The sequence below is a fragment of the Streptomyces alboflavus genome (assembly GCF_000716675.1).
GTDB lineage: Bacteria > Actinomycetota > Actinomycetes > Streptomycetales > Streptomycetaceae > Streptomyces > Streptomyces alboflavus.
This window is the reverse complement of record NZ_JNXT01000024.1, coordinates 1-109,961: the sequence shown is the minus strand read 5'-3', so window position 1 is coordinate 109,961 and position 109,961 is coordinate 1. Positions and strand designations below refer to the sequence as shown.

Here is a 109,961-nt window from a genome sequence, read left to right as displayed (position 1 = left end):
CCCCCCCCCGCACCCCACCCCCCAGGACCCGCGACACCGCCCCTCACACCCCCGTCCTTCCCCGGCACCCCTGCCCGGGACGCCCTCACCAGCGACTACCGCCCCCCGCTCCCACCCCCCTTCCCCGTGCCGCCGCACCCCGGCGAGCCGCCCCTCCTGCCCGTCGTGCCGGGTGCGCCCGACGCCACGGCGCTGGAGTTCCTCGCGACGGATGCGGCGGCGCGGGCGTACGCGTACCTGAGGTGGGGCGAGTCCCCGTTCGCGGCCGACGCGTGGCTCGACGCGGTGCGGCTGGCCGCGTCCCACCCGGGGCTGACGGGTCGCCGTACCTTCAGCCGGCAATTCGCCGAGCTGGCCGCGTCGGTGGGCCGCACGCCCGCCGACCTGTCCCGCGCGGCGGCGGCCTGGCGGCAGGGCGGCGAGGAGGGCCTGGCGGTCCTGGAGTCCCCCTGGGACCCACCGGCGGGCCCCTTCGACCGGGCCAGGGGCGCCCTCGCCGCAGCGGACCTGCCCCGCATGACGATTCAGCGCAACCACCTCACGGACCCCACCGGCACCCACCAGATCCGGTACGGCCACGACGGCCGCTGGTACCCCTACCGCGCCGAGCCCCACACCGGCCCGGCCGACTGGTGGCCGGACGGCCCCGCCGACGAGGACCCGGTGGGCGCCCTCACGAGTCTGCTCGGCGGCTGACGCGCGCGGCCGCTACCGTGGACTCCCCAGCGGCGGCAGCAGCGACGAAGGAGACCCCGTGGACGCAGAGTTGACGGCCCTCGCGGCGGCCGGAGCCACGGCTCTCGTGCAGTCGATGGTGGGGGACGGGTGGACGCACGCGCGGGAGCGGGTCGTCGGGTTCTTCACGCGGCGGCGCGCGGGGAACGGAGACGGTGCGGACGGTGCGGCCGTCGCCGTCGCCGGTGAACTCGACGAGGCGCGCGAGGAGTTGGTCGCCGCGCGGGACGCCGAGGACGCGGACACCGCCGCCGATGTGCAGGCCGAGTGGCGCAACCGGATGCGACGGGCGTTGCGGGACGACCCCGAAGCCGCCGCCGAACTGCGGGTGCTGCTCGACGAGTTGGCGCCCGACGGGGGTGAGGAGGGGCGGGGTGGCAGCGTGCGCAACAGCATCAGCGGTGGCGTGCAGCACGGGAACGTCATCCAGGCCCACACCGTGGGCGACGTCACGCTGGGCTAGGCGGAGCCGACGCGCGCGTCAGGAGGCCGCGCGCGTCTGATCTCCACATGCCGCAGAACTTCACGTGCCGCAGAACTTCACGTGCCGCAGAAGTCCACGTGCCTCAGAAGTCCACGTGCTTCACGCCGTCATGCTCCTCAGAAGTCCACCCGCGCCCGATCGTCCAACCGCCCCACCGAGTCCTGCTTGAACTTCTTCTCGTAGTCGGAGCGGATCTCCTCGATGAGGACGTCCCGCTTCTTCGCCTCGGCGGTGGGGTAGAGGAGGATCAGCTCGTACGAGCGCTCCCGCTCGATCTTGCCGTTGCTGTCCTTCCACTGGCCGCGGCCCTGCTGGACGGTCAGGCCGTCGGAGAAGCCCGGCGTGACCTCGGTGTCGATGAACTTCATGAACTGCTTGTCCGTCACGGCCGGGCCGCCGTCGGGGCGTTCCGTGCCGAAGAACAGGCGGGTCTCGACGAAGGGCTTGCCGCGTGCGGCCGTGGCCTGCGTGCGGGGTGCGGTGTCCTCGGAGTCCAGGGCCGCGTACGCCGTCGGCGCGCCGATCGCGAGGACCGCCGCCGTGGCGGCGAGGGCGAGGCGCGGGCCGGTGAGCGTGAGGGTGAGGGCCATGGGGCCGCCTTTCGTGCGGGCGCGCGGCCACGCGGGCCGGGCGACGGGCAGGGGTGCCGACGGGCGCGTGCGGAACGGCGTCGACGGGCGTACACGGTAGAGGACCTGGGCCTTGTGGACGTGTCGACGCACGGGGCCTGTCCGTAAGTCGCCGTCTTCCGTCCCGTCACCCTCATCCCTTACCTTTCCCAGGACTTGACGGGTGTGGCGGAGGGGACGACGGTGCGGGCAGTGATGGGGCGTGCGGAGGGTGTGGAGGGTGCGGGACGTGGGGAAGGGGCGGTAGGTGCGCCACGTGCGCCACGTGCGCCACGTGCCGTGAGTGTGGGGGCGCGGCGCGGGTGGGGCACAGCCCTCGGGCTCGCCCTCGCCGGTGCCCTCACCGCCGCCCCGTCCGCCCTCGCCGACAGCGGCCCCGCCTCCGCGCCCGCCGCCGACGCGCCGTACGCCGCCACCACCGGCGTCGGTGTCCACAACGCGTACGAGAAGTCCAAGTACCCCTACTTCGCGGACGCCCTCGACTCCGGCGCGGGCATGCTCGAACTCGACGTGTGGACCAACGTCTTCGGCGGCGGCTGGCGCGTCTCGCACAGCAACCCCGTCGGCAACGACAACAACTGCGAGAACGCGCAGAAGCCCGAGGAGCTGCGGACGAAGGCCCGCAACCAGCGGCTCGACGGCTGCCTCTCCGACATGAAGGCCTGGCACGACGCCCACCCGGGCCACCGGCCCGTCCTCGTGAAGGTCGAGCTGAAGGACGGCTTCCAGGCGAAGAACGGCCGCGGCCCCGCCGAACTCGACGCCCTGCTCCGCAGCAAGCTCGGCGACGCCCTCTACCGCCCCGGCCAACTCGCCGAGGGCGGCGCGAACCTCGACGAGGCCGTACAGAAGAAAGGCTGGCCCGACCGGTCCGACCTCGCGGGCAAGTTCATCGTCGAGCTGATCCCCGGCACCGTCGAGCAGAACAACCCGGCCGACAGGCTGTGGACCGACCGCGAGTACGCCACGCACCTGCGGGACCTCGCCGCCGCCGGCCGCCTCGCGGACGCCGGCGCCTTCCCCGCCGTGCTCGGCGCCGCGTCCGGCGACCCCCGCACGCGCTACCAGGACGCCTCGATCCGGCCGTGGTTCGTGCTGTTCGACGGGGACGCGTCGGTGTACGCGGGCGGGTCCGTCGACACCAAGTGGTACGCCGACCGGCGCTATCTCGTCGTCATGTCCGACGCCCACAACGTGCCGCCCGCCATCAGCGCCACCCACCCGACCGAGGCCCAGGCCCGCGACCGCGTCGCCCTCCTCGCGGGACGGCACGCCAGCATCGTGTCGTCCGACTGGTATCCGCTGCCGGGGGTGCTCTCCACGGTGCTTCCGCGCGGATGAGGGCGGCCGGGGCGACGGCGACGGCGCCGACGCGGCCTGGGGTCGTCGCAGCCGCGCGCTAGGGCTGGAAACGTATCCACACCGGCGCGTGGTCCGACCCCGCCGCGTCCCTGCGCGCCTGCGGATCCGCCCCCACCGACGGCAGGTCGGGCCCCGCCGCCGCGTCCGGCAGGCCCGTGCCCGCCTCGCCGTCGGCCGTCACCCGGCCGGTCAGGCGGTGGCTCGTCAGGACGTGGTCGATGAGTTCGCGGCGGCCGAAGGTGACGCGGGAGAAGCGGCGTTCGGCCGGTATCAGCGGCGCCACGTTCCACAGCCGGGTCGCGTCGCCCTTGTCCGGCCTGCCGTGCCCCGGCGTGCCGAGCTCGGATCCGGGCGGGCCGAGCAGGATCTGGGTGGTGGCCGCCGCCACCTCGTCGTTGAGGTCACCGAGCACCACCACGTCGCGGTCGAGTCCGGCCCCGCCGAGCAGCCGGTCGGCGAGCGCGCGCAGGGTCGCGGCCTCGGCGGTCCGGCGGTACAGGGCGTACGCGCCGACGCGGGCCCGTTCGCCCTCGTCGCGCGGCTGGAACCGGCCGCCGGGGTACGTCAGGAGCTTGGACTTCAGATGACAGACCGCCGCGTCCACGGTCAGGGCCCGGGTGACGATCCGCACGGCGAACAGGCCACGGCCGGTCGTGGCGACCGGTGTCCCCGCGTCGTCGCCCTGCACGGGCCGCAGCTTCGCCGGGAACGCCTCGACGTCCGCGAGCACTTCCAGGTCGAGCCGGCTCAGGAACCCCACCCGGATGCCCCGGCTGTCCGCGTGCTCCGACACGGCCGTGCGCCAGTGGCCGTCGAGCATCCCGGCCAGGTCGGCGAGCGCCGCCGGGTCGCCGACCTCCTGCACGCCGAGCAGGCTCGGCCGCAGCGCGCGCACCGTCTCCGCGAGCGCGCTCAGCTTCGCCTCGTACGCCGCCTTGTCGCGCGGCCCGAACTCGCCGCCGGGCCGGTAGAGGTTCTCCAGGTTCCAGGTGCCGAGGAGCATGCCGGGCTCCTTCTCGGCGTCGTGGCGGGAGCGTCACCAGGGCAGGGAGTTCCCGGCCGGGGCGGGCGCTCGCGCGGGCGCCGTCGTGTGGTCTTCCCGCGGGCCCGGGGCGGCGGGCGGCCGCTGCCCCGCGGCGGGCGGCTGACGCCAGAGTGCTCCCGAAACGCCTGCCGCGACAGGCCCACGGCGACCCACTCCCCGTACCGTGAACGGATGACCGCGCCTGCCGCATCCGGCCCCGCCGACCTCATCATCATGGGCTGCACGGCCCTCGTCCACGACTCGGCCGAGCGCGTCGGCTTCGCGGCGGACACCGCGATCGTCGTACGCGACGGAGTCATCGCCGACGTCACCACCACCGGTGCCGTCGCGCACCTCGAAGCCGTCGAACGCGTCGACGCCCGCGGCCAGGCCGCCCTGCCCGGCCTCGTCAACTGCCACACCCATTCCCCGATGGTGGCCCTGCGCGGCATCGCCGAGGACCTGCCCGTGGAGGAGTGGTTCAACGACTACGTCTGGCCCATCGAGTCCAACCTCCAGGAGCGCGACGTGGAGCTCGGCGCGCGCCTGGCCTGCGCCGAGATGATCCGCGGCGGCGTCACCACCTTCGCCGACCACTACTTCGCCATGGACACCGTCGCCGACGTCGTCGCCGGGACCGGCCTGCGGGCCAGCCTCGGGCAGGCCTACTTCTCCTCCCAGGGCCCCGAAGGGCGGGAGGCGTCCCTGGACTTCGCGCTGCGCCGCGCCGGATCCGCCGACGGCCGCGTCACCACCTGCCTGGCCCCGCACGCCCCCTACACCGTCGACGAGGCCGACCTCGCCGCGACCGCCGAACTCGCCCGCGAGCACGGCCTGCTGGTGCATCTGCACGCCGCCGAGAGCCGCGCCCAGACCGAGCACAGCATCGAGCGGCACGGCGCCACGCCCATCGAGATCCTGCACCGCGCCGGGCTCCTCGACGTCGACGTCCTCATCGCCCACGGCACCGGCATCGTCGAGCGCGACCTGCCCGTCCTGGCCGGGGCCACGGGCCGCGTCGGCGTCGCGAGCGCGCCCCGCGGCTATCTGAAGTTCGCCTGGGACCCCACCCCGGTGCGGGCCCTCGCCGAACTCGGCATCCCCGTCGGCCTCGCCACGGACGGCGCCGCCTCCAACAACTCCCTCGACGTCTGGGAGGCGATGGCGCTCACCGCCCTCGTCCAGAAGTCCACGACCGGCGACCCGCGCTGGCTCACGTCCCGGCAGGCCCTGCACCACGCCACGCTGCAGAGCGCCCGCGCGGTGGGCCTCGGCGACGCGATCGGCAGCATCGCCGTGGGCCGCCGCGCCGACCTGATCCTCGTCGACCTCACCGGACCGCACACCCAGCCCGTGCACGATCTGGCCGCCACCCTCGTGCACAGCGCGCGCAGCGGGGACGTACGCACCACCGTCGTCGACGGCCGCGTCCTGATGCGGGACCGGGAGCTGCTCACGGTCGATGTGGCGGCCGTCGTGGCGGAGTTGGGGGAGCGGATGCCCGCGCTGGTGGAGCGGGGGCACGGGAAGCGGATCCAGGAGTACGACGGGTGAGGCGGGCGCCCGCCGCCGCAGGGGCACGCGGGCTCCCTCCCTCCCGGCTGGTCCGCCGCCTCTCGCGTCCGGGCCCGCCGATCTTCGGCCCGCCGCGCTCCTTAGGGTGGAACCCATGGCGACCCCCGCGAAACCCGATCACCTCGACGGGCTCATGACCGACCCCTACGGCACCTACGCGCAGCTGCGCCGGACCGCCCCCGTGCGGCGGATCACCGGGCCCGACGGCACCCCGGCCTGGCTCGTGACGCGCTACGCGGACGTCCGTGCGGCACTCGCCGACCAGCGGTTCTCGGTGGACAAGAGGCATGCGTCGCCCGGGAGCTACCGCGGCTTCTCGCTGCCGCCCGCGCTGGACGCGAACATGCTGAACATGGACCCGCCCGACCACACCCGCATCCGCCGCCTGGTCGTCAAGGCGTTCACCAAGCAGCGCGTCGAGAGCCTGCGCGCGCCCGTCCGGCGCACCGCCGACGAACTCCTCGACGCCGTCGAGGGCGCGGGCCGCGCCGACCTCGTGGCCGCGTACGCCGCGCCGCTGCCCATCACCACCATCTGCGACCTCCTCGGCGTGCCCGCCGACCACCGGCGCGACTTCACGGACTGGACCGACGCGCTCATCGCACCGGACCCGGCGAAGCCCGACCGCGCCAAGGAGACCGTCGTCGCGATGCTCGGGTTCTACACCGCGCTCATCGCCGAGAAGCGCGAACGGCCGGGCGAGGACCTGCTCTCCGACCTGATCGCGGCCCGCGACGACGGCGACCGGCTCAGCGAGGACGAGCTGACGTCACTCGCCTTCCTGCTCCACTTCGCCGGGTACGAGAACGCCGTCCAGCTCATCGGCAACGCCGTCCTCGCGCTCCTGCGCCACCCCGACCAGCTCGCCGCCCTGCGGGCCGACCCGGCGCGACTGCCGGGCGCCGTCGAGGAGTTCATGCGGTACGACACGTCGGCGGTGTTCTCCATCCGGCGCTTCGCGCGCGAGGACGTCACGATCGGCGGCGTGACCGTCCCGGCCGGGGAGACGGTGTTCCTCGGCCTCGGCTCCGCGGGCCGCGACCCCGACCGCTTCCCCGAACCCGAACGCCTCGACCTCACCCGCGACGCGAGCGGCCACCTCGCCCTCGGCCACGGCATCCACCACTGCGTGGGCGCGCCCCTGGCCCGCCTGGAGCTGACGACCGCGATCGGCGCGCTCGTCGAACGCTTCCCGGACCTCGCGCTCGGCGTGCCCGAGAGCGAACTGCGGTGGCGTCCTTCGATGCGGGCACGGGGGCTGCTCGCGCTGCCGGTGGTGTTCTGAACCTTCTGAACCGGGCCCGTCGCGGGGGTGCGGCGCCCTCTGTGGCGGGATCGGGCGACCCGGCCACGGCCCGGCTGAGAAAAAATCCGGGAAATCCCGTACGGGACCGATGAGTTCTTGTGAGACATCCAGTCAGCCCTCCCGAGAACCCGCGACCGCGGACCGGATCCGGAGGAATGCGCCATGGGACTGCCGCACATCGTCACGCGCGCGGAGTGGCTGGCCGCCCGCGACAAGCTGCTCGCCAAGGAGAAGGCCGCCACCCGCGCCCGCGACGAGCTGAACGCCGACCGGCGCGGGCTGCCCATGGTCGAGGTGGACAAGGACTACCTGTTCGACGGCGCGGACGGGAAGGCGACCCTGCTCGACCTGTTCGACGGCCGCGCCCAGCTGATCGTGTACCACTTCATGTTCGCCCCCGAGTGGGACGCGGGCTGCCGCAGCTGCTCGGCGTTCCTCGACCAGATCGGACACCTCGCGCACCTGCGGGCCCGCGGCACGACCTTCGTCGCCGTCTCGCGCGCCCCCTTCACCCGCATCCTGCCCTTCAAGGCCCGCATGGGCTGGGTCGTGCCCTGGTTCTCGGCGTGCGGCGGCGAGTTCAACCGCGACTTCGCCGCGTCGTTCGCGGGCGCCGACGGCCGCGTCCAGGACCGGCCAGGACTCAGCTGCTTCCTGCGTGACGGCGACCGCGTCTTCCACACGTACTCCACGTTCGACCGGGGCCTGGACGGCATCGGCTCCACCACCAGCCTGCTCGACCTCACCGCGCTCGGCCGCCAGGAGGAGTGGGAGCGGCCGCGGGGCCGGGCGTCGGCGCTCGGGGCTCCGGCGGGGAGCGACCGGGTGCGGTACCACGACGAGTACGAGGACTACGACGGGTACGGGTACTGACACCGTGCTGCCGTAGGGACCCAACTCCGTGTCGTTTCGGTCACGTTGTGAGCCGTTCGGGGTGCGGCGCGCGTTCTCCTCAGTGCAAGGTCTTGGTTTTCACCAACCGCAGAGAAGCACAGACAGGCGCAGCGAACAGAGCGCCGAGTCGTACACGGGGGAACGTGAACATGATGAACGGACGAGTGGTGCTTGAGAGCTTTCCGGCGGGCGGACCGCGCGGGTCGTGGCCCGCGGAGGAGTTCGCGCGGGACCGGCGTCGTGAGGGGCAGCGCGCGGAGGTCGTGATGGACCTGTCGAGCGACGCGTTCCTGGTGATCGTGCGGGGTCAGGAGGCGAGCGGGCGCCCGGCGGCCTGACAGCGTCCGGGCCTCAGGCCCGGACGGCCCCTGCCCACCCCGGAACGGCCCCCGAGAGGCGGCACAGGCCCAGATAGAGGGGGATCGGCGGGGTATAGGGGACGGAGCCCTCGGGCCGGTGCACGAGCACCGGCTCCCGGGTCGCGTCGGGAACCACGGCGCCCGGCGAGTAGAACGCCGACGGCGGCCACTGCAGGGCCACGTCCGAGTCCGCCGGCACGATCCACCACCAGCGCGGCCCGTCCTCGTACACACATCCCACCCGGGGCAGTCGCTCCAGGAGGCGCGGACCGAACTCCGCCGGCATGGCGACCGCGTCGCAGCCGAGGGGTTGCCGCATTCCGGCGGGGACGGCGAGTCGTGCCACTGGCTGCACACTCACGACTCGCCGTCCGACCGCCCGCTCCCGCTCTCGCGAGAGCCGTACCAAGGTGCCAAGGTCGAGCAGTCGCGCTGTCCTCGTGCTCACATGTCCCCCGACCGCATCACTGTCGCACTCGCATCCCCGTCATTCGGCTCACAGGCCGTCGGTCAAGGCCTCGATGCCCTCGACGTCCGTGTAGCCGAGGGCCTCCGTATCGAAACCGTGGACACCGGTCTCCCGCGTGCCGAAGCACGCCGCCGGATCGGGTGATCTGGGCAGCTCCGCCCACACCGAAAGGCCGGATCCGGAGTCCTGGACACCCCATGCGTTGCTCACGGCGCTCACGAGAAGCAGTCCCCTCCCATGCTCCTCGTCAGGTCCCCGCAGCCCTGTCGGCCGTGGCACGCCCGCGTTCCGACCCTCGTCGCGTATGGCTATCCGCACGGTGTCGGCTCCCGTGCAGATCTCGCAGACGACGGTGTTGCTCGCGGTGTGCACGATCGCATTGGTGACCAGCTCCGATACGACGAGCGCCGCCAGGTCGCAGGCGTCGTCGCCGACCGCGAGGGAACACAGCCGTTCGCGCGTCAGCCGCCTTGCCCGCGCCACAGAACTCGGCATCGCGGCAAGAGTGAAGGTGACGCAAGGCTCGCCGGCCTCCGCCCGACCCTCGGCACAAACGCCAAGTCGAGCTCGGGTGGCTTCAGTTCCTAACGATGCGGGCGGAGTCACGCTCTCCACTATCGCCCCGCCGCGAACACCTTGGCAAGACCCACTCTGAAAAGTGCACAGTGACGTGTTCCTTTGAGACGTCCCATGGCACACTTCTCGCAACGCCTCACCGAGCGGCGTGACGTGCGCGACACGTGGTGAAGTGCGGTGACGCACGGTAACGCGAGTCGTACAACGGCGATGCAGAGAGCGACGCGAAGTGGGTGGAGGTAGGACGTGAGCGAACCGCGGTCGGCGCCGACCGTCGGACAGGTCGTTCTCGGTCGTCGCCTGCAGGACCTGCGCGAACGAGCCGGTCTGAAACGCGACGAAGCCGCGCGGGTACTCCGCGTGGCCCCCGCCACGGTCCGCCGCATGGAGACGGCCGAGGTCGCGCTGAAGATCCCGTATCTCCAGCTGCTCCTGAAGGCGTACGGCGTCACGGACGAAGAGGCCGACGCCTTTGTGCTGCTCGCCGAGGAGGCGAACAAGCCCGGCTGGTGGCAGCGCTTCCACGACATCCTGCCCGGCTGGTTCAGCATGTACGTCAGCCTGGAGGGCGCCGCGAGCCTCATCAGGTCCTACGAACCGCACTTCGTGCCCGGACTGCTCCAGACCGAGAGCTACGCGCGTGGCGTGCTGCGCTCCGGGGCCATCGGCCAGACCCGTCCCGAGGACATCGAGCGGTACGTGGCGCTGCGCATGGAGCGCCAGGCGCTGCTCACCCGCGAGGACGCGCCGCGCCTGTGGGCCGTGATGGACGAAACCGCCCTGCGCAGGCCCGTCGGCGGCCCCGACGTGATGCGGGCACAGATCGACCGACTGCTCGAAGCCGTGGAGATGCCGCACGTGACGCTCCAGGTCGCGCCGTTCTCCTCCGGGCCGCACCCGGGCACCTTCGGGCCGTTCGTGCTCTTCCGCTTCGCGATGGCGGAGCTGCCGGACATGGTCTACAGCGAGTACCTGACCGGTGCCGTCTATCTGGACGCCCGCACCGAGGTGGCGACGCATCTTGAGGTCATGGACCGCATGGCGGCCCAGGCCGCTACCGCACAACGCACGAAGGAGATCCTCCGGGATGTCCGCAAGGAGCTGTGAATGGACCGAGATCGACACCGTGCGGGCACGGGCCCTGCGTCCCGGCCCGACACCCGCGCCGACTCCCGGCCCCCAGGGTCCCGGATCTACAACGGCATGCCCGCGCGCGAACTCGGCGCCGAGGGCTGGCACAAGCCGTGGAGCGGCGGCAACGGCGGCAACTGTCTCGAAGCCATGAAGCTGGACGACGGCCGCGTCGCCGTCCGCCAGTCCTCCGACCCGGACGGCCCCGCCCTCATCTACACGGACGGTGAGATCCGGGCGTTCATACAGGGCGCGAAGGCGGGGGAGGCGGACTTTCTGCTGTCGTGACCGGGTACGTCACCGGCGGGTGCGCGGTTACGCCACCGGCCGGGCGGCGGGTGCCGCATCCGCCGGTGAACTCGTACGTCGTGCGCGCACACCTCGACCACGGTGCGCGCGGACCTCGGTGAAGGGGCAAGGGAGCCACAGATGACCGGGACGGGGCAGGCCTCCGAGGGCGGCTCGTCGTACATCGACACGAGCAAGCCGCATCCCGCGCGGATGTACGACTGGTGGCTCGGCGGCAAGGACAACTACCCCGTCGACGAGGAGATGAGCCGCCAGCTCGTCGCCATGGACCCGCGCATCCCCGCCGTCGCACGCGCCAACCGCGCCTTCATGCAGCGCGCCACGCGCTGGCTCGCCACCGCCGGGATCCGGCAGTTCCTCGACATCGGCACCGGCATCCCGACCGAGCCCAACCTGCACCAGATCGCCCAGGGCATCGCGCCCGACACCCGCGTCGTCTACTGCGACAACGACCCGATCGTCCTCGCCCACGCCGAGGCGCTCCTGCGGTCCACGCCCCAGGGCGCCACGGAGTACATCCAGGGTGACGCCCGCGAACCCGCCGCCATCCTCGCCGAGGCCCGCAAGACCCTCGACTTCACGCGCCCCGTCGCCCTGTCGCTGATCGCGCTGCTGCACTTCGTCCCCGACGAGGACGGCGCGTACGAAGTGGTGGACGAGCTGGTGTCCGCGCTGCCGTCGGGGAGCTTCCTGATGCTGTCCCACGGCACGGGCGAGTTCACCCCCGACCGGGCCAGGACGGCCGGTGACCTGTACAAGTCCCGCGCCCTCACCCTCGCCCTGCGCGACCGCCCCGACGTCGTCCGCTTCTTCGACGGCCTCGACCTGGTGGAGCCCGGTGTGACGGTGGCCGACGCGTGGCACCCGGAACTGGGCGAGCGGGCGGAGCCCGTCGGGGACGGGCCGCTGCCCATCTACGGCGGGGTTGCCCGTAAGGGGTGAGGGTCGCTCGCGCCCGTAAGGGGTGGGGGTCGCTCGCGCCCGGTAAGGGGTGGGGGTCGCTCGCCGCGGGCTGTGGGGCGGGCTCTTGTGCCTGAGGGGGCGGTCGGCGGCCTGTTCCGCGGTACCCGGTCACGGTCTGAGGGGGCCGTCGTGCGCGGTGACCGGTGACGGCAGTGACGTCGAGCCCATGAGGTGGCGGTCCACGGCCGCCGCGGCCGCGCGGCCCTCCGCGATCGCCCACACCACCAGGGACTGGCCGCGCCCGGCGTCCCCGGCGACGTACACCCCGGGAACGTTCGTCGCGTAGCCGCCGTCCCTGGCGACCGTGCCGTCCGGCGCCACCGTCACTCCCAGTTCCGAGACCGCGGTCCCGACGGTCACCTGTGGCCCCCGGAACCCCAGCGCGAGCAGCACCAGGTCGGCCCTGAGGACCCGCTCGGCGCCCGGCACCGGACGCCGCCGCGTATCGACGGTGCCCAGGTGAACGGCCTGCACCCGCCCCGCGGCGTCCCCGGAGAACCGCAGCGTCGAGGCCGCGAAGAGCCGCGCGTCGGCGTCCGGATTCTGGCCGAAACCCAACGCCTCGGCCTCCTCGTGGGCGGGGGAGACCCGGTGCACGGTGGGGTACGTGGGCCACGGGTCGGCCGTCTCGTCCCGCTCCGTCGGGGGGAGCGCGCGGATGTCCACCTGGGTCACGGACGCGGCGCCTTCCCGGACCGCCGTGCCCAGGCAGTCCGCCCCGGTGTCGCCGCCTCCCACGATCACCACGTGCCGGCCGACGGCGGACAGGGGGGAGACGTCGAGGTCGCCCTCGCACACGCGGTTGGCCTGCGGCAGGTACTCCATGGCCTGGGTGACCCCCACGAGCTCCCGGCCCGGCACCGGAAGCTCCCGCCACGCCGTGGCCCCGACGGCGAGCACGACCGCGTCATGGCGGCTCCGCAGCGCCGCCGCGCCGATGTCCCGGCCGACCTCCGTCGACGTACGGAACCTCGTGCCCTCGGCCCGCAGCTGCGCGAGCCGCCGCTCCAGGTGGTGCTTCGCCATCTTGAACGCGGGGATCCCGTAGCGCAGCAGCCCGCCCGCCCGGTCGTCCCGCTCGTACACCACGACCGTGTGCCCCGCCCGCGTCAGCTGCTGCGCCGCCGCGAGGCCCGCGGGGCCCGACCCGACGATCCCCACCGACTTCCCGGTCAGGCGTTCCGGCGGCACCGGCGGGGCCAGGCCGTCCGCCCAGACGCGGTCGGCGATCGCCGCCTCCACGTTCTTGATGGTCACCGCGGGCTGGTCGATGGCGAGGACGCAGCCCGCCTCGCACGGCGCCGGGCACAACCGGCCGGTGAACTCGGGGAAGTTGTTCGTCGCGTGCAGCCGCTCGGCGGCGGCGCGCCAGTCGGCCCGCGAGACCAGGTCGTTCCACTCGGGGATCAGGTTCCCCAGCGGGCAGGCCTGGTGGCAGAACGGGACCCCGCAGTCCATGCACCGGTCGGCCTGCTCCTCGATCAGGGGCAGCGGCGCCCCGGGGACGTACGCCTCGTCCCAGTCCTTCACCCGCTCGCCCACCGGCCGCCGCGGCCACTCGCGGCGCGGGTGCCGCAGGAACCCCTTGGGGTCGGCCATGGCCGTCTCCCTACGCGTAGGGCGCGTCTTTCAGCCACCACGGTATGCCGGGGAGACGGGGTCGGCATGTGCTCCGGCGGCGGCGGAGCGGCGCCCGGCCGGCCGGGAACTCCCAGGTCAGGCGGAGGACTCCCGGGCCGGGCCGAGGCCCCTCAGGTCAGGCCGAGGATGAAGGAGACCGTCGCGGCGGTGGCGGCACCCGTCCGGATGTGGTTCCACATCGTCCATTCGGCCACGTACGTACGCCAGTACTCCGCGCCGGACTCCGATGCCGCGTCGACCTTCGCCAGCTCGTTGTTGCGCGGCACGTTCGCCACGACCGTCACCCCGAAGCAGCCGAAGAGATACAGCGCGCAGCCGAGCAGCAGCTCCACCGCGCCCTCGTCCGGCCAGACCACGAAGGTGACCACGGCCAGCACCACGCTGACGCCGGTCGCCCCCATGAACACGGCCATGAACGGCGGCCTGACCGCCGTGACGTTGATCGCGTTCATCGCGGCGATGCCCTGGGCCGACGGCAGCGCGGCGAGTCCCCGCATCACGAAGGTGGAGAAGCCGATGAACACCCCGGCGACGAGGGCACAGGTCACCGCACCGAGAACGGTGAGCACGAAGTACGGTCCGTCGATCATGGCTACTCCCTGGGTGGGTCCGGCCTCCGTCGGCCGGCGTGGCGCGCCCGATCCTGCACGGCGCGGTGTGTCTGTGACCAGTCAATGACCACGACGAGCCGGACGCCATACGCGGACGCCGCACACCCATAAGCCCGCGTCTCACTGGCCGGGGGCCTTGGGCGGGGTGCGTGTGCGGGTGCCGGTCGGGTGGGTGTGGGTGCGGGTGTGGGTCGGGTGCGGGCGCTTGGGCGGGGTGGCGCCCCGGTCCGGCCCGGGCCTGCGGTGTCCTTGGCCGGGCCTGCGGTCGCCCTGGCCGGGTTTCGGTCTCCCCGGCCGGGTTTCGGTCTCCCCGGCCAGGACCGGCGCCTCATGCCCCGGTGCCCCGCCCGGGCCCGTCCTCCCGCCACCCGCGCAACCGCTCCTCGACCGCGCCCGCGATGGCACGCCGCGCCTCGCCCCGCGGCACCCCGCGCATCAGCAGCTCGTCGTACTCCGTGTCCGTGTGCCGTACCGCGGCGATCACCGCCGCCGTCACCGCCCTCGGCGTCAGGGCGCGTCCTGCGGCGCTGCGGCCCACGCGGCCGCTGCCCCGGGCGCCCGCGTGCGCGGCGATCGCCTGGGCCCGGTCCCGCGGGCAGCCCGGGAACAGCCGGCGGATCTCCGCCGCGAACTCCCCGACGAACCGCACGTCCTCCCCGGCCCGCCGGGCGCCGTCCCGGGCCCGCCGCCGCGCCCGCGCGTCCGCGTCGGCCAGGCAGCGCTCCTCGGCCCGGACGAGCGCCGCCTCCTCGACCAGGACGCCCTGCCGCTCGTACCGGCTCTTGCGCCGGTTGAACCGCACGACCACCGCGGCAAGCCCGCTGCCCTCCCGCGCCCGCCGCGTCAACGCCGTGTCCCCGCGCGGCAGATACACCAGGTGCCCGAGGTCCGCGCAGTCCAGGCAACGTGGCTGCCCGCCCTCGTCGACCAGCAGCGACAGCGGTCCGCCCCGGCACTCCACACAACGCCTGCGCTTCAGCGGCTGGATGACGACGGGCCCGGTGCGCACGCGAGGAACGGCCATGCCCGGTTCATGCCCGCCCACCGGCACCCCGCATCATGGGCCCGTGCGACTCGAAGCGATCACCTGGGAACGGCTCACGGACACCCTCGCCGACCGGCTGCTCGGCCTGGAGCCGCGGGACGGCGGCGCCTGGCCGCGCGTCGCCTTCGACGGCGCCCCCGCCGCCCGCCCCGGCGAACTCGCCGCCGCGGTGGCCGAGGCGCTGCGCGTGCGCGGGCGGCCCTCGCTCGTCGTCGGCACGGCCGGGTTCCTGCGGCCCGCCTCGCTGCGCCTCGAGTACGGACACGAGGACGTCGAGGCGTACTACAGCGGCTGGTTCGACACCGGCGCCCTCTGGCGCGAGGTCTTCGGACCGCTGGACCCCGGCGGCACCGGCCGCGTCCTGCCCGACCTGTGGGACCCGCACGCCGACCGCGCCACCCGCACCCCCTACGTCCAACTCCCTCCCGGAGCCCTGCTGTTGCTGCACGGCCCCCTGCTCCTCGGCCACTGGTTCCCCCTCGACCTGGCCGTGCACGTCCACCTCTCCGCCGGCGCCCTGCGGCGACGCACCCCGCCGGACGACCAGTGGACCCTGCCCGCCTTCGACCGGTACGAGGCGGAGGCCGACCCCACCGCGGCGGCCGATGTCGTCGTCCGGGCCGACGACCCGCGCCACCCGGCCTGGACGGGCTGATCCGGCCTCGCGCCCGGCCCCGATCGCACGCTCGGCCGCGACCCGCGACCCGCGACCCGCGACCCGCGACCCGCACCCGGTTCCGGCCGCACGCTCGGCCTCGACCCGCACCTGGTCCCGGCCGCACGCTCGGCCTCGACCCGCCGGGCCTCCACCCGACCGGACCGGACCCGCTCCGACCAGTGCCGATCAGCCCCGTCGCGGCTGCGGGTGCGGCCCGGGGGTGCCGCGACGAGAATGAGGACGCCGGGACTAGCGGCGCCCCCGCGCCGCGCCGGCCGTCCGGCACCGGGAGGTACCCATGACCACCGCCGGAGACATCATGCACCGGGGTGCCCAGTGGATCCCCGCGCACGAGACCCTGGACCGCGCGGCCCAGCTCATGCGCCAACTCGACGTGGGCGCCCTGCCCATCAGCGACCAGAACGACCGCCTGTGCGGCATCCTCACCGACCGGGACATCGTCGTCGGCTGCGTCGCGATGGGGCACGACCCGGCCAAGGTCACCGCGGGCGACATGGCCAAGGGCACACCCCGCTGGATCGCGTCGGACGCCGACGTCGAGGCGGTGCTGCACGAGATGCAGGGCCACCAGATCCGCAGGCTGCCCGTGATCGAGAACAAGCGCCTCGTCGGCATGATCAGCGAGGCCGACCTCGCCCAGCACCTGACGGACGAACAGCTCTCCGCCTGGGTCGAGAGCGTCTACGCCAAGTCCTGACCCGTCCCGCGCCTGACCCGTCCCGCGGTTGCCCCGTCCGGGCCTCCGTCACAGCCAGCCGTTGCGCCGGAAACCGCGGTACAGCAGGACGCACGCCGTCGCTATCACTCCCATCACCAGGCCGTATCCGTACTGCCAGCGCAGCTCGGGCATGTGGTCGAAGTTCATGCCGTAGACCCCGCAGACCATCGTGGGTACGGCGACGATGGCGGCCCAGGCCGTGATCTTCCGCATGTCCTCGTTCTGAGCGACCGTCACCTGGGCGAGGTGGGCCTGGAGGATCGAGTTCAGCAGTTCGTCGAAGGCCGCTATCTGTTCGGTGACCCGCTTGAGGTGGTCGTCCACGTCGCGGAAGTACGCCTGTATCTCCGGGGCGACGAGGCGCATCGGCTTGGCGGCGAGGATCTGGAGCGGGCGGCCGAGCGGCACCACCGCCCGCTTCAGCTCCAGGAGCTCGCGCTTGAGCTGATAGATCCGGCCGGGGTCGGCCCCGCGGGCGCCCTCGGGCGCGAACACCTCCGCCTCGACCTGGTCGATGTCGGCCTGCACCGAGTCCGCCACCACCAGATAGTCGTCCACGACCTGGTCCGCGATGGCGTGAAGGACCGCCGCCGGGCCCTGCGCCAGCTGGTCCGGCGTCCCCTCCAGCTCCTCGCGCAGCGGGCCGAGCGAGCCGTGCCTGCCGTGCCGCACGGTGATCACGAACTCCTTGCCGACGAAGACCATGATCTCGCCGGTGTTCACCACCTCGCTGGTCGCGGTCAGCTCCGCGTGCTCCACGTAACAGACCGTTTTGAACACGGCGAACAGCGTCTGGCCATAGCGCTCCACCTTCGGCCGCTGGTGGGCGTGCACCGCGTCCTCGACCGCCAGCGGGTGCAGGTCGAAGAGCTCGGCGATGCCCGCGAACTCCCGCTCCGTCGGCTCGTGCAGCCCCAGCCACACGAAGCCGTCGTCGTGCTTGCGGACCTGGCCCACGGCCTCGACGAGATCGCCGTCGCGGGCGGGTGTCTGGCGCACCCCCTTGCGATAGGTCACGCACTTCACCACCGACGAGCCCAGCGGGGAGCGGGCGGGGTGGCTCAGGTCGACGCGAGGGCCACGCCGGGTCAGTCCCGCGACCTTGCGCAGGCCGCGGACGCTCCGCAGATTCCCGACCTTGCGGAGGCTTCCGACCTTCCGCAGATTGCCCGACATCGACATGTGCAGCTCCTCGTGCTGGACTTGATGAGCAAGTCTGCCAGTCCGGTCCGACACCACGGTGAGGCCTGTGGGAACGGAATACTCCGCTCCGGAACTGTAATGATCGCCACATGACGCGAACCGACGGACATCTCCTCGACGGCAGGCCCGACCAGTCGGCGGCCCGCTCCAGCGCCTTCGCCGCCCTCTTCGACCCCACCACCTTCCGGCACATCGAACGGCTCGGGATCGGGCCCGGCTGGCGCTGCTGGGAGGTCGGCGCCTGCGGCACGTCCGTCGTGTCCTGGCTCGCCAAACGGGTCGGCCCCACCGGCCGTGTGCTCGCCACCGCCACGGACACGGCGCCGCTCCTCTCGGCCGCGCGCCCGCCCGTACAGGTCCGTGCCCACGACGTGGCCGCCGACGCGCCGCCCGCCGAGGCCTTCGACCTCGTGCACGCCCGCCTCGTCCTCACCCACGTACCGGACCGCGAGCGGGCCCTGCACTCCATGATCAAGGCGCTGCGCCCCGGCGGCCGGCTCCTCATCGAGGAGGCCGACCCCGCCCTGCAGCCCCTGGCCTGTCCCGACGAGCACGGCCCCGAGGAGGAGGCGGCGAACCGGCTGCGCGGCGGCGTGCGCGCGCTGCTCGCCGACCGCGGCGTCGACCTCGCGTTCGGGCGGGTGCTGCCGAGGCTGCTGCGCGCGGCGGGACTGCGGCAGGTGGAGGCGGACGCGTACTTCCCGCTCGTCTCCCCGGCGTGCGCGGCCCTGGAGTCCGCCACCGTCGAGCAGGTCCGCGCGGACCTCGTCGCGGCGGGCCTCGCCTCGCACGACGACATCGAACGACACCTCGCCCATGTCGCCGACCGCGTCGTCGTCCCGGCCACGGCTCCGCTGGTGTCGGCGTGGGCCCGCAAGGCTTGATCGGAGGGTGAGTCGGGGGCCGGGCTGGGACTGGTGGGGCCGGGCGGGGCCTGGAGGGGAGCGTGAGCCCGGCCCGGCCCGGGCGGGGCGTGGACGGGTGTGAGCCGGGGCTGGGTGGGGCTTGGATTGGAGCGCGAGCCCGGACGCGGGCGCGGGGCCTGGACCGGGGCGTGAGTCCGGGCGCGGGGCCTGGACCGAGGAACGGGGCCCTGGACTGAGGTGCGGCCCTGGACCGGAGCGTCAGCCCGGACCTGGGTGTGGGTCCGGGCGCGGGGCCTGTACCGAGACGCGGCCCTCGACCGGGGCGTGAGTCCACGCCGGAGAGTAAGTCCACACCGGAGAGTGAGCCCGCACCCGGAGAGTGACCCCGCACCCGGAGCGCCTCACGCCCCCGGGGGAGCCCCCGCACGTCCCCCGGGAAGCGGGGCCCGCAGCTCCGGCCGGGCCCCCACCCGTGACACCGCCCGCGCCCCCGCCCTGCACCCCTCGCTCACGGCGCCCCGCAGCCCCGCCCCCGCCATCCGCGACGCGACGTACGCCCCGGTGAACGCGTCGCCCGCGCCCGTGGAGTCCCGGGCGGTCGCTCGCACCGCCGGGACGCGGACCCGCACGCGCCCGTCCCGCGCGGCCAGCGCGCCGTCCCCGCCCAGCTTCACCACCACCTCGGGGAACCGGCGGCTCAGCTCGGCGGCCGCGGCGGCGGGCCCGGTCGGCCCGGCAGCGGCGGCCAGGCCCGTGGCGTCGGCGAGTCCCGTCGTCCCGGGTGGCCCCGTCAGGAGCAGTGCCTCGTCGCGGCTCGGCAGCAGTACGTCCACGCCGGCCGCGTCGGCCAGGAAGCGGTCCACGCCGTGCCGGACGAGGAACCCCACGGACGCCGGGTCCAGGCTCACCGTCACCCCACGCGCGCGTGCCGACGCCAGTGCCGCCCGCGCCGCCGCGCGGCTGGACTCGGCGAAGAACAGGTAGCCGGACAGGTGGAGCCAGGTCACGCCGTCGAGCAGGGCGGGCGTCCAGTCGGCGGGGGACAGGCGCAGGCACGCGCCGCTGTCCGTGAGGAAGGTCCGCTCGGCCGCCGCACCGGCCGCGTCGACCAGGCAGATCACCGTGCCTGTGGGCGCCTCGGGGTCGACGGCGATATGGGGACGTACCGAGGCACGGCGCAGCGTCTCCTCGTGCCACGCGGCGGCGTCGGCACCCGCCCGGCCGAGGAAACGCACGTCGCGGCACCCCCAGTGCGCCGCCCAGCAGGCGACGTTGGCGCCCGCGCCGCCCGGCACGGTGCGGATCGCCGCGACTGTGTCGGTGCCGGGGGCGAGGGGCGCCCGGTGGCGGGCGACGATGTCCGTGACGACGTCACCCACGACCAGGAGGGCGCCGGTTCCGTTCGGGGAGGGCGCCGGGTGACGGTCGGGCCCGCCGGGGGCCATCGCGCCGGGGGTCGGTGGCCCGCCGGTTGGCCCGACGCCCGCGTCCGGCGGCTCACCCGAAGCCGTCACGCCCGCGTCCACGCCGACGCGATCCGCCCCGCAAGCCGTACGTTCCCGCGTACCGCCGCGAGGTTGGCCTCCAGGGAGGCCCCTTCGGTGTGCCGCATCAAGTGGTCGAGGAGGAACGGGGTGACTGCCTGGCCCTGCACGCCTCGCGCGGCGCACTCCCGCAGCGCCTCGTCGAGTACGCGCGCGTGGAGGGCGGGTTCGAGCTGTTCGGCTTCCGGTACGGGATGGGCCACGACGAGCGCCGACTCCGGTGCGGCCAGCGCGTCCTGGGCGCGCATGACCGCGGCGACCTCGTCCGGTGTGCGCAGCGTCCAGTCCACGTCGTGCCCGGAGTCGGTGAGGTAGAAGCCGGGGAAGCGGGACGTGCCGTAGCCCGCCACCGCCACGCCCAGGGTCTCCAGGCGTTGGAGGGTCGCGGCCACGTCCAGGATCGACTTCACGCCCGCGCACACGACCGTGATCCTGGTCCGCGCGAGCAGCCCCAGGTCGGCCGACTCGTCCTGGGTGAGGGTCCACTCCCGGTGCACTCCGCCGAGCCCGCCCGTGGCGAACACACGCAGTCCCGCGCGTGCGGCGAGCAGGGCCGTCGCGGACACCGTCGTCGCCCCGCTCGCGCCCGCCGCGACGGCGAGCGGCAGGTCCCGGTGGCCCAGCTTGCGGATGCCGTCCTCCCCGGCGACCCGCTCCAACTGGTCCTTGCCGAGGCCGATGTGGGGGCGCCCGTCGAGCACGGCGATCGTGGCGGGCACGGCCCCCTCGTCGCGTACGGCCTGTTCCAGTTCGTGGGCGACGCGCAGATTGCGGGGGCGGGGCAGCCCGTGCGCGATGATCGTGGACTCCAGGGCCACGACCGGGCGCCGTCGCGCGAGAGCCGCCTGTACCTCGTCGGACACCACCAACACGGTCAGCCTCCTGCCAGTCGGGTCTTCCTTCATCCCTGGCGGGCGGCGCCCCGCGGCAAACCCGTGGCGGCGCCCCACGGCAAACCCATTAAGGTGACCGGCCATGACCACGAATGATCAGAACGCGCCCTCTTTTGCCGTGCACATTCCGGACGCCGAGCTGGAGGAGGAGCCGCTCGACCCCCAGCAGATCGTCTCCGGGGACCCCGTCGTCACCGGCAAGGTCCTCTGGGAGTCCGCCGACGGCAAGCAGCTGCGCGGCATCTGGCAGATCACCCCGGGCGTGGTGACCGACACCGAGGCCAACGAGCTGTTCGTGGTCGTCAGCGGCCGCGCCACCATCGAGGTGGAGGGCGGCGCCGTCCTGGAGGTCGGCCCCGGCGACGCGGCCGTGCTGCGCGAGGGCGACCGTACGACGTGGACCGTGCACGAGACGCTGCGCAAGGCATACCACATCACCCTCGGCGGCTGAGAGCCCGCGTGCCGGGTCGGGGTCAGTCCTTCGGTACGTCCTCGGCCACGATCCCGGCCCCGGCCCTGGTCCCCGTCCCGTCCTCGGCCCGGGCCCCGGTCCCGTCCCCGGCACCGACCTCGGTTCCGGCCTCAACCCCGGCCGCGGTCTCCACGTCTGTGCGGCCGGGGCCGCGCGTGAACAGCGCGAACGCCGCCAGCGGCAGCAGCAGGAGCGCCGCGATCAGGTTGAGCCAGCCGTAGCTCGCCCGCGCGACGATCAGGCCCGCCAACGCGCCGCCGACTCCCGCCGCCGTGTTCATGGTGAGGTCCGAGAGGCCCTGGGCTGCGGCGCGCGCGGGCTGCGGCACGGAGTCGGTGAGCAGCGCGGATCCCGCGACGAGCCCCGCCGACCAGCCGAGGCCGAGCACGAACAGGCCCGCCGCCGTCTGCCCGTGGTTGCTCCCCGCGGTCCCCGAGAGCAGCGCCGCGCAGGCGAGCAGGCTGACCGAGAGGGCGATGACGGCGAGCCGCCCGATCCGGTCCGCGAGCCGCCCCATCACCGGCGAGAACGCGTACATGCCCGCGATGTGCCCGCTGATGACCAGGCCGATCAGATCGATGCTCGCGCCGTGGTGACCGAGGTCGACCGGCGTCATCGACATGATCGACACCATGGCGGTGTGCGCGATGGCGACCGTCACCAGCGCGAGTCGCGCCTGCGGCGACGCGGCCACGGCGGCGAACCCCGCCCGCAGCGATCGGCCCGCCGCGCTCTGGTCGTCGGCGGGCTCCAGCGCGCGGGCGGTGAGCAGCGGATCGGGGCGAAGCAGCAGCGCCACCACGACCGCCGAGATCAGGAAGATCCCGGCGGCCCACACGAAGGGCCCCGCCTCCTTCGGGATGCCGATCCCCGAGACGCTGCGGCCCGCGGGCGCCGCGATGTTGGGCCCGAGGACCGCGCCGATCGTCGTGGCCCACACGACGTTGGAGATGGCGCGCGCCCTGGCCCCCGGCTCGGCGAGGTCGGCCGCCGCGAACCGCGCCTGCAGGTTGGCCGACGACGCCGCGCCGAACCCGGCCATGCCCACCAGGAGCAGCGGGAAGTTCTCGACGGCCGCGGCCACGACCACCACGGTCGCGCCCAACGCGCCGATGAGATACGCCAGTACGAGACCGGGGCGGCGGCCCCGCGCGGTCATCAGCGCCGCAAGCGGCACCGAGAGCAGCGCCGTCCCGGCGACGGTCGCGGTGGGCGCGAGCCCGGACAGCGACTCCGTGCCGCTGACCTCCTTGGCGAGCACGGCGGCCAGTGCGATGCCGACGGCCACGCCGAGCCCGCCGAGGATCTGGCTCGCGATCAGGACCGCCGTGATCCGCCGCCGCAGCGCAGGCAGTTGCTCGACGGTGACGGGGGACGGCGAGGACGAGGGTGAGGGGGATATGACCACGTCGGAAGTGTGTCAGGACAGGTGGTGTTCATGTACATGCGGTACGGGAGGGAAACACGTCCGCGGACTGCCACAGAACAGCCGACCGCCTCAGATCGGCCGACCGCCTCAGATCGGCGGGCCGCCTCAGAACAGCGGCTCGGGCAGCACCCCCTCCAGCGCGAGCAACCGCCGCTTCGTCTCCAGGCCGCCGCCGAACCCGCCGATGCCGCCGTCGCTCTCCACCACCCGGTGGCAGGGCACCACGACCGGCAGGGGATTGGCGCCCATCGCCATACCCACGGCCTGGGCCGCGCCGGGCTGGCCGACGCGGCGGGCCAGGTCTCCGTACCCCACGACCGTCCCGAACGGCACGCCCGCCGCCAGCTCGCGCAGCACCTGGCGGTTGAAGCCGGAGATCAGCGACCAGTCCAGCGGCAGCTCGAAGTCGCGCCGCTGTCCGGCGAAGTACGCCCGCAGCTGGCGTATGGGCTCGGCGAGCAGCGGTGAGTCCGGGTCCTCGACCGGCTCGGCGCCCAGCCGGGAGCCGAGGCGCTCCAGGGCCTTGTCGCGCACGTCGTCCGTGGCATGGAAGACGACCGTGACCAGGCCCGCGTCGGTCGCCGCGAGCAGCAGCGGACCGATGTCGCTCCCGACGACGGCCCATACGGCGCCGGACCGCGCGTCCGGCTCCCGACGCTCGTCCGGGTCCTGCTCGTTGTGCCCCATGGCGTTCATGGAAACCACGGTACGTCCGGGCACTGACAACGCCGCAGGACGAGTGGTCCCGCGGCGCCCGGCAGGCGAGAGGTCTGCCGTCGGCCGTGCGGCCGGCCGTTGTGTCAGTCGATACCGCTCGATACCGCTCGCTCGATACCGCTCGATGCCGGTCGACGTCAGTCGTTGATCGCCCTGCGCACCACGTCGGGCTTGTTGGTGATGATGCCGTTCACGCCGAAGCCCGCGACCCGCCGCGCGGCGGCGGCCTCGTCCACGGTCCACGTGAAGATCTCCAGGCGCTTGCCGTGCGCGCCCTTGAGGCGGTGGATCGCGGAGACGTAGCCGGCGGAGATGGACGTGTGCGTCGAGTTGATCTGGTCCGCGAACTTCGCGTATGCCGGGAGGTCGGCGGTCGCGGGCGTGCCCAGGAAGCCGGTCTTGATGTCGGGCCGCTGGGCGTGCACCTTCTTGATGCTGTCCGCGCTGAAGCTCTGGACGACCAGCTTGTTCTTCACGTGGTCGCGGTCCAGCCAGCCGGTCTTGCGCAGCACCCGCAGGGTGTCCCGCTCGATGCCGGGATACAGCTCGGGCTTCTTGATCTCCAGGACGAGGCTCTGGTGGTTGCGCGAGACGCGGTTCATGTACTGCGTGAGCGTCGGCACGCGCGCGCCCTTGTACTTCTCTCCGAACCAGCTGCCCGCGTCCAGCTTGGCGATCTCCGCCGCGGTGAAATCCTTCACCTTCCACGGGGCGCGGTGGGGGAAGACCTCCTCGACGTTCGTCGTCCGCTTCAGGCTGTCGTCGTGCACGATCACGAGCACGCCGTCCTTGGTGCGCTGGACGTCGTTCTCGACCCAGCGGAAGCCCATGCGGGCGGCCTTGTCGATCGCGGCGAGCGTGTTCTCGGGGACGTACGCGGAAGCTCCGCGGTGGGCCACGACTGTGGGGTTCTTGTGCGCGGCGGAGGCGGAGACGACGGCGGTGTCGGCGGGTGCCTGGGCGCTGGCGGTGGAGGGGAGGACGAGTGCTCCTGTTCCCAGGAGAGCTGCGGTCGTGGCGGCTGCGGCGCGTGCGTGCACGGGTTCTCCTCGCGTCATGAGCTCACGGTTCGGTTGAGAATGACAGTGCACGGCCAACTACAGACAGGTACAGGATGGCCACACGTTGAACACCGGCCTCCCAAGTGGGGACCCCAGGCGTGGAACCCGTGCTTCTTTGCCGGAAAATCGGTCGTGCGTTCACGGCTGAGCCCTACTCTCACCTCAGCCGACGGCCCGTCACCTGGCCGTCGGTCAGAGCAGACGGGGCGATCCGGGACATCCAGGTACGACAGGCGGAAGGGCTACCGCTCATGGAGGGCACGGTCGACGGCTTCAGCTACGGATTCGTCACGCCGGTGATCGCCTATCTGATGGCCTGTCTGGGCGGCGCGCTCGGCCTGCGCTGCACCACGCGGTCACTCCTGGTCGCGCACTCCTGGCGGCCCGGCTGGCTCGCGCTCGGCTCGGCCGCCATCGGGTCCGGCATCTGGACCATGCACTTCATCGCGATGATGGGCTTCAGCGTCGAGGGGACGCCGATCCACTACGACCGGGTGACGACCTTCGCGAGCCTGGCCGTCGCCATCGTCATGGTCGGCGTCGGGATCTTCATCGTCGGCTACCGCGGCGCCAGCGGAGCGGCGCTCTTCACCGGAGGCACCATCACGGGGCTCGGCATCGCCTCGATGCACTACCTGGGGATGGCCGGCATGCGCCTCGGCGGCAGGCTCCAGTACAACACCCTGACCGTCGCCGCCTCCGTGGTGATCGCCGTCGTCGCCGCCATCGCCGCCCTGTGGGCCGCGGGCCAGATCAGGGGCTTCCTGTGGAGCCTCGGCGCCAGCCTCGTCATGGGCCTCGCCGTCAGCGGCATGCACTACACCGGGATGGCCGCCGTCACCGTCCACCTGCACAGCCGCTCCACCGCGCCGCCCGGCGACTCGTCCCCCGAGATCCTCGCCCCCCTCATGGTCGGCCCGCTCGCCTTCCTGCTGCTCGCCGGTGTCATCGTGATGTTCGACCCGCTGATGATGCTGGGCAAGGCCGACCTGAAGGCCGCGGCGGCCCGCCCGCGCGGCGCCTCCTACCCCGTGCCCCGCTCCGGCGACCGCCAGCTCGGGCACGTCACCCGTCGCCCGGGGTCGCGCCCCGGCCGCAGGATCCGCCGCAGAACGGGGGCGCGGACACCGCAGAAGTGGTGAGCGCGGGGGCGTTGTCAGTGGGGGGTCGTACGGTGGGTTCCATGCGGCCCGTATCGAAGATCGAACGCACGGTGGCACCTTTCGAGGTCGTCAGCCCGTACCAGCCCAGTGGCGACCAGCCGACGGCTATCGCCGACCTGGAGAAGCGCATCCGCGCGGGCGAGAAGGACGTCGTCCTGCTCGGCGCCACCGGCACCGGCAAGTCGGCCACCACCGCGTGGATGATCGAGAAGCTCCAGCGCCCCACGCTCGTGATGGCGCCGAACAAGACGCTGGCCGCCCAGCTGGCCAACGAGTTCCGCGAGCTCCTGCCGAACAACGCCGTCGAGTACTTCGTCTCGTACTACGACTACTACCAGCCCGAGGCGTACGTCCCCCAGTCGGACACGTACATCGAGAAGGACTCCTCGATCAACGAGGAGGTCGAGCGCCTGCGCCACTCCGCGACGAACTCCCTGCTCACCCGCCGCGACGTCATCGTGGTCGCCTCCGTCTCCTGCATCTACGGCCTCGGCACCCCGCAGGAGTACGTGGACCGGATGGTCCCGCTCAAGGTCGGCGACGAGATCGACCGCGACCAGCTCCTGCGCCGCTTCGTCGACATCCAGTACACCCGCAACGACCTCGCCTTCACCCGCGGCACCTTCCGGGTCCGCGGCGACACCATCGAGATCTTCCCGGTGTACGAGGAACTGGCCGTGCGCATCGAGATGTTCGGCGACGAGATCGAGGCGCTCTCCACGCTGCACCCGCTGACCGGCGAGGTCATCAGCGACGACGACCACCTGTACGTCTTCCCGGCGTCCCACTACGTAGCGGGCCCCGAGCGCATGGAGAAGGCGATCAACGGCATCGAGAAGGAGCTCGCCGAGCGCCTCGCGGAGCTGGAGAAGCAGGGCAAGATGCTGGAGGCCCAGCGGCTGCGCATGCGCACGACGTACGACCTGGAGATGCTCCGCCAGATCGGCTCCTGCTCCGGCGTCGAGAACTACTCGATGCACTTCGACGACCGCGGCCCCGGCACCCCGCCGCACACCCTCCTCGACTACTTCCCGGACGACTTCCTGCTCGTCCTCGACGAGTCGCACGTCACGGTCCCGCAGATCGGCGCGATGTACGAGGGCGACGCCTCCCGCAAGCGCACCCTCGTGGACCACGGCTTCCGGCTGCCGTCCGCGCTCGACAACCGCCCGCTGAAGTGGGAGGAGTTCCAGCAGCGCATCGGCCAGACCGTCTATCTGTCGGCGACCCCGGGGGCGTACGAACTCTCCCGCTCCGACGGCGCAGTGGAGCAGATCATCCGCCCCACCGGCCTCGTCGACCCCGAAGTCGTCGTCAAGCCCACCGAGGGGCAGATCGACGACTTGGTGCACGAGATCCGCAAGCGCACCGAGAAGGACGAGCGCGTCCTGGTCACCACCCTCACCAAGAAGATGGCCGAGGACCTCACGGACTACTTCCTGGAACTGGGCATCCAGGTCCGCTATCTGCACAGCGACGTCGACACCCTGCGCCGCGTCGAGCTCCTGCGCGAGCTGCGCGCCGGTGAGTACGACGTCCTGGTCGGCATCAACCTCCTCCGGGAGGGCCTGGACCTGCCCGAGGTCTCCCTCGTGGCGATCCTGGACGCCGACAAGGAGGGCTTCCTGCGCTCCGGCACCTCCCTGATCCAGACGATCGGCCGCGCGGCGCGCAACGTCTCGGGCCAGGTCCACATGTACGCCGACAAGATCACCCCGGCGATGGAGAAGGCCATCGAGGAGACCAACCGCCGCCGGGAGAAGCAGATCGCGTACAACAAGGAGAAGGGCATCGACCCGCAGCCCCTCCGCAAGAAGATCAACGACATCGTGTCGGCCATCGCGCGCGAAGAGGTCGACACGGAGCAACTCCTCGGCACCGACTACCGCAAGTCGAAGGACGGCAAGAACGCCAAGGCCCCGGTGCCGTCGCTCGGCACGGCGGGCGGCGCGGCCGCCGCCAAGGGCGCGAAGGCGGGGACGGCGGGGAAGGCCGCCAAGGGCAAGGCCGCGCAGACGGTGCCCACGGACCGGCCCGCCGCCGAACTGGCCGAGCAGATCGAGGAGATGACCGCGCGGATGCGCGCCGCCGCCGCGGACCTGCAGTTCGAGATCGCGGCACGCCTGCGCGACGAGGTGTCGGAGATGAAGAAGGAACTGCGGCAGATGAAGGAGGCAGGCCAGGCGTAGCGCAGTGTTGCAACACCGACACAAAGTGCCCGGCAGGGTGCGGCGCGGTGGACAGGGCTGCATAGGGTGATGGGCAACCGCCCGCAGCGGGCGGTTGCCCAGGGCAGTTCGAGAAGGGGACAGCGCGTGACGGTCAACATGACCAAGGGCCAGGCCATCAGCCTGCAGAAGGACGACGGGGGCGCTCTGACGTCGGTGCGCATGGGACTGGGCTGGCAGGCGGCCCCGCGGCGCGGCCTGTTCGGCACCCGCACGCGTGAGATCGACCTCGACGCGTCGGCCGTCCTGTTCGCCGACAAGCAGCCCGTCGACGTGGTGTTCTTCCGGCACCTCGTCAGCGACGACGGCTCCGTGCGGCACACCGGCGACAACCTGGTCGGCGGCGTCGGACAGGGCGGCGACGACGAGGCCATCCTCGTCGACCTGCAGCGCGTCCCGGTCCACATCGACCAGATCGTCTTCACGGTGAACTCCTTCACCGGCCAGACCTTCCAGGAAGTGCAGAACGCGTTCTGCCGTCTGGTCGACGAGACCAACGGCCAGGAACTGGCCCGCTACACCCTCGACGGCGGCGGCCAGTACACCGCCCAGATCATGGCCAAGGTCAACCGCGCGGGCTCCGGCTGGCAGATGACCGCCCTCGGCAACCCCGCCAACGGCCGCACCTTCCAGGACCTGATGCCGTCGATCCTGCCGCACCTCTGAGCATCACCGCACCACCGCCCGGTCGAGCACCACCGCCCAGACGGCAGTCCGCACACAGGCCCGGTGAGGGGGCCTACACCAAGGGGGAACGAACGCGATGACCGCCGAGCTGGTCAGGGGGCAGAACCATCCGGTTCCCGGCACCCGCCTAGAGATCCGGGTGTCGGCCGGAAAGCCGATCGTCGCCGGCGCCACCCTCTGCGACGACCGGCGCAAGGTGCGCGGCACCTCCTGGGTCGCCCACCCCGGTGCCCCCACCCTGCCCGGACTCGAAGTGTCCCGGCAGGCGGCCGCCGACCACCGCCTCGCCGTCGACCTGGGCGCGCTGCCGGACGGCGCGCACCAGGTCAACGTGCTGCTCGCGCTGCCCGTCGGCGTCGCGGGCCCGGTCACCTTCGGCGCCGTCGCCGCGCCCTTCGTGGCCGTCACCGGACTCGACGGCACCGAGATCGCCAGCTACACGATCACGGACCTGTCCGCCGAGTCCGCCGTCGTCGCCCTGGAGCTGTATCGCAAGCAGGACGTCTGGAAGGTGCGCGCGGTCGGCCAGGGCTACGCCGGCGGACTCGCCGACATGCTCGCCGACCAGGGCCTGCCCGAGGCCCAGGAGCTCGCGACCGCCATCAACGACGCGGTGGCGCGCGGCCTCGCCCGCTCGGTGGCCGCGCCCCCGCCCCGCCCGACGGACGAGACCCGCGTGCGCGCCGCCGCCCAGGGCCACACGAGCCCCGGCCGCCAGCCCACGGCACCCGAGCCGGGCCCCGACACCACCTCCCAGGCCGTCACCCCCGCGCCCGCCGACGGCGGCCAGCCCCCGCAGCCCGTCGCGCCCGCGGCCGGCGACGCCACCCCGCCCCCGCAGCCCGGCGACGGCGGCCCCGTGAACTACACCCACCCGCGCCGTCAGACCAGCGCGCCCCCGCCGCCCCCGCCCACCGCGCCGCCCGCCGCACCCGGGCAGCCCGCCCGCCCCGTCGCGGGCGACGCCACGGGCTGGTCCATGGAGGAGCGTCTGTACAACCAGGTGTGGGGCATGTTCGAGGACCTGGCCCGCTCCGCCTCGGCGTACCGCAGCGCGGTGGACTTCGCCGAGTCCCGCATGGAGCAGGAGCTGGACAAGGTCCTCTCCGACCCGCGCAGCCGCATCGGCGGCACCGGCGACGCCGCGCGCGAGGCCGCCCGCGCCCGCCACGGCGACCTCGTCGACCAGGCCAGGGCCGCCCTCGACCGGGACCTCGCCCAGCTCGCCACCGAGGCGGAGGTCGTCGAGCCGGCCCTGCCCCCGGCGTTCGCCGACTGGTCGAGCCCGGTCTGGCAGGGGTACCGCGCGCCCATGGAGATCCCCATGGCCCTGCGCCTCGGCGGCCTCCATCTGCCCGAGCGCCCCGAGCTGCGCATCCCCATGCTCGTCCGGCTGCCCCTGGAGCGCGGCCTGTGGATCGACAGCGGCCGCTCCGGCACGGACTCCCTCGCGGACGCCGACCAGCTGCGCCGCCTCGCCCTGGACAGCGCCGTCGCGCACGCCGCGCGGCTGCTCGCCTCGTATCCGCCCGGCGCGTTCACCGTGCACATCATCGACGCCGCGGGCAGCGGCAGGAGCGCGTTCGCCCCGCTGGTGAGCGCCGGGGTCCTGGACGAGCCGCCCGCGACCGGCGCCGCGGGCGCCGCCGCCGTGCTCACACGGCTCACCCAGCGCGTGGACCTCGTCCAGATGGCGGTCCGCGGCGGCATGGCCGACGCGCTGCCGCAGGACCTGGACACCGGCGAGCACCTCCTGATCGTCAACGACTTCCCGCACGGCTTCGACGACCGCGCCGTGACCCGGCTGCGCTACCTCGCGGACGAGGGCCCCGCCGTCGGCGTGCACCTGATGCTGGTCGCCGACCGCGAGGACGCCTCGGAGTACGGCCCGCTCCTCGACCCGCTGTGGCGGGCCCTGCTGCGCCTCACCCCGGTCCCTGAGGACCACCTCGCGGACCCGTGGGTGGGTCACGCGTGGACGTACGAACCCTCGCTCGCCCCGCCCGGCAGCCAGGTCATCGGCCACGTCCTCGACCGCGTGGGCGCGGCCCGCCGCACCGGGAGCCGCTGAGCCGCCACCGCGCGTCCGAGCCGCCCGTCGAGGGCTCGGACGCGGGCTTCCGCGCATCCGCACGACCTCGCGTCACCAAGTCGACAAATGTCCCACCGGCCCCTCCCGTGCCGGCGCCGCCAAGTCGACCTAGAGACTGACGGGTGCCCACGCACCCCTCTGAGCTGGTCATTTGGTGCTCGTTTGCCGGTCCCTTTACCTAACCTTGGTCTTTCGCGTACTCTTCTCCGTGCGGAGGGGAGTACTCCCAGACGAGACGTACCCGTCAATACGGACCGCCATCGGTCCCGGGGCGTCGGACCGGGGCGCGCGGACAGCGCCCGGGTGGAAGAGACCTCCGGCAGCGACGACGCTGATCAGTAGCCGTACGACGCCGGAGGCGCAGTGGACGTTTCTATGACCTTGTGGGTGACGACCGTTCTCGGTCTGTGTGCCCTGATCGCGGTCGACTTCTTCATCGGGCGCAAGCCCCATGACGTGTCGATCAAGGAAGCCGGAATCTGGACGATCGTCTGGATCATCCTCGCCGTGCTCTTCGGCCTCGGCCTGCTGTTCGCGGGCGAGACGCAGGCGTCCGGCGAGTTCTTCGCGGGCTTCATCACGGAGAAGTCGCTCTCCGTCGACAACCTCTTCGTCTTCATCCTGATCATGGCGAAGTTCTCGGTGCCCTCTCACCTCCAGCAGCGCGTGCTGCTGTTCGGTGTGCTGATCGCCCTGGTCCTGCGAGCGATCTTCATCGCCGCCGGCGCCGCGGTCATCGCCAACTTCTCCTGGGTCTTCTACATCTTCGGCGCGTTCCTGATCTACACCGCCTGGAAGCTCATCCAGGAGGCGCGTGCCGACGAGGAGGAAGAGGACTGGGAGGAGAACCGCCTCCTGAAGTCCATCGAGAAGAAGTTCGGCGTCTCCGACCGGTACGAGGGCACGAAGCTCTTCATCCGGAAGAACGGCAAGAAGATCATGACGCCCCTCATGGTCGTCATGCTCGCCATCGGCACCACCGACGTCCTGTTCGCCATGGACTCCATCCCGGCGATCTTCGGCCTCACCCAGGACCCGTACATCGTCTTCACCGCCAACGCCTTCGCCCTGATGGGTCTGCGGCAGCTGTACTTCCTCATCGGCGGACTGCTCAAGAAGCTGGTCCACCTGAGCTACGGCCTGTCGGTGATCCTCGGCTTCATCGGTGTGAAGCTCGTGCTGCACGCCCTGCACGAGAACGGCGTGCACGTCCCCGAGATCTCCATCCCGGTCTCGCTCGGCGTCATCTGCGGTGTCCTGATCATCACGACGATCACCAGCCTCATGGCCTCCAAGAAGCAGGCGGAGCGCGACGCCGCCGAGGCCGGCAGCGGCGACGGGTCCGGCAAGGACGACGTCCAGAAGGACAGCATCGAGGCGTGACGGTGGCGGCTGTGTGAAGAACCACCCCGGAGCGGTACACGGTCCTCGACCGTGCACCGCTTCCGCATGAAAGGAACCTATGAAGTCGCGGCCCTCCCGTGAGCGGGGCAGCATCGAAAACATGATCCCTAAGCTCCGGGCACTCGCCGCACGGTGGACGACCGCCGTGCCCGTGCTCGGAATCGTCCTCCTCGCCCTCACCTGGGGGCGCGACCTTCCGGGCGTGGTCGTCGGCCTGGTGACGGCGGTACTGGCCGGAGCGGTGCTCGCCGCGGTCCACCACGCCGAGGTCATCGCGCACCGCGTCGGCGAACCCTTCGGCTCCCTCGTCCTGGCCGTCGCGGTCACCATCATCGAGGTCGCCCTCATCGTCACCCTCATGGTCGACGGCGGCGACAAGAGCTCCACGCTGGCCCGCGACACCGTCTTCGCCGCCGTGATGATCACCTGCAACGGCATACTCGGCCTCTGCCTGCTGACCGGCGCCCTGCGCCACCGCGTCGCCGTCTTCAACTCCGAGGGCACCGGCGCCGCGCTCGCGACCGTCGCCACCCTGGCCACGCTCAGCCTGGTCCTGCCGACGTTCACGACGTCCAAGCCCGGACCGGAGTTCTCCACGGCGCAGCTCACCTTCGCCGCCCTGTCGTCCCTCGTCCTGTACGGCCTGTTCGTCGCGACGCAGACCGTGCGGCACCGCGACTACTTCCTGCCGGTCACCAAGGAGGGAGCGGTCGTCGACGAGGACGACCACGCCGAAGGCCCCTCCGCCCGCACCGCCCTGATCAGTCTCGGCCTGCTCGCGCTCGCCCTCATCGGCGTCGTCGGGCTCGCCAAGGGCGTGTCGCCCACCATCGAGTCGGGCGTCGAGTCGGCCGGTCTGCCGCACGCCGTCGTCGGCGTGATCATCGCGCTGCTCGTGCTGCTCCCCGAGACCATCGCGGCCGTGCGCGCGGCCCGCCGCAACCGTGTCCAGACCAGCCTGAACCTGGCCCTGGGCTCGGCGATGGCCAGCATCGGCCTGACCATCCCCGCCGTCGCCATCGCCTCCGTGTGGCTGTCCGGGCCGCTCGTGCTCGGCCTCAGCTCGACCCACATGGTGCTCCTCGTGCTTACCGTCCTCGTCGGCACCCTCACGGTCGTGCCCGGCCGCGCGACGCCCCTGCAGGGCGGTGTGCACCTGGTGCTGTTCGCGGCGTACCTGGAGCTCGCGGTCAATCCCTGACGCGCGGGAGCGACGGTGCCGGCCCCGGGATCACCCCGTGGCCGGCACCACCGCCTCCTCGCGCACGGGCCGCGTCTCCGGAAGCAGCGCGAAGCACCCGAGACTCAGCACCGCCACGGCCGTCAGATACGCGGCCACACCCCATGGAGTGCCCTCACCGTTCGCCGCCGCGGTCGCCACCATCGGCGTGAGCGCCCCGCCGAGGACACCGGCCAGGTTGTAGCCCACCGCCGCCCCCGTGCAGCGCACCCGCGGCTCGTACAGCTCCGGCAGATACGCGGCGATCACGGAGAACATCGTGACGAACGCGAGCAGCGCCACCAGGAAGCCCAGGAACATCAGGAGCGGCTCGCCCGTGGCCAGGAGGGCGACCATCGGGAACATCCACAGGGCGATCGCCGTGCACCCCACCAGACACATCGGCCGCCTTCCGTACCGGTCGCCCAGGACGGCCGCCACGGGCGTCAGCGCGCCCTTGACGACGACAGCGGCCATGATGCACGCCAGCATGACGGTACGGCTGACACCGAGGTGCTCCACGCCGTACGACAGCGACCACGTCGTGACGGCGTAGAACACCGCGTACCCGACGGCGAGCGCGCCCGCCGTGAGCAGCACGAGCCGCCAGTGTCCGCGCGCCACCTCGACGAGCGGCACGCGCGCGTGCTCGCGGACCTGGAGGAAGTCCGGGCTCTCCGTGAGCGAGGCGCGCAGCGCGATCCCCGCCACGGCGAGCACCCCCGCTCCCCAGAACGGGATGCGCCACCCCCAGGAGGCGAACTGCGCCTCCGTCAGGGTCGCGGACAGCGCCAGCGTCACGCCGTTGGCCAGCAGGAACCCGATCGCGGGCCCGACCTGCGGGAAGCTCGCCCACAGCGCGCGCCGTTCGGGCGGCGCGTGCTCGGCGGTCAGCAGCACCGCACCGCCCCACTCGCCGCCGAGCCCCACACCCTGCACGAAACGCAGCACGAGCAGCAGCACGGGGGCGGCCACACCGATCGTCTCGTACGTCGGTACGCAGCCCACGGCGACGGTGGCGAGGCCCGTCAAGAGCAGCGAGATCACCAGGACGGGCCGTCGGCCGCGCCGGTCTCCGAGGTGCCCGAAGAGCACGGAGCCGAGCGGCCGGGCCACGAAGCCCACTCCGAATGTCGCGAACGCCGCGAGAGTTCCCGCCAGCGGGGAGAACGTCGGAAAGAACAGCGGCCCGAGGACGAGGGCCGCCGCGGTGCCGTAGATGAAGAAGTCGTAGAACTCGATGGCCGTCCCGGCGAGCGACGCGGCGGCGAGCCGAGGCAGCGAAGGGGGCGTGGGCCGGGGTGCGGACTTGGGCGTGGACGGTGCTGTGGGCTGGGCCGTGGCCTGGGATTCTGACGGAGAGTCACTGTTGTGCACGGTGCGTCAACTACCCGGTGTGACGGGCGGTTACGGGGGCGTGCGGGAGTCCGAGGGCGCGCCGGAAGGCCCGGCGGCGCGCCCCGCCCGAGGATGCCGACGTCCCGCACGCGCGCGTGGTCAGTACGTGACCGTGATCCGCCGCTCGTCGCCGTCCACCCGCACGGTGCCGCCGTACGGGATCACGTACTGCGGATCCGTGTGCCCGAGGTCCACGTCGAAGACGGCCATGGTGGCGGGCGCGTACGCCAAGAGCGCGTCCAGTACGGCTTCGCGCTGCTCGCGGGCGTAACGGACGCGCTCCTCGGGGCCGTTGGGGCGGTCGAGGCTCCAGCGCTTGGCGCGGCCCATGATCAGCGCGGCGAAGCGTGCGAGCAGTCCGCGCTCGCCCATGGCGCGCAGGATCCGGAAGACCTCGGCGGGGGAGGGGAGTTGCTCCGTCGTCTCCAGGAACAGCACGTGCCCGTCGTACGCGGCGGGGTCGGCGATCTCGCGGTCGGCCATCAGGAGCCCGGCAAGGACCTCCAGGCAGCCGCCCCAGGAGCGCCCCTCCACGACCCGCTCGGCGCCCTCCGGCAGATGCCAGCTCCAGCCCTCGCCCGGCTCCGTCGGCGGTTCCACGGCGAGGGCCGCCGGGTCGTCCCAGGAGCCGTCGATGTCACGGAAACGCTCGGCGGGGCGCAGCTCGTAGGGGCCGGGCGTGAACAGGGCGGCGCGCAGCGAGTCGGCGGTCGGGGCGGCCATGGCCCCCGGTCGCCCCAGCTCGCACATCACCGACGCCCCGTGGAAGCTGACGACGCCGGTCTGCCACAGGAAGGCGTGCAGGTTGGTGTTGTCGCTGAACCCGAAGAACGGCTTGGGGTGCGCCCGGATCAACTCCCGGTCGAGGAACGGCAGCACGGTGATCTGGTCGTCGCCGCCGATGCTCGCGATGATCGCCTTGATCTGCGGATCGGTGAACGCGGCGTGCAGGTCGTCGGCCCGCTGCTGCGGCGATGCGCCCATCCTGCGTGTCGTCGGATACTCCACGGGCTCCAGGAGGAAGTCCGTCCGCAGCCGCCGCAGGCCCAGTTCGTAGGGGAGCGGGAAGAGCTCCGGCAGTCCGGCCGCGGGCGACACGACGGCGACGCGGTCGCCCGGGGAGGGCTTCGGCGGATAGATCGGCGGGTGCGGGCGGCCGGGTGGTGTCATGCCCGGCAGCGTACGGCCCGGGTCACCGCGCCCGCGCCGTGATAAACCGTCTGGGAGCAGCAGTCCGACGCACGGAGGTCCCTGTGCCCCACACTCTCGCCACCGCCCCGGTCCTGATCCTGAACGGGCCCAACCTGAACCTCCTGGGTCGTCGGCAGCCGGAGATCTACGGCACCGACACGCTCGCCGACGTCGAGGCGATGTGCGCCAAGGCGGCCGCGGCGCACGGCGGGACGGTCGACCTGCGGCAGTCCAACCACGAGGGCGAGCTGGTCGACTGGATCCACGAGGCGCGCGAGCACCACGCGGGCATCGTCATCAACCCGGCCGCGTACTCGCACACGTCGGTCGCCATCCTGGACGCGCTCAACACGTGCGACGGCATGCCGGTGGTGGAGGTCCACATCTCCAACATCCACCAGCGTGAGTCGTTCCGGCACCACTCGTACGTCTCGCAGCGCGCCGACGGCGTCATCGCGGGCTGCGGCGTGCAGGGGTACGTGTTCGGGGTGGAGCGGGTGGCGGCGCTGCTGGGGCGGGGCTAGGCCCGCCCCAGCGGGGTCACCAGCCGCGTGCGCGCCACTCCGCGAGGTGCGGGCGCTCCGCGCCCAGCGTGGTGTCCTTGCCGTGGCCCGGGTAGACCCACGTCTCGTCGGGAAGCGTGCCGAAGATCTTCGTCTCGACGCCCTCGATGAGGCTCGCGAACCGCTCCGGGTCCTCCCAGGTGTTGCCGACGCCTCCGGGGAAGAGGCAGTCGCCGGTGAAGACGTGCGGGTGGCCGTGCGGGTCGTCGTAGACGAGGGCGATCGAGCCCGGGGTGTGGCCCACGAGGTGCCGGGCGGTCAGCGAGATCCGGCCGAAGGTGATGGTGTCGCCGTCGTCGACGAGGACGTCCGTCGGCGTCGGGATGCCCTCGGCGTCCTCGCGGCCCGCGTACGTGCGCGCGCCGGTCGCCGCGACGACCTCCTCGAGGGCCTGCCAGTGGTCGCCGTGCTGGTGGGTCGTGACGACGGCCTTGACGCCGTCGTCACCGATGAGGCTCAGCACCGTCTGCGGGTCGTTCGCCGCGTCGATCAGGAGCTGCTCGTCGGTGGCCCGACAGCGCAGCAGGTAGGCGTTGTTGTCCATCGGGCCGACCGCGACCTTCGAGATCATCAGGTCCTGCAGCTCGTGCACGTCCGCGGGCCCGCCGACCTTCACCACTCCGCTGTACGTCATGCGACTCAGCCTATAGCGGGGGGAGGGCGGGCAGGGTGCCGCCTTCGACGGTCAGCTCGGCGGTGAGCGTGTGCTGGTCGCGGCGGCCTGCGAGCCAGCCGACCAGCGCCGGAGCCGGGCCGCTCACGGTGACCTCGGGCTTGTCCGCGGCACGGCCCGTCGACCACGCGCGCGTGCCGTCGGTGACCCTCGTCGGCGGTACCTCCGGGTTGCCCGAGAAGCGGTCGGTGAGGAAGCCGATCTCGCGCTCCAGGAAGTCGGCCGGCACATCCTCCAGCTCGTAGCCGATCCCGAGGTCGACGTGGTGCAGCTCCAGCTCGACCCAGCGCCGGAACGGCACCCGGGACGCCGAGTCCGTGACACCGTTGCGCATCGTGATGGTGCGGGACCAGTCGGCGGGCAGCGCGGCCTGGGCCTCCAGCCGGGCCGCGCTCTCCCGCAGGTCGGCGAGCTGCACCTCCAGCGCACGCGGAGCGTCCCGCTCGATGTCGGCGTCCCGCGCCTCCCCGCTCACGTACATGGGCCGCCCGGCCAGAACGTTCACCAGGGCGTCGGCGTTCCGCGCGACGTGCGCGAGGACGTGGCCGCGCGTCCAGCCGGGAAGCCGTGACGGCTCGGCCGTCGAAACGTTGTCCAATGCGGCGGCTGCGGCGAGCAGCCGTTCGGTCGCGTCACGTACAGACGCCAGGTCGCGCACATGATCAATCATGGGCCCGACGATAGCTCCGCCACACGTTCGGGTGAAGGCGGTGGGCGAGGCCCGCAAATCGAATGTCCGTGCTATAAGGTCGGTTGCGGCATCGGGCATTCTTGGTAGTCCGGGTTTCATCGACCTCCGGGTCTCGCGAACCAGAGAATCCGGCCCGGCGTTGTCAGTGGGTCGCCCTAGTCTGTGAACGACGGGGGCCCCGCCCCTGTCACTTCTCTCAAGAAAGGTGCGGACCGGCGTGGCCGACCGTCTCATCGTCCGTGGCGCGCGCGAGCACAATCTCAAGAACGTCTCGCTCGACCTCCCGCGTGACTCCCTCATCGTCTTCACCGGTCTGTCCGGGTCCGGCAAGTCCTCGCTCGCGTTCGACACGATCTTCGCCGAGGGTCAGCGGCGCTACGTCGAGTCGCTCTCGTCGTACGCCCGCCAGTTCCTCGGCCAGATGGACAAGCCGGACGTCGACTTCATCGAGGGACTGTCCCCCGCGGTCTCCATCGACCAGAAGTCGACCTCGCGCAACCCGCGCTCCACGGTCGGCACCATCACCGAGGTCTACGACTACCTGCGCCTGCTGTTCGCGCGCATCGGCAAGCCGCACTGCCCCGAGTGCCGCCGCCCGATCTCCCGGCAGTCCCCGCAGGCCATCGTCGACAAGGTCCTCGAACTGCCCGAGGGCAGCCGCTTCCAGGTGCTCTCGCCGCTGGTGCGCGAGCGCAAGGGCGAGTTCGTCGACCTCTTCGCCGACCTCCAGACCAAGGGATACAGCCGCGCCCGGGTGGACGGCGCGACCATCCAGCTCTCCGAGCCGCCCACGCTGAAGAAGCAGGAGAAGCACACCATCGAGGTGGTCGTCGACCGCCTCACGGTGAAGGACTCCGCCAAGCGCCGCCTGACCGACTCCGTGGAGACCGCGCTCGGCCTCTCCGGCGGCATGGTCGTCCTGGACTTCGTCGACCTCCCCGAGGACGACCCCGAGCGCGAGCGGATGTACTCGGAGCACCTCTACTGCCCGTACGACGACCTGTCCTTCGAGGAGCTGGAGCCCCGCTCCTTCTCGTTCAACTCGCCCTTCGGCGCCTGCCCGGACTGCACCGGCATCGGCACGCGCATGGAGGTCGACCCGGAGCTGATCGTCCCGGACGAGGACAAGTCGCTCGACGAGGGCGCCATCCACCCCTGGTCCCACGGCCACACCAAGGACTACTTCGGCCGCCTCGTCGGCGCCCTCGCCGACGCGCTCGGCTTCGCCACGGACATGCCCTGGGCGGGCCTGCCCCAGCGCGCCAAGAAGGCCCTGCTGCACGGCCACAAGACCCAGATCGAAGTGCGCTACCGCAACAGGTACGGCAGGGAGCGCGTCTACACCACCGCCTTCGAAGGTGCCGTGCCCTTCGTCAAGCGGCGGCACAGCGAGGCCGAGAGCGACGCCAGCCGCGAGCGCTTCGAGGGCTATATGCGCGAGGTGCCCTGCCCCACCTGTGAGGGCACGCGCCTCAAGCCGATCGTCCTCGCCGTCACGGTCATGGGGCGGTCCATCGCCGAGGTCTCCGCGATGTCGATCAGCGACTGCGCGGACTTCCTCGCCGAGCTGCGGCTCGACGCCCGCGACAAGAAGATCGCCGAGCGGGTCCTGAAGGAGGTCAACGAACGACTGCGCTTCCTGGTCGACGTCGGCCTGGACTACCTCTCGCTCAACCGCGCCGCGGGCACCCTCTCCGGCGGCGAGGCCCAGCGCATCCGCCTGGCCACGCAGATCGGCTCCGGTCTTGTCGGCGTGCTGTACGTCCTGGACGAGCCGTCCATCGGCCTGCACCAGCGCGACAACCACCGCCTCATCGAGACCCTGGTCCGGCTGCGCGACATGGGCAACACCCTGATCGTCGTCGAGCACGACGAGGACACCATCAAGGTCGCCGACTGGGTCGTGGACATCGGCCCCGGCGCGGGCGAGCACGGCGGCAAGGTCGTGCACAGCGGCTCCCTCAAGGAACTGCTCGCCAACGACAAGTCGGTCACCGGTCAGTACCTGTCGGGCAAGAAGGCCATCCCCGTCCCCGACATCCGCCGCCCCGCCGACCCCACCCGCCGCCTGACGGTGCACGGCGCCCGCGAGAACAACCTCCAGGACATCGACGTCTCCTTCCCGCTCGGCGTCCTCACCGCCGTCACCGGCGTCTCCGGGTCCGGCAAGTCCACGCTGGTCAACGACATCCTCTACACCCACCTGGCCCGCGAGCTGAACGGCGCCAGGTCGGTCCCCGGCCGCCACACGCGCGTGGAGGGCGACGACCTCGTCGACAAGGTCGTGCACGTCGACCAGTCACCCATCGGCCGCACCCCCCGGTCGAACCCGGCGACGTACACCGGAGTCTTCGACCACGTCCGCAAGCTCTTCGCGGAGACCACGGAGGCGAAGGTCAGGGGCTATCTCCCCGGACGCTTCTCCTTCAACGTCAAGGGCGGCCGCTGCGAGAACTGCTCCGGCGACGGCACCATCAAGATCGAGATGAACTTCCTCCCGGATGTGTACGTCCCCTGCGAGGTCTGCCACGGCGCGCGGTACAACCGCGAGACCCTGGACGTGCACTACAAGGGCAAGTCCATCGCCGAGGTCCTCGACATGCCCATCGAGGAGGCGCTCGACTTCTTCGAAGCGGTGCCCGGCATCGCCCGGCACCTGAAGACCCTCCACGACGTGGGCCTCGGCTATGTCCGGCTCGGCCAGTCCGCGCCCACCCTCTCCGGCGGCGAGGCCCAGCGTGTGAAGCTGGCCAGCGAGCTCCAGAAGCGCTCCACGGGCCGCACGGTCTACGTCCTCGACGAGCCGACCACCGGTCTGCACTTCGAAGACATCAGCAAGCTGATCACGGTCCTGTCCGGCCTGGTCGACAAGGGCAACACGGTCATCGTCATCGAGCACAACCTCGACGTGATCAAGACCGCGGACTGGGTCGTCGACATGGGCCCGGAGGGCGGCAGCGGCGGCGGCCTCGTCATCGCCGAAGGCACCCCCGAGCAGGTCGCCGGCGTCCCGACCAGCCACACCGGCAAGTTCCTGCGCGACATCATCGCCGCCGACCGCATCAGCGACGCGGCGGTGCCCGCGGCCCGCCGGAGCACCAAGAAGACCACCGCCAAGAAGACGGTGGCCTCCAAGTCGGCCCCCACGAAGACCGCCGTCACCAAGTCGACGGTCACCAAGTCGGAGCCCACGAAGGCGTCGGCCACGAAGAAGACGGCCACCGCCAAGCAGGCCGCCACCAAGAAGGCGACGGCCAAGAAGGCACCCGCGAAGAAGACGGCGACGCGGACCCGCAAGGCCTGAGGCCGAGCGTCCGTCCGGCCACGGCCACGGGCCGTCACGTCAGCGCGCCACCCCTGTGCGGGGTGGCGCGCTGGCGTCTCTTCCCCCCGCCCAACTCGCATACCGCCGAGGGCAGCCCTCGCGTACCGTCCAAGGCAGCCACCGCCCGACGCACCACCGTGACCAGGAGGCGCCCGAGATGTCAGCCGCAGCCGTCCCGTCCGTGCGGAGTGAACGAGCAGGGGCCGTCACCACGGTCGTCCTGTCACGGCCCGACGTGCGCAACGCCGTCGACGGGCCCACCGCGCGGGCCCTCGCCGACGCCTTTCGGGACTTCGACGCCGACCCGCAGGCGTCGGTCGCCGTGCTCTGGGGCGAAGGGGGCACCTTCTGTGCGGGGGCCGATCTGAAGGCGCTGGGGACGCCGTCGGGGAACGAGGTCGCCGAGGTCGACGGGAAGAGCGACGGGCCGATGGGGCCCACGCGCCTCAGCCTGTCCAAGCCCGTCATCGCCGCGATCTCCGGGCACGCCGTCGCGGGCGGTCTGGAACTCGCCCTCTGGTGCGACCTCCGGGTCGCCGAGGACGACGCCGTGCTCGGGGTGTTCTGCCGCCGCTGGGGAGTGCCGCTCATCGACGGCGGGACGGTGCGGCTGCCCCGGATCATCGGGGAGGGGCGCGCCATGGACCTCATCCTCACCGGCCGCCCCGTCGACACGGCCGAGGCGCTGGGCATGGGCCTGGTCAACCGCGTCGTGGCGAACGGCACCGCCCGCGCGGCGGCCGAGCAGCTCGCCGCCGAGATCGCCGCGTTCCCCCAGACCTGCCTGCGGCACGACCGGCTGTCCGCCCGGGAACAGCACGGGCTGCCCGAACAGCAGGCGCTGGCGGGCGAGTTGGCCCACGGCATGCACGCCCTCGGCGAAGCATCGGAAGGCGCCGCGCGGTTCGCCGCCGGAGCGGGACGGCACGGCGCCTTCGGGACGAGCTGAACTTCGGCGCGGGCTGGACTCCGGCGTGGGCTGAGCCCCGGGACGGGCTGGACTCCGGGACGGGCTGTGCCCCGGCCCCACCTGGGCCCCGGGACGAGCCGAACCTCCGTCCCCGGGGCGGAGCCCTACGCCTCGCCCTTGCCCGGCTCCAGGAACTGCATGTCCAGCTGGATCTTCACGGCCTCGCCGAGCATGCCGGGGGCGAACGTCAGGCCGTACTCGCTGCGGCGGATCTCGCCCGTCGCCTCGAAACCGGCGTGCCGGGTGTCGCCGAATTCGCCGAGGCCGCCGAACTCCACGGCCAGCGTCACCGGGCGGGTGACATCGCCGATGGTCAGCTCGCCCGCCATCGTCCAGTCCTCGCCCGAACCGGAGATCCCGGCCGAGCGGAACGCCATCGTCGGACGCTTCTCCACGTCGAGCAGGTCGGAGGCGCGGACGTGCGCGTCCCGGTCCGGGTTGCCGGTGTCGATCGACGCGAGGGCGATGGTGGCGCTCACCGTCGTGTCGGCGAGGGTCTCGCCCACCACGAGCTCCGCGTCGAACTCGGTGAAACGGCCGCGCACCTTGGAGATGCCCAGGTGGCGGATGGTGAAGTTCACGGCGGAGTGCAGCGGGTCAAGCGCCCAGCGGCCCGCCGGCAGCGGCAGGGCGGAGGGGGTGGCAGCGTCAGTGGTGTGGGTCTCGGTGGTCATGCCGTCCACTCTGCGGCGGCCGCCGCAGCCGAGGAAGGCCGGGCGGAGACTGGTAGTGGCAGGGCCACGATCAGGGGCGGCGGTCCCAGGAGCCACCCTGGTACGTTCGAACGGTGAGCGAGAACGAGCTGGGAGCCTTCCTCCGCGCCCGCCGCGAGGCCGTCACCCCCACCGAAGTGGGCCTGCCCAGCGGCCCGCGCCGCCGCACCCCCGGACTGCGCCGCTCCGAAGTCGCCACCCTCGCCGGCATCAGCGTCGAGTACCTGACCCGCCTGGAACAGGGCCGCGACCGCAACCCCTCGCCGTCCGTGCTCGGTTCGCTCGCGGACACCCTGCGCCTGACCGTCGAGGAGCGCGTCCACCTGCGCCGCCTGGAGAAGGCGAGCAACGGCGCCGACAACCCCTGCTGCTCCGCCGCACCGCCCCCGGCGCTGTCCGTGCGGCCCACCGTGCGCGCCCTGGTCGACCGCCTCGAACCCACCCCGGCGGTGCTGCTCAACCGGCTCAGCGACGTCCTCACGTACACGACGGCCTACGAGCAGATCGCGCGCCCCCTCGGCCTGCTCGACGGCGACCGGCCCAACCTGCTGCGGTTCGTCTTCACCGACGAACGGGCCCGTACGGTCTTCCCCGAGTGGGACCGCGTCGCCGACGAGCAGATCGCGCACCTCAGGAACGAGTCGCCGATGATCGACCCCCATGCGGTGCAGTTCGTCGACGAGTTGACGGTGCTCGCCGGGGCGCCGTTCGCCGACCGCGTCGAGGCCGTGCCGGGCCTGCCGCGCCGCAGCGGCGTGGAGCGCCTGACGCACCCGCAGGTGGGCGCGCTACGGCTGGCGTACGAGACGCTGGCGCTGCCCGACGTCGACGGCCAGCGCCTGATCGTCCACCTCCCGGCCGACGACGCCACCTCGGCGGCGCTCGACCGGCTCAACGGCCGCCGGCCGGGCGGTCTGCGCGCGGTCAGCGGCTGAGACCCGCCCGCGGAGCGCAGCGGTCCGCAGGGGTCGGCCCCGGCGTCCGCGGAAGCCGGCTCTAGCGCCCCGCGCCCCCGTCCAACTCCCGTGCGTACGGCGGCTCCGCCCCCGCCCGCGAGCAGGTGACCGCCGCCGCGCGCGCCGCGAACCGCAGCACCTCCGCCCAGGCGTCGTCGCCGAGCCCCGCCGCCGTCCGCGCGGACAGGGCGTCCCGCGTGGCAAGGGAGTGCAGCAGCGCCGCGTTCACCGTGTCGCCCGCGCCGATCGTGTCCACGACGTCGACCGGAACGCCCGGCACCGAGACCTCGCCGCCCTCGCGTGTGAAGACGGAGAGCCCGTCGCCGCCCCGCGTCACCACCACGGCCGCCGGTCCCGACGCCAGCCACTCCGCGGGCGTGCCGCCCAGCCACCGGGCGTCCTCCTCGGACAGCTTCAGGAGCGCCACCGACGGCAGCCAGCTCTTGAACCGGGCGCGGTAGGCGTCCGCGTCGGCGATCAGGCCCGGGCGGATGTTGGGGTCGAGCGCCGTGAAGACACCGCGGGCCGCCTCGCGCCGCATCAGCTCCTCGTACGCGCTCGCGCCCGGCTCCAGGACGAGCGAGCAGGTCCCGAAGGACATCGCCCGCACACCGTCGGGGACCCGGCGTGGCACGGCGAACAGGCGGTCGGCGGTGCCGTCCACGTAGAAGGAGTACGCGGCCGAGCCGTCGCCGTCGATCGAGGTCAGGGCCAGGGTCGTCGGCTCGGGGCCGCGCTGGACGTACGACACGTCGACGTCCGCCGCCCGCAGGCCCCCGAGCAGCGCCTCGCCGAACGCGTCGAGCGAGACCCGGGAGCAGAAGGCGGTGGGGGAGCCGAGGCGGCCGAGCGCGACCGCCGTGTTGTACGGCCCGCCGCCGAGGCGCGGCGCGAGGGCGGACAGGGCGCCCCGCAGCCCGTCCTGCGGCACGAGGTCGATGAGGGCCTCTCCTGCGACGACTATCACTGACGGTTCCTTCCCGGCGTACGGCTCCGGCGGTCGGGCGTTCCGGCGCGGGCGGAGCCCAGACGTCCTGGAGCCCCGGCCTCCGCCTGCGGACAGGCTAAAGCCAGACCCGGCGGACGCGACCGATGCGGGCGGCACTCGGGCACCCCGGTGCCCCACCCGGTCACGCGATCTCCCACCGGTAGGGTCGATTCGTCGCCGAACCAGCCTGACCTGTGGAGACTTCATGCCCGGCACGTCCCCCGCCCGCCGCACCGTGCTGCGCGCGGCCGCCCTCGCCCCCGCCGTCGGGCTCGGGCTCACCGCCTGCTCCTCCGGTGGCAGCGGCAGTCGTTCCGCGCCGACCGAGCCGGTGGACCTGGGCGCGGCCGACGAGGTGCCGGTGGGCGGATCGAAGCTCTACCCGGACGAGAACGTGGTGGTCAGCCGGATCGCCGACGACGAGTACAAGGCGTTCAGCAGCATCTGCACGCACGCCCGGTGCCCCATCGAGAAGCTTCAGGGCACCAAGCTGACCTGCCAGTGCCACGGCAGCCAGTTCGACGCGCGGAACGGCAAGGTGCTGCGCGAGCCCGCCGTGACGCCCCTGGAGGAGCTGCCGGTGAAGGTCGCGGGCGGCAAGATCGTGGCGGGCCCGGGAGCCTGAGGGGTCACTCCCGGACGGACCCCGGGGTCACTCCCGGATGGGCCCCGGGGTCACTCCCAGTCCCACCCGATCCCGATGATCCCGGCCCGCACCTGCGGCTCCACGAGGTGCACCGACCGATGGCTGCCGCTCAGCGTCAGCTCCCGCAGGCCGAGGCGCGGCGCCGCCGCCGACCGCTGCGTGAAGCGGTGGCAGCGCACGGGCAGGGTGTCCTCGGTGAAGCGGACCTGGAGGGCGTACTGGCCGCCGGCGAAGCTGAAGCCGCGCACGTACTCGGCACTCACCCCGGCCGTGCCGTCCTCGAAGCCGTAGCAGAACAGATGGGTGTCGCCCGTGCGCAGCCGGGCGTCGAACAGCAGCTCCGCGACCAGGACACCGGTGTCGTGGTGCCAGCGCACCCGCCCGGTGCGGCAGTTCTCCAGGGCCCGCACCTCCATCCGCTCCGGGGCGCAGCCGGGGTCCCCGTGGTGGATGGCCAGATAGCGGTCGATCCCGTCCGTGTGGGCGCGTACGACATGCTGGGAATCGCGGCCAAGGAGCTCACGGTGGGCGCCTATGCGTATCCGCTCGTGGTGGCCGACGGTGTGCAGACCGCCGTCGAGCGGGGACTCCAGGTCCGCGAGGAGCGACTGCAGGACGTCGGAGGCCTCCACCAGGGAGCGGTACGAACGGGCGGCGGGGCGCTCGGCGTTGATACGCTCCTCTGCCTGGGCGAGAAGCCGGATGAGTGATTCTTCCGGCAGCCGCAGGATCTCCTCCAGGGCGCGTACGGCCCGAAGCGACTCGGCGCGCTGGGGGCGGCGCGCACCCTGCTGCCAGTAGCTCAGACTGGTCACGCCGACGTGGACGCCCGCGCGTGCGAGATGGTGGCGCACCCGTTGCAGGGGCAGGCGCCGGGCGGCGATGGCGGCGCGCAGGGCGACGTGGAACGGGCCGGTGCGCAGGGCGGTGGCGAGGTCTGCCGGGGTGTCGTCCAGGGGCGTCGGGTGGGGCGTTGCGTGGGGGGTGACGTTCCGCACCGCAGGTCCTTTCTGTGAACGTTCACTCCGGCCGTGCGGGTGTACGCCCCGGTCGAAGCGGGTGGCCAGGTGAGCGTGCGCCGGGCGTTCACAGATGTACGCCGTTGTTCACGCTTCAAACCATGCCGCATTGAAGCGTGTTGACCTGCACTGGACAACACCTGATGCTCAATCGCAGCGTCCGGACGCGCTCCTCCACATCCCACCCCCACTCCGCTCGGGAGGAACGCGATGCACCACTCCACCCGCGGGTCGAGCCGTCGCAGACGGCTGTCCGCACTGGCCGTCGCCGCGGCGGCCTTCCTCGCCGTACCGGCGGCCACCGCCGCCGCGGCGCCCCACGACACGTCGTCGACCGTCGCTCCGGCCGCCTCGGGAGCGGCCGACCCGTCGGTCCTCGCCGCCAAGCGCCTGAACATCACGATGCAGGCGCAGCAGAAGTCCAACTGGTGCTGGGCCGCGGCGGGCAACACCATCGCGACGTACCTCGGCAAGAACTACAGCCAGAACCAGTTCTGCAACGCCGCCTTCGGCCGCAACCAGAACACCGAGTGCCCCAACAACCAGGCCACTCTCGGCAATGTGCAGACGGGGCTCCGCTGGGCGGGCATCAACTCCGGGTCGTACGTCACCGGCTGGCTGCGTTACCCCACCGTGCAGTCCGAGATCAACGCGAACCGGCCCATCGAGACCCGCATCCAGTGGTCCAACGGCGGCGGCCACATGCACGTCATCTACGGCTACGACACCGCCAACAGCTGGGTGTACTGGGGCGACCCATGGCCCTCCAGCGACCGCTACAACTGGGCGTCCCACGACTGGTACGTCAACAACAACACCTTCTCCTGGACCCACTCGCTGTACCGGATAGGGGCGTGAGAGCGATGACCCGTCCCGTTTCCCCCGCGTCTCCCGTCGCCCCCGCGGCGCGCGACTCCTTCGCGTCGCACGCTTCCGGTACGCCCGGCCGCGCCCTGAAGGCCGTGCTCGCGGGCTCGGCCGCGGCCCTGCTCCTCGGCCTCGCGGCCCCGCACGCCACGGCCGACTCCGGACCGGCCGCACGGCCCGCGCCGCCCGCCCCTTCGGCCCCGTCGGACGCCGCCCGCGGCGCCGCCCACGACGCGGCCGAGGCCCCGAAGACCCTCGACACGCTCTCCCGCTTCTTCGCCCGCGAGGGAGCCGTCACCAAGGCCGCGGCCGAGCCGCGCGTGGCGGGCGACAAGGCCGTGCCCGTCTACTACCTGTCGCCCGACTTCGTCGCCGGCAAGAAGGACGCGCCCGTCGCCCGCATGGAGTTCCTGGCCAGCAAGGCGGTCTCCTCCGACGGCCAGGAGGCGTCGCTCTGGTCCGTCCGGCAGGAGGGCTCCTGGCGCATCGTGAACATCGCCACCGGGGACGACGAGACCCACTACGCGCGCGTGGGCGGCGACAAGCTCCCCGGAGGCACCGTCTTCCACGAGCCGCAGATCAACGGCTGGTACGTCACCAAGGGCGCGCGCGTGCTGCCCCTCGACAAGGACGCGGTACGTGCGGTCGGCGCGGAGGGGACCTCGACCGACGCCTACCGCAAGCGGGTCCAGAAGGCGTACGGGGACAAGCTGCCGGGGTCGGCGTACGCGAAGTCCGGCAAGGCGGGTGGCTTCGCCGAGGAACCGGCGGGTACGTCGGCCGAGGCGGCCGGGAAGTCTGAGTCCGCGTCGTCCTCGTCCTCGTCCGACGGGGCGGTGACCGTCGCCTCGACGGTGGCCGGAGCCGGGGCCCTGGTCGCCCTGGGCCTGTCCGGGGCTGCCCTTGTCCGGCGGCGCTCCCGCCGCCTGGGCTGAGCCGGTCCCGGCCTCCGGCCGGGACATCCCCCCACCCGCCCGCCCTTCACAGGGCGGGCGGGTGGGGACTTTCAGCGGTCGGCCCGGCGCGGGGAGCCCCGCAGCGCGGTCGGATCGGCGGTCCGCGAGGCCCGCGGAGCACGAGGCCCGCCATCACGGCACCACCCAGCCGCAGACACTGACTGTCACACCCCGCCAGTAGGCTGTCCGACATGGCCGACCCTTCCAGCTACCGCCCCAAGCCGGGACAGATCCCCGACTCGCCGGGGGTCTACAAATTCCGCGACGAGCACCGCCGGGTGATCTACGTCGGGAAGGCCAAGAGCCTGCGCCAGCGCCTGGCGAGCTACTTCCAGGACCTGGCGAACCTGCACCCGCGCACGGCCACGATGGTGACGACGGCGGCGTCCGTGGAGTGGACCGTCGTCGCCACGGAGACCGCCGCGCTCCAGCTGGAGTACACCTGGATCAAGGAGTACGACCCGCGCTTCAACGTCAAGTACCGCGACGACAAGAGCTACCCGTACCTCGCGGTGACGATGAACGAGCAGTTCCCGCGCGTGCAGGTGATGCGCGGTCAGAAGAAGAAGGGCGTGCGCTACTTCGGCCCCTACGGCCACGCGTGGGCGATCCGCGACACCGTGGACCTGCTCCTGCGCGTGTTCCCCGTGCGCACCTGCTCCGCCGGAGTCTTCAAGAACGCCGCCCGCACCGGCCGCCCCTGCCTCCTCGGCTACATCGGCAAGTGCTCGGCGCCTTGCGTGGACCGGGTCTCCGCCGAGGAGCACCGTGAACTGGCCGAGGACTTCTGCGAGTTCATGACCGGCCGCACGGGGACGTACATCCGGCGCCTGGAGCGGCAGATGACGGACGCCGCCGAGGAGATGGAGTACGAGCGCGCGGCCCGGCTGCGCGACGACATAGACGCCCTCAGGAAGGCGATGGAGAAGAGCGCCGTCGTCCTCGCCGACGCCACCGACGCCGACCTGATCGCCGTCGCCGAGGACGAGCTGGAGGCCGCCGTCCAGATCTTCCACGTGCGCGGCGGACGCGTGCGCGGCCAGCGCGGCTGGGTCACCGACAAGGTCGAGGCGGTCACCACGGCCGACCTCGTGGAACACGCGCTGCAGCAGCTCTATGGAGAGGAGACGGGCGACGCCGTCCCCAAGGAGGTGCTCGTCCCCGCCCTGCCCGACCCCGTCGAGCCGGTGCAGGAGTGGCTGACCCAGCGCCGCGGGTCGAACGTGTCGCTGCGCATCCCGCAGCGCGGCGACAAGAAGGCCCTCATGGAGACCGTCGCGCGCAACGCCCAGCAATCCCTCATGCTGCACAAGACCAAGCGCGCCTCCGACCTCACGACCCGCTCCCGCGCCCTGGAGGAGATCGCCACGGCCCTGGAGCTCGACAGCGCGCCCCTGCGCATCGAGTGCTACGACATCTCGCACCTCCAGGGCGACGACGTCGTCGCCTCCATGGTCGTCTTCGAGGACGGCCTCGCCCGCAAGAGCGAGTACCGCCGCTTCCAGATCAAAGGCTTCGAGGGGCAGGACGACGTCCGCTCCATGCACGAGGTGCTGACTCGGCGCTTCCGGCGGTATCTCGCCGAGAAGGAGAAGACGGGGGAGTGGTCCCCCGAGGAGGCGCAGGAGAGCCTCACCGAGGAGGACGGGCGGCCCAAGAAGTTCGCGTACCCGCCGCAGCTCGTCGTCGTCGACGGCGGTCAGCCGCAGGTCGCCGCCGCCCAGCGGGCCCTCGACGACCTCGGCATCGACGACATCGCCGTCTGCGGCCTCGCCAAGCGCCTCGAAGAGGTCTGGGTGCCGGGCGAGGACGACCCGGTGATCCTGCCGCGCACCAGCGAGGGGCTCTATCTGCTCCAGCGGGTGCGCGACGAGGCGCACCGGTTCGCGATCACCTACCAGCGGTCGAAGCGGACCAAGCGCTTCAAGGCGAGCCCCTTGGACGCCGTGCCCGGCCTGGGCGAGGCTCGCAAGCAGACACTGATCAAGCACTTCGGTTCGGTGAAGAAACTCCGGTCCGCGACCATCGACCAGATCTGCGAGGTCCCGGGCATAGGCCGCAAGACGGCGGAGGCCGTCCTGGCGGCCTTCGCCCAGGCCGCCCCGGCGGCCCCCGCGGTGAACACCGCGACTGGAGAGATCATGGAAGAGGAGGAACCCGCGACGGCGGGTGACTCCGACCACGGCGAGCAGCCCGCGCACGCGGGAGACTCGTCCGACGGCGGCGGGCATTCCGCACAGGCGGGAGACTCGTCCGGCGGTGGCGAGGATCCCGCACAGGCGGGAGACCCGCACGGCGACGGGCCCGACACGACCGGGGCCCCGACCGACAGCGAGGCGCCCACGCGCGTGGGCGCCGCACGGACACGACGGGGGATGGAGACATGAGCGAGCACGACGAAGGCGGAGAACAAGTGAGTACGGGCACGACCATCGAACCGGGCGAAGCCGCGGAGGCGGCCATCCCCGAGCTGGTGATCATCTCCGGGATGTCCGGCGCGGGCCGCTCCACGGCGGCCAAGTGCCTGGAGGACCTCGGCTGGTTCGTCGTCGACAACCTGCCGCCCGCGCTGATCCCCACCATGGTGGAGCTGGGCGCCCGCTCCCAGGGCAATGTCGCGCGCATCGCGGTCGTCGTCGACGTCCGTGGCCGCCGCTTCTTCGACAACCTGCGCCAGTCCCTCGCGGACCTGGAGTCCAAGCACGTCACCCGGCGCATCGTGTTCCTGGAGTCCTCCGACGACGCCCTGGTGCGCCGCTTCGAGTCGGTGCGCCGCCCGCACCCGCTGCAGGGCGACGGCCGCATCGTCGACGGCATCGAGGCCGAGCGCGAGCTCCTGCGCGAGCTGCGCGGCGACGCCGACCTGGTCATCGACACCTCCAGCCTGAACGTGCACGAGCTGCGCGCCAAGATGGACGCCCAGTTCGCGGGCGACGAGGAGCCCGAGCTGCGGGCCACGGTCATGTCCTTCGGGTTCAAGTACGGCCTGCCGGTCGACGCCGACCTCGTCGTCGACATGCGCTTCCTGCCCAACCCGCACTGGGTCCCCGAGCTGCGCCCCTACACCGGGCTCAACGAGGAGGTGTCGGCGTACGTCTTCAACCAGCCCGGCGCCAAGGAGTTCCTCGACCGCTACACCGAACTCCTCCAGCTGATCGCCGCGGGCTACCGCCGCGAGGGCAAGCGGTACGTGACCATCGCCGTGGGCTGCACGGGCGGCAAGCACCGCTCCGTCGCCACGTCCGAGAAGCTGGCGGCCCGACTGACCGCCGCCGGGATCGAGACCGTCCTCGTCCACCGGGACATGGGGCGCGAATGAAGCCCAACCGCCGGGTGCTCCGCCTGAACCGCCTGGGCCGCAAGCGGGGCACCCAGCCCAAGGTCGTCGCCCTCGGCGGCGGCATGGGCCTGTCCGCGTCGCTCGCCGCGCTGCGCCGCATCACCGGCGACCTCACCGCCGTGGTGACGGTCGCCGACGACGGCGGCTCCAGCGGGCGGCTGCGCGCCGAGCTGGGCGTGCTGCCACCCGGCGACCTGCGCAAGGCGCTCGCCGCGCTCTGCGGCGACGACGACTGGGGCCAGACCTGGTCCCGCGTCATCCAGCACCGCTTCCAGTCCCGCGGCGACCTGCACGAGCACGCGGTGGGCAATCTCCTGATCGTCGCCCTGTGGGAACAGCTCGGCGATCACGTCCAGGCTCTGGACCTGGTCGGCAGGCTGCTCGGCGCGCAGGGCCGGGTGCTGCCCATGTCCGCCGTGCCGCTGGAGCTCCAGGCGCTGGTCAAGGGCCACGACCCGGACCGCCCCGACGACGTGGACACCGTCCGCGGCCAGGCCACGGTCGCGCTCACCCCGGGCGAGGTGCAGTCCGTGCACGTCGTCCCGCAGGACCCCCCGGCCGTGCCGGAGGCCGTCGCCGCCGTCCTTGACGCCGACTGGGTGGTTCTCGGCCCCGGATCCTGGTTCTCCTCGGTGATCCCGCACCTGCTCGTGCCCGAGCTCCTCGACGCGCTCACCGAGACCAAGGCCCGCCGGGTCCTCTCGCTGAACCTCGCGCCGCAACCCGGAGAAACCGAGGGGTTCTCTCCGCAGCGTCATTTGGAGGTTTTGGCCCGACACGCCCCTAAACTCGCCCTGGACGTGGTGCTGGCCGACGAGGCCGCCGTGCCCGACCGTGGATCACTGACCGACGCCGCCAAGCGGTTCGGCGCCACGGTGGAGCTGGCGCCGGTGGCCCGCCAGGACGGCAGCCCCAAGCACGACCCGGAGCTGCTGGCCGCCGCGTACGACCGTATTTTTCGGATGCATGGAAGGATCGGCCCATGGCGATGACGGCAGCGGTGAAGGACGAGATCTCCCGGCTCCCCGTCACCCGGACCTGCTGCAGAAAAGCAGAGGTCTCGTCGATCCTGCGGTTCGCGGGCGGTCTGCACCTGGTGAGCGGCCGGATCGTGATCGAGGCGGAGCTGGACACCGCGATGGCGGCGCGCCGCCTCAAGCGGGACATCCTGGAGATCTTCGGGCACAGCTCGGAGCTGATCGTGATGGCCCCCGGCGGCCTGCGCCGCGGCTCGCGCTACGTCGTTCGGGTGGTCGCGGGCGGCGATCAGCTGGCCCGCCAGACCGGCCTGGTGGACGGCCGCGGCCGGCCCATCCGCGGCCTGCCCCCGCAGGTGGTCTCGGGGGCCACCTGCGACGCCGAGGCGGCCTGGCGCGGCGCCTTCCTCGCGCACGGCTCGCTGACCGAGCCCGGCCGCTCCTCCTCCCTGGAGGTGACCTGCCCGGGCCCGGAGGCGGCGCTCGCGCTGGTCGGCGCGGCCCGGCGGCTGCAGATCGCCGCGAAGGCCCGTGAGGTGCGCGGCGTGGACCGCGTCGTCGTCCGGGACGGGGACGCCATCGGGGCCCTGCTGACCCGGCTCGGCGCCCATGAGTCGGTGCTCGCCTGGGAGGAGCGGCGGATGCGGCGCGAGGTCCGCGCCACCGCCAACCGCCTCGCCAACTTCGACGACGCCAACCTGCGCCGCTCGGCCCGTGCCGCCGTCGCCGCGGGCGCCCGGGTGCAGCGCGCCCTGGAGATCCTGGGCGAGGAGGTGCCCGAGCACCTCGCGGCCGCGGGCCGGCTGCGCATGGAGCACAAGCAGGCCTCCCTGGAGGAGCTGGGCGCGCTCGCCGACCCGCCCCTGACCAAGGACGCCGTCGCGGGCCGCATCCGCCGCCTGCTCGCCATGGCCGACAAGCGGGCGCAGGACCTCGGCATCCCCGGCACGGAGTCCAACCTGAGCGAGGAGCTCGCCGACAACATGGTCGTCTGAGGCGGGGCTGCGTGAGGCATGGCTGTCCGAGGCGTGGCCGTCGCGGACGCAGTGGCCCGAGGCGCGCTCCCCTGACGCCTCCGTAAACCCCCGAAGCCGCCGGTGGCCCCCAGGCCCCGGCGGCTTCGTCATGCCCGCACAGCCCCCTGATCCGGCCAGGGAACCCCTCACCCGCCGTATTGACATGATCATGAAGCGTGACGAGCCTGGCGTTCGCGCACAAACGTGCCGGACAACTGCAAGGGGGGGCTCATGAGACGAAGAGCGAGCGCGAGATCGATTCTCGCCGCGAGCGCACTGCTCGTCGGCGGACTCGTCGCCGCACCGCACGCCCAGGCGAGCGGACCGGCCAAGTCTCCGGCCGACGACGACCCGGCGGCCGTCAAGGTCTACCAGGCCGACGTCACCAAGAAGCAGATACCGATCCTGGTCGAGGCGGGGCAGGACGCCCATGAACTCGCCGGACAGGCACCCGAGAGCGGCACCGGCCGCGTCGAGCTGTACCTGACCGAGGGCCAGGCCGAGTCGATCGAGCGCAAGGGCATCGACCTCACCGAGCACCGCGTGTCCGCGGCGACGGCGAAGAAGCTGAAGGCCGCGGGGGACGGCGTCTTCAGGCCGTACAGCGGCAAGGGTGGGCTCCAGGAGGAGATCGTCAAGACCGGTCAGGCCCACCCCGGCCTCACCAAGGTCGTCTCCATCGGCAAGACGGTCCAGGGCAAGGACATCCTCGCGCTCAAGCTCTCCAAGAACGCCAAGAAGTCCAAGGACGGCTCCAAGCCCGCCACCCTGTACATGTCCAACCAGCACGCGCGCGAGTGGATCACCCCCGAGATGACCCGCCGCCTGATGCACCACTACCTCGACAACTACGGCAAGAACAAGCGGATCACCAAGCTCGTGAACTCCACCGAGCTGTGGTTCGTGCTCTCCGCCAACCCCGACGGCTACGACTTCACGCACGCCGCCGACGGCGACCGGCAGTGGCGCAAGAACCTCCGTGACATCGACGGCGACGGCAGGATCGCCCCCGGCGACGGCGTCGACCTCAACCGCAACTTCGCCTACAAGTGGGGCTACGACAACGAGGGCTCCTCGCCCGACGCGTCCTCGGAGACCTACCGTGGCACCGGACCGATGTCCGAGCCCGAGACCAAGGTCATCGACCGCTTCCAGAAGCGCATCGGCTTCCAGTACGGCATCAACTACCACTCCGCCGCCGAACTGATCCTCTACGGAGTGGGCTGGCAGGTCGCCACCCCCACCCCGGACGACGTGCTCTACAAGGCGCTCGCCGGCACCCCCGAGAAGCCCGCGGTCCCCGGCTACCACCCGCAGGTGTCCTCCGAGCTGTACACCACCAACGGCGAGGCCGACGGCCACGCGGGCAACGTCAACGGCATCCCGATGTTCACGCCGGAGATGTCCACCTGCCAGACCGCGTCGAACGTGGACCCCAATGACGCCTGGCGGCCCCAGGACTGCGCGTCCATCTTCACCTTCCCCGACGACGAGAAGCTGATCCAGCAGGAGTTCGCGAAGAACGTCCCCTTCGCGCTCGCCGTCGCCGAGACCGCGCTCCACCCCGACCAGCCGGTCTCCGTCACCGGCATCAAGGCCCCCGACTTCACGCCCGACACCTTCAGCACGTCCTACGCCCGCGGAGCGGACCAGGAAGTCGCCGTCACCGCCCGCAAGTCGGTGCGCGCCAAGGAGCTCAACTACCGCATCAACGGCGGCCGTACGCACGACGAGAAGCTCAAGGCCTGGAAGGGCGGCGAGACCTACGGCGGCGAGGACAACCTGCACTTCGACCAGTACCGCGCCGACGTCGAGGGCGCCCGCGCGGGTGACAAGGTCGAGGTGTGGTTCACCGGGCGTACCAAGAAGGGCCGCACGCAGAGCGAGCACTTCACGTACACCGTCGCCGAACGCCCCAAGGCGAGCACCCTCGTCGTCGCCGAGGAAGGCGCACCCGCCACCCAGACCCAGAAGTACGTCGACGCCCTGAAGGCGAACGGCCGCCCGGCCGCCGTGTGGGACGTCGCCAAGCAGGGAGCCCCGCACCCGCTCGGCGTCCTCTCGCACTTCTCCGCCGTCGTCCACCACACCGGCGACCCGGTGCCCGGAGCGCCCACCCAGCTCGCCCTGCGCGCCTACCTCAACGAGGGCGGCAAGCTGATCGAGTCCGGCGAGCGCACCGGCAGCGACGTCGACCTCGGCGAGGCCCTCACCGACGACTTCGCGCAGTACTACCTCGGCGCCTACGAACGCCTCTCCGCACCCGACGCCAAGAGCTTCAGCGGCACCGGCGCGCTCGCCGGGACGGACGGCGCGCTCGGCGCGGCCGAGGGCAACCCGCTCGACAAGGCGGGCCGCTTCACCGTCACCTCCGACACCCTGCCCGCCCCTCAGTTCCCGCAGTTCAAGAGCGCGGCGGGCGGCTCCTACCCCGGCCTCAGCAACCCCTACGCGCCCTTCGAGGGCCAGGGCATGGCCGCCGCGACCCACGCCGACCGGGACTACAAGCGGCTCACCCGCACCTTCGACCTGACCGGCGTCACGGCCGCCGACAAGCCGGAGCTGCGGCTCGCCCTCAACTGGAACCTGGAGCCGGGCTTCGACCACGGCCTGCTGGAGGCGCACACCACGGGCGCCGACGACTGGACCACGCTGCCCGACACCAACGGCAACTCATCGGCCGCCGTGCCCGCCCAGTGCGCGGCCGGGTTCTTCATCAACGGCCACCCCTTCCTCAAGCACTATCTGACGCAGGGCGCGACCGGCTGCACGGCGAGCGGCAGCAGCGGGGCCTGGAACAGCTTCACCGGCTCCTCCGGCGGCTGGAAGCAGGTCGCCTTCGACCTCGCCCCCTACGCGGGCAAGAAGGTGGAGGTGTCGCTCAGCGCCGTCACCGACCCCGGCAGCGGCGGCCGCGGCCTCTTCGCCGACAACGCGCGTCTGGTCGTCGGCGGGACCCCCACCGAGACCGAGGGATTCGAGTCCTCGCTCGGCACCTGGGCCGTCGCCCCGGCCCCGGCGGGAAGCCCCAATATCACGGGCGACTGGGCACGCACCGGCGAGCTCTACACGTCCCACGCCGCGATCACAGCGCGTGACAGCGTGCTGCTCGGCTTCGGCCTCGAACACATCCCCGCCGCGGCCGACCGGGCCCGGCTGATCGGCAAGGCACTGGACCACCTGCGCCGCTGACGCTGCGTAGTCAGGACCAAGGTCCCGGTGGCCCGTGTCCCTACTGGGGGGTACGGGCCGCCGGGGTGTCGAGGGCCCCTGTCGATGTCACCCCGGAGCCGCCGGAGAGGTAGGGTCGGAGGCGGTCGGGGACATCCCAATACATCTCGCCGGCGTCTCAGACCGGCGTACCAACGAGGAGATCGGTTCGTGACGATCCGCGTAGGCATCAACGGCTTTGGCCGCATCGGTCGCAACTACTTCCGCGCGCTCCTTGAGCAGGGCGCGGACATCGAGATCGTGGCTGTCAACGACCTGGGTGACACCGCGACCACCGCTCACCTGCTGAAGTACGACACCATCCTGGGCCGCCTCAAGGCCGAGGTGTCGCACACCGAGGACACCATCACCGTCGACGGCCACACCATCAAGGTGCTGTCCGAGCGCAACCCCGCCGACATCCCGTGGGGCCAGCTGGGCGTCGACATCGTGATCGAGTCCACCGGCATCTTCACCAAGAAGGCGGACGCCGAGAAGCACATCGCCGGTGGCGCGAAGAAGGTCCTCATCTCGGCTCCGGCCAAGGACGAGGACATCACCATCGTGATGGGCGTCAACCAGGACAAGTACGACGCGGCGAACCACCACGTCATCTCCAACGCCTCCTGCACCACCAACTGTGTGGCGCCGATGGCCAAGGTTCTCGACGAGAACTTCGGCATCGTCAAGGGCCTGATGACGACGGTGCACGCCTACACCAACGACCAGCGCATCCTGGACTTCCCGCACTCGGACCTGCGCCGCGCCCGCGCCGCCGCCGAGAACATCATCCCGACCACGACGGGTGCCGCGAAGGCCACCGCCCTGGTCCTGCCGCAGCTCAAGGGCAAGCTCGACGGCATCGCCATGCGCGTGCCGGTCCCGACGGGCTCCGCCACCGACCTGGTCGTCGAGCTGCAGCGCGAGGTCACCAAGGACGAGGTCAACGCCGCGTTCAAGAAGGCCGCCGACGACGGCGACCTCAAGGGCATCCTCTACTACACCGAGGACCCGATCGTGTCGTCCGACATCGTCAGCGACCCGGCCTCCTGCACCTTTGACTCCTCCCTGACCATGGTCCAGGAGGGCAAGTCGGTGAAGATCCTCGGCTGGTACGACAACGAGTGGGGCTACTCCAACCGCCTCGTCGACCTCACGGTCTTCGTCGGCGGCCAGCTCTAAGCGGTCCACGTCTCAGAGCCAGGCATCTCGATGTGAGCACAGGGTCCGGACAGCGCAGCGCCGCGCCGTTCGGACCCTTTGCGCGTGAGCACCCCTCAAGAAGTCCCAGTCACGGAGTCCTATTACATGAAGACGATCGACGAACTTCTCGCCGACGGTGTCGCAGGCAAGCGGGTCTTCGTCCGCGCCGACCTCAACGTGCCGCTCGACGGCACGACCATCACCGACGACGGCCGCATCCGCGCGGTCCTGCCCACCGTGAAGGCGCTCGCCGACGCCGGTGCCCGCGTGGTCGTCGCCTCGCACCTGGGCCGCCCCAAGGGTGCCCCGGACCCGGCGTTCTCGCTGGCCCCCGCCGCCGCGCGGATCGGTGAACTCCTGGGTGCCGACGTCCGGTTCGCCACCGACACGGTCGGCGACTCGGCCAAGGCCACCGTCGCCGACCTCGCCGACGGCCAGGTCGCGGTCATCGAGAACCTGCGCTTCAACGCGGGCGAGACCGCCAAGGACGACGCCGAGCGCGGCGCCTTCGCCGACCAGCTCGCGGCCCTGGCCGATGTCTACGTAGGCGACGGTTTCGGCGCCGTGCACCGCAAGCACGCCTCCGTGTACGACCTGCCGGGCAAGCTGCCGCACTACGCGGGCTACTTGATCGCCACCGAGGTCGGCGTCCTCAAGAAGCTCACCGAGGACGTGAAGCGCCCGTACACCGTCATCCTCGGCGGCGCCAAGGTCTCCGACAAGCTCGCCGTCATCGACGAGCTGCTCGGCAAGGCCGACCGGCTGCTGATCGGCGGCGGCATGGCCTACACCTTCCTCAAGGCCAAGGGGTACGAGGTCGGCATCTCCCTCCTCCAGGAGGACCAGATCCCGGTTGTCACGGAGTACATGGAGCGCGCCGAGAAGAGCGGCGTGGAGCTCGTCCTGCCTGTCGACGTCCTGGTCGCCACGGACTTCCCCGACCTGAAGACGAAGGCCCCGGCCGACTTCAAGACCGTCGACGCGGACCGGATCCCCGCGGACATGGAGGGCCTGGACATCGGCCCCAAGAGCCGCGAGCTCTTCGCCGCGAAGATCGCCGACGCCGAGACCGTCTTCTGGAACGGCCCGGTCGGCGTCGCCGAGCACCCTGACTACGCCGGTGGCACCTCGGCCGTCGCCCGCGCCCTGCTCAACTGCGACGGCTTCACCGTGGTCGGCGGCGGCGACTCAGCCGCGGCCGTGCGCAACCTAGGCTTCGACGAGAACGCATTCGGTCACATTTCGACCGGCGGCGGCGCCTCCCTCGAATACCTCGAGGGCAAGACGCTCCCCGGTCTCGCCGCACTGGAGAACTGACACCCCTCATGACGAATCAGACCACCCGCACGCCGATCATGGCGGGCAACTGGAAGATGAACCTCAACCACCTCGAGGCCATCGCGCACACCCAGAAGCTCGCGTTCGCGCTGGCCGACAAGGACTACGAGGCCGTCGAGGTCGCCGTCCTGCCGCCCTTCACCGATCTGCGCTCCGTGCAGACGCTGGTCGACGGCGACAAGCTCAAGATCAAGTACGGCGCCCAGGACATCTCGGCGCACGACTCCGGTGCCTTCACCGGCGAGATCTCGGGCCCGATGCTCGCCAAGCTGAAGTGCACGTACGTGGCCGTCGGCCACTCCGAGCGCCGTCAGTACCACAACGAGACCGACGAGCTCTGCAACGCCAAGGTCAAGGCCGCCTTCAAGCACGGCATCACGCCGATCCTCTGCGTCGGCGAGGGCCTGGACATCCGCAAGGCGGGACAGCAGGTCCAGTACACGCTGAACCAGCTCGACGGCGGCCTCAAGGACGTCCCGGCCGAGCAGGCCGAGTCCATCGTGATCGCCTACGAGCCGGTGTGGGCCATCGGCACCGGCGAGGTCGCCACCCCCGAGGACGCCCAGGAGGTGTGCGGCGCGATCCGCGGCCGCCTCGCCGAGCTGTACTCGCAGGAGCTCGCCGACAAGGTCCGCATCCAGTACGGCGGCTCCGTGAAGGCGAAGAACGTCGCCGACATCATGGCGCAGCCCGACGTCGACGGTGCCCTGGTGGGCGGCGCGGCGCTCGACGCCGACGAGTTCGTCAAGATCGTTCGCTTCGGCGACCAGTGACGAGACCAGTGAGTATGCGCTAGCGGCGATACGTCGTACCCTTGCGGGGTCCGAGGCTTGTTCTCTGAGCCACAGTGCTCACCGAAGAGCTTCGGGCCCCGTCGTCGATTCAGATCCGAGGAAGTTGGTCCAGCCGTGGTTATGGGGTTCTCGATCGCCCTGATCGTCTTCAGCCTGCTGCTGATGCTGCTGGTGCTGATGCACAAGGGCAAGGGCGGCGGCCTTTCCGACATGTTCGGTGGCGGCATGCAGTCGTCGGTCGGTGGCTCCTCGGTCGCCGAGCGCAACCTCGACCGCATCACGGTCGTGGTCGGTCTGCTGTGGTTCGCGAGCATTGTCGTGCTCGGCATCCTGATGAAGGTCAACAACTGACAGCAGTCGGGTGCCGCCCGCCCTTTCGGGGCGGTCCTGTCCGCTGTCCCGCTCATAGCCCCATGTTCAGTACGCGCCCCCGTGCGCGGCTTATCATGGGGCTTGCGTGTCGGGGTGGGGTGTAACTCCCAACACTGGACGCGCGTTGGGCCTTACGTAGACTGAGGCACCCGCAGCGGAGCCGGCAGTCGACCCCGCGGCGCAGCCGCCGTTCGACACAGGCAGCACCATCACGCAGGGAGTTACGACCGTGGCAAGTGGCAACGCGATCCGGGGAAGCCGGGTCGGGGCGGGGCCGATGGGCGAGGCCGAGCGCGGCGAGTCCGCGCCGCGGCTGCGCATCTCCTTCTGGTGCTCCAACGGGCACGAGACGCAGCCGAGCTTCGCCAGCGACGCGCAGGTCCCCGACACCTGGGACTGCCCCCGCTGCGGCTTTCCGGCGGGCCAGGACCGGGACAACCCCCCGGACCCGCCGCGCACCGAGCCGTACAAAACGCATCTCGCGTACGTCCGCGAGCGGCGCAGCGACGCGGACGGCGAGGCCATCCTCGCCGAGGCGCTCGCCAAACTGCGGGGCGAGATCTAGGACTTGAGAACCGGCCGGACACCTTCGGGTGCCCGGCCGGAGCCGTCTGCCCTCCCGCGCCGAGCCGCGCGTCGGCTTCCCGCGCCGAAGCCGCTGGTCAGCGACGCGCCCGACCTCGATGTCAGTGGTGGCGTCTACGGTTTGACCGTGGCTCGGTAAACCCTCGGAGACCTTGAGGGACCACCGTGCCGCGGAGGAACCACGGGGTGGGGAGGGGGAGTTGTGACGGCTGCGGTCCACGTGAGCGGGACGGGCGCGCGAAGTGTCGCCTGGCGCGGTGGGTTCGGGCGGCTGTGGGCCGCCGCGGTGCTCTCCAGCTTCGGGGACTCGCTGCGCAAGGCCGCGCTGCCGCTGCTCGCCGCGTCCCTCACCGACGACCCGCTGCTCATAGCGTCGGTGACCGCCTGCGGCTATCTGCCGTGGCTGGTGTTCGGCCTGGTCGGCGGGGCCGTCGCCGACCGCGTGGACCAGCGGCGCGCCATGTGGACGGTGGACGTGGCGCGCGGACTCCTTGTGGCGGGCTTCGCCCTCGCCGTGGCGCTCGGCCACGCCTCGATCGGCCTGCTCATCGCCCTCGCCGTGGTGCTCACGACGCTCCAGACCCTGTTCGACAACGCCGCCACGGCCCTGCTCCCCGCCCTCGTGGACCGCGCGACCCTGGGCAGCGCGAACGCACGGCTGCTCACCGGCCAGCAGTTCGCGGGCGGCCTCCTCGCCGCTCCCGTCGTGCCTTTCCTGATGGCCGCGGGCGCGGGCCTTCCGTACGCGGTGGACGCGGCGACCTACCTGGTCGCGGCCGCCCTCGTGGCCTCCCTGCGGGTGCCCGCGCCCGAGCACCCGCCCAGACCCGCCGGGGCCACCCTGCGGTCCGACATCGCGCACGGCCTGCGCGTGCTGTGGCGGGACCGGGTGCTGCGGCGCCTGTGCGCGGCGACCGCGCTCGGCAACGTCGGCATAGGCGCGCTCCTCGCCACCCTCGTCGTCCTCGTCACCGGCTGGCTGGACGCGGGCAGCGGGGGGTACGCGGCGGCGATAACGGCGTACGCGGCCGGGAGCCTCGTGGGCGGGGCGCTCGCCGGGTGGCTCGCGCGGACGCTCGGCCGGGTCCGGGGCATCCTCGTCGCCGGAACGGCCCAGATCGCGGCGCTCGTGGCGATGGGCACGGTCCGCGACCTCGTGGCGCTGGTCGTGAGCATGGCGGTGTTCGGGGCCATGGGGATGGTGTGGAACGTCAGCACCCACACGCTCATGCAGGAGCGTCCGCCCGCCGCCGTGCTCGGGCGCGTCAGCTCGGCGTTCCGGACCCTGGCGGTCGCCGGGGCGCCGCTCGGGGCGATCCTCGGCGGGGCCGTGGCCGCGCTGTGGGGGCCCAACACCCCGATGCTGCTCGCCGCCGCCCTGTTCGCCCTCTCGGTCACCGCGCTCACACCCGCGCTTAAGTCGGCCGACAGCGGACAGACAACTCAAACCGCTCGCTGATCAACTAGGTTGGGAGGGCAGCGGGGCGAACGCAACGGTACTCAGGTTGTACGAGAGAAGGCTGAAGTCCGAGATGAACGCAGAAGGCCGCACCAAGCTGAATCAGACGCCGGAGTGGACGGCGCTGGCCAAGCACAAGGAGCAGCTGGGGGAGGTGCGGCTGCGGGAGCTGTTCGACGCTGATCCGGCGCGCGGCACCGGCTACACCCTCCGGGTGGGCGACCTGCACATCGACTACTCCAAGCACCTGGTGACCGACGAGACCCTGGCGCTGCTGCGGGACCTCGCGGTGGCGACGGACGTCTTCGGGCTCCGCGACGCCATGTTCCGCGGCGAGAAGATCAACACCACCGAGGACCGCGCGGTCCTGCACACCGCGCTGCGCGCCGCCCGGGACGCCGACGTCGAGGTCGACGGCGAGAACGTGGTGCCGGGCGTGCACGCCGTGCTCGACAAGATGTCCGCGTTCGCCGACAAGATCCGCTCCGGCGAGTGGACCGGCCACACCGGCAAGCGCATCAAGAACGTCGTCAACGTCGGCATCGGCGGCTCCGACCTCGGCCCCGCCATGGCGTACGAGGCGCTGCGGTCCTTCACCGACCGCGACCTGACCGTCCGCTTCGTGTCGAACGTGGACGGCGCCGACCTGCACGAGGCGATCCGGGACCTGGACGCGGCCGAGACGCTGTTCGTCATCGCCTCCAAGACGTTCACCACGATCGAGACGATCACGAACGCGACCTCCGCGCGGAACTGGCTGCTCACCCAGCTCCAGGCCGACGAGAGCGCCGTCGCCAAGCACTTCGTGGCCCTGTCGACGAACACCGAGAAGGTCGCCGACTTCGGCATCGACACGGCCAACATGTTCGAGTTCTGGGACTGGGTCGGCGGCCGGTACTCGTACGACTCGGCGATCGGCCTCGCCCTGATGATCGCCATCGGACCGGACCGCTTCCGCGAGATGCTCGACGGATTCCGGCTCGTCGACGAGCACTTCCGCACGGCGCCCGCCGAGGAGAACGCGCCGCTGCTGCTCGGCCTGCTCGGCGTCTGGTACGGCAACTTCCACGACGCGCAGTCGCACGCCGTCCTGCCGTACTCCCACTACCTGTCCAAGTTCACGGCCTACCTCCAGCAGCTCGACATGGAGTCCAACGGCAAGTCCGTGGACCGCGACGGCGAGCGGGTGCAGTGGCAGACCGGTCCGGTGGTGTGGGGCACGCCGGGCACGAACGGGCAGCACGCCTACTACCAGCTCATCCACCAGGGCACCAAGCTCATCCCGGCCGACTTCATCGGCTTCGCCAAGCCGGTCGACGACCTGCGGCCCGGCCTGGTCGCCCAGCACGACCTGCTGATGGCCAACTTCTTCGCCCAGACGCAGGCCCTCGCCTTCGGCAAGACACCCGACGAGGTCCGCGCGGAGGGCGTGCCGGACGAACTGGTGCCCCACAAGACGTTCCAGGGCAACCACCCGACGACGACGATCCTCGCGACCGAGCTGACCCCGTCGGTCCTCGGCCAGCTCATCGCGCTGTACGAGCACAAGGTGTTCGTCCAGGGCGCCGTCTGGAACATCGACTCCTTCGACCAGTGGGGCGTCGAGCTGGGCAAGGTCCTCGCCAAGCGCGTGGAGCCCGCCCTGACGGAGGGCGCTGACGTGCCGGGCCTGGACGCCTCCACCAAGGCCCTGGTCGCCAAGTACCGGGAGCTGCGCGGGCGTTGAGCCCACGGCTCGCCAGTGGCGCCCCGGTCCGCGAGGCCCGGGGCGCCTTGCGCCGCGCCGTCAACGTCCGCCTTCACTCGGATGGCTGATGCGGACGCGGTCCGGGCGGCAGCGGGCGGGCCACCGCTACAGCATGGCCGCCATGGCACAGCAGCAAGGATGGTCCGCCCCCGTACCGCCGCCGCAGCCGAAGAAGCGCCGGAAGTGGCCCTGGGTGCTCCTGGTCGTGTTCCTCTTGATGACCGGCGGCTGCGTGGCGCTGATCGCCGGTGTCGCGAACGAGGTCGACAAGGAGACCAAGCGCGAGATCACGGTCACGTACGAGGTCACCGGCAGCGCCAAGGACGTCACGATCACCTACTCGACCTACAGCGACGGCGACCTCTCGCAGAACCAACTCAGCGACGTGGAGCTGCCCTGGCGCAAGGAGGAGAAGACGAAGGGGTTCGTGAAGGGTGGAACCCTCGCTGTCACCACCGGAGCCTCCGGCGGCAAGATCCGCTGCGAGGTCACCGCTGACGGGACGACTCGCACCGCCACGGCCAGCGGAAAGTTCGCCACCGCCACCTGCGACGGCTTCTGACGGCAGCACGCCGACGGGTCCCGGTACAGGCACGCCGACGGGCCCCGGTCCAGAAAGGACCGGGGCCCGTCGGCGCGTACAGCCGGGGTCAGGGTGACGCCGGCGGATACAGGTCCCGCGGCAGCTGCGAGGCCGCCGCCGCGTCCAGGAGCCACAGCGTGCGGGCGCGGCCGTACGCGCCCGCTGCCGGGGCCTGGACCTCGCCCGCTCCGGAGAGGGCGATCGCCGCGGCCTTCGCCTTGTCCTCGCCCGCCGCGAGGAGCCAGACCTCGCGGGCCGAGCGGATCGCGGGGAGGGTCAGCGAGACGCGGGTGGGCGGCGGCTTGGGCGCGCCGTGCACGCCGACCACCGTGCGGTCCGTCTCCCGTACCGCAGGCGACTCCGGGAACAGCGACGCCACATGCGTGTCCGGGCCGACGCCCAGCATCAGGACGTCGAACGTCGGGACGGGGCCGTGGTCTTCCGGGCCGGCGGCCGCCGCGAGCTCCGCCGCGTACGCCTCGGCCGCCGCGTCCGCACCGTCCCCGTCGGCGCCCTTGGCGAACGTGCCGTCCGACGCGGGCATCGGGTGCACCCGCGCCGGGTCGAGCGGCACCGAGTCGAGCAGGGCCGCGCGGGCCTGCGTGTAGTTGCGCTCGGGGTCGCCCTCCGGCAGGAACCGCTCGTCGCCCCACCACAGGTCGAGGCGGGACCAGTCCACGGCGTCGCGGGCGGGCGCCGAACTGAGCGCCGCCAGCAGGCCGTTGCCGTTGCGGCCGCCCGTGAGGACCACGGACGCGGAGCCGCGGGCCGCCTGCGCGTCGACGATCTTCGTGATCAGCCGGGCCGCGGCGGCCTGCGCCATCAGCTCCTTGTCGCGGTGCACGACCAGCTGCGGAGCCACCGTCACTTCGCGGCCGCCTTCTTGGCCGCAGCCTTCGCCGGGGCCTTCTTGGCAGCCCCGGTACCGGTACCGGTCCCGGACTCAGAGCCAGACCCGGTCTCCGCCTTGGCGTCGGCGCCGTCCTTGGCCGTGGCAGCCGCAGCCTCGCCGAGCCGGTCCACGCCGAAGCGCAGCGCCGCCGCGTACGTGTCGTCCGGGTCGAGCCGCCGCAGCTCCTCCGCGATCAGCTCGGACGTCTCACGGCGCTTGAGCGCGACCGCGCGGTCCGGCTGGCCCTGGATGGACAGCGTGGCGAGGGAGCCGTCGGCCCGGTCGAGCACGATGGGGCCGCAGTTGGTCTCCATGCGCACGCCGGTCAGGCCGGGACCCGGCGACACCGTGCGCTTGACCGGCACCGAGAGCCGCTCCGCCAGCCACATCGCGAGGAGCTCAACGCTCGGGTTGAACTCCTCGCCGTCCACCGCGGCGGCGGTGACCTCGCACGTGACCTGGTCCAGGGCCGCGGCCAGCATCGAGCGCCACGGCGTGATGCGGGTCCAGGACAGGTCCGTGTCGCCGGGGTGGTAGGCCTCGGCGCGGGCGGTCAGCTCGTGGATGGGCTGCTCGGCGGCGTAGGTGTCCGTGACGCGCCGCTGGGCGAGCGCGCCGAGGGGGTCCTGCGCGGGGTCCAGCGGCGCGTTCACCGGCCACCAGGCGACGACCGGGGCGTCCGGCAGAAGCAGCGGCAGGACCACCGACTGGGCGTGGTTGAGCACCTCGCCGTACAGACGCAGAATGACCGTTTCTCCGGTGCCCGCGTCGGCGCCGACCCGGACCTCGGCGTCCAGGCGCGAGGTCGTGCGGTCACGCGGCGAGCGCGAGACCCGCTTGATGACGACCAGCGTGCGCGAGGGGTGCTCGCGCGAGGCCTCGCTCGCGGCCTTGAGCGCGTCGTAGGCGTTCTCCTCGTCGGTGACGATGACGAGGGTGAGCACCATGCCGACGGCCGGGGTGCCGATCGCGCGGCGGCCCTGCACGAGCGCCTTGTTGATCTTGCTGGCCGTGGTGTCCGTCAGGTCGATCTTCATGGCCGACGCCAGCTCCGTCCGTCTTGTGCGAGCATTTCGTCCGCCTCGACCGGGCCCCAGGTACCGGCCGGGTACTGCGCGGGCTTGCCGTGCTTGTCCCAGTACTCCTCGATCGGGTCGAGGATGTTCCAGGACAGCTCGACCTCCTCCGTGCGCGGGAAGAGGTTGGCGTCGCCGAGCAGCACGTCCAGGATGAGGCGCTCGTACGCCTCCGGGCTGGACTCGGTGAAGGACTCGCCGTAGGCGAAGTCCATCGACACGTCCCGGATCTCCATGGACGTGCCCGGCACCTTCGAGCCGAAGCGGACCGTGATGCCCTCGTCCGGCTGGACGCGGATGACGATCGCGTTCTGCCCGAGCTCCTCGGTCGCCGTGTGGTCGAAGGGGGAGTGCGGCGCGCGCTGGAAGACGACCGCGATCTCCGTGACGCGTCGGCCGAGGCGCTTGCCGGTGCGCAGGTAGAACGGGACGCCCGCCCAACGGCGGTTGTCCACCTGGAGCTTGATGGCGGCGTAGGTGTCGGTCTTCGACTTGGGGTCGATGCCGTCTTCCTGGAGGTAGCCGACGGCCTTCTCGCCGCCCTGCCAGCCACCGGAGTACTGCCCGCGCACGGTGTCCTTGCCGAGGTCCTTGGGCAGCTTCACCGCGCCCAGGACCTTCGCCTTCTCCGCGACCAGGGCGTCCGCGTCGAAGGAGGCGGGCTCCTCCATCGCGGTCAGCGCCATCAGCTGGAGCAGGTGGTTCTGGATGACGTCACGGGCGGCGCCGATGCCGTCGTAGTACCCGGCGCGGCCGCCGATGCCGATGTCCTCGGCCATCGTGATCTGGACGTGGTCGACGTACGACCTGTTCCAGATCGGCTCGAACATCTGGTTGGCGAAGCGCAGCGCCAGGATGTTCTGGACGGTCTCCTTGCCGAGGTAGTGGTCGATCCGGAACACCTGGTCCGGGGCGAACACCTCGTGCACGATCGCGTTCAGTTCCTTGGCGGACTTCAGGTCGTGCCCGAAGGGCTTCTCGATGACCGCGCGGCGCCAGGACCCCTCGGGCGCGTCCGCGAGCTCGTGCTTCTTGAGCTGCTGGACGACCTGCGGGAAGAACTTCGGGGGCACGGAGAGGTAGAAGGCGAAGTTGCCGCCCGTGCCCTGCTTCTTGTCCAGATCCTCGATGGTCGCCTTGAGCTGCTCGAAGGCGTCGTCGTCGTCGAAGTTGCCCTGGACGAAGCGCATGCCCTGGATGAGCTGCTGCCAGACCTCCTCGCGGAAGGGCGTACGCGCGTGCTGCTTGACCGCGTCGTGCACCTCCTGCGCGAAGTCCTCGTCCTGCCACTCGCGGCGGGCGAAGCCGATGAGCGAGAAGCCCGGCGGCAGCAGCCCCCGGTTGGCCAGGTCGTACACGGCGGGCATCAGCTTTTTACGGGACAAATCGCCCGTGACGCCAAAAATGACCAGGCCCGACGGCCCCGCGATACGCGGGAGCCGTCGGTCCGCGGCGTCACGCAGCGGATTGCTGCTTGACAAGGTCTTAGCCCTCCGAAGGTGCGAGGCGCTTGAGCTCCGCCTCGGTCGACTTGAGCAGGTCGTTCCAGGACGCCTCGAACTTCTCGACGCCCTCGTCCTCAAGCAGCTGCACCACGTCGTCGTAGGAGATCCCGAGCTTCTCGACGGCCTCGATCTCGGCGCGCGACTGCTCGTAGGTCCCGGCGATGGTGTTGCCGGTGATCTGCCCGTGGTCGGCGGTGGCCTCAAGAGTGGCCTCCGGCATGGTGTTCACCGTGCCCGGGGCGACCAGGTCGTCGACGTACAGCGTGTCCTTGTACGCCTTGTCCTTCACACCGGTCGACGCCCACAGCGGACGCTGCTTGTTGGCGTGCGCCTTGTCCAGGGCGGCCCAGCGGTCGGAGCCGAAGACCTCCTCGTACGCCTCGTACGCGAGCCGGGCGTTGGCCAGACCGGCCTTGCCGCGCGCGGCCTTGGCCTCGTCGGTGCCGAGGGCGTCGATCCGCTTGTCGATCTCGGTGTCCACGCGGGACACGAAGAACGACGCCACCGAGTGGATCTTGGACAGGTCCAGGCCCGCGGCCTTCGCCTTCTCCAGGCCCGCGAGGTAGGCGTCCATGACCTCGCGGTAGCGCTCGAGCGAGAAGATCAGCGTGACGTTCACGCTGATGCCCTTGCCGATGACCTCGGTGATCGCGGGCAGGCCCGCCTTCGTCGCCGGGATCTTGATGAGCGTGTTCGGCCGGTCCACCAGCCACGCCAGCTGCTTGGCCTCGGCGACCGTCGCCTGCGTGTGGTGGGCGAGCCGCGGGTCGACCTCGATCGACACCCGGCCGTCCTGGCCCTCGGTCGCGTCGAACACCGGCCGCAGGATGTCGGCGGCGTCACGGACGTCCGCCGTCGTGATCATGCGGATCGCTTCCTCGACGGTGACCTTGCGGGCGGCGAGGTCGGTGAGCTGCTGCTCGTAACCGTCGCCCGAAGAGATCGCCTTCTGGAAGATCGACGGGTTCGTCGTGACGCCCACGACATGCTGCTCGTCGAGGAGCTCGGCGAGGTTGCCGGACGTGATCCGCTTGCGCGACAGGTCGTCCAGCCAGATCGCGACGCCTTCGTCGGAGAGGCGCTTGAGTGCGTCTGTCATGGAATTACATCTCCTACTTGGTCGTATATGGGCGTCAGCGCTGAGCGGCCGCGATCGATTCCCGCGCCGCCGCGGCCACCGCGTCGGCAGTGAACCCGAACTCGCGGAAGAGGACCTTGCCGTCCGCCGAAGCCCCGAAGTGCTCCAGCGAAACGATGCGCCCCGCGTCCCCGACGAACCGGTGCCAGGTCAGACCGATGCCCGCCTCGACCGCCACGCGCGCCTTGACCGACGGCGGAAGCACCGAGTCCCGGTACCCCTGGTCCTGCTCCTCGAACCACTCGACCGACGGCATCGAGACGACGCGCGTCGGCACGCCGGCCGCCTGCAGCTGCTCGCGCGCCTCGACGGCGAGGTGCACCTCGGAGCCGGTGCCGATGAGGACGACCTCGGGCTCGGCCTGCGTGCCGTCCGCGCCCTCGGCGTCGAACAGGACGTAACCGCCCTTGACCGCGCCCTCGGTGACCTCGCGGTCGTACGTCGGCACGCCCTGACGGGTCAGCGCCAGACCGTGCGGGGCGCCCTTGCCGAACACCTTGGTGTAGCGCTTGAGGATCTCGCGCCAGGCCACGGCCGTCTCGTTCGCGTCGGCCGGGCGGACCACGTTCAGGCCCGGGATCGCGCGCAGCGTGGCCAGGTGCTCCACCGGCTGGTGCGTCGGGCCGTCCTCGCCGAGACCGATCGAGTCGTGCGTCCACACGTACGTCACCGGCAGGTGCATCAGCGCGGACAGGCGCACGGCGTTGCGCATGTAGTCGGAGAACACCAGGAAGGTGCCGCCGAAGATGCGGGTGTTGCCGTGCAGCGCGATGCCGTTCATCTCCGCGGCCATGGAGTGCTCACGGATGCCGAAGTGGATCGTGCGGCCGTACGGGTCGGCCTCCGGCAGCGGGTTGCCCGCGGGGAGGAACGACGACGTCTTGTCGATCGTGGTGTTGTTCGAGCCCGCGAGGTCGGCGGAGCCGCCCCACAGCTCGGGGATCACCGCGCCGAGCGCCTGCAGGACCTTGCCGGACGCGGCACGCGTCGCGACGCCCTTGCCCGCCTCGAAGACCGGGAGCTTCTCCTCCCAGCCCGACGGCAGCTCGCCCGCGGCGATCCGGTCGAACTCCGCGGCGCGGTCGGCCTCCTTGGTGCGCCAGGCCGCGAAGCCCTTCTCCCACGTCGCCTTGGCCTCCTGGCCGCGGTCGAGCGCCTGGCGGGTGTGCGCCAGGACCTCGTCGGCGACCTCGAAGGACTGCTCCGGGTCGAAGCCGAGGACGCGCTTGGTGGCCGCGACCTCCTCGTCGCCGAGCGCCGAGCCGTGCGCGGCCTCGGTGTTCTGGGCGTTCGGGGCGGGCCAGGCGATGATCGAGCGCATCGCGATGAACGACGGCTTGTCGGTGACCGCCTTGGCCTCCTGGATCGCCGCGTACAGCGCGGCCGGGTCCAGGTCGCCGTTCTCCTTCGGCTCCACGCGCTGGACGTGCCAGCCGTAGGCCTCGTACCGCTTCTCGGTGTCCTCGGAGATCGCGGTCTCGGTGTCGCCCTCGATCGAGATGTGGTTGTCGTCCCACAGCAGGATCAGGTTGCCGAGCTTCTGGTGCCCGGCCACCGAGGACGCCTCGGCGGAGATGCCCTCCTGGAGGCAGCCGTCTCCGGCGATCGCGTAGATGAAGTGGTCGAAGGGGGACTCGCCCGTCGCGGTGTCCGGGTCGAAGAGTCCACGCTCGTACCGCGCGGCCATCGCCATGCCCACGGCGTTGGCGACGCCCTGGCCGAGCGGGCCCGTCGTCGTCTCCACGCCCACCGTGTGGCCGTACTCCGGGTGGCCCGGGGTCTTCGAGCCCCAGGTGCGGAAGGCCTTCAGGTCATCCAGCTCCAGGCCGAAACCGGCCAGGTACAGCTGGATGTAGAGCGTGAGGGACGAGTGGCCCGCGGACAGCACGAAACGGTCGCGCCCGGTCCAGTCGGCGTCCGCCGGATCGTGCCGCATCACCTTCTGGAAAAGGGTGTACGCGGCGGGCGCGAGGCTCATGGCCGTACCCGGATGGCCGTTGCCGACCTTCTGTACGGAATCCATGGCCAGGACGCGGACGGTGTCGACAGCCCGCTGGTCCAGTTCGGTCCACTCGAGGTCTGTGGTGGTCGGCTTGGTGCTCACCCTGAGTCAGGGCTCCTCTCCACATGTCGAATGCCGGCGGCGTATGGATCGCACCGGCCGCTGTCGAGCCTACCGCTGTGAGAACGTGCATTTTTTCGAGTCATTCCAGACTGCCGGGACACGTCCCGATCCGCCTGTCGAAAGGGCTCCGCCGCATTCACCATGTGAATGCGGCACTGCTCATCTGGTCGACTCATCCGCTTGCCGCACCGGCGTCCACACCGGGGCGAACCCGCCCATGAACTCCGCTCGTCTGGCCCCTCAACACGAACCCACCCCCGCGAAGGGCGAGGTATGGGCAACGTCTACAGTGGCGTGGTACGCGCGAGCCTTTACCGGATCTTCATGTCCGAACGTCCGACGCAGGGCTTGCTGGGAGTCTCTGTCAGGGGTGTGCGTGACGGCCGTTGAATCCCGTCCAGCGGGGGTACTCGGGACGAGCCAGAACCCGAGCAACCGGCCGTTCGGGGCCCGAGTCAAGGCATTCGTGGCGCTGACCAAGCCGCGGATCATCGAGCTGCTGCTGATCACCACCGTTCCGGTGATGTTCCTCGCCGAGCAGGGGGTGCCCGACCTGACGCTGGTGTTCGTCACCTGCCTCGGCGGCTACCTGTCGGCGGGCGGCGCCAACGCGTTGAACATGTGGTACGACCGCGACATCGACGCGCTCATGGAGCGCACGTCGCAGCGGCCGCTCGTCACCGGCATGGTCAGTCCCCGTGAGTGCCTGGTCTTCGGCATCACGCTCGCCGTCGTCTCGACGCTGCTCTTCGGACTCGCCGTCAACTGGCTGTCCGCCTGGCTGTCGCTCGGGGCGCTGCTCTTCTACGTCGTCGTCTACACGATGATCCTGAAGCGCCGGACCTCCCAGAACATCGTCTGGGGCGGCATCGCGGGCTGCCTGCCCGTCCTCATCGGCTGGTCGTCCGTCACCAACTCGATGTCGTGGGCGCCGATCGTCCTCTTCCTCGTCATGTTCTTCTGGACGCCGCCGCACTACTGGCCGCTGTCCATGCGGGTCAAGGAGGACTACGCGCGCGTGGGCGTCCCCATGCTCCCGGTGATCGCCTCCAACAAGGTCGTCGCGCGCCAGATCGTCGTCTACAGCTGGGTCATGGTCGCCGTCTCCCTGCTGCTCCAGCCCCTCGGCTACACCGGCTGGTTCTACACCGCGGTCGCCCTCGCCACCGGCGGCTGGTGGCTGTGGGAGGCCCACGGGCTGCAGAACCGCGCGAAGGCCGAGGTCACCGGCGGCAAGCTCAAGGAGATGCGGCTCTTCCACTGGTCCATCACCTATGTCTCGCTGCTGTTCGTGGCGGTCGCGGTGGACCCCTTCCTGCGGTAGCCCCTCGGCGCTTCTCGGTACGGGGTGTGGCCCTCGTCGTCCTCAGGGCGGCGGGGGCCACACGGCTGTCAGCCCTCCCGGAGGTACGGAAATCAGTCCTCCCGGAGATACAGATAGCCGTCCCCGTCCAGCGCGGCGGCCCGGCCGGTGCGGAACCAGCCGTCCCGCAGCACGGCGGCCGTCCCCCTCCTGTCCTCGAAGTAGCCGCCGAACAGCAGCGGCCCCCGTACATACAGCTCCCCGCCCGCCACCCGCACCTCGCTGCCCGGCGCGGGCACCCCGCAGCTCCCCGGCCTGCCGCGGCCGTCGGCGTGCTCCAGGACGGCGAGGTCACCCGTCTCGGCGGAACCGAGGACGGCGCGGGCGCGGGCCGCCGGGGTCGCCGTGCGCACGGCCTCCAGGAGACACGGCTCCACGGCGGTCGGCCGCTCCGACTCCACGTCGGCGTACCGCAGCCGGGCCAGGAGGTGCGGTGCCGTGTCCAGGACGCCCTCCCACGCGGAGGGCGCGCAGACAAGGCCTTCCGCGCGGTGTGCCCGCACGGCCGCGCAGATCGCCGCCGGGTTCGGCGCGCCGTCGGCCGTCGGCAGGACGACGGTGCCCCGTGCCTGCCATTGCCGCAGCACGGCGGCCCAGGCGGCCCAGCGCTCCAGAGGCAGGCCGCACACCAGGGGGCCGCGGGGTGCGGGGCGGCAGCCGGGGTGGGTGCGCAGCGCGTTCACGCGGTGCGAGAGGACGACGCCCCGGGGGTGGTCGGGCTCGGGGGTGCCGGTGGGCTCGGTGAACTCGGGCGTGCCGGTGGGCTCGGTGAACAGGATCACGTGGGGGTCGGACTCCTCCGGCCCCGCTGCCGGTGGCCCCTCGGCCTGGTCGTCCGGCACCCCGTCCTCCCCTACGTCCGCGAGGACGACATGACGTACCCCCGACCCCGCGGCGAGCCGTGCCCCCGACCCCGCCCGCGCCGCGTCCGTCACGAGCAGGCGCGGCCGGGCCGCCCGCACGATCCGCGCGACCCGCCCGGCCCAGGCGTCACCGGAGCCCGCGTCGACGGGAACGAACACCGCCCCGGCCCGCGCGGCCGCCGCGAAGGCGGCGAGGGTCTCCGGCGAGGCCGCCACCGGGCAGACCACGCGGTCGCCGCGCCGCACGCCGTGGGCGGCCAGGTGCCGGGCGGTCCGGTCCGCCGCCGCGTCCAGCTCCGCGAACGTGAGCGCGCGGTCGCCGACCAGCGCGGCCGTGCGGTGCGGGACGGCGCGGGCGGCGGACCGGAAGACCTCACCGATCAGCAGTCCGGTCATGCCCCCTGGCCTACCACGGGGCGGCACCGGGCGGAACGGGCGTGCGCGCCCCCGGCGCGACCGTGGCCGAGACCACGCCGCCCGGGCGTCGCCGAATGATCTACCCGTCGGTAGCATCCTGTGCCATGGCAGACACGGAGCAGGAGACGGAGCAGGGCACCCCGGGCAGCGGCGACGGCGCGGCGGCGAAGGCCGCCAAGGAGGCCGCCCGTGCCGACCGCAGGGCCGCGCGGCTCGCCAAGGAGATCGGCGCGTTCGCGCGGGCGCACGGCGGCGCGGAGGGACAGGTCGCGTACATCGGCGAGCGGGGCGCGCGCATCGTCCTCGTCGGCGCGGACGGCGGCTGGGGCGACCTCGTCGCGCCGAGCCACGCCATCGCGACGAGCGCCGTCGAGAAGGCCGGGATCACCGTCCACGAGGACTTCGACGGCGACTTCGCGGCCAAGGTGACGACCGGACCGTACGAGTGGAAGCGCATGGCGGGCATCCAGATCGGCGGCCCCAAGGGCGCCTGACGACACGCGCGGCGCGGGCACGGGGTGACACGGCGAGCAACACCTGACGCCGGGGTCACCCGTTAGGACCGTAGGAACACGGTCCACGTCTGGAGCCAGGATGATCGAAACCCCGTCCCTGGTGGACCAGCACTGCCACGGCGTCCTGCGCACGGAGCTGGGGCTCGGCACCTTCGAGGCCCACCTCGGCCGGGGCGAGGGCCCGCCCGCCCCCGGCACCACCTTCTTCGACACCCAGACCGGCTTCGCCGTGCGCCGCTGGTGTCCGCCGCTGCTCGGTCTCGAGGCGCACTGCCCGCCCGCCCGCTATCTCGCGCGCCGCCGTGAACTCGGCGTCCTGGAGGCCGGGCGGCGGCTGCTGCGCGGCAGCGGGATCACGACGTACCTCGTCGACACCGGCCTGCCGGGCGACCTGACCGGGCCCGGCGAACTGGCGTCGACCGGCGCTGCCCAGGCCCGCGAGATCGTCCGCCTGGAACTACTGGCCGAGCAGGTCGCCGACACCTCCGGCACGGTCGACTCCTTCCTCGCCAACCTCGCCGAGTCCGTGCACGGCGCCGCGCACGGAGCCGTCGCGTTCACCTCCGTCGCCGGGGTGCGCGCGGGCGAGGCCCTGGCCTGCGAACCGCCGGGGCCCGGCGAGGTGCGCGGGGCGGCAGGGCGCTGGCTGGCCGGGCGGCAGGTGGGCGGTGAGCTGGCCGACCCGGTGCTCCTTCGGCACCTGCTGTGGATCGCGGTCGCCTCCGGCCTGCCCCTGCAACTGCACACCGGCGCCGCCGACCCGCAGTGCTCCTTCGGCGACTTCGCCCGCGCCACCGCCGGGCTCGGCACCGACCTGGTGCTCCTGCACGGCTATCCGCACCACCGCGCGGCGGCCCACCTCGCGGGCGTCTTCCCGCACGTCTACGCCGACCTGGGCTCCGCGCTCGTGCGGACCGGGGCGCGCGCGACCGCCGTGCTCGCCGAGATCCTGGAGCTCGCGCCCTTCGGCAAGCTGCTGTTCTCCAGCGGCGCTCAGGGGCTGCCCGAGCTGCACGTGGTGGGGGCCCAGCTGTTCCGGGAGGCGCTGGGGCGGGTGCTCGGGACGTGGGTCGCGGAGGGCGCGTGGTCGCTGACGGACGCGCAGCGGGTGGCGGGGCTGATCGCGGCGGGGAACGCGCGGCGGGTCTACGGGCTCGACTAGGGCCTGTCCGACGGGTCGGCGCGGCGTCGCACCGGACAGGCCCTGGCCCCGGATCAGGCCGAGGTGAGCTGGTCCGACGACACCGGCCGCGGTACGTCCACGGTGGCGTGCGGGCGTTCGCGCAGCGAGAGGAGCACCCGCACGACCCCGATCCAGACCAGACAGGAGCCCAGCATGTGGGCGCCGACCAGGACCTCGGGGAGGTCGGAGAAGTACTGGACGTAGCCCACGAGCCCCTGCGCGAGCAGGATCAGGAACAGGTCGCGGGTGCGGTTCAGCGGGCCGCGCGGGGCGTCGACCGCCTTCAGGACGAACCACAGCGCGAACGTCAGCGTCACCACGATCCACGCGAGGACGGCGTGCAACTTCGTGACGCCCTCCCAGTCCAGGCCCACGGCACCGACGTTCATGCGCGGTACGTCGCTGGAGTCGCCCGCGTGCGGACCCGCGCCGGTGACGACCGTGCCGACCGCGATGAGCAGCACCGTGACCCCGGTCAGGGCCCACACGAGCTGGGCGACGGCCTTGCCGACGAGCGGGCGGGGCTCGTCGTCGCCCTCGCGCGTGCGCTGCCAGGTGGCCGTGGCGACCGCGATCAGGGCGGTGGAGAGCAGGAAGTGGGCCGCGACGGTGTACGGGTTGAGGCCGACGAGCACGACGATGCCGCCGAGCACCGCGTTGCCCATGACCAGCCAGAACTGGGCCCAGCCGTACCGCGTCAGGCTCCGCCGCCAGGGCTTCTGCGCACGCATGGTGATGATGGCCCAGCCGACGGCCGCGCACAGCACGTACGTCAGCATGCGGTTGCCGAACTCGATGACGCCGTGGAAGCCCATCTCGCTGGTCGCGGTGAGGGACTCGTCGGTGCACTTGGGCCAGGTCGGGCAGCCGAGGCCGGAGCCCGTGAGCCGGACGGCGCCGCCGGTGACCACGATGACGCACGTCATCACGAGCGAGATCAGCGCCGCCTGCTGCACGGTCCGCTGCGTCGGGGTCCAGCGCTCGGCGATGAAGGCGAGCGGATTGCGCACGAATTGAGCGGCGTCGGCTCGGGTCACGTTTGGCACGGGCCCCATCGTAGAAGGCCGCTTGTGCACGCCTTCACGAGGGGGACGTATCCGCTCCATTTGTGGCGTGGGTTACGCCTGGGGGTGACGCCCGCCGTCTGCTCCCGGCGGAGGATCCGCCTACTCCCAGCGGAAGAACCGTGCCGCCGCGCCCAGCCCGAGCACCGACCACACCGCCAGGATCCCGAGGTCCGCCCACGGCATCGCGGCCCCGTCCTGGAGCACGTCCCGCAGCCCGTCCGAGAGCGCCGAGATCGGCAGCAGGCCGAGCGTCGACTCGACGGCGCCGGGGAACTTGTCGAGCGGCACGATGACGCCGCCGCCGACGAGCAGGAGCAGGAAGACCAGGTTGGCGGCGGCGAGCGTCGCCTCCGCCTTGAGCGTTCCCGCCATGAGCAGGCCGAGCCCGGAGAAGGCGGCCGTGCCGAGGACCAGGAGCAGCAGCACCGCGAACGGGTTGCCGTGCGGCGACCAGCCGAGCGCGAAGGCGATGGCCGTGAGCAGCGCGATCTGGAGGACCTCGGTGACCAGGACCGACAGGGTCTTGGCCGTCATCAGGCCCCAGCGCGGCAGCGGCGACGCGGCGAGGCGCTTGAGGACGCCGTAGCGCCGCTCGAAGCCCGTGGCGATGGCCTGCCCGGTGAAGGCCGTCGACATCACGGCGAGGGCGAGGACACCGGGGGTCAGGAAGTCGACGGCCTTGCCGTCGCCCGTGTCCACGATGTCGACCGCGCTGAACAGGACGAGCAGGAGCGTCGGGATGACGACGGTGAGCAGCAGCTGTTCGCCGTTGCGCAGCAGCATCTTCGTCTCGAGCGCGGCCTGCGCGGCGATCATGCGGGGGAGCGGGGCGGCGCCCGGCTTCGGCGCGTACGTGCCGGGCGTGCCCGTGGTGCCGGTGGTGCCGGTGGTGCTGGTCACGACCGCAACTCCTTGCCCGTGAGTTCCAAGAAGACGTCTTCGAGGGTGTGGCGTTCGACCGAGATCCGGTCCGGCATGACGCCGTGCTGGGCGCACCAGGAGGTGACGGTGGCGAGCAGCTGGGGGTCGACGGTGCCGCTGACGCGGTAGGCGCCGGGGGTGAGTTCGGCGGCGGCGGAGTCCGGGGGCAGGGCCTTGAGGAGGGAGCCGACGTCGAGTCCGGGGCGGCCGGTGAAGCGCAGGGTGTTCTCGGCGCCGCCGCGGCACAGCTCGTCGGGGCTGCCCTGGGCGATGACCTTGCCCGCGTCGATGACGGCGACGTCGTCGGCGAGCTCCTCGGCCTCGTCCATGTGGTGGGTGGTGAGGATCACCGAGACACCGTCGGCGCGCAGGTCGCGCACCAGGCTCCAGGTGGCGCGGCGCGCCTGCGGGTCGAGGCCCGCGGTCGGCTCGTCGAGGAAGACGAGCTCGGGCCGTCCGACCACGGCCATGGCGAGCGCGAGGCGCTGCTGCTGGCCGCCGGAGAGGCGCCGGTAGGTGGTGCGGCCGCAGGAGTCGAGGCCGAGGCGTTCGATGAGGGCGTCGACGTCGAGGGGGTGCGCGTGCAGCTTCGCGACGTGCCGCAGCATCTCGTCGGCGCGGGCGCCGGAGTAGACGCCGCCGGACTGGAGCATCACGCCGATGCGGGGCCGCAGCGCGGCGGCCTGCCGGACCGGGTCGAGGCCGAGGACGCGGACCTCGCCGGCGTCCGGCCTGCGGTAGCCCTCGCAGGTCTCGATGGTGGTGGTCTTGCCGGCGCCGTTCGGGCCGAGGACGGCGGTGACGGCGCCCGCGCGGACGTCGAGGTCGAGGCCGTCCACCGCGGTCTTCTTTCCGTACCGCTTGACCAGACCCACGGCCTGGACGACGGACTCAGTTCCCATGCCGGGAAGTCTAGAGAGCGCCGGGCTGCCCGCGGTCCGGGGGGCGTCCCGTAAGGGGCGCGGGGAACTGCGCGACCAGCCACGAACCACCCGCGGACGCGTCTGCGTCTTTCTCGGCAGTCGCGTCTGCGGCTTGTCGCGCGCGGAGCGCGCAGTTCCCCGCGCCCCTTACGGGACGCCGCCCCCCGGCCGATGCTTCGGCAGCCACGCCTGCGCGTACGCCACCGCGTCGGCCAGCGGGAAGAGGCGGGCCGTCGCCGCCCCGACCGTGCCGCGCACCACGGACCGCTCCCGTTCGAAGTCCGCGCCGAGTTCGTCGAAGCGCTCCTCGTCGATGTCGGTCTCGCGGACCGTCATCCAGCGGCGGCCCTCGTCCGTCATGACGGCGAACGAGTTCTCGACGAGCGGCCCCGGTGCCGGGAGCCGGTATTCCGCCAGGTGGAAGGCGGTGCAGGCGCCGAAGCCCGCGCCGAGGAGCAGGACCCGCGCCCCGGCTGCCTCGAGCCGGGCCAGCGGGCTGTGCTCGCCGAGCCTGCAGTCCAGGGCGTGGCCGTCCATCAGGGCTTTCGCGTGCGGTCCGACGGCCGCGAAGGACGTCTGCGGGTGGGCGCTGCGGACGGCGCCGGGCCAGGTGCGCACGGTCTCGGGGAGGACGCCGACGCCGCGCGTGCGGGCGGTACGGGGGTCGTAGGCAGGCATCGTGGCGCGGATGGCGGGCCACCAGGAGGCGGGGACGGGAGGGTCCTCCCACTCGGCCGGATCCGAGTTGTCGCTGGACTGCGAGGGCACCACGAGCGTCCCCTCGTCACCCAGACAGTCGAACAGTGCGAGGACGACGGCCTCGGCGCCGCCGCTGACCCAGCCGAGCGAGCTGAGCGAGGTGTGCACGAGCAGCGTCTCGCCGTGGCCGACGCCGAGCGCCCGCAGTTCGTCCGCGATCGACTCACGGGTGCACAAAGGGCCGGTGGGAGGGGGTGTGGGCATGTTCAGAAGTCTTCCCGGCGGGGCGGGAACGCGCCACCGATTTGATCGATCAGTGATCGTTTTCGCAGGTCAGCTTAGGTATGCCTAAGTGACGTAGCGCACCGAACAGTGATCCGGACGCGGGTTGTCAGGCTCTGAGGAATTACGCAACAATGGCGTTGTGAAAAACGTTGGCGAGGCTCGGGAGACCCCCACGGGGGCCCCTCAGGAAGAGCTCGCGACCGGTGAGCGGTCGACCCGCAACCGCGTCGCGCGCTCCATCCTGGACCACGGCCCGTCCACCGTCGCCGACCTCGCGGGCCGCCTCGGCCTCACCCAGGCCGCCGTCCGCCGCCACCTCGACTCCCTCGTCCAGGAGAACGTGGTCGAGGGCCGCGAGAAGCGGGTCTACGGCGCCCGTACGCGAGGCCGCCCGGCCAAGGTCTTCGCCCTGACCGACTGCGGCCGCGACGCCTTCGACCAGTCCTACGACAAGCTGGCCGCCGACGCCCTGCGCTGGATCTCCGAGACGCACGGCGAGACGGCGGTCGTGGAGTTCGCCCGTGCCCGCATCGCCGAGCAGGCCAAGGCCTACCGCGCGGCGATGGACGCGGCACCCCCCGAGCGCAGGACCGACGCGCTGGCGAAGGCATTGACCGCCGACGGGTACGCTGCTACGGCGCGCAGTGCGCCGGTGGGGGAGCAGCTCTGCCAGCACCACTGTCCGGTCGCCCACGTCGCCGAGCAGTATCCGCAGCTCTGCGAGGCGGAGACGGAGATCTTCTCCGCACTGCTCGGGACCCACGTCCAGCGCCTGGCCACCATCGCCCACGGAGACGGCGTCTGCACGACGTACATCCCCAAGGCGACCCCCCAGACCACTGATAACGCATCTGCAAGCACCGCCGGGAGGAACCCCGCATGACGCTCCCCATCGAGGAGACTGCCCACCCCGAGCTCGAGGGTCTGGGCAACTACGAATACGGCTGGGCCGACTCCGACGTGGCCGGTGCCTCTGCCAAGCGGGGCATCGACGAGGCTGTCGTCCGAGACATCTCCGCGAAGAAGAGCGAGCCGGAGTGGATGACCAAGCTCCGCCTCAAGGGCCTGCGCCTGTTCGAGAAGAAGCCCATGCCGAACTGGGGCTCCGACCTCTCCGGCATCGACTTCGACAACATCAAGTACTTCGTGCGCTCCACGGAGAAGCAGGCGGAGTCCTGGGAGGACCTGCCCGAGGACATCAAGAACACGTACGACAAGCTCGGCATCCCCGAGGCGGAGAAGCAGCGCCTCGTCGCCGGTGTCGCCGCCCAGTACGAGTCCGAGGTCGTCTACCACCAGATCCGCGAGGACCTGGAGGAGCAGGGCGTCATCTTCCTGGACACCGACACGGCCCTGAAGGAGCACCCCGAGCTCTTCAAGGAGTACTTCGGCACGGTCATCCCGGTCGGCGACAACAAGTTCGCGTCGCTGAACACGGCCGTGTGGTCCGGCGGATCGTTCATCTACGTGCCGAAGGGCGTGCACGTCGAGATCCCGCTCCAGGCCTACTTCCGCATCAACACGGAGAACATGGGCCAGTTCGAGCGGACGCTGATCATCGTCGACGAGGACGCCTACGTCCACTACGTCGAGGGCTGCACGGCGCCGATCTACAAGTCGGACTCCCTGCACTCCGCGGTCGTCGAGATCATCGTCAAGAAGGGCGCCCGCTGCCGCTACACGACCATCCAGAACTGGTCGAACAACGTCTACAACCTGGTCACCAAGCGCGCCGTGGCGTACGAGGGCGCGACCATGGAGTGGATCGACGGCAACATCGGCTCCAAGGTGACGATGAAGTACCCCGCCGTCTACCTGATGGGTGAGCACGCCAAGGGCGAGACCCTCTCCATCGCCTTCGCCGGCGAGGGCCAGCACCAGGACGCCGGCTCCAAGATGGTCCACATGGCGCCGAACACGTCCTCCAACATCGTGTCGAAGTCCGTGGCCCGAGGCGGCGGCCGCACCTCCTACCGCGGCCTGGTCGAGATCGGCGAGGGCGCCGCGGGCTCCAAGTCCAACGTGCTCTGTGACGCGCTGCTCGTCGACACGATCTCCCGCTCGGACACCTACCCCTACGTGGACGTCCGCGAGGACGACGTGTCCATGGGCCACGAGGCGACCGTCTCCAAGGTCTCCGAGGACCAGCTCTTCTACCTGATGAGCCGCGGCCTGACCGAGTTCGAGGCGATGGCCATGATCGTGCGCGGCTTCGTCGAGCCCATCGCGAAGGAGCTGCCCATGGAGTACGCCCTTGAGCTCAACCGGCTGATCGAGCTGCAGATGGAAGGAGCGGTCGGCTAACACCCGCCCTCCGGAGCAGTCGCCAGATTTCTTGACGTAGGTACGTAGGAAGAGAGCAGACCGACAGCCATGGCTGAGGCTCAGAACATCCCCGTGGGCTCCACCACCGCGGGCCAGATCGCGGTGGCCGCCGAGTCGACCGTCGCCACGCGCATGAGCGCGCCCCCGTCCTTCGACGTGGCGGACTTCCCCGTCCCCCACGGCCGCGAGGAGGAGTGGCGGTTCACGCCGCTGGAGCGCCTGCGCGGGCTGCACGACGGCACCGCGGCCGCCACCGGCGACGGCGTGCGGATCGACATCCAGGCTCCCGAGGGCGTCGTCGTCGAGACCGTCGGCCGTGACGACGCGCGGCTCGGCAAGGCGGGCACCCCCGTGGACCGCGTGGCCGCCCAGGCCTACTCCGCCTTCGAGAAGGCCGGTGTCGTCACCGTCCCCAAGGAGACGGTGCTCACCGAGCCGATCCGCATCGCCGTGCACGGCGAGGGCGGCGTCGCCTACGGCCACCAGGTCATCGAGCTCGGCGCCTTCGCCGAGGCCGTCGTGGTCATCGACCACACCGGCGACGCGGTCCTCGCGGCCAACGTCGACTACGTCCTCGGCGACGGCGCCAAGCTGACCGTCGTCTCCGTCCAGGACTGGGACGACAAGGCCGTCCACGTCGGCCAGCACAACGCGCTGATCGGCCGGGACGCCACCTTCAAGTCGTTCGTGGTCACCTTCGGCGGCGACGTCGTGCGCCTGCACCCGCGCGTGACCTACGCGGGCACCGGCGGCGAGGCCGAGCTGTTCGGCCTGTACTTCACGGACGCGGGCCAGCACCAGGAGCACCGCCTCCTCGTCGACCACAACGTCCCGCACTGCAAGTCCAACGTCGTCTACAAGGGCGCGCTCCAGGGCGAGCAGGCGCACGCGGTGTGGATCGGCGACGTCCTCATCGAGGCCAAGGCCGAGGGCACGGACACCTACGAGATGAACCGCAACCTCGTCCTCACGGACGGCGCCCGCGTGGACTCCGTACCGAACCTGGAGATCGAGACCGGCGAGATCGTCGGCGCCGGTCACGCCTCCGCCACCGGCCGCTTCGACGACGAGCAGCTCTTCTACCTGATGGCCCGCGGCATCCCGGCCGACGAGGCCCGTCGTCTGGTGGTCCGCGGCTTCTTCGCCGAGCTGGTCCAGCAGATCGCCGTCGCCGACATCGAAGAGCGCCTCCTCGTGAAGATCGACGAGGAGCTGGAGGCGTCCGTCTGATGACTTTCGTACGCGCCTGTGGCCTGAGCGAGCTGGCGGAGGACACCCCGAAGCGGGTGGAACTCGACGGCACGCCGGTCTCGGTCGTCCACACCGAGGGCGAGGTGTTCGCGATCCACGACATCTGCTCGCACGCGAACGTCTCCCTCTCCGAGGGCGAGGTGGAGGACTGCCAGATCGAGTGCTGGCTGCACGGCTCCGCGTTCGACCTCCGCACCGGCAAGCCGTCCGGCCTTCCCGCGACGCGCCCCGTCCCCGTATACCCCGTAAAGATCGAAGGGGACGATGTGCTCGTCTCCCTCTCCCAGGAGTCCTGAGGCACCATGGCAACGCTTGAAATCCGCGACCTGCACGTGACCGTCGAGGTCGAGAACGGCACCAAGGAAATCCTCAAGGGTGTCGACCTGACCGTGAAGCAGGGCGAGACGCACGCCATCATGGGCCCCAACGGCTCCGGCAAGTCGACCCTCGCCTACTCCATCGCGGGCCACCCCAAGTACACGATCACGCAGGGCACCGTCACCCTCGACGGCGAGGACGTCCTCGAGATGGAGGTCGACGAGCGTGCCCGCGCGGGCATGTTCCTCGCCATGCAGTACCCCGTCGAGGTCCCCGGCGTCTCCGTCTCCAACTTCCTGCGCACGTCGGCGACGGCGATCCGCGGCGAGGCCCCCAAGCTGCGCACCTGGGTGAAGGAGGTCAAGGAGGCCATGGCCGGCCTCCAGATGGACCCCTCCTTCGCCGAGCGCAACGTCAACGAGGGCTTCTCCGGCGGTGAGAAGAAGCGCCACGAGATCCTGCAGATGGAGCTCCTCAAGCCGAAGATCGCGATCCTCGACGAGACCGACTCCGGCCTGGACGTCGACGCCCTGCGCGTGGTCTCCGAGGGCGTCAACCGCGTCCGTGCCACGGGCGAGGTCGGCACCCTGCTGATCACGCACTACACGCGCATCCTGCGCTACATCAAGCCCGACTTCGTGCACGTGTTCGCGAACGGCAAGATCGCCGAGTCCGGCGGCGCCGAGCTCGCCGACAAGCTGGAGAGCGAGGGCTACGAGGCCTACGTGAAGGGTGGCGCATCAGCGTGACTGTGGCCCGCCAGGGGCTCCCCGGCCTCCTCGACACCGAGGCGCTCCGCAAGGACTTCCCGATCCTGGAGCGCTCGCTCCACGACGGCAAGAAGCTCGTGTACCTGGACAACGCGGCGACGTCGCAGACGCCGCGCCAGGTCATCGACGTGCTCAGCGAGTACTACGAGCAGCACAACGCCAACGTCCACCGCGGCGTGCACGTCCTCGCCGAGGAGGCCACCGCGCTGTACGAGGGCGCGCGTGACAAGGTCGCCGCGTTCATCAACGCGCCGAGCCGCGACGAGGTGATCTTCACCAAGAACGCCTCGGAGTCGCTGAACCTCGTGGCCAACATGCTGGGCTGGGCCGACGAGCCCTACCGCGTGGACCACGAGACCGAGATCGTCATCACGGAGATGGAGCACCACTCCAACATCGTGCCGTGGCAGCTGCTCTCCCAGCGCACGGGCGCGAAGCTGAAGTGGTTCGGCCTCACCGACGACGGCAGGCTCGACCTGTCGAACATCGACGAGGTCATCACCGAGAAGACGAAGATCGTCTCCTTCGTGCTGGTGTCCAACATCCTGGGCACGGTCAACCCGGTCGAGGCGATCGTGCGCCGCGCCCAGGAGGTCGGGGCCCTGGTCCTGATCGACGCCTCCCAGGCCGCGCCGCACATGCCGCTCGACGTGCAGGCCCTGCAGGCCGACTTCGTGGCCTTCACCGGCCACAAGATGTGCGGCCCGACGGGCATCGGCGTGCTGTGGGGCCGCCAGGAGCTCCTGGAGGACCTGCCGCCGTTCCTGGGCGGCGGCGAGATGATCGAGACGGTCTCGATGCACTCGTCGACGTACGCCCCCGCGCCGCACAAGTTCGAGGCGGGCACCCCGCCGGTCGCGCAGGCCGTGGGCCTCGGCGCGGCGGTGGACTACCTCAGCTCGATCGGCATGGACAAGATCGCCCAGCACGAGCACGCGATCACCGAGTACGCGGTCAAGCGGCTCCTTGAGGTCCCCGACCTCAGGATCATCGGCCCGTCCACGGCCGAGGAGCGCGGCGCCGCGATCTCCTTCACGCTCGGCGACATCCACCCGCACGACGTGGGCCAGGTCCTCGACGAGCAGGGCATCGCGGTCCGGGTCGGCCACCACTGCGCACGGCCGGTCTGCCTGCGGTACGGAATTCCCGCGACCACGCGAGCGTCGTTCTATCTGTACTCCACGCCCGGCGAGATCGACACGCTCGTCGAGGGCCTGGAGCACGTACGGAACTTCTTCGGCTGAGGGGCTGTGGCTGAGACGTGAAGCTGGATTCGATGTACCAGGACGTGATCCTGGACCACTACAAGCATCCGCACGGGCGCGGTCTGCGCCCGGGCGACGCCGAGGTGCACCACGTCAACCCGACGTGCGGCGACGAGATCACGCTGCGCGTGAAGTACGACGGATCGCGCATCGCGGACGTCAGCTATGAGGGCCAGGGCTGCTCCATCAGCCAGGCCAGCGCGTCCGTCCTGAACGAGCTGCTCGTCGGCAAGGACCTGGCCGAGGCGCAGCAGATCCAGGGCGTGTTCCTGGAGCTGATGCAGTCCAAGGGCAAGCTGGAGCCGGACGACGCGATGGAGGAGGTCCTGGAGGACGCGGTCGCGTTCGCCGGGGTCTCCAAGTACCCCGCGCGCGTGAAGTGTGCTCTGCTGAGCTGGATGGCGTGGAAGGACGCGACCGCCCAGGCCCTGGGCGAGAGCGTGGAGAGGAAGACGGCATGAGCGAGAACGAGACCCTGACCACGAAGCCCGCTTCGGAGGAAGAGGTCCGCGAGGCGCTGTACGACGTCGTCGACCCGGAACTGGGCATCGACGTCGTCAACCTGGGCCTGATCTACGGCGTCCACATCGACGACGCCAACATCGCCACCATCGACATGACGCTCACGTCCGCGGCCTGCCCGCTGACCGACGTCATCGAGGACCAGGCGAAGTCCGCGACGGAAGGCATCGTCAACGAGCTCAGGATCAACTGGGTCTGGATGCCGCCGTGGGGCCCGGACAAGATCACGGACGACGGGCGCGAGCAGCTTCGGGCGCTGGGCTTCAACGTCTGAGTCCCGCCGCTGTACGCCTCTGAAGGGCCCGCACCGAACCGGTGCGGGCCCTTTTCCGTGCCGCCCGCCGTACCGGCGGATTTTTTTATGCACGCGCATATGTACAGCCGTACCTATCGTTGTGTACGGTAGTACGCATGGGATACGGACTGCTGGCCGCGGCGATCGCGGCGGAGGTGGCCGGGACTACGGCCATGAAGTACAGCGAGGGGTTCAGCCGGCTGTGGCCGTCGCTGCTCACCGTCGCGGGCTATCTGCTGGCCTTCACGCTGCTCGCGCAGACGCTGAAGACACTGTCGGTCGGGACGGCCTACGCGATCTGGGCGGGCATCGGCACCGCCGCCGTCGCCGGGATCGGGATGCTGTTCCTGGGCGAGTCGGCGAGCCTGCTCAAGATCTCGGGCATCGCGCTCGTGATCGCGGGCGTCGTCGTCCTGAACCTCGGCGGGGCCCACTGATGGGTCGGCGCTACGACCCGGAGCGGCGGCAGCGCATCATCGAGGCGGCGCTGCGGGTCGCGGGCGAGAAGGGCATCGCAGGCCTCAGCCACCGGACCGTCGCCGCCGAGGCGGACGTGCCGCTGGGGTCGACGACGTACCACTTCAAGACGCTCGACGACCTGCTCGTGGCCGCGCTGCGCCAGTCCAACGAGGGGTTCGCGCAGATGGTGCGCGACCGCGGGGGCCTGCGGGACCCGGGCGCCGACGTCCCCGCCGAACTGGCGGCGCTGCTCGGTGAGTGGGCCTCCGGGCGGCGCGAGGCGGTCGAGCTGGAGTACGAGCTCTATCTGTCCGCCCTGCGCCGCCCCGCGCTGCGTCCGGTGGCCGCCGAGTGGTGCGAGGGGGTCGCCGAGGTCCTGCGGGAGCGGACCGACCCCGTCACCGCGCGCGGCCTGGTCGCGGTGATGGACGGGATCTGTCTGCAGGTGCTGCTCACGGGGGGCGACTACGACGAGGCGTACACCCGGGATCTGCTCGGGCGGGTGTTCAACTCCGCTGGTTCCGCAGTGAGTTGACGGCTTCCAGGGCCGCTTCCACGCTCGCCGTCACATCCGTGACCGGGTACTGCACGTCCCGGACGACCCGGTCCGCGTCCACGACGAGCGTCAGCCGCTTGAGGCGGCTCACGCCCGCCGCGCGGAACGTCGGCAGCCGCAGCGCCGCCGTCAGGGCGAGGTCCGCGTCCGAGAGGAGCGGGAAGCGCAGGCCCTCCTTGGCGGCGAACGCCCGCTGCTCGTCCGGGCGTTGGGTGGACACGCCGCGCACGGCCGCGCCCGCCGCGGTGAAGTCGGCGAGCCGGTCGCGGTACGTGCACGACTCCAGCGTGCAGCCCGGCGCGCCGGGGATCGCCGACCAGCCGGGCGGATAGGCGTCCTTGCGGGCATAGGCGCCGGGGAAGCAGTACAGGACCGTGTACGCCGCGTCCGTGACCGGGTCCGCCTGCTCGCCGTCGTCCGCGAGCAGGCGCAGCGCGGGCACCTTCGTGCCGAGCAGCTCGTGCACGCGCCGAGCCTCCTGTGACGCCTTCGCCGGGGCTGACGCCGTCATCTCTCCCTCTCCGAGCACCCATTGGTCTCCCCAGTCCTGAAGGGCGACCAGGACCGGCAGCAGGGCCCGCCCGCGCGGCGTGAGCCGGTACTCGTGGCGCGGCGGGCGGTCCTGGTACGGCACCCGGGTCAGCACGTCCGCGTCGACCAAGAGCCGCAGGCGCTCGGTCAGCACCTTGCGGGACAGGCCCAGTTCGCGCTGGAGCTCCTCGAAGCGGTGCACCCCGCGGGCCGTGTCGCGCACGATCAGCAGGGTCCACCAGTCGCCGACGACGTCCAGGGCCTGCGCGATCGCGCAGTGGGCGTCGCCGAGGCTCGTTCGCCGTGGCATGTCCTTCACGCTCTCCCGGGGTCGGCGGGACGTTGACCCGGAGCCTCGCATGCTGCCATAGTCCGTTCCCAAAAGGAACTCACTCGGAGGCGGGGGCGTGACGATGAGCGGGGGAGGCCTGCGGCGCGGGCTGCGGGACGTGCCGAGGACCGTGTGGCTGCTGGCCGCGGGCCAGTTCTTCAACATGATCGTGGCCTTCACGTTCGTGTACTTCTTCGTGTACCTGACCGACGAACGGGGGCTTTCCGTCGCCCAGGCCGGGGTGATCAGCGGCATCGGCGGCGCGGGGATGGTGGCCGGGAACTTCACCGGCGGCTGGTTCGGCGACCGCTACGGACACCGGCGGGTGCTCCTCGTCGGCTCACTGATCAGCGGGGTGGGCGTGCTGGCGCTGCCGTTGCTCTCCGTGCCGCCGCTGTACGTCGTGCCGGTCGTGAGCCAGTACGCGGCCGGGTGCGTGCGCGCGGCCAACGCCGCCCTCGTCGCCACCGTCGTGCCCGAGGGGGCGCGGCGGCAGGCCTTCGCCGTGATGCGGTTCGCCGCCAACGCGGGGTTCACCGCGGGGCCGCCGCTGGGGGCGCTGCTCATCGCGCAGGCCGGGTACGGGACGCTGTTCGTCGTCGACGGGGCGGGGACGCTGATCTTCGCCGCGTACGCCGCGCGGGTGCTGCCCGCACGGGGCGCGGCCCGCGCGGCCGCGCCCACCGAGGCCCCGGACGCGCCCGGCGTCCTCGCCTGCCTGCGGCAGCGGCCCACCGTCGTCCTGCTGCTCGCCGCGATCCTCGTCACCGACCTCGTCTACCGGCAGCAGTACTCCACGCTGCCCGCCGACCTCGACCACCACGGGCTCGACACCGGCGTGTACGGCTGGCTGCTCGCCATCAACGGCGGCCTCATCCTGCTCCTCGAGCTGCCCGTCACCGTCGCCCTGCGCGGGCGGGCGCCGCTGCGGATCATCGGTGGGGGCGTGCTGCTCGTCGGGGCGGGGTACGCAGCGCTGGCCGCCGGCACCGGGGTGGGGACCGCCGTCGCCATGATGCTGCTGCTCACGGCGGGCGAGGTGCTGTACAAGACGCCCGCCACGGCGTACGTCGCCGACCACGCGCCCGCGCATGTGCAGGGGCGGTTCCAGAGCCTGTACTCGGGGGTCTCCGTGAGCGGGGTCGTGCTGTCGGCGCCGCTCGGCGGGGCGCTGTACACGGTGGCGCCGGGGGCGCTGTGGCCGGTGTGCGCGGGGCTTGCCGGTCTTGCCGGGGTGCTGCTCCTGGTGGCGGGACGGGCGGGACGGGCGGGGCGGCCGGGGGTGTCACGTACCGAGGAGGCGCGCCCGGTCCGTGAGACGGGCACCCGCACCGGTTAGCCTCCGTCGGCTCGGCACGGTTAGGTTTCACTCATGACCGATACGCCTTCTGTTGACACCTCCCGTACGACCGGCGCCGTCGCCGCCGGGCTCGCCACCGTCGCCGCCGACGGCACCGTCCTCGACACCTGGTTCCCCGCCCCCGAGCTGGTCGCCGAGCCCGGCCCCGCCGGGACCGAGCGGCTCGCCGCCGAGCGCGCCGTGGAACTGCTCGGCGAGGGCGCCGCGAAGGCGATCGGGCCCGACGCCCGCCGTGGCGTGGAGGTCGTCGCCGTCCGCACGGTCATCGCGTCCCTGGACGACAAGCCGCTGGACGCGCACGACGTCTACCTGCGCCTGCACCTGCTCAGCCACCGCCTGGTCAAGCCGCACGGCGCGAACCTGGACGGCATGTTCGGCTTCCTCGCCAATGTCGCCTGGACCTCGCTCGGCCCGGTCGCCGTCGACGACCTGGAGAAGGTCCGCCTGAACGCCCGCGCCGAGGGCCTGCACCTGGCGGTGACCTCGGTCGACAAGTTCCCGCGCATGACGGACTACGTCGCCCCCAAGGGCGTCCGCATCGGCGACGCCGACCGGGTGCGGCTCGGCGCGCACCTCGCCGCGGGCACCACCGTGATGCACGAGGGCTTCGTGAACTTCAACGCGGGCACGCTCGGCACCTCCATGGTCGAGGGCCGCATCTCCGCGGGCGTCGTCGTCGGCGACGGCTCCGACATCGGCGGCGGTGCCTCCACGATGGGCACCCTGTCCGGCGGCGGCAACGTCCGCATCGTCATCGGCGAGCGCTGCCTCATCGGCGCCGAGGCCGGCGTGGGCATCGCGCTCGGCGACGAGTGCGTCGTCGAGGCCGGCCTGTACGTCACCGCGGGCACGCGCGTCACGATGCCCGACGGCGAGATCGTCAAGGCCCGTGACCTGTCCGGTGCCTCGAACATCCTCTTCCGCCGCAACTCGGTCACCGGTGCCGTCGAGGCCCGCCCGAACAACGCGGTCTGGGGCGGCCTGAACGACGTGCTGCACAGCCACAACTGAGCACACCCGCACCACCGAAGCGCCCTCCCGGCCCGCCGGGAGGGCGCTTCGCGTGCGTATGCTGCGCGGGCACACCGCACATGAACTCGGGGAGGACTGGATGCGAAAGACAGCGGTCGGGTCGATGGTCACGGGCACGGTGGCCGTCGCGGTGCTCGTCGCCTGCGGGCAGAGCGTCGCGCGGACCGGCGACAACACCCAGGCGCACGCGGCGCCGAAGACAGGGGGCCACACCTACAAGCTCCAGCACTCCGACATCCACTGGAGCGGCTCCAAGACCCCCTTCGAGTCGCAGATCAAGCTCCCGGACGGGCGCCGGGTCGCCATGCACTACCTGGAGAAGAAGGGCCTCTACGTCCAGGACTACAGCCCCAAGGCGCGCGGCTGGTCCAAGCCGAAGAACATCTACCGCACCAAGACCGACGCCTGCCAGGGCATCCACCTCAAGCACCGGGCCGGCACCGTCGCGGCGATCGCCGACTGGGCGACGTACTGCGCCGACGGCGAGCCCCCGCAGGAGTCCCTCGCCGCCGTCGCCACCGGCCGTCTGACGAAGTGGGACCGCCACCTCACCAAGGGCTTCGACGGCTGGGCCAAGGCCGACATCACGAAGAACGGCAAGCAGGTCACGTTCAAGTACCACTCCGACCGGCTGAAGTGGACCAAGGCGAAGGGCTTCCCCAAGAACCCGCTCGACTGACACCCGACCCGCGTTCTTCTTCCGGGCCCGCGCCGCGCCACAGGCATAGCGGTGCGGGTCCGCGCACGTCATCCACAGCAGAGGGGGCAGCAGGGCCGCCGGAGAAGAGAAGGTGACGATGGATGCCGAGAGCCAGGACCGCTTCCGGGAGTTCGTGGAGAGCAGGTCCTCCGCCCTGCTGAGGACCGCCGTGCTGCTGTGCGGCGGCGACCGGCACGCCGCCGAGGACCAGTTGCAGACCGCCCTGGTGAAGGTCGCGGGCCGGTGGAGCAGGGTCGAGGACCCGGAGGCGTACGTCCGGCAGGTGCTCTACCGCCAGCAGGTCAGCTGGTGGCGTCTGAAGTGGCCGCGCCGCGAGGTGGCCGTCGCCGAGCCGCCCGAGCGGGCCGACGACGGCGGGGAGAGCGCCGCCGAGCTGCGCGTCGTGATGCGCGGCGCGCTCGCCCGGCTCACCCCGCGCCAGCGCTCCGTGCTCGTCCTCAGGTACTACGAGGACCTGCCGGAGGCCGACGTCGCCCGGATCCTCGGGTGCTCCGTCGGCACCGTCCGCAGCACCGCGCACCGCTCCCTGGCCCGGCTGCGCTCCCTCGCCCCCGAACTGGCCGCGCTCGGCCCGGCCGCCGCCGAGGCCTCGCCGCCCCGTGACATCTCGCCTGTGGAGGTACGTCCGTGAACGTTGACCAGCTGGTGCGCGAGGCGCTCCAGGAACAGGCCGCCGAACAGGGCGGACCGCGCGGGGACCTGGCGGGCCGGGTGCTCGCCACCAGGCGCCGCCGACGCGCCCGGACGATCACGGGTGCCGCGCTCGGCACGGCCGCCGCCGTCGTCGTGGGCGTGAGTGCCCTCGACTCGGGACGCGAGGACGCGGGCCCGGCGAGCGCGTCCCGCACGGGCGACGTGATCGCGCACTCCGGCCAGTCGGTGCCCCGCGACTTCGTCGCCGCAGGGAAGACCGGCCTGGCCGGATACTCCGTCACCCGTGACGTCCCGCAGCGGAACGGCGACGAACTCCTCGCCCGCTCGTACTTCCTGCTGAACCCCAAGACCATGAAGTACGAGAAGGCCGACACCGAGTGGGCCTGGGTCGCCGTCGCCCCGGGCATGCGCACCGCCGCCGTCCTGGAGGGCGAACTGCCCACGCGCCGGGTCGGGATGCTCGACCTGCGCACGGGCAAGGTGACGCGCTGGATCACGCTGCGCCACGGTGTGGCGGCCGTCGAGTGGTCCCCGGACGGCAAGCGTCTGGTGGCGACCGCGTACCGCAAGAACCCGGACCTGATGGTCTCCGTGCCCGGCAACGGCTCCGTGAACTGGCCGCGGCACCACGGCAGCCGCACCGGCTACGTCCTGATCGAGGCCGCGTCCGGCAAGGTCGGCCCCTTCCGCGACGTGCCCCAGCCCGACCCGGACGAGGACGGCATGTTCCCCGGCGTCTCGCGCCAGGACCTGCACTTCAACCACGACGGCACCCGGCTCTACGTCCAGCAGTACGCGCGCCAGGGCAAGAAGGACTACCGCGACTGGTACACCCTGAGCGGCAGGCCGACCTCCGCGCCCCCCGCCGAGAAGCACGCGGGCCGGGCGCAGGCCGGACTCTCGCCCGACGGCAGACTGCTCGCGGCCGACGGCGACGCCAAGGGCTCGCCGGTCCTCGACCCGATGACCGGCAGGAGGGTCGCGTGGGTGCCGAGCCAGGAGCAGCTCGCCTGGGCCGACAGCAAGCGGATCATCGCGCTCGCCTGCGCCGACCCGGCACGCTGCACCGGCAAGAACAACGACCCCAAGCGGCTCGTCCTCGTCACCGTCGACAGCAAGAAGGCCGTGCCGCTGACCGGCGCCCGCACGGCCCCCCAGGGCTACAAGCGCGTGTGGACGCCGATGCTCACCGCACGCTGAACGGCCCCGGCCGGAAGCGCTCCGCCGAGCGCCTCGTAGGCCGCAAGCAGCCCGTCGACCGCGTTCCGGTCGGCGGGCAGCAGGGGCGCCCGGACCGGGCCCGCGGGCAGCCCGAGCGCGTCGAGCAGCGCCTTCGCCGTGACCGCGCCGGGCAGCCCGGAGGCCATCATCAGCTCGATGAGTTCGCTGAGCTGGCGCTGACCGCGCGCCGCGCCCGCCGTGTCGCCCGCGTCGAAGGCGTCCAGGATCGCCCGCAGCGAGCGCGGCGCGACGTTGGCGACCGTGCTGATGTACCCGGCGCCGCCGAGCGCGTACAGCGGCAGCACGAACTCATCGCAGCCCGTGTAGTACGCGAGGTCCGAGTGCGCCATCACCTTGGCGGAGCCGAGCAGGTCGTACGCGCAGTCCTTGACTCCCACGATCCGCGGATGCTCCGCGAGGCGCAGCATCGTGTCCGGTTCGACGCGGGTGCCGGTGCGGCCCGGGATGTCGTAGACGAGCACCGGCAGGCCCGACACGTCCGCGACCGCGCGGAAGTGCGCCTCGACCGCGTCCTGCGGCGGCTTGCTGTAGTACGGCGTGACCACGAGCAGCCCGTCGGCGCCCGCCTTCTCGGCCTGCAGGGCCAGTTCACCGGTGTGCGCGGTGTCGTTGCTGCCGACGCCCGCGACGACGGCGGCCCGCTCGCCGACGGCCTCCCGGACGGCCCGCAGGAGCGCGCTCTTCTCGGCGTCGGACGTCGTCGGGGACTCACCCGTGGTGCCGGAGAGGACCAGCCCCTCGCAGCCGTCCGCGACGAGCCGGTCGGCGAGGACCTGGGCGCCGTCCAGGTCGAGGGCGCCGGACGCCGTGAAGGGCGTGACCATGGCGCACAGGGCGCGGCCGAAGGGGGCGTCCGGGGACGCGGCGGGTGTGGAGGGAGCGGTCATAGGGGCAGTCTGGGCGGGACCGGTCGTGAAGCTCCACTTAATTCTGCTACGAGGTAATGCGAAGGAGCGCTACGAGGTCTGGGGTGCCCGCACGGGCCAGGGACCGCCGGTGTCCCGCTGGCGTCCACTCCCGGCCGGGGCGCGGGAGTACTGGTGGGACGCGGTGTACAGGAGTGTGACACGTGTCGTCGAGGCGTCGTTGACGGGCCCGGGCGGGCGCAGGACCCTCGGGCCATGACCACGCATCCGTACGAGCGTTACGTCGCCGTCGGAGACAGCCAGACCGAGGGGATCGGCGACGGCGACGAACGGCACGGCTACCGCGGCTGGGCCGACCGGCTCGCGGAGATCCTCGCCGTCGCGAGCCCCGACTTCGCGTACGCCAACCTGGCCGTGCGCGGCCGCCTCGCCGAACAGGTCAGGGACGAGCAACTGGCCCCGGCCCTGGCGCTCAAGCCGGACCTCGCGACCGTCGTCGCGGGCATGGGCGACCTGGTCAGGCCCGGCTACGACGCCGCCCGCACCGCCCGCGCCGTCGAGGAGATGTTCGCCGAACTCACCTCGGCGGGCGCCCGCGTGGTGACCGTGACCTTCCCCGACATCGGCCGCATCGCCCCCCTGGCCCGCCGCGCCCAGCCGCGCGTCATGGAACTCAACGCCCGTATCCGCGCCGCCGCCGACCGGCACGGCGTCGTGGTCCTCGACCTGTTCCCGCAGCGGATCACCGCCGACCCGCGGCTGTGGAGCCGCGACCGCACCCACGCGAGCCCCGTCGGCCACGCCCGCATCGCCGCCGGCGTCGCCGATCTGCTCGGCCTCGCCGGGCACGAGGACTGGGCGCGCCCGCTGCCGCCGCTCGCCCCCGTGTCGGCGCTCGGCGGCGCGGCCCAGGAGGTGCGCTGGCTCGTCGGCGCCGCCGGGCCCTGGGCGCGGCGGCGGGTGCGGCGGATGCGGCCCGGCGGGGGCGGGGGCGGCGCGCACCGGGCGAAGCGGCCCGGACTCGACGCGGTCACCCTGCCCGCACCCGAACGGGCTTGAGCGGTCACCCTGCCCGCACCCGAACGGGCTTGACCTGAACCTAACTTCACGTTGGAGCGTAGGGGTCGTACGCACCGCACGAACACCGCGTACACCATCACCGACCTGCGCGTCCGTGGCCGCACCGACGGCCGCGCACGCCCACCGAACGTGGAGACCGCCATGACCCGCCGCGCCCTCGCCCACCCCGATCCGACCCGCTCCGACATCGGCCTCACCTTCTTCAGCACCTGGAACGTCGGCACCCCCGAGCGGCAGCGCGCGGCCGTGGCCGCCATCGCCCACGCCTGGGAGAGCCGCCCCTGGCCGCACGAGGGCCTGCTCGGCTACCACGTGTACGCGGGGGAGGACGGCGCCACCCTGATGCACCACTCGCAGTGGCGGGACGAGGAGTCCTACCAGGACTTCTTCGCCAACGGCCGGGACGCGCGCAACGACGAGATCGACGCGGCCGTGCCCGGCATCGAACGCGTCGGCCTGATCAAGACCCGGCTGTACCGCAGCGTGACGCCGGGCGCCGGCGGCCCCGCGCCCGAGGCGTTCGTGACCGTGCACGTCGACTTCGAGGGACCCGACGCCGACCGGCAGCGCAGGTGGGTGGACACCGTCCTCGCCGCGCTCGGCACCGGCGCCGTCCCGGGCCTGGCCTCGGCGCACTTCCACCTGAGCACCGACGGCACGCAGATCGTCAACTACGCGGAGTGGGAGACCGCGGCGGATCACCAGCGGGCGCTGGAGGCGCCGGGCGACGGCGTCGGCACGCTGTCGGAGGAGTGGCGCCGGGTGCGGGAGTTCCCGGGGACGCTGGAGCGGGGGCAGGTGCGGCGCTGGCGGCGGGAGTTCGGGGTCGTGCCCGGCTAGTTCGTGCCCGGGGCTTTACCCCGGCGGGCTGCCCGTGGGGTCATGGAGGCGGAGCGGGACCGGGGCCCGGCGGCCCCGGCCGTCCCGCTCGACCGGAGGAGTCGCCATGACCAAGGACAGCCGCAGGGGCAGGCGCCGGGGGAGCGGCAGGGCGGACGGCGGCGGCCCGGGCACCGGCGGCACCGTCGGCAGCGGCGTCCGGGAGTTCGAGATCGTCCGGGAGTTCGAGGTCGGCTCACCGCCGCGGCAGGTGTGGGACGCGTTCACCACGGTCACCGGCACCGGCGGCTGGCTCTGGCCGATGGAGTACGAGCCGCGGGTGGGCGGCGCCGCGCCGCACGGCGCCGTCGTCACGGCCTGGGATCCGCCGCGCCGGCTCACGGTCCGCTCCGAAGGTCCTGCCGCGCTCTTCGCGGAGCGGAGCACCCTCCACATGGAGCACCTGATCGAGCCCTGCGACGGCGGCCGCCGCGCCTGGGTGCGGCACGCGCACAGCGGGATCTTCACCCAGGACTGGGAGAACCAGTACGACGCGGCGAGCAAGCACACCGACTTCTATCTGCACACCCTGCGCGAGTACTTGACGTACTTCGCGGGCCGCCCGGTCACCTACACCCACCTCGACGCCCCCGCCGCCGCCACGGCCGAGGACGCCTTCACCCGGCTCGCGCGCGAACTCGGCCTGCCCACCGACGCCTCGGAGGGCGCCCGCTTCCGGCTGAGCGCCGCCGGCGTGGACCTGGACGCCGTGCTCGACTTCCGCACGCCGTACTTCATCGGTCTGCGCACCGACGACGCGCTCTACCGTTTCTTCGGCCGCAACCACTTCGGCCGTCGCGTCGGTGTCACTGTCCACGACTTCGCGGCGCACGCCGACGCCAAGAGCGCGGAGCCCGCGTGGCGGGACTGGCTGACGCGCCTGTACGGCTGACGCGGGCTCCGGCTCCGGTGGTCGCCTCCGTGACGGCTACGGCCGGAAGCGCACCACCTGCGGGTCGTGGTCGCTGTTCTGCTCCGCGAACTCGGCGTTCACATGCACGCTGTCGTAGCGGAACCGGCCCACGCCCGGGCTCACCAGGATCTGGTCCAGGACCTGCGAGTTGCCCTGGAAGACGTACGAGTAGCGCTCGGCGCGCGGCAGCGTCTTGATCCCGGCGCGCAGCGCGCCGCCCTTCTCCAGGGCCTTGGTCGTGGCGGAGAACTCGAAGTCGTTGATGTCGCCGACCACGAGCACGTCCGCGTCCCGCTGGGTCTCTCTGACCTCCTGGACGAAGGAGTTCACGGCCTCCGCCTGGCGTACCCGCTGCGTCTCGGAGGAGCGCACCGGCGGCTGGTGGTGCGAGGTCAGCGACTCGTCGCCGCCCTTGGACGCGAAGTGGTTGGCGACCACGATCACCGGCTTGCCCCGGAAGGAGAACTCACCGGCGAGCGGCTTGCGGCTGTTGGTCCACGCCGAGTCCGCCGGGGCGATCCGGCCCGGCGAGTGCGTGAGCGCGGCCCGCTTGCCGACGCGGACGACGCCCGTCGGGGTCGTCGCGTCCCCGGCGGCGCGGTCGGTGAACGACACCCGCTCGGGGTTGAACAGGAACACCTGGCGGATGTTGCCGCCCGGCTCGCCGCCGTCCTTGTTGTTCTCGGGGTCGACGGACCGCCACGCGTAGCGCGGGCCGCCCGCCGCGACGATCGCGTCCGTGAACTTCTTCAGGGTCGCCGCGGCGGACACCGTGCCGTCGTTCTTCGCGCCGTTGTCGTCCTGGATCTCCTCCAGGGCGACGATGTCGGGCGTGGCCAGGTTCGTGACCACGCCGGAGGCCAGCGCGTCGAACTTCGACTGCGGGTCGCCCGGGTCGAGGTTCTCGACGTTGTACGTGGCCACGGCCAGCTCGCCCGCGCGCTGCGGCCGGGTCCGCTCCCGCTGCAGGCCCTTGCCCTTGCCCTGCGGCACGACCTTGCCCAGCTCACGGGCGGTCAGCGTGTACCCGCCGAACTGGTTGAAGTCCAGCGGCCCCTCCGTCGCCCCGGTCAGCGTGTCCCCGACGTCCGCCTTCGGGAACGGCTGCTCGGAGACCGGCGCCAGCTGCTGGATCTGGAGCCTGCCGGTGTTCTGCGAGTCGTACGAGCCGTACAGCGCGCCCCCGCGCCGGGTGGCGCTCTCGTGCGGCTTCACGGTCACCCACAGCTCGTTGTACGGGTCGGTCGCGCCGACGACGCGCGCGGAACCGACGGTTACGTTCATGCCCTCCAGGGACTCGTACAGGTCCAGGGCGTACGAACGGGGCTTCAGGGGCAGCCCGTTGACGCTGTTCCCGGCGGCCGGGTCGCCCTTGGGGGCGTACGTGGCGGGCACGGACCTGGCGCCGATCGCCACCGGGGCGGGCAGGGCGTTGCCGGAGGACTCCACGGTCACCGTCGGCTTGGTGATCTGGGTCAGCGACTGGTTGCCGGAGGCGGCGCCGCCGGGCACGTACTCGGTGACGGTGCCGGAGACCAGGACCGCGTCGCCCGGCTTCACCGTCGGCGTCGAGGACGTGTACACGAACACGCCCTCGCTGGTCGCCCGGTCGTCGTCCGGCGCCGTGTCCTGGATCCAGAAGCCCTTCGAACCATAGCCGCGCACGCCCGTGACGATGCCCCGCACATCGCTGACCTGCTGCCCCGCGAGCGGTGAGAGCCGCGTCGTGCCCTGGATGTCGTGCACCCGCACCTGGTCGGCGGACGCGCTGGAGGTGGTGGCGACGAGCAGCCCGGCCGCGAGGGCGGTGGCGACGAGGGTGCTGACGGCAGCGGTTCTCGGTATGTGGGGCATCGGGGACTCCGAGTGAGGGTGAAAGTGATGAACGGGATCAACGGGACGCGTACGGGGGTGCGCGGTGCATCGGCCGGGGGAGTGCCGCTCTACGCGCGTCAATCTCTTGTGCGGGCGGGGGAGTTGTCAAGGTTCTTCGGGTGTGCGTGATCTGTACGACTCCTGACGGCGGGGTGAAGCCAGGCGGAGTCGGGGCGATGCGGGCGAAGCCGGGCGGGGGTGTCGGGCGACGGGCGGGGCGGGTCCGGGGCCGGTGCGTCCGGGGGATGGAGGCGGGTCTGGGGCGGGTGCGTCCGAGGGGCGGGCGGCAAACGGTCAAATCCGTCTAGGCTTCACGCAGCAGACCCCACGCCCGTCAGGGCGGCAGACCCGCACGTCCGTCAGGAGAACCAGCCGATGTCCCAAAGCCCCGCCACCCTGCCGCCGGTGCTGCTGCACTCCGAAGCGGAGCTCGCGCGGGACGCGCTCGCCACGCCTCTGCTCGCCCGCGCCGCACGGCTCGCCCGCTGGGCGGGCCCGGACACGCGGGTGGGCGCCGGCGGCGAGCTCGTCGACGAGCAGCTTCCGGCCGCGGCGGCCGAGCTCGGGCTCACCGGCCCCGAGGGGGCGGACGGGCTGGACGACGGGGACGCGGCGGCGTACGCCAGCGAGGCGTGGCGGGTCGCCGTCGACACCGGCCTGGTCGAGATCCACGAGGCACCCGAGGACGCCGAGGGCGCCGAGGCCGAGGCCGACGGGACCGTCACCGAGGGCGAGGAGCTGGGCCTGCTCACCTCCGGGGCGCCGCAGGACGTCCTCGGCATCTGGCTCGCCGCCCTGGAGACCGTGTTCGCCGACGCGACGGTGCCCGACCTGGACGACCTCGTCGACGCCATCGAGGACGGCGGCGAGATCGACTTCGAGGCGCTCGGCTGGGACCCGCAGGGCGAGGCCGACTTCCTGGAGGGCGTCCTCGGCAACCTGTACCTGCTGACCGTCGGCGAGGGCGCCGCGGACGGTGCGGTGCCGCTGCCCGCGCTCGCCGCGTCGATGATCGTGCCCGACGACATGGGGGAGCCCACCGACGACATCCTGGAGCAGGTGTCGGACGCGATGATGCGGCTCGACGACCAGTTCCGGATGCTGGAGCCGATCGGGCTCGTCGCCTACCAGCCCGTCGACGAGGCCCTGATGGCCGACATCGACAGCGAGGAGCCGATGCCGCCCGTCGACGACGAGGACGTCACGCGGTACGGCATGGTCAGGCTGACGCCGCTCGGGCTCTACGGCATCCGGGCGCGGATGCTGGAGGCCGGGCTCGACGCGCCCGCCGTCGGCGACCTCGCCGACAAGGGCGCCGACACGCTCCTCGACGGCACCGCCGCCTTCCCGCAGGGTGCCGCGCAGGCCGAGATCGAGCAGTGGCTCGCCCGGCGGGAATCGCTCGGCGCCGCACGGGAGTTGCTGTCCGCCGCGCGCGGCGGCGACGAGGGGGCGCCGCTGCGGCGGCTGCGGTGCCAGCAGGCGCTGTCCCTCGTCGGGGACGAGGCCGAGCCCGCGCTGCGGGAGGTCCTCGACGACGCCGAGCTCGGTGGGCTCGCCCGGGTGTGGCTCGCCGAGCACGGCGCCGCCGATGTGCCTGCGCCGTCCGAGGGCATGGTCTTCTGGCTCACCATCGACACGATCGCCGCGCAGCTCGCCGCCGAGGGCAACTCCGAGGAGCTCCAGGCCCTCGTGGAGGGGCTCGCCGCGCAGCACAGCGGGTTCTTCGCCGCGGCGTGGCGTGTGGAGCACCCCGCCACCGCGGACGTCCTGGAGGCGATGGGGCGCCTCCACCCCGACAAGAAGGTCGCGAAGGAGGCCCGCAAGGCGGCCTTCAAGGCCCGCTCCCAGCAGGCCTAGGGCCTTGGGCGGAGGTCCCGTGCGGGTGGGACGGGCCGCCGCCGATCGCGCTGCGCGCTCGTCCTCAAACGCCGGACGGGCTCTCTCCCACCCACCCGCCCAACCTTCCTCGGCGTCCACCAAAAGCCCGGCACCCTCAGGCCCGCCCGGGCGAAGTCTCCAGCCCGTCCGGCGTTTGAGGACGAGGCCGGAGGCCGATCGGCGGAGGTGCGGCGCACCCGCCGGTGACACCGGCCCGGAGAGCCCGTCCGGCGTTTGAGGACGAGCCGGGCCGGAGGCCGCGAGGGGCGGTTCCCCGGCCCGGCCCGAGGGCTCAGCACTCGTAGTGCGTCGTGTGCTTGAACGACGATGTGGCGCCGTCGAAGCCATAGGTGCCGCGGTACGCGGGCGGGTTCTGGTACTCGCCGACGATGGTGATCGTCGTGGCGCAGGACCCCTGGCCGGCCCGCTTGGCGTCCAGGCGGATGGTGTCACCGACGAAGCCACCGGTGATGTCCCAGGGGGCACCGCAGATGCCGGAGGTGATCTGGCCGCCGGTCACGACGTGCGGGTAGGTGTTGGGGTTGTACTTCACCTCGATGCCGAACGTGACCTGGCCGTTGTGGAGCGTGAGCTTGCAGTCGGTGGAGACGGCCTCCGCCGAGACGTCGAACTGCGTGGCGAACGCCTCGTCACGCGTCTTGACCTCGGCCCCCTGCGGGTTGTGGAAACGGTGCTCCGCGCGGGCCTGGCCCTTCTGCTTGCGTGCCTGTGTGGTCATGGAACCCTCCCTCCGGGACGTCGTGCGTCAGGCCAGCTGCTCGGCGATCTCGACGCGCAGCAGCGCGCGGACGTTCTCGATGTGGTTGATGACGGTGACGGTCGAGGAGCCCGCGAAGAGCAGGCCGAGCGCCACATTGTCGAGCGAGGTCACCAGGGAGCCGGAGTCGCCGCCCGCGGAGATGTTCGTGGTGAGGATCTGGTCCTTGAAGCGCGCGGTGCCCGCCGTGCCGTAGTTGACGTCGATGGTGGCGTCCACGGAGACGATCCGGCCGAAGCTGATGTTCGTGGTGCGGCCGGACTTCTTGACGAGGTCGCCGACGGCGACGTTGGCCTTGCGCCGCCAGGCACGCGGCGCCCCGCTGAAGTACTGCTCGCGGGTCGCGTCCTGGAAGTCCACAGTGCCGAGCGCCGCGTCCACGACGTTGTTGTGCCGCTCCAGCGGAATCTGCGGGGCGAACTGGATCGTGATGAAGCGGTCCAGGGTCGCGATCCGGTCGGCCGGGTCCTGGCCGCCGTCGAACACGCCGGGCTGCACGATCGAGCTGCCGAGCTGGGCCCGGTTGGAGTCGGCGAGGACGTGGTTGTTGGACAGGATGTAGAACTTCGCGGGCACGCCGAGTCCGGCGCCGGGCGGGTCGACGGACGCGCCGGGCAGGAAGTCGTACACCACGCTGCCCAGGGTGCCCGCGGTCACGCGGACGTTGCCGACCGAGAAGCCGGAGGGGCTCGGCCGCATCCGGCGCTTGAGGAGCTGCGGCTCGAACGCGCCGAGGCCGCCGAGCTCTTCGAGCCGGGGCTGGGACAGACCGGCGAGCTGCTCGCTGACGGTGCCGTCGGCGTCGTACGACACCGAGGAGCGGTCCTCGCCGCGCGCGGACCTGCGCTGCTGGCGCTGCGCGGCCACATGGCCGACGGCCAGGATGTCGGTGGGGGTGCCGTCGCCCATCTGACGCGGAATCACATCCCGTTCGGGGAGCAGTGATTCGGGCACCTTCTGGGTGACGAACACGAGCACGGCGGGCTCGCCGGTGGGCCTGCCGTCGCTCCACTTCACGCCGTGCCCGAAGCCGACCACGTTCGCGAGCGGCTGTTCGCGGCGCATGAAGTCGGCCATCGCCTGCTGACGGGAGCTGTCGCTGAGGGTGCCGCCGGTGGGTCCTCGCATCAATTCGGGCTGGCTCACGCCAGACCACCTCTTCCCCTTGTGGTGAAGTCCCGGGTTCCGGTGGACGTCTCAGGCGTCGCCCTGTGCGCCGACGTCGCCGATGGCCAGCACGCGCACGGGCACGCCGTCGAGTACGTCCGGAACCACGTCCTCGTCCCGGAGCCGGTCACGGGGCACCCGGTGCGTGACGAAGACGACGATCACGTCCGCGCCCGAGTGTTCGTCCCTGCCGGTGCCTACTCCGGTGACGTTGGCCAGCCTCATCAGCCGGCCCTCATGGAGGCCGCGGGCCTGGTGTGCGTCCACTCCGGCTCGCCTCCCCGCGTGGGTGATGCGGTTCCGCAGGTGTACCTGCGGGATGCGGTACCTGGGTGTCTATTGCCGTGGCCACCGGCGGTCAAGGCGTTCTGCGCGAAATCTTGCCTTTGCGGACGGTCCGCGCCTGTTGACCTTGTTTACGAAGACTCTTCCGGGAATACGAAGTCCCTTCCGACCAGTAACGCGCACGCAACATACGCCGCTTCACGTAGGCCGCGGCGGGCTCAGGTGCGCAGGTGGGACGCGCCGTTGAGATCGAGGACGGCGCCGGAGGCCCTTCCCCAAGCTCTCGACTACGCTCGAGCAGGGGAGACCCCACTGCCATCGGCGACGCCAGCCACACCACCGCCGCCGCGATCTCCTCGGCCGTGCCCGCCCGCCCGAACGGGCTCTGCGCGCGGATCGCCTCGCCCTCCGCCCCGCTCAGCCGGTGTGCGACCCTCCCCCATGCTCTTAATGAGCAGGGGGGACCCCCATCGTCCCGAAGAACCCCGGCGCCACGGACGCCACGGCGATCCCGTGCGGCGCGAGTGCCACCGCGAGCGACTGGCCGAGCGCGTGCACGGCCGCCTTCGTCGCCCCGTACGCCGGGTGGTCCGGCTCGCCCCGGAAGGCGCCGCGCGAGCCGATGTTGACGATGCGGCCGCCGGTGCCCTGGCCGATCATGCGGTGCGCCGCGAGATGGCTGAGGTTCGCGGTGGCCAGCAGGTTGACGGACATGTGCCGCTGCCACAGCGCGGACCAGTCCTCGTAGGAGGTGGTGGCGGGCGGGTGCGGCAGGTTCACGGCCGCGTTGTTCACCAGTACGTCGACGCCGCCGCCGAGCGCCTCGGCCGCGCGGTCCGCGACGTCCTTGGCCCTGGCCGGGTCCGACAGGTCGCCGCCCACCAGGGCGTGCCCGAACCCCGGCAGCGAGTCGAGCGTGGCCCGCGCCTCCTGTTCGCGCGAGCCGAAGTGCACCGCGACCCGGTCCCCGTTGTCCGCGAACGCCCGGGCCAGGGCGCGGCCGAGGCCCCGGGACGCGCCGCTGACCAGGACGCGGCGGCCGGTGGCGGGAAAGGGAGCGTGCCCGCTCGCGTCGGTGGCCGTGTGCGCGTCGCTCATGGGAACCTCCTGGCGGAATGTGAGCATCCGGAAAACGACCGCCGAAGTCGGCCTTCGTTCAACCGCCGTTTATACGTGAGCGGGAATCTGTCGCCGACAGCAGGCCCGGTCGACGCGCCCTCAGGAGAAATCATGCCGTCGCTCACTCGCAGGGACTTCGCCAGACGATCAGCGGTCACCGGGGCGGGCGTCGCCCTGGCAGGCAGCGTCGGCGCGCTCGCCACCGCGCCCGGCGCGCTCGCCGCGGAGGACCCGGAGGTGGCCGGGGCCGACGGCCTCGACGACGCCGACGGACACGGCCACGGTCACGGCGCGCCGGGCTACGGCCCGCTCCTGCCGGACCCCAAGGGCCTGCTCGCCCTCCCCGCCGGATTCTCGTACCGCGTCATCACGCACAGCGGCAAGACGAAACTGGACACCGGCGAGTTCACGCCGTCGAACCACGACGGCACCGCAGCCTTCGAGGGCCCGCGCGGCGTGACGCTGCTCGTCAACAACCACGAGCTGGGCGGCCCCCGCACCCGCGTGCAGCACCCGGTGCCGCTCACCGAAGGACTCGTCTACGACCCGGCGGCGGCCGGTGGCTGCACGGTCGTCGAGGTCCGGCGCGGCGGCGACGTCGCCGAGTGGGTCGGCGTCGCGGGCACCGCCACCAACTGCGCGGGCGGCTCCACGCCGTGGGGCACCTGGCTCACCTGCGAGGAGACCGAGGACAAGGCCGGCCAGAACGGCATGACCAAGGACCACGGCTACGTCTTCGAGGTCGACCCCTACGACCGGCGCGCCAACCGGAACCCCAAGCCCCTCAAGGCCCTCGGCCGCTACGCCCACGAAGCGGTCGTCGTCGACCCCAAGCGCGGCCACCTCTACCTCACCGAGGACGCCGCGGGCCCCAACGGCCTGCTGTACCGCTGGAGTCCGCCGCACGGGTTCCGGCACGGCCGCGGCAGGCTGCGCACCCTCGCCGACGACGCCGGTGTCCTCAAGGCCGTCAAGTGCTACGACTCCGGCGGCCGCTTCGTCGACGACCTCGCGCGCGCCACGAAGATCGGCACCGTGTACGGCGTGGACTGGGTGGAGGTCGAGGACCGCGACGCGCGCACCGTGCCGGTCCGCAAGCAGTTCGGCGCCGGTGACGTCACCCGCGCCCGCAAGCTCGAAGGCATGTGGTGGGGCGACGGCGGCGCGTACATCGTCTCCTCGTACGCCCGTGCCGAGAGCCCCGGACAGCACGACGGGCAGGTGTGGTTCTACCACCCCGGCCGCCGCACCCTCACCCTGAAGGTGCTCATCGGGGCGCACGCGGAAAGCTCGGTCCCCGGTAAGGACGGCGCGTACGACGGCCCCGACAACATCACCGTCTCGCCCTACGGCGGCCTCGTCATCGCCGAGGACGGCGACGGCATCCAGCACCTGTTCGGCGCGACGGAGCGCGGGCGCACGTACCCCATCGCCCGCAACGAACTGAACGCGGGCACCCCCGAGAAGCCGTCCTACAGCGAGTTCACGGGTGTCACCTTCTCGCCCGACGGGCGGACGCTGTACGCCAACATCCAGACGCCCGGCATCATGCTGGCGATCAAGGGGCCGTGGCGCCGCCAGCGCCCCTGACCCCCTGTCTCCCTGTGGCCGTCGTGCTCACCGCGCGGCCGCGTTGACGGCCCGCGCGGATGTCCCGCCCACGATCGCGTACCACCCGTCGGCGTCGGCGGTGAGCGCGGTGGCCGTGCCGTCCAGACGCCACCGCGCCCGCCGCCTGCCGTCGCGCAGGCCGAGGGCGCGGACCTCGCGGCCCGCCGTGACGTAGACGGTGTCGCCGCCGATCGCGGGCGGGCGCTGCCCGGTCGCCCCGAACGACGCCGTCCACAGCGGCTTGCGGCCGTCGCGCACGTCGACGGCCGCGAGGGTGTTGGTGTCCGTCCAGTGCACCAGGACGCCGCCGGCGGTCACCGGGCCGCGCGCGCCGCCCGCCCGGCGCGGCCAGCTCGCGTCCAGGCCCGCCGAGGCGTGGCTCCACAACCGCCCGCCGCCTCGGGGGTCGAAGCCTTCGATCCTGCCGCCGCCGAGCACCAGGCCGACCCCGGCGGCCTGCCCCACGGCGGTCGTGCCCCGCCCCGCCGCCAGGTCCAGGTGTCGCCGCGCCGGCCGCTCGCCGTCCCCCACGTCGACGAGGTGCAGCTCGGACTCCTCCGTGAGCAGCGCGAACCGCGCGCCGACGGACCCCTTCTGAGGGAGCGTCACAGGGGCGGCCACCGCCCGTTCGTCGCCGGTGAGGTGCCGGTGCGTCCAGCGCAGCTCGCCCGTGCGCGCGTCCACGCAGGACGCCCCCTCCGTCAGGTCCGCGGGCTCCGGCGCAAGCAGCAGCGACGACCCGGAGACGGCGGGTGGCAGCCAGGCGGGCACGTCCTCGCGGACGCTCGGCGCGGTGCCGCCGGGCAGGGTGCGCAGCCGCAGCTCCGGGTCGTTCGACGAGCCGGTCACGTGCAGCGTCACCAGGCGCCCGGCCGCGACCGCGAACCACCGGGTGGTCCCCGGCGACGGCCACGCGTTCTTCACCGGCCACGGCTTTCCCGTCCGTACGTCGACGACCTCCGCGAGGACGTCCGGCGCGATCAGGAGCCCGTCGGTCACGCCCCACAGCGCGGGCCCGGACTGCGTCCCGCCGTCCCGCCGCCACCGCTCGGAGCCGTCGGCGGCCCGCACGGCGTGGACGGCGCCGCCGCCCAGCGTGGTGCCGCGCTTCGGCCCGCGCACCAGCACGGTGTCGCCTGCGAGCAGCAGCGCGTCCAGGCTGCCGCCGACCGCGTCGTCGAGGGTCAGCGTCCACCGCGTGGCGCCGGGGGCGCGCTTGCCCTCGCGCAGGCTCAGCGCGCTCTGCTCCGCCGGGTCCCGCGGCCGGGAGCCGGGCGGCGCGGTGCTGATGGCCCAGCCCATCAGCGCGGCGAGGCCGCCGCCCGCGACGGTGAGGGCGGAGCGGCGGGCGAGGGCGCGGCGGCGGAGGGCGCGGTCGGGGGCGGGGCGGTTCTCGGCGGTGGGGGGTGGTGCGGGGTCCGGTGAGGGTTCTGGGGCGCGGTCCGGTGCGGGCTTCGGCGCGGGTTCTGGTGTGGTGTCGGGTGCCGGGGGCGGGGCGGTGGTGGCGACGCGGGTGGGCGGTCCCGCATCCGCCGTCGGACGGGTGGCCGATTCCGCCGCCGGGCGGGTGGCCGTTTCCTCGGAGGCGACGTCACCCTCGGGGCCCTCCGGCGCCACCGCGTCGGCGACGAGGGACCGCAAGGGCTCGTCCCGCCACCACAGCGGGCCGTCGTGCCGGGCGGTCCGGCGCAGGACCTCCCCGACCGCGGGCCGCCCGGACGGATCGCGCCGAAGGCAGGACGCGACAAGTGCGCGCAGCCCGGCCGCCTCCGGGACGCCGGTGAGGTCGGGGTCCTCGTGGGCCGCGCGGTACAGGAGGACGGCGACCGGGCCCGCGCCGAACGGACCCGCGCCGGTCGCGGCGAAGGTGAGGACCGCGCCGAGGGCGAACACGTCGGTGGCCGGTCCCGTCGGACCGCCGAGGATCTGCTCGGGCGCCATGTAGCCGGGCGTGCCGAGCATCGACCCGGTCGCGGTCAGCGGCCCGTCCTTCGCGGGCTCGCCGGTGGCCCGTGCGATGCCGAAGTCGATGACGCGGGGGCCGTCCGCGGTGACCAGGACGTTGGACGGCTTCAGGTCGCGGTGCACGATGCCCGCGGCGTGGATGCAGGCCAGGGCCTCGGCGAGGGCGGCGGCGAGCGCCCGGACGGCCTCGCCGGTCAGCGGGCCGCCGGCGGCGACGGCCTGGCGCAGGGTGACCCCCGGCAGGTAGGCGGTGGCGAGCCACGGCTGGTCAGCGTCCGGATCGGCGTCCACCACGGCGGCGGTGTGGGCGCCGGTGACGGCCCGCGCGGCGGTCGCCTCCCTCCGGAAGCGCTCCCGGAACTTCGCGTCGGCGGCGAGGTGTTCGTGGACCGTCTTCACGGCGAGCAGCCGCCCGCCGGGGCTCCGGGCCAGATAGACCTGCCCCATGCCACCCGCGCCGAGCCGGGACAACAGCCGGTGCCCGCCCAGGGTTCTGGGGTCCTCGGAGAGGAGCGGCGAGGTCATGCCCGCTCCGGCGGTGCGATCGCCGCGACCGTCCCGTCCGCGTACACATGGATCACGTCAGCCGCGGCGGCGGCCGCCTTCACCGTCGTCAGGCCCTCGGACCGGGCGGCCCAGACCGTGCGGCCGGTGCGGACGTCGAGGGCGTGCACGCCCCAGCCGGGCTCGCCGGTCGTGCCGGGCTCGGGCCCCACGACGTACGCGTGCCCGCCCGCCGTCAGCAACGAGCCGTCGGAGGCGGTCAGTTCCTCGACGTCCGTACGGGTCCACCGGGGCTTGCCGCCGGACTCGGCCGCGTACCCGCTGACGCCCTCGGACGTGGCGGCGAGCAGCATGCCGCGCGTCGGCACCGGTGTGACGGCCGTCGGCGAGTCGAGGCGGCGGGTCCAGCGGACGCGGCCCGTGGCGAGGTCGACGGCCCGGATCGCGGTGCGGTTCGCGTAGCACGCGATGCCCTTCGCGCCGGGGTGGGCGCGCGGGTACCGGGCCCCGCCCCGCACCGTCCGCTCCACCTTCCCGTCCGCCGCCCGCAGGACCACCAGCGGGTCCCGCCGCGCGTAGTCGCCCGTGCCCGCCATGCCGGGGTTCGCGGACGCGGCCACGGCGATGCGGCCACCCGCCTCGTCGACGCCGATCACCCCCGCGGCGGCGCCCTCGTGGAACCACAGGGCCTCACGCGTCCGCGCGTCGAACCCGTACGCACGCCAGCGCCGCCCCCAGGAGCTGCGCCGCGCCCACATGGTGTCGTACGGGGCGTACGTCAGGAAGCACAGCACGTCCCCCGCCAGCACGAACGTCCCCTGGTTGCCCTCAAGGGCGCTGTTGTCGGCGTTGAAGCCGGGCAGGCCCGCGGCGCGGCGCTCGGGGTTGAGGCGGGGGAACGGGGACGTCCACACCTTGCGGCCGGTGGTGGCGGTCAGCGCGTGCATCTCGGGTTCGAAGAGGTCGTCGCGGAGGACGTAGACCGTGTCGCGGTAGCGGTCCACGCTCTGCAACCGCTCCACCGAGTACACCCAGCGCTCGGTGTTGGACCGGGCTTCCAGGCAGGTGAGGGAGCCGGGGGCGAGTAAGTAGAGGTCGTCGCCCCGGCGCACCAGGCCGTCGGGCCGCAGCTCGCCGACGTCCCGGCTCCACAGCACCCGCCCCTTCGCCGTCGCGTTCGGCGTCCGCTTCCGCGACCCCGCCCCCTTGCCGTCCGTGCCTCCGCTGCCGTCCCGGAGCGCGACGGCCACACCGGTGCCGCCCGCCACGGCGGCGAGGGCGCCGCCGCCCCAGAGGAGGAGCCTGCGGCGGGAGGGGCGTCGGTCGGCGGGGAGGGGGCCGGTGGGGGGAGGGGTGCTGGTGGGGC

100 protein-coding genes and 2 pseudogenes are annotated in these 109,961 nt (G+C 72.2%); 63 read left to right on the top strand and 39 right to left on the bottom strand.

Annotated features, from left to right (window positions below):
- Both OO63_RS20235 and OO63_RS20230 read left to right on the top strand, forming a co-directional pair.
- A pseudogene (locus tag OO63_RS20235) lies at positions 1 to 696 on the top strand (SWIM zinc finger family protein); the annotation flags it as partial.
- A gap of 58 nt (positions 697 to 754) precedes the next feature.
- Positions 755 to 1,198, top strand: coding sequence for a hypothetical protein (locus OO63_RS20230; RefSeq protein WP_030358752.1), 444 nt, complete (start codon positions 755 to 757; stop codon positions 1,196 to 1,198).
- A 137-nt stretch (positions 1,199 to 1,335) separates the two neighbouring features.
- On the opposite strand, the gene OO63_RS20225 is transcribed toward OO63_RS20230, so the two are convergent.
- The gene (locus tag OO63_RS20225; RefSeq protein WP_030358753.1) at positions 1,336 to 1,809 is read right to left on the bottom strand and encodes a DUF3574 domain-containing protein; all 474 of its coding nucleotides are present in this window, start codon (positions 1,807 to 1,809) and stop codon (positions 1,336 to 1,338) included.
- A 324-nt stretch (positions 1,810 to 2,133) separates the two neighbouring features.
- Here OO63_RS20225 and OO63_RS20220 point away from each other — a divergent pair, with 324 nt between their 5' ends.
- On the top strand, positions 2,134 to 3,189 hold the full coding sequence (locus OO63_RS20220) for a phosphatidylinositol-specific phospholipase C domain-containing protein (protein WP_030358754.1): 1,056 nt from the start codon (positions 2,134 to 2,136) through the stop codon (positions 3,187 to 3,189).
- Between the two features lie 58 nt (positions 3,190 to 3,247).
- On the opposite strand, the gene OO63_RS20215 is transcribed toward OO63_RS20220, so the two are convergent.
- A complete protein-coding gene (locus OO63_RS20215; protein ID WP_030358755.1) occupies positions 3,248 to 4,213 on the bottom strand; it encodes an endonuclease/exonuclease/phosphatase family protein in 966 nt (321 codons plus the stop codon).
- Between the two features lie 213 nt (positions 4,214 to 4,426).
- Here OO63_RS20215 and OO63_RS20210 point away from each other — a divergent pair, with 213 nt between their 5' ends.
- From OO63_RS20210 to OO63_RS20195, 4 genes are all read left to right on the top strand, one after another.
- Positions 4,427 to 5,788, top strand: a complete 1,362-nt coding sequence (locus tag OO63_RS20210) for an amidohydrolase (RefSeq protein ID WP_030358756.1) — start codon at positions 4,427 to 4,429, stop codon at positions 5,786 to 5,788.
- Positions 5,789 to 5,903: 115 nt separating this feature from the next.
- Entirely contained in the window at positions 5,904 to 7,094 is a 1,191-nt protein-coding gene (locus tag OO63_RS20205) for a cytochrome P450 family protein (RefSeq protein WP_030358757.1), read from the top strand.
- Positions 7,095 to 7,277: 183 nt separating this feature from the next.
- Positions 7,278 to 7,988, top strand: a complete 711-nt coding sequence (locus OO63_RS20200; RefSeq protein WP_030358758.1) for a DUF899 domain-containing protein — start codon at positions 7,278 to 7,280, stop codon at positions 7,986 to 7,988.
- Between the two features lie 170 nt (positions 7,989 to 8,158).
- Positions 8,159 to 8,347, top strand: a complete 189-nt coding sequence (locus tag OO63_RS20195; RefSeq protein WP_030358759.1) for a hypothetical protein — start codon at positions 8,159 to 8,161, stop codon at positions 8,345 to 8,347.
- A 13-nt stretch (positions 8,348 to 8,360) separates the two neighbouring features.
- On the opposite strand, the gene OO63_RS20190 is transcribed toward OO63_RS20195, so the two are convergent.
- Both OO63_RS20190 and OO63_RS20185 read right to left on the bottom strand, forming a co-directional pair.
- Positions 8,361 to 8,729 carry a hypothetical protein gene (locus OO63_RS20190; RefSeq protein WP_428835929.1) on the bottom strand — a complete coding sequence of 123 codons (369 nt, stop codon included), beginning with the start codon at positions 8,727 to 8,729 and terminating at the stop codon, positions 8,361 to 8,363.
- A 135-nt stretch (positions 8,730 to 8,864) separates the two neighbouring features.
- Positions 8,865 to 9,332, bottom strand: a complete 468-nt coding sequence (locus OO63_RS20185) for an ATP-binding protein (RefSeq protein ID WP_078619242.1) — start codon at positions 9,330 to 9,332, stop codon at positions 8,865 to 8,867.
- 327 nt (positions 9,333 to 9,659) lie between these two features.
- Here OO63_RS20185 and OO63_RS20180 point away from each other — a divergent pair, with 327 nt between their 5' ends.
- From OO63_RS20180 to OO63_RS20170, 3 genes are all read left to right on the top strand, one after another.
- Complete coding sequence (locus tag OO63_RS20180; protein ID WP_030358762.1) at positions 9,660 to 10,520, top strand: helix-turn-helix domain-containing protein; 861 nt, start codon at positions 9,660 to 9,662, stop codon at positions 10,518 to 10,520.
- Positions 10,521 to 10,616: 96 nt separating this feature from the next.
- Positions 10,617 to 10,832: a DUF397 domain-containing protein gene (locus OO63_RS20175; protein ID WP_051811012.1), complete on the top strand. Its 216-nt coding sequence runs from the start codon at positions 10,617 to 10,619 to the stop codon at positions 10,830 to 10,832.
- A 141-nt stretch (positions 10,833 to 10,973) separates the two neighbouring features.
- The gene (locus OO63_RS20170; RefSeq protein ID WP_030358764.1) at positions 10,974 to 11,795 is read left to right on the top strand and encodes an SAM-dependent methyltransferase; all 822 of its coding nucleotides are present in this window, start codon (positions 10,974 to 10,976) and stop codon (positions 11,793 to 11,795) included.
- A 129-nt stretch (positions 11,796 to 11,924) separates the two neighbouring features.
- On the opposite strand, the gene OO63_RS20165 is transcribed toward OO63_RS20170, so the two are convergent.
- The 3 genes from OO63_RS20165 to OO63_RS20155 form a co-directional block, all read right to left on the bottom strand.
- A complete protein-coding gene (locus tag OO63_RS20165; protein WP_030358765.1) occupies positions 11,925 to 13,415 on the bottom strand; it encodes a glutamate synthase subunit beta in 1,491 nt (496 codons plus the stop codon).
- Between the two features lie 152 nt (positions 13,416 to 13,567).
- A complete protein-coding gene (locus OO63_RS20160; protein ID WP_030358766.1) occupies positions 13,568 to 14,047 on the bottom strand; it encodes an anthrone oxygenase family protein in 480 nt (159 codons plus the stop codon).
- A gap of 349 nt (positions 14,048 to 14,396) precedes the next feature.
- Positions 14,397 to 15,092: a DUF2293 domain-containing protein gene (locus OO63_RS20155; protein ID WP_030358767.1), complete on the bottom strand. Its 696-nt coding sequence runs from the start codon at positions 15,090 to 15,092 to the stop codon at positions 14,397 to 14,399.
- Positions 15,093 to 15,135: 43 nt separating this feature from the next.
- Here OO63_RS20155 and OO63_RS20150 point away from each other — a divergent pair, with 43 nt between their 5' ends.
- Positions 15,136 to 15,768, top strand: coding sequence for a nucleoside/nucleotide kinase family protein (locus OO63_RS20150; protein ID WP_030358768.1), 633 nt, complete (start codon positions 15,136 to 15,138; stop codon positions 15,766 to 15,768).
- Positions 15,769 to 16,069: 301 nt separating this feature from the next.
- Complete coding sequence (locus tag OO63_RS20145; RefSeq protein ID WP_030358769.1) at positions 16,070 to 16,489, top strand: CBS domain-containing protein; 420 nt, start codon at positions 16,070 to 16,072, stop codon at positions 16,487 to 16,489.
- A gap of 48 nt (positions 16,490 to 16,537) precedes the next feature.
- Here OO63_RS20145 and OO63_RS20140 read toward each other — a convergent pair whose 3' ends face one another.
- Entirely contained in the window at positions 16,538 to 17,692 is a 1,155-nt protein-coding gene (locus tag OO63_RS20140) for a magnesium and cobalt transport protein CorA (RefSeq protein WP_030358770.1), read from the bottom strand.
- A 110-nt stretch (positions 17,693 to 17,802) separates the two neighbouring features.
- On the opposite strand from OO63_RS20140, the gene OO63_RS20135 reads away from it, so the two are divergent.
- Positions 17,803 to 18,597: a methyltransferase domain-containing protein gene (locus OO63_RS20135; RefSeq protein WP_030358771.1), complete on the top strand. Its 795-nt coding sequence runs from the start codon at positions 17,803 to 17,805 to the stop codon at positions 18,595 to 18,597.
- 383 nt (positions 18,598 to 18,980) lie between these two features.
- On the opposite strand, the gene OO63_RS20130 is transcribed toward OO63_RS20135, so the two are convergent.
- Complete coding sequence (locus OO63_RS20130) at positions 18,981 to 20,024, bottom strand: carbohydrate kinase family protein (protein WP_033264295.1); 1,044 nt, start codon at positions 20,022 to 20,024, stop codon at positions 18,981 to 18,983.
- A gap of 65 nt (positions 20,025 to 20,089) precedes the next feature.
- The gene (locus OO63_RS20125; RefSeq protein ID WP_030358773.1) at positions 20,090 to 21,028 is read right to left on the bottom strand and encodes a pseudouridine-5'-phosphate glycosidase; all 939 of its coding nucleotides are present in this window, start codon (positions 21,026 to 21,028) and stop codon (positions 20,090 to 20,092) included.
- Between the two features lie 70 nt (positions 21,029 to 21,098).
- On the opposite strand from OO63_RS20125, the gene OO63_RS20120 reads away from it, so the two are divergent.
- Positions 21,099 to 21,467: a cupin domain-containing protein gene (locus tag OO63_RS20120; RefSeq protein WP_030358774.1), complete on the top strand. Its 369-nt coding sequence runs from the start codon at positions 21,099 to 21,101 to the stop codon at positions 21,465 to 21,467.
- A gap of 22 nt (positions 21,468 to 21,489) precedes the next feature.
- On the opposite strand, the gene OO63_RS20115 is transcribed toward OO63_RS20120, so the two are convergent.
- From OO63_RS20115 to OO63_RS20105, 3 genes are all read right to left on the bottom strand, one after another.
- Entirely contained in the window at positions 21,490 to 22,890 is a 1,401-nt protein-coding gene (locus tag OO63_RS20115; RefSeq protein ID WP_078619244.1) for an MFS transporter, read from the bottom strand.
- A gap of 132 nt (positions 22,891 to 23,022) precedes the next feature.
- Positions 23,023 to 23,604: a methylated-DNA--[protein]-cysteine S-methyltransferase gene (locus tag OO63_RS20110; RefSeq protein WP_051811009.1), complete on the bottom strand. Its 582-nt coding sequence runs from the start codon at positions 23,602 to 23,604 to the stop codon at positions 23,023 to 23,025.
- 167 nt (positions 23,605 to 23,771) lie between these two features.
- Positions 23,772 to 24,674 (bottom strand): glycerophosphodiester phosphodiesterase, encoded by a 903-nt coding sequence (locus OO63_RS20105; protein WP_030358777.1) that lies wholly within the window; start codon positions 24,672 to 24,674, stop codon positions 23,772 to 23,774.
- Between the two features lie 272 nt (positions 24,675 to 24,946).
- Between OO63_RS20105 and OO63_RS20100 the strand changes: the two genes are divergently transcribed.
- The 6 genes from OO63_RS20100 (at position 24,947) to OO63_RS20075 (ending at position 33,470) form a co-directional block, all read left to right on the top strand.
- Positions 24,947 to 25,837: an MHYT domain-containing protein gene (locus OO63_RS20100; protein ID WP_030358778.1), complete on the top strand. Its 891-nt coding sequence runs from the start codon at positions 24,947 to 24,949 to the stop codon at positions 25,835 to 25,837.
- A gap of 41 nt (positions 25,838 to 25,878) precedes the next feature.
- On the top strand, positions 25,879 to 28,047 hold the full coding sequence (gene uvrB / locus OO63_RS20095) for an excinuclease ABC subunit UvrB (protein ID WP_030358779.1): 2,169 nt from the start codon (positions 25,879 to 25,881) through the stop codon (positions 28,045 to 28,047).
- A 126-nt stretch (positions 28,048 to 28,173) separates the two neighbouring features.
- On the top strand, positions 28,174 to 28,752 hold the full coding sequence (locus OO63_RS20090; protein ID WP_030358780.1) for a TerD family protein: 579 nt from the start codon (positions 28,174 to 28,176) through the stop codon (positions 28,750 to 28,752).
- A gap of 97 nt (positions 28,753 to 28,849) precedes the next feature.
- Entirely contained in the window at positions 28,850 to 30,844 is a 1,995-nt protein-coding gene (locus OO63_RS20085) for a TerD family protein (RefSeq protein ID WP_030358781.1), read from the top strand.
- A gap of 384 nt (positions 30,845 to 31,228) precedes the next feature.
- Positions 31,229 to 32,248 (top strand): TerC family protein, encoded by a 1,020-nt coding sequence (locus tag OO63_RS20080; RefSeq protein WP_030358782.1) that lies wholly within the window; start codon positions 31,229 to 31,231, stop codon positions 32,246 to 32,248.
- 121 nt (positions 32,249 to 32,369) lie between these two features.
- Positions 32,370 to 33,470, top strand: a complete 1,101-nt coding sequence (locus OO63_RS20075; protein WP_030358783.1) for a calcium:cation antiporter — start codon at positions 32,370 to 32,372, stop codon at positions 33,468 to 33,470.
- A gap of 30 nt (positions 33,471 to 33,500) precedes the next feature.
- Here the strand turns inward: OO63_RS20075 and OO63_RS20070 are convergent, their stop codons facing one another.
- Together OO63_RS20070 and OO63_RS20065 are read right to left on the bottom strand one after the other, a co-directional pair.
- Entirely contained in the window at positions 33,501 to 34,769 is a 1,269-nt protein-coding gene (locus tag OO63_RS20070; protein ID WP_030358784.1) for an MFS transporter, read from the bottom strand.
- A 216-nt stretch (positions 34,770 to 34,985) separates the two neighbouring features.
- Complete coding sequence (locus tag OO63_RS20065; RefSeq protein ID WP_030358785.1) at positions 34,986 to 36,056, bottom strand: S66 family peptidase; 1,071 nt, start codon at positions 36,054 to 36,056, stop codon at positions 34,986 to 34,988.
- Positions 36,057 to 36,139: 83 nt separating this feature from the next.
- Here OO63_RS20065 and aroQ point away from each other — a divergent pair, with 83 nt between their 5' ends.
- Positions 36,140 to 36,601, top strand: a complete 462-nt coding sequence (gene aroQ, locus OO63_RS20060) for a type II 3-dehydroquinate dehydratase (protein ID WP_030358786.1) — start codon at positions 36,140 to 36,142, stop codon at positions 36,599 to 36,601.
- Positions 36,602 to 36,617: 16 nt separating this feature from the next.
- On the opposite strand, the gene OO63_RS20055 is transcribed toward aroQ, so the two are convergent.
- Positions 36,618 to 37,274: an MBL fold metallo-hydrolase gene (locus OO63_RS20055; RefSeq protein WP_030358787.1), complete on the bottom strand. Its 657-nt coding sequence runs from the start codon at positions 37,272 to 37,274 to the stop codon at positions 36,618 to 36,620.
- Between the two features lie 10 nt (positions 37,275 to 37,284).
- Positions 37,285 to 37,983 (bottom strand): maleylpyruvate isomerase family mycothiol-dependent enzyme, encoded by a 699-nt coding sequence (locus tag OO63_RS20050; RefSeq protein WP_030358788.1) that lies wholly within the window; start codon positions 37,981 to 37,983, stop codon positions 37,285 to 37,287.
- A 238-nt stretch (positions 37,984 to 38,221) separates the two neighbouring features.
- On the opposite strand from OO63_RS20050, the gene uvrA reads away from it, so the two are divergent.
- Positions 38,222 to 41,308, top strand: a complete 3,087-nt coding sequence (gene uvrA, locus OO63_RS20045; protein WP_030358789.1) for an excinuclease ABC subunit UvrA — start codon at positions 38,222 to 38,224, stop codon at positions 41,306 to 41,308.
- Between the two features lie 178 nt (positions 41,309 to 41,486).
- The gene (locus OO63_RS20040; protein ID WP_030358790.1) at positions 41,487 to 42,278 is read left to right on the top strand and encodes a crotonase/enoyl-CoA hydratase family protein; all 792 of its coding nucleotides are present in this window, start codon (positions 41,487 to 41,489) and stop codon (positions 42,276 to 42,278) included.
- Between the two features lie 125 nt (positions 42,279 to 42,403).
- Here OO63_RS20040 and OO63_RS20035 read toward each other — a convergent pair whose 3' ends face one another.
- Positions 42,404 to 42,973 carry a YceI family protein gene (locus OO63_RS20035; protein ID WP_030358791.1) on the bottom strand — a complete coding sequence of 190 codons (570 nt, stop codon included), beginning with the start codon at positions 42,971 to 42,973 and terminating at the stop codon, positions 42,404 to 42,406.
- 113 nt (positions 42,974 to 43,086) lie between these two features.
- On the opposite strand from OO63_RS20035, the gene OO63_RS20030 reads away from it, so the two are divergent.
- Positions 43,087 to 43,947: a helix-turn-helix transcriptional regulator gene (locus OO63_RS20030; RefSeq protein ID WP_030358792.1), complete on the top strand. Its 861-nt coding sequence runs from the start codon at positions 43,087 to 43,089 to the stop codon at positions 43,945 to 43,947.
- 61 nt (positions 43,948 to 44,008) lie between these two features.
- On the opposite strand, the gene OO63_RS20025 is transcribed toward OO63_RS20030, so the two are convergent.
- The gene (locus OO63_RS20025) at positions 44,009 to 44,935 is read right to left on the bottom strand and encodes a carbohydrate kinase family protein (RefSeq protein ID WP_030358793.1); all 927 of its coding nucleotides are present in this window, start codon (positions 44,933 to 44,935) and stop codon (positions 44,009 to 44,011) included.
- A gap of 226 nt (positions 44,936 to 45,161) precedes the next feature.
- On the opposite strand from OO63_RS20025, the gene OO63_RS20020 reads away from it, so the two are divergent.
- A complete protein-coding gene (locus tag OO63_RS20020) occupies positions 45,162 to 45,581 on the top strand; it encodes a Rieske (2Fe-2S) protein (protein ID WP_030358794.1) in 420 nt (139 codons plus the stop codon).
- A 50-nt stretch (positions 45,582 to 45,631) separates the two neighbouring features.
- On the opposite strand, the gene OO63_RS20015 is transcribed toward OO63_RS20020, so the two are convergent.
- Positions 45,632 to 46,600 (bottom strand): hypothetical protein, encoded by a 969-nt coding sequence (locus OO63_RS20015; RefSeq protein WP_030358795.1) that lies wholly within the window; start codon positions 46,598 to 46,600, stop codon positions 45,632 to 45,634.
- Between the two features lie 231 nt (positions 46,601 to 46,831).
- On the opposite strand from OO63_RS20015, the gene OO63_RS20010 reads away from it, so the two are divergent.
- The 15 genes from OO63_RS20010 (at position 46,832) to OO63_RS19940 (ending at position 65,047) form a co-directional block, all read left to right on the top strand.
- Entirely contained in the window at positions 46,832 to 47,479 is a 648-nt protein-coding gene (locus tag OO63_RS20010) for a papain-like cysteine protease family protein (protein ID WP_030358796.1), read from the top strand.
- A 5-nt stretch (positions 47,480 to 47,484) separates the two neighbouring features.
- On the top strand, positions 47,485 to 48,423 hold the full coding sequence (locus OO63_RS20005) for a hypothetical protein (RefSeq protein ID WP_234311186.1): 939 nt from the start codon (positions 47,485 to 47,487) through the stop codon (positions 48,421 to 48,423).
- Positions 48,424 to 48,635: 212 nt separating this feature from the next.
- On the top strand, positions 48,636 to 50,831 hold the full coding sequence (uvrC, locus tag OO63_RS20000; RefSeq protein ID WP_078619241.1) for an excinuclease ABC subunit UvrC: 2,196 nt from the start codon (positions 48,636 to 48,638) through the stop codon (positions 50,829 to 50,831).
- On the top strand, positions 50,828 to 51,763 hold the full coding sequence (gene rapZ / locus OO63_RS19995; protein ID WP_030358799.1) for an RNase adapter RapZ: 936 nt from the start codon (positions 50,828 to 50,830) through the stop codon (positions 51,761 to 51,763). The genes uvrC and rapZ overlap by 4 nt, the downstream gene beginning before the upstream one ends.
- The gene (locus OO63_RS19990; protein ID WP_030358800.1) at positions 51,760 to 52,776 is read left to right on the top strand and encodes a gluconeogenesis factor YvcK family protein; all 1,017 of its coding nucleotides are present in this window, start codon (positions 51,760 to 51,762) and stop codon (positions 52,774 to 52,776) included. Before rapZ ends, OO63_RS19990 begins: the two co-directional genes overlap by 4 nt.
- On the top strand, positions 52,767 to 53,756 hold the full coding sequence (gene whiA, locus OO63_RS19985) for a DNA-binding protein WhiA (protein ID WP_030358801.1): 990 nt from the start codon (positions 52,767 to 52,769) through the stop codon (positions 53,754 to 53,756). Before OO63_RS19990 ends, whiA begins: the two co-directional genes overlap by 10 nt.
- 252 nt (positions 53,757 to 54,008) lie before the next feature.
- A complete protein-coding gene (locus OO63_RS19980; RefSeq protein ID WP_030358802.1) occupies positions 54,009 to 56,969 on the top strand; it encodes a M14 family metallopeptidase in 2,961 nt (986 codons plus the stop codon).
- A gap of 189 nt (positions 56,970 to 57,158) precedes the next feature.
- Positions 57,159 to 58,169 carry a type I glyceraldehyde-3-phosphate dehydrogenase gene (gap, locus tag OO63_RS19975; RefSeq protein WP_030358803.1) on the top strand — a complete coding sequence of 337 codons (1,011 nt, stop codon included), beginning with the start codon at positions 57,159 to 57,161 and terminating at the stop codon, positions 58,167 to 58,169.
- 126 nt (positions 58,170 to 58,295) lie between these two features.
- Entirely contained in the window at positions 58,296 to 59,507 is a 1,212-nt protein-coding gene (locus OO63_RS19970) for a phosphoglycerate kinase (RefSeq protein WP_030358804.1), read from the top strand.
- Between the two features lie 8 nt (positions 59,508 to 59,515).
- Positions 59,516 to 60,301, top strand: a complete 786-nt coding sequence (gene tpiA, locus OO63_RS19965) for a triose-phosphate isomerase (protein ID WP_030358805.1) — start codon at positions 59,516 to 59,518, stop codon at positions 60,299 to 60,301.
- Between the two features lie 141 nt (positions 60,302 to 60,442).
- Positions 60,443 to 60,673, top strand: a complete 231-nt coding sequence (gene secG / locus OO63_RS19960; protein WP_030358806.1) for a preprotein translocase subunit SecG — start codon at positions 60,443 to 60,445, stop codon at positions 60,671 to 60,673.
- Between the two features lie 250 nt (positions 60,674 to 60,923).
- Positions 60,924 to 61,259: an RNA polymerase-binding protein RbpA gene (locus tag OO63_RS19955; protein WP_003957010.1), complete on the top strand. Its 336-nt coding sequence runs from the start codon at positions 60,924 to 60,926 to the stop codon at positions 61,257 to 61,259.
- 222 nt (positions 61,260 to 61,481) lie between these two features.
- Complete coding sequence (locus tag OO63_RS19950) at positions 61,482 to 62,738, top strand: MFS transporter (protein WP_051811008.1); 1,257 nt, start codon at positions 61,482 to 61,484, stop codon at positions 62,736 to 62,738.
- Positions 62,739 to 62,811: 73 nt separating this feature from the next.
- Positions 62,812 to 64,464 carry a glucose-6-phosphate isomerase gene (pgi, locus tag OO63_RS19945; protein WP_030358808.1) on the top strand — a complete coding sequence of 551 codons (1,653 nt, stop codon included), beginning with the start codon at positions 62,812 to 62,814 and terminating at the stop codon, positions 64,462 to 64,464.
- Positions 64,465 to 64,606: 142 nt separating this feature from the next.
- The gene (locus OO63_RS19940; protein WP_030358809.1) at positions 64,607 to 65,047 is read left to right on the top strand and encodes an MmpS family transport accessory protein; all 441 of its coding nucleotides are present in this window, start codon (positions 64,607 to 64,609) and stop codon (positions 65,045 to 65,047) included.
- A gap of 88 nt (positions 65,048 to 65,135) precedes the next feature.
- On the opposite strand, the gene pgl is transcribed toward OO63_RS19940, so the two are convergent.
- From pgl to tkt, 5 genes are read right to left on the bottom strand one after another with little or no spacing between them, the layout of a single operon-like run.
- Complete coding sequence (pgl, locus tag OO63_RS19935) at positions 65,136 to 65,936, bottom strand: 6-phosphogluconolactonase (protein ID WP_030358810.1); 801 nt, start codon at positions 65,934 to 65,936, stop codon at positions 65,136 to 65,138.
- Positions 65,933 to 66,997, bottom strand: coding sequence for a glucose-6-phosphate dehydrogenase assembly protein OpcA (opcA, locus tag OO63_RS19930; protein WP_030358811.1), 1,065 nt, complete (start codon positions 66,995 to 66,997; stop codon positions 65,933 to 65,935). The genes pgl and opcA overlap by 4 nt, the downstream gene beginning before the upstream one ends.
- Complete coding sequence (zwf, locus tag OO63_RS19925; RefSeq protein ID WP_030358812.1) at positions 66,994 to 68,517, bottom strand: glucose-6-phosphate dehydrogenase; 1,524 nt, start codon at positions 68,515 to 68,517, stop codon at positions 66,994 to 66,996. Before zwf ends, opcA begins: the two co-directional genes overlap by 4 nt.
- Before the next feature lie 4 nt (positions 68,518 to 68,521).
- Positions 68,522 to 69,640, bottom strand: coding sequence for a transaldolase (gene tal / locus OO63_RS19920; RefSeq protein ID WP_030358813.1), 1,119 nt, complete (start codon positions 69,638 to 69,640; stop codon positions 68,522 to 68,524).
- Positions 69,641 to 69,674: 34 nt separating this feature from the next.
- Complete coding sequence (tkt, locus tag OO63_RS19915; RefSeq protein ID WP_030358814.1) at positions 69,675 to 71,783, bottom strand: transketolase; 2,109 nt, start codon at positions 71,781 to 71,783, stop codon at positions 69,675 to 69,677.
- A 391-nt stretch (positions 71,784 to 72,174) separates the two neighbouring features.
- Between tkt and OO63_RS19910 the strand changes: the two genes are divergently transcribed.
- Entirely contained in the window at positions 72,175 to 73,128 is a 954-nt protein-coding gene (locus OO63_RS19910; protein ID WP_078619240.1) for a heme o synthase, read from the top strand.
- Positions 73,129 to 73,220: 92 nt separating this feature from the next.
- Here the strand turns inward: OO63_RS19910 and OO63_RS19905 are convergent, their stop codons facing one another.
- Complete coding sequence (locus tag OO63_RS19905) at positions 73,221 to 74,426, bottom strand: AMP-binding protein (RefSeq protein WP_030358816.1); 1,206 nt, start codon at positions 74,424 to 74,426, stop codon at positions 73,221 to 73,223.
- A gap of 125 nt (positions 74,427 to 74,551) precedes the next feature.
- On the opposite strand from OO63_RS19905, the gene OO63_RS19900 reads away from it, so the two are divergent.
- A complete protein-coding gene (locus tag OO63_RS19900) occupies positions 74,552 to 74,941 on the top strand; it encodes a hypothetical protein (protein ID WP_030358817.1) in 390 nt (129 codons plus the stop codon).
- Between the two features lie 100 nt (positions 74,942 to 75,041).
- On the top strand, positions 75,042 to 76,124 hold the full coding sequence (locus OO63_RS19895; protein WP_030358818.1) for an amidohydrolase family protein: 1,083 nt from the start codon (positions 75,042 to 75,044) through the stop codon (positions 76,122 to 76,124).
- Positions 76,125 to 76,177: 53 nt separating this feature from the next.
- Here OO63_RS19895 and OO63_RS19890 read toward each other — a convergent pair whose 3' ends face one another.
- The 4 genes from OO63_RS19890 to OO63_RS19875 all read right to left on the bottom strand — a co-directional run bounded on the left by OO63_RS19890 (position 76,178) and on the right by OO63_RS19875 (position 80,019).
- A complete protein-coding gene (locus tag OO63_RS19890) occupies positions 76,178 to 77,200 on the bottom strand; it encodes a COX15/CtaA family protein (RefSeq protein ID WP_030358819.1) in 1,023 nt (340 codons plus the stop codon).
- 111 nt (positions 77,201 to 77,311) lie between these two features.
- A complete protein-coding gene (locus OO63_RS19885; RefSeq protein WP_087887477.1) occupies positions 77,312 to 78,028 on the bottom strand; it encodes an ABC transporter permease in 717 nt (238 codons plus the stop codon).
- Positions 78,029 to 78,108: 80 nt separating this feature from the next.
- Positions 78,109 to 79,035 carry an ABC transporter ATP-binding protein gene (locus OO63_RS19880; protein ID WP_030358821.1) on the bottom strand — a complete coding sequence of 309 codons (927 nt, stop codon included), beginning with the start codon at positions 79,033 to 79,035 and terminating at the stop codon, positions 78,109 to 78,111.
- Positions 79,036 to 79,203: 168 nt separating this feature from the next.
- On the bottom strand, positions 79,204 to 80,019 hold the full coding sequence (locus tag OO63_RS19875; RefSeq protein ID WP_030358822.1) for an AAC(3) family N-acetyltransferase: 816 nt from the start codon (positions 80,017 to 80,019) through the stop codon (positions 79,204 to 79,206).
- A gap of 160 nt (positions 80,020 to 80,179) precedes the next feature.
- Between OO63_RS19875 and OO63_RS19870 the strand changes: the two genes are divergently transcribed.
- The 10 genes from OO63_RS19870 (at position 80,180) to OO63_RS19825 (ending at position 87,780) form a co-directional block, all read left to right on the top strand.
- Positions 80,180 to 80,923, top strand: a complete 744-nt coding sequence (locus OO63_RS19870; RefSeq protein WP_030358823.1) for a helix-turn-helix transcriptional regulator — start codon at positions 80,180 to 80,182, stop codon at positions 80,921 to 80,923.
- Positions 80,920 to 82,344, top strand: a complete 1,425-nt coding sequence (gene sufB, locus OO63_RS19865) for a Fe-S cluster assembly protein SufB (RefSeq protein ID WP_030358824.1) — start codon at positions 80,920 to 80,922, stop codon at positions 82,342 to 82,344. Before OO63_RS19870 ends, sufB begins: the two co-directional genes overlap by 4 nt.
- Before the next feature lie 69 nt (positions 82,345 to 82,413).
- Positions 82,414 to 83,595 carry a Fe-S cluster assembly protein SufD gene (sufD, locus tag OO63_RS19860; RefSeq protein WP_030358825.1) on the top strand — a complete coding sequence of 394 codons (1,182 nt, stop codon included), beginning with the start codon at positions 82,414 to 82,416 and terminating at the stop codon, positions 83,593 to 83,595.
- Positions 83,595 to 83,912: a bifunctional 3-phenylpropionate/cinnamic acid dioxygenase ferredoxin subunit gene (locus tag OO63_RS19855; RefSeq protein WP_030358826.1), complete on the top strand. Its 318-nt coding sequence runs from the start codon at positions 83,595 to 83,597 to the stop codon at positions 83,910 to 83,912. Before sufD ends, OO63_RS19855 begins: the two co-directional genes overlap by 1 nt.
- Positions 83,913 to 83,918: 6 nt before the next feature.
- Complete coding sequence (gene sufC, locus OO63_RS19850) at positions 83,919 to 84,683, top strand: Fe-S cluster assembly ATPase SufC (protein WP_030358827.1); 765 nt, start codon at positions 83,919 to 83,921, stop codon at positions 84,681 to 84,683.
- Positions 84,680 to 85,948, top strand: coding sequence for a cysteine desulfurase (locus OO63_RS19845; RefSeq protein ID WP_445954619.1), 1,269 nt, complete (start codon positions 84,680 to 84,682; stop codon positions 85,946 to 85,948). Before sufC ends, OO63_RS19845 begins: the two co-directional genes overlap by 4 nt.
- A 17-nt stretch (positions 85,949 to 85,965) precedes the next feature.
- A complete protein-coding gene (gene sufU / locus OO63_RS19840) occupies positions 85,966 to 86,430 on the top strand; it encodes a Fe-S cluster assembly sulfur transfer protein SufU (protein ID WP_030358829.1) in 465 nt (154 codons plus the stop codon).
- Positions 86,427 to 86,765, top strand: a complete 339-nt coding sequence (locus OO63_RS19835; protein ID WP_030358830.1) for a metal-sulfur cluster assembly factor — start codon at positions 86,427 to 86,429, stop codon at positions 86,763 to 86,765. Before sufU ends, OO63_RS19835 begins: the two co-directional genes overlap by 4 nt.
- Before the next feature lie 137 nt (positions 86,766 to 86,902).
- Complete coding sequence (locus OO63_RS19830; protein WP_030358831.1) at positions 86,903 to 87,223, top strand: DMT family transporter; 321 nt, start codon at positions 86,903 to 86,905, stop codon at positions 87,221 to 87,223.
- The gene (locus OO63_RS19825; protein WP_033264285.1) at positions 87,223 to 87,780 is read left to right on the top strand and encodes a TetR/AcrR family transcriptional regulator; all 558 of its coding nucleotides are present in this window, start codon (positions 87,223 to 87,225) and stop codon (positions 87,778 to 87,780) included. Before OO63_RS19830 ends, OO63_RS19825 begins: the two co-directional genes overlap by 1 nt.
- Here the strand turns inward: OO63_RS19825 and OO63_RS19820 are convergent.
- Complete coding sequence (locus OO63_RS19820; RefSeq protein WP_030358833.1) at positions 87,752 to 88,642, bottom strand: winged helix-turn-helix transcriptional regulator; 891 nt, start codon at positions 88,640 to 88,642, stop codon at positions 87,752 to 87,754. The genes OO63_RS19825 and OO63_RS19820 overlap by 29 nt on opposite strands.
- Positions 88,643 to 88,745: 103 nt before the next feature.
- Here OO63_RS19820 and OO63_RS19815 point away from each other — a divergent pair, with 103 nt between their 5' ends.
- The 5 genes from OO63_RS19815 to OO63_RS19795 all read left to right on the top strand — a co-directional run bounded on the left by OO63_RS19815 (position 88,746) and on the right by OO63_RS19795 (position 93,630).
- Entirely contained in the window at positions 88,746 to 90,002 is a 1,257-nt protein-coding gene (locus OO63_RS19815; protein ID WP_033264284.1) for an MFS transporter, read from the top strand.
- Between the two features lie 33 nt (positions 90,003 to 90,035).
- On the top strand, positions 90,036 to 91,034 hold the full coding sequence (gene dapD, locus OO63_RS19810; RefSeq protein WP_030358835.1) for a 2,3,4,5-tetrahydropyridine-2,6-dicarboxylate N-succinyltransferase: 999 nt from the start codon (positions 90,036 to 90,038) through the stop codon (positions 91,032 to 91,034).
- A gap of 100 nt (positions 91,035 to 91,134) precedes the next feature.
- Positions 91,135 to 91,734, top strand: coding sequence for a hypothetical protein (locus OO63_RS19805; RefSeq protein ID WP_234311187.1), 600 nt, complete (start codon positions 91,135 to 91,137; stop codon positions 91,732 to 91,734).
- Positions 91,735 to 91,852: 118 nt separating this feature from the next.
- Entirely contained in the window at positions 91,853 to 92,407 is a 555-nt protein-coding gene (locus OO63_RS19800) for a SigE family RNA polymerase sigma factor (RefSeq protein WP_030358837.1), read from the top strand.
- Positions 92,404 to 93,630, top strand: coding sequence for a hypothetical protein (locus OO63_RS19795; RefSeq protein WP_030358838.1), 1,227 nt, complete (start codon positions 92,404 to 92,406; stop codon positions 93,628 to 93,630). The genes OO63_RS19800 and OO63_RS19795 overlap by 4 nt, the downstream gene beginning before the upstream one ends.
- On the opposite strand, the gene dapA is transcribed toward OO63_RS19795, so the two are convergent.
- Complete coding sequence (gene dapA, locus OO63_RS19790) at positions 93,591 to 94,559, bottom strand: 4-hydroxy-tetrahydrodipicolinate synthase (RefSeq protein WP_030358839.1); 969 nt, start codon at positions 94,557 to 94,559, stop codon at positions 93,591 to 93,593. The two genes, OO63_RS19795 and dapA, sit on opposite strands and share 40 nt — an antisense overlap.
- Positions 94,560 to 94,793: 234 nt before the next feature.
- Here dapA and OO63_RS19785 point away from each other — a divergent pair, with 234 nt between their 5' ends.
- From OO63_RS19785 to OO63_RS19775, 3 genes are all read left to right on the top strand, one after another.
- Entirely contained in the window at positions 94,794 to 95,597 is an 804-nt protein-coding gene (locus OO63_RS19785; RefSeq protein WP_030358840.1) for an SGNH/GDSL hydrolase family protein, read from the top strand.
- Positions 95,598 to 95,759: 162 nt separating this feature from the next.
- Positions 95,760 to 96,458 carry an antibiotic biosynthesis monooxygenase gene (locus tag OO63_RS19780; RefSeq protein ID WP_030358841.1) on the top strand — a complete coding sequence of 233 codons (699 nt, stop codon included), beginning with the start codon at positions 95,760 to 95,762 and terminating at the stop codon, positions 96,456 to 96,458.
- Between the two features lie 106 nt (positions 96,459 to 96,564).
- The gene (locus OO63_RS19775) at positions 96,565 to 97,389 is read left to right on the top strand and encodes an SRPBCC family protein (RefSeq protein ID WP_234311188.1); all 825 of its coding nucleotides are present in this window, start codon (positions 96,565 to 96,567) and stop codon (positions 97,387 to 97,389) included.
- A gap of 36 nt (positions 97,390 to 97,425) precedes the next feature.
- On the opposite strand, the gene OO63_RS19770 is transcribed toward OO63_RS19775, so the two are convergent.
- Positions 97,426 to 99,264 carry an endonuclease/exonuclease/phosphatase family protein gene (locus OO63_RS19770; protein ID WP_030358843.1) on the bottom strand — a complete coding sequence of 613 codons (1,839 nt, stop codon included), beginning with the start codon at positions 99,262 to 99,264 and terminating at the stop codon, positions 97,426 to 97,428.
- A gap of 396 nt (positions 99,265 to 99,660) precedes the next feature.
- On the opposite strand from OO63_RS19770, the gene OO63_RS19765 reads away from it, so the two are divergent.
- Positions 99,661 to 101,145, top strand: a complete 1,485-nt coding sequence (locus OO63_RS19765; RefSeq protein WP_030358844.1) for a hypothetical protein — start codon at positions 99,661 to 99,663, stop codon at positions 101,143 to 101,145.
- A gap of 313 nt (positions 101,146 to 101,458) precedes the next feature.
- On the opposite strand, the gene OO63_RS19760 is transcribed toward OO63_RS19765, so the two are convergent.
- From OO63_RS19760 to OO63_RS41495, 4 genes and pseudogenes are all read right to left on the bottom strand, one after another.
- Positions 101,459 to 101,905: a hypothetical protein gene (locus OO63_RS19760; RefSeq protein WP_030358845.1), complete on the bottom strand. Its 447-nt coding sequence runs from the start codon at positions 101,903 to 101,905 to the stop codon at positions 101,459 to 101,461.
- Between the two features lie 27 nt (positions 101,906 to 101,932).
- Positions 101,933 to 103,090, bottom strand: a complete 1,158-nt coding sequence (locus OO63_RS19755) for a S1 family peptidase (protein WP_234311189.1) — start codon at positions 103,088 to 103,090, stop codon at positions 101,933 to 101,935.
- Between the two features lie 51 nt (positions 103,091 to 103,141).
- Positions 103,142 to 103,336: a hypothetical protein gene (locus OO63_RS19750; RefSeq protein WP_051811011.1), complete on the bottom strand. Its 195-nt coding sequence runs from the start codon at positions 103,334 to 103,336 to the stop codon at positions 103,142 to 103,144.
- 278 nt (positions 103,337 to 103,614) lie between these two features.
- Positions 103,615 to 104,494: pseudogene (locus tag OO63_RS41495) on the bottom strand (SDR family NAD(P)-dependent oxidoreductase).
- Between the two features lie 132 nt (positions 104,495 to 104,626).
- On the opposite strand from OO63_RS41495, the gene OO63_RS19740 reads away from it, so the two are divergent.
- Entirely contained in the window at positions 104,627 to 106,105 is a 1,479-nt protein-coding gene (locus tag OO63_RS19740) for an alkaline phosphatase PhoX (protein ID WP_030358848.1), read from the top strand.
- A 27-nt stretch (positions 106,106 to 106,132) separates the two neighbouring features.
- Here the strand turns inward: OO63_RS19740 and OO63_RS19735 are convergent, their stop codons facing one another.
- On the bottom strand, positions 106,133 to 108,616 hold the full coding sequence (locus OO63_RS19735; protein WP_030358849.1) for a protein kinase domain-containing protein: 2,484 nt from the start codon (positions 108,614 to 108,616) through the stop codon (positions 106,133 to 106,135).
- The coding region (locus OO63_RS19730; protein ID WP_157854017.1) for an outer membrane protein assembly factor BamB family protein at positions 108,613 to 109,961 on the bottom strand (1,349 nt) is incomplete at its 5' end. The genes OO63_RS19730 and OO63_RS19735, both read right to left, overlap by 4 nt.

Excerpts from the sequence above, each read along its gene's own strand:
- OO63_RS19905 (WP_030358816.1), bottom strand. The coding sequence starts at position 74,426 with ATGACCGGACTGCTGATCGGTGAGGTCTTCCGGTCCGCCGCCCGCGCC.
- tpiA (WP_030358805.1), top strand. The coding sequence starts at position 59,516 with ATGACGAATCAGACCACCCGCACGCCGATCATGGCGGGCAACTGGAAG.
- OO63_RS20140 (WP_030358770.1), bottom strand. The coding sequence starts at position 17,692 with ATGTCGATGTCGGGCAATCTGCGGAAGGTCGGAAGCCTCCGCAAGGTC.
- OO63_RS20130 (WP_033264295.1), bottom strand. The coding sequence starts at position 20,024 with ATGGCCCCCGGCGGGCCCGACCGTCACCCGGCGCCCTCCCCGAACGGA.
- OO63_RS19820 (WP_030358833.1), bottom strand. The coding sequence starts at position 88,642 with ATGCCACGGCGAACGAGCCTCGGCGACGCCCACTGCGCGATCGCGCAG.
- OO63_RS19940 (WP_030358809.1), top strand. The coding sequence starts at position 64,607 with ATGGCACAGCAGCAAGGATGGTCCGCCCCCGTACCGCCGCCGCAGCCG.
- OO63_RS20215 (WP_030358755.1), bottom strand. The coding sequence starts at position 4,213 with ATGCTCCTCGGCACCTGGAACCTGGAGAACCTCTACCGGCCCGGCGGC.
- OO63_RS19880 (WP_030358821.1), bottom strand. The coding sequence starts at position 79,035 with ATGGGAACTGAGTCCGTCGTCCAGGCCGTGGGTCTGGTCAAGCGGTAC.
- dapA (WP_030358839.1), bottom strand. The coding sequence starts at position 94,559 with ATGACCGCTCCCTCCACACCCGCCGCGTCCCCGGACGCCCCCTTCGGC.
- OO63_RS20120 (WP_030358774.1), top strand. The coding sequence starts at position 21,099 with ATGACCACGAATGATCAGAACGCGCCCTCTTTTGCCGTGCACATTCCG.
- OO63_RS20050 (WP_030358788.1), bottom strand. The coding sequence starts at position 37,983 with ATGATTGATCATGTGCGCGACCTGGCGTCTGTACGTGACGCGACCGAA.
- OO63_RS20010 (WP_030358796.1), top strand. The coding sequence starts at position 46,832 with ATGCACCACTCCACCCGCGGGTCGAGCCGTCGCAGACGGCTGTCCGCA.
- OO63_RS19875 (WP_030358822.1), bottom strand. The coding sequence starts at position 80,019 with ATGCCCACACCCCCTCCCACCGGCCCTTTGTGCACCCGTGAGTCGATC.
- OO63_RS20210 (WP_030358756.1), top strand. The coding sequence starts at position 4,427 with ATGACCGCGCCTGCCGCATCCGGCCCCGCCGACCTCATCATCATGGGC.
- uvrC (WP_078619241.1), top strand. The coding sequence starts at position 48,636 with ATGGCCGACCCTTCCAGCTACCGCCCCAAGCCGGGACAGATCCCCGAC.
- OO63_RS19825 (WP_033264285.1), top strand. The coding sequence starts at position 87,223 with ATGGGTCGGCGCTACGACCCGGAGCGGCGGCAGCGCATCATCGAGGCG.
- opcA (WP_030358811.1), bottom strand. The coding sequence starts at position 66,997 with ATGAAGATCGACCTGACGGACACCACGGCCAGCAAGATCAACAAGGCG.
- OO63_RS20160 (WP_030358766.1), bottom strand. The coding sequence starts at position 14,047 with ATGATCGACGGACCGTACTTCGTGCTCACCGTTCTCGGTGCGGTGACC.
- OO63_RS19855 (WP_030358826.1), top strand. The coding sequence starts at position 83,595 with ATGACTTTCGTACGCGCCTGTGGCCTGAGCGAGCTGGCGGAGGACACC.
- OO63_RS19750 (WP_051811011.1), bottom strand. The coding sequence starts at position 103,336 with ATGAGGCTGGCCAACGTCACCGGAGTAGGCACCGGCAGGGACGAACAC.
- sufC (WP_030358827.1), top strand. The coding sequence starts at position 83,919 with ATGGCAACGCTTGAAATCCGCGACCTGCACGTGACCGTCGAGGTCGAG.
- uvrB (WP_030358779.1), top strand. The coding sequence starts at position 25,879 with ATGCGGCCCGTATCGAAGATCGAACGCACGGTGGCACCTTTCGAGGTC.
- OO63_RS20005 (WP_234311186.1), top strand. The coding sequence starts at position 47,485 with ATGACCCGTCCCGTTTCCCCCGCGTCTCCCGTCGCCCCCGCGGCGCGC.
- OO63_RS19740 (WP_030358848.1), top strand. The coding sequence starts at position 104,627 with ATGCCGTCGCTCACTCGCAGGGACTTCGCCAGACGATCAGCGGTCACC.
- OO63_RS20195 (WP_030358759.1), top strand. The coding sequence starts at position 8,159 with ATGATGAACGGACGAGTGGTGCTTGAGAGCTTTCCGGCGGGCGGACCG.
- sufB (WP_030358824.1), top strand. The coding sequence starts at position 80,920 with ATGACGCTCCCCATCGAGGAGACTGCCCACCCCGAGCTCGAGGGTCTG.
- OO63_RS19990 (WP_030358800.1), top strand. The coding sequence starts at position 51,760 with ATGAAGCCCAACCGCCGGGTGCTCCGCCTGAACCGCCTGGGCCGCAAG.
- OO63_RS20175 (WP_051811012.1), top strand. The coding sequence starts at position 10,617 with ATGCCCGCGCGCGAACTCGGCGCCGAGGGCTGGCACAAGCCGTGGAGC.
- OO63_RS19980 (WP_030358802.1), top strand. The coding sequence starts at position 54,009 with ATGAGACGAAGAGCGAGCGCGAGATCGATTCTCGCCGCGAGCGCACTG.
- OO63_RS19775 (WP_234311188.1), top strand. The coding sequence starts at position 96,565 with ATGACCAAGGACAGCCGCAGGGGCAGGCGCCGGGGGAGCGGCAGGGCG.
- OO63_RS20125 (WP_030358773.1), bottom strand. The coding sequence starts at position 21,028 with ATGAAGGAAGACCCGACTGGCAGGAGGCTGACCGTGTTGGTGGTGTCC.
- secG (WP_030358806.1), top strand. The coding sequence starts at position 60,443 with ATGGGGTTCTCGATCGCCCTGATCGTCTTCAGCCTGCTGCTGATGCTG.
- rapZ (WP_030358799.1), top strand. The coding sequence starts at position 50,828 with ATGAGCGAGCACGACGAAGGCGGAGAACAAGTGAGTACGGGCACGACC.
- OO63_RS19830 (WP_030358831.1), top strand. The coding sequence starts at position 86,903 with ATGGGATACGGACTGCTGGCCGCGGCGATCGCGGCGGAGGTGGCCGGG.
- sufD (WP_030358825.1), top strand. The coding sequence starts at position 82,414 with ATGGCTGAGGCTCAGAACATCCCCGTGGGCTCCACCACCGCGGGCCAG.
- OO63_RS20035 (WP_030358791.1), bottom strand. The coding sequence starts at position 42,973 with ATGACCACCGAGACCCACACCACTGACGCTGCCACCCCCTCCGCCCTG.
- OO63_RS20185 (WP_078619242.1), bottom strand. The coding sequence starts at position 9,332 with ATGCCGAGTTCTGTGGCGCGGGCAAGGCGGCTGACGCGCGAACGGCTG.
- OO63_RS19895 (WP_030358818.1), top strand. The coding sequence starts at position 75,042 with ATGATCGAAACCCCGTCCCTGGTGGACCAGCACTGCCACGGCGTCCTG.
- OO63_RS19760 (WP_030358845.1), bottom strand. The coding sequence starts at position 101,905 with ATGACCACACAGGCACGCAAGCAGAAGGGCCAGGCCCGCGCGGAGCAC.
- OO63_RS19765 (WP_030358844.1), top strand. The coding sequence starts at position 99,661 with ATGTCCCAAAGCCCCGCCACCCTGCCGCCGGTGCTGCTGCACTCCGAA.
- OO63_RS20085 (WP_030358781.1), top strand. The coding sequence starts at position 28,850 with ATGACCGCCGAGCTGGTCAGGGGGCAGAACCATCCGGTTCCCGGCACC.
- OO63_RS20145 (WP_030358769.1), top strand. The coding sequence starts at position 16,070 with ATGACCACCGCCGGAGACATCATGCACCGGGGTGCCCAGTGGATCCCC.
- OO63_RS19900 (WP_030358817.1), top strand. The coding sequence starts at position 74,552 with ATGGCAGACACGGAGCAGGAGACGGAGCAGGGCACCCCGGGCAGCGGC.
- OO63_RS20165 (WP_030358765.1), bottom strand. The coding sequence starts at position 13,415 with ATGGCCGACCCCAAGGGGTTCCTGCGGCACCCGCGCCGCGAGTGGCCG.
- OO63_RS20135 (WP_030358771.1), top strand. The coding sequence starts at position 17,803 with ATGACGCGAACCGACGGACATCTCCTCGACGGCAGGCCCGACCAGTCG.
- dapD (WP_030358835.1), top strand. The coding sequence starts at position 90,036 with ATGACCGATACGCCTTCTGTTGACACCTCCCGTACGACCGGCGCCGTC.
- pgi (WP_030358808.1), top strand. The coding sequence starts at position 62,812 with ATGAACGCAGAAGGCCGCACCAAGCTGAATCAGACGCCGGAGTGGACG.
- OO63_RS20110 (WP_051811009.1), bottom strand. The coding sequence starts at position 23,604 with ATGGGGCACAACGAGCAGGACCCGGACGAGCGTCGGGAGCCGGACGCG.
- OO63_RS20200 (WP_030358758.1), top strand. The coding sequence starts at position 7,278 with ATGGGACTGCCGCACATCGTCACGCGCGCGGAGTGGCTGGCCGCCCGC.
- OO63_RS20075 (WP_030358783.1), top strand. The coding sequence starts at position 32,370 with ATGATCCCTAAGCTCCGGGCACTCGCCGCACGGTGGACGACCGCCGTG.
- OO63_RS20155 (WP_030358767.1), bottom strand. The coding sequence starts at position 15,092 with ATGGCCGTTCCTCGCGTGCGCACCGGGCCCGTCGTCATCCAGCCGCTG.
- OO63_RS20020 (WP_030358794.1), top strand. The coding sequence starts at position 45,162 with ATGCCCGGCACGTCCCCCGCCCGCCGCACCGTGCTGCGCGCGGCCGCC.
- OO63_RS19885 (WP_087887477.1), bottom strand. The coding sequence starts at position 78,028 with ATGATCGCCGCGCAGGCCGCGCTCGAGACGAAGATGCTGCTGCGCAAC.
- OO63_RS20065 (WP_030358785.1), bottom strand. The coding sequence starts at position 36,056 with ATGACACCACCCGGCCGCCCGCACCCGCCGATCTATCCGCCGAAGCCC.
- OO63_RS19970 (WP_030358804.1), top strand. The coding sequence starts at position 58,296 with ATGAAGACGATCGACGAACTTCTCGCCGACGGTGTCGCAGGCAAGCGG.
- tal (WP_030358813.1), bottom strand. The coding sequence starts at position 69,640 with ATGACAGACGCACTCAAGCGCCTCTCCGACGAAGGCGTCGCGATCTGG.
- OO63_RS20205 (WP_030358757.1), top strand. The coding sequence starts at position 5,904 with ATGGCGACCCCCGCGAAACCCGATCACCTCGACGGGCTCATGACCGAC.
- OO63_RS19735 (WP_030358849.1), bottom strand. The coding sequence starts at position 108,616 with ATGACCTCGCCGCTCCTCTCCGAGGACCCCAGAACCCTGGGCGGGCAC.
- OO63_RS19770 (WP_030358843.1), bottom strand. The coding sequence starts at position 99,264 with ATGCCCCACATACCGAGAACCGCTGCCGTCAGCACCCTCGTCGCCACC.
- OO63_RS19785 (WP_030358840.1), top strand. The coding sequence starts at position 94,794 with ATGACCACGCATCCGTACGAGCGTTACGTCGCCGTCGGAGACAGCCAG.
- OO63_RS19800 (WP_030358837.1), top strand. The coding sequence starts at position 91,853 with ATGGATGCCGAGAGCCAGGACCGCTTCCGGGAGTTCGTGGAGAGCAGG.
- OO63_RS19890 (WP_030358819.1), bottom strand. The coding sequence starts at position 77,200 with ATGGGGCCCGTGCCAAACGTGACCCGAGCCGACGCCGCTCAATTCGTG.
- OO63_RS20225 (WP_030358753.1), bottom strand. The coding sequence starts at position 1,809 with ATGGCCCTCACCCTCACGCTCACCGGCCCGCGCCTCGCCCTCGCCGCC.
- OO63_RS19805 (WP_234311187.1), top strand. The coding sequence starts at position 91,135 with ATGCGAAAGACAGCGGTCGGGTCGATGGTCACGGGCACGGTGGCCGTC.
- OO63_RS19835 (WP_030358830.1), top strand. The coding sequence starts at position 86,427 with ATGAGCGAGAACGAGACCCTGACCACGAAGCCCGCTTCGGAGGAAGAG.
- whiA (WP_030358801.1), top strand. The coding sequence starts at position 52,767 with ATGGCGATGACGGCAGCGGTGAAGGACGAGATCTCCCGGCTCCCCGTC.
- OO63_RS20055 (WP_030358787.1), bottom strand. The coding sequence starts at position 37,274 with ATGACGTACAGCGGAGTGGTGAAGGTCGGCGGGCCCGCGGACGTGCAC.
- OO63_RS20040 (WP_030358790.1), top strand. The coding sequence starts at position 41,487 with ATGTCAGCCGCAGCCGTCCCGTCCGTGCGGAGTGAACGAGCAGGGGCC.
- OO63_RS19815 (WP_033264284.1), top strand. The coding sequence starts at position 88,746 with ATGAGCGGGGGAGGCCTGCGGCGCGGGCTGCGGGACGTGCCGAGGACC.
- OO63_RS20170 (WP_030358764.1), top strand. The coding sequence starts at position 10,974 with ATGACCGGGACGGGGCAGGCCTCCGAGGGCGGCTCGTCGTACATCGAC.
- OO63_RS19780 (WP_030358841.1), top strand. The coding sequence starts at position 95,760 with ATGACCCGCCGCGCCCTCGCCCACCCCGATCCGACCCGCTCCGACATC.
- OO63_RS20100 (WP_030358778.1), top strand. The coding sequence starts at position 24,947 with ATGGAGGGCACGGTCGACGGCTTCAGCTACGGATTCGTCACGCCGGTG.